This window comes from Streptomyces sp. NPDC031426, from assembly GCF_055581585.1.
On record NZ_JBVIJE010000004.1, the window covers coordinates 195,352 to 305,096 of the forward strand.

111 protein-coding genes, 1 tRNA gene, 2 pseudogenes and 1 riboswitch (2 of these 115 only partly in view) are annotated in these 109,745 nt (G+C 71.1%); of the genes and pseudogenes, 60 read left to right on the forward strand and 54 right to left on the reverse strand.

Annotated elements, in window-relative coordinates:
- The 3 genes in view from ACZ5NH_RS09095 to ACZ5NH_RS09105 are tightly spaced (at most 22 nt apart) and all read right to left on the reverse strand, a layout consistent with a single transcriptional unit that may run on beyond the window.
- Nucleotides 1-1,011 carry the 5' portion of a bifunctional RNase H/acid phosphatase gene (locus ACZ5NH_RS09095; protein WP_468773751.1) on the reverse strand. Its footprint begins 165 nt before the window's first position, so 1,011 of the gene's 1,176 nt are visible here — the first part of the coding sequence; it begins with the start codon at nt 1,009-1,011; its stop codon lies beyond the left edge, outside the window.
- Between the two features lie 22 nt (nt 1,012-1,033).
- Nucleotides 1,034-1,777 carry a zinc ribbon domain-containing protein gene (locus ACZ5NH_RS09100; RefSeq protein ID WP_450981088.1) on the reverse strand — a complete coding sequence of 248 codons (744 nt, stop codon included), beginning with the start codon at nt 1,775-1,777 and terminating at the stop codon, nt 1,034-1,036.
- 13 nt (nt 1,778-1,790) lie between these two features.
- Nucleotides 1,791-2,630: a Nif3-like dinuclear metal center hexameric protein gene (locus ACZ5NH_RS09105; protein ID WP_451553943.1), complete on the reverse strand. Its 840-nt coding sequence runs from the start codon at nt 2,628-2,630 to the stop codon at nt 1,791-1,793.
- 187 nt (nt 2,631-2,817) lie between these two features.
- Here ACZ5NH_RS09105 and ACZ5NH_RS09110 point away from each other — a divergent pair, with 187 nt between their 5' ends.
- Together ACZ5NH_RS09110 and ACZ5NH_RS09115 are read left to right on the forward strand one after the other, a co-directional pair.
- Nucleotides 2,818-4,134, forward strand: coding sequence for a hypothetical protein (locus ACZ5NH_RS09110; RefSeq protein ID WP_468773753.1), 1,317 nt, complete (start codon nt 2,818-2,820; stop codon nt 4,132-4,134).
- 96 nt (nt 4,135-4,230) lie between these two features.
- Entirely contained in the window at nt 4,231-4,389 is a 159-nt protein-coding gene (locus ACZ5NH_RS09115) for a hypothetical protein (protein ID WP_388621802.1), read from the forward strand.
- 75 nt (nt 4,390-4,464) lie between these two features.
- Here the strand turns inward: ACZ5NH_RS09115 and ACZ5NH_RS09120 are convergent, their stop codons facing one another.
- Genes ACZ5NH_RS09120 through ACZ5NH_RS09130 form a run of 3 tightly spaced genes read right to left on the reverse strand, consistent with a single transcriptional unit; the run spans nt 4,465 to nt 7,410 of the window.
- Nucleotides 4,465-5,418 carry a 3-oxoacyl-ACP reductase gene (locus ACZ5NH_RS09120; RefSeq protein ID WP_468773756.1) on the reverse strand — a complete coding sequence of 318 codons (954 nt, stop codon included), beginning with the start codon at nt 5,416-5,418 and terminating at the stop codon, nt 4,465-4,467.
- Between the two features lie 14 nt (nt 5,419-5,432).
- Complete coding sequence (locus ACZ5NH_RS09125; RefSeq protein ID WP_388621806.1) at nt 5,433-6,509, reverse strand: Zn-dependent alcohol dehydrogenase; 1,077 nt, start codon at nt 6,507-6,509, stop codon at nt 5,433-5,435.
- A 25-nt stretch (nt 6,510-6,534) separates the two neighbouring features.
- On the reverse strand, nt 6,535-7,410 hold the full coding sequence (locus ACZ5NH_RS09130; RefSeq protein WP_388621808.1) for a MaoC/PaaZ C-terminal domain-containing protein: 876 nt from the start codon (nt 7,408-7,410) through the stop codon (nt 6,535-6,537).
- Nucleotides 7,411-7,665: 255 nt separating this feature from the next.
- Here ACZ5NH_RS09130 and ACZ5NH_RS09135 point away from each other — a divergent pair, with 255 nt between their 5' ends.
- The 3 genes from ACZ5NH_RS09135 to ACZ5NH_RS09145 are packed head-to-tail and all read left to right on the forward strand — an operon-like array spanning nt 7,666 to nt 10,613.
- Nucleotides 7,666-8,604, forward strand: a complete 939-nt coding sequence (locus ACZ5NH_RS09135) for an ABC transporter ATP-binding protein (RefSeq protein WP_468773758.1) — start codon at nt 7,666-7,668, stop codon at nt 8,602-8,604.
- A complete protein-coding gene (locus ACZ5NH_RS09140) occupies nt 8,604-9,320 on the forward strand; it encodes an ABC transporter permease (RefSeq protein WP_468773760.1) in 717 nt (238 codons plus the stop codon). The genes ACZ5NH_RS09135 and ACZ5NH_RS09140 overlap by 1 nt, the downstream gene beginning before the upstream one ends.
- Before the next feature lie 18 nt (nt 9,321-9,338).
- Nucleotides 9,339-10,613, forward strand: a complete 1,275-nt coding sequence (locus ACZ5NH_RS09145) for a sensor histidine kinase (protein ID WP_388621814.1) — start codon at nt 9,339-9,341, stop codon at nt 10,611-10,613.
- Here the strand turns inward: ACZ5NH_RS09145 and ACZ5NH_RS09150 are convergent.
- Nucleotides 10,591-12,150: an alpha-L-arabinofuranosidase B gene (locus ACZ5NH_RS09150; protein ID WP_468773762.1), complete on the reverse strand. Its 1,560-nt coding sequence runs from the start codon at nt 12,148-12,150 to the stop codon at nt 10,591-10,593. The two genes, ACZ5NH_RS09145 and ACZ5NH_RS09150, sit on opposite strands and share 23 nt — an antisense overlap.
- Before the next feature lie 169 nt (nt 12,151-12,319).
- Nucleotides 12,320-13,093, reverse strand: a complete 774-nt coding sequence (locus ACZ5NH_RS09155) for a class I SAM-dependent methyltransferase (protein ID WP_468773764.1) — start codon at nt 13,091-13,093, stop codon at nt 12,320-12,322.
- Nucleotides 13,094-13,156: 63 nt separating this feature from the next.
- Here ACZ5NH_RS09155 and ACZ5NH_RS09160 point away from each other — a divergent pair, with 63 nt between their 5' ends.
- A complete protein-coding gene (locus ACZ5NH_RS09160) occupies nt 13,157-13,798 on the forward strand; it encodes a response regulator (RefSeq protein ID WP_388621820.1) in 642 nt (213 codons plus the stop codon).
- A gap of 112 nt (nt 13,799-13,910) precedes the next feature.
- Here the strand turns inward: ACZ5NH_RS09160 and ACZ5NH_RS09165 are convergent, their stop codons facing one another.
- Nucleotides 13,911-15,341 (reverse strand): MFS transporter, encoded by a 1,431-nt coding sequence (locus tag ACZ5NH_RS09165; RefSeq protein WP_468773767.1) that lies wholly within the window; start codon nt 15,339-15,341, stop codon nt 13,911-13,913.
- Nucleotides 15,342-15,550: 209 nt separating this feature from the next.
- Here ACZ5NH_RS09165 and ACZ5NH_RS09170 point away from each other — a divergent pair, with 209 nt between their 5' ends.
- The 5 genes from ACZ5NH_RS09170 to ACZ5NH_RS09190 all read left to right on the forward strand — a co-directional run bounded on the left by ACZ5NH_RS09170 (nt 15,551) and on the right by ACZ5NH_RS09190 (nt 21,019).
- Entirely contained in the window at nt 15,551-17,296 is a 1,746-nt protein-coding gene (locus ACZ5NH_RS09170; RefSeq protein ID WP_468773769.1) for an MFS transporter, read from the forward strand.
- Between the two features lie 108 nt (nt 17,297-17,404).
- Nucleotides 17,405-18,055: a class I SAM-dependent methyltransferase gene (locus tag ACZ5NH_RS09175; protein WP_388621826.1), complete on the forward strand. Its 651-nt coding sequence runs from the start codon at nt 17,405-17,407 to the stop codon at nt 18,053-18,055.
- Between the two features lie 22 nt (nt 18,056-18,077).
- On the forward strand, nt 18,078-19,028 hold the full coding sequence (locus ACZ5NH_RS09180; RefSeq protein ID WP_468773771.1) for an N-acetylmuramoyl-L-alanine amidase: 951 nt from the start codon (nt 18,078-18,080) through the stop codon (nt 19,026-19,028).
- A gap of 116 nt (nt 19,029-19,144) precedes the next feature.
- Entirely contained in the window at nt 19,145-19,903 is a 759-nt protein-coding gene (locus ACZ5NH_RS09185; protein ID WP_468773773.1) for a hypothetical protein, read from the forward strand.
- 105 nt (nt 19,904-20,008) lie between these two features.
- The gene (locus ACZ5NH_RS09190; RefSeq protein ID WP_468773775.1) at nt 20,009-21,019 is read left to right on the forward strand and encodes an LLM class F420-dependent oxidoreductase; all 1,011 of its coding nucleotides are present in this window, start codon (nt 20,009-20,011) and stop codon (nt 21,017-21,019) included.
- Here ACZ5NH_RS09190 and ACZ5NH_RS09195 read toward each other — a convergent pair.
- On the reverse strand, nt 21,016-21,594 hold the full coding sequence (locus ACZ5NH_RS09195) for a hypothetical protein (RefSeq protein WP_388621834.1): 579 nt from the start codon (nt 21,592-21,594) through the stop codon (nt 21,016-21,018). The genes ACZ5NH_RS09190 and ACZ5NH_RS09195 overlap by 4 nt on opposite strands.
- Before the next feature lie 128 nt (nt 21,595-21,722).
- Between ACZ5NH_RS09195 and ACZ5NH_RS09200 the strand changes: the two genes are divergently transcribed.
- Entirely contained in the window at nt 21,723-22,016 is a 294-nt protein-coding gene (locus ACZ5NH_RS09200) for a hypothetical protein (protein WP_468773778.1), read from the forward strand.
- 23 nt (nt 22,017-22,039) lie between these two features.
- On the opposite strand, the gene ACZ5NH_RS09205 is transcribed toward ACZ5NH_RS09200, so the two are convergent.
- The 3 genes from ACZ5NH_RS09205 to ACZ5NH_RS09215 are packed head-to-tail and all read right to left on the reverse strand — an operon-like array spanning nt 22,040 to nt 25,358.
- The gene (locus ACZ5NH_RS09205; RefSeq protein WP_451553540.1) at nt 22,040-23,110 is read right to left on the reverse strand and encodes a prenyltransferase/squalene oxidase repeat-containing protein; all 1,071 of its coding nucleotides are present in this window, start codon (nt 23,108-23,110) and stop codon (nt 22,040-22,042) included.
- Nucleotides 23,107-23,859: a class I SAM-dependent methyltransferase gene (locus ACZ5NH_RS09210; protein WP_388621839.1), complete on the reverse strand. Its 753-nt coding sequence runs from the start codon at nt 23,857-23,859 to the stop codon at nt 23,107-23,109. Before ACZ5NH_RS09210 ends, ACZ5NH_RS09205 begins: the two co-directional genes overlap by 4 nt.
- Nucleotides 23,853-25,358: a glycosyltransferase family 4 protein gene (locus ACZ5NH_RS09215; RefSeq protein ID WP_468773781.1), complete on the reverse strand. Its 1,506-nt coding sequence runs from the start codon at nt 25,356-25,358 to the stop codon at nt 23,853-23,855. Before ACZ5NH_RS09215 ends, ACZ5NH_RS09210 begins: the two co-directional genes overlap by 7 nt.
- 219 nt (nt 25,359-25,577) lie before the next feature.
- Between ACZ5NH_RS09215 and ACZ5NH_RS09220 the strand changes: the two genes are divergently transcribed.
- Entirely contained in the window at nt 25,578-26,210 is a 633-nt protein-coding gene (locus tag ACZ5NH_RS09220; RefSeq protein WP_450980908.1) for a TetR family transcriptional regulator, read from the forward strand.
- Nucleotides 26,211-26,236: 26 nt separating this feature from the next.
- On the opposite strand, the gene ACZ5NH_RS09225 is transcribed toward ACZ5NH_RS09220, so the two are convergent.
- Nucleotides 26,237-26,470, reverse strand: coding sequence for a ferredoxin (locus ACZ5NH_RS09225; RefSeq protein WP_388621845.1), 234 nt, complete (start codon nt 26,468-26,470; stop codon nt 26,237-26,239).
- 3 nt (nt 26,471-26,473) lie between these two features.
- Nucleotides 26,474-27,925 (reverse strand): aldehyde dehydrogenase, encoded by a 1,452-nt coding sequence (locus ACZ5NH_RS09230; protein WP_468773784.1) that lies wholly within the window; start codon nt 27,923-27,925, stop codon nt 26,474-26,476.
- Nucleotides 27,926-28,094: 169 nt separating this feature from the next.
- Between ACZ5NH_RS09230 and ACZ5NH_RS09235 the strand changes: the two genes are divergently transcribed.
- On the forward strand, nt 28,095-29,060 hold the full coding sequence (locus ACZ5NH_RS09235; protein WP_468773786.1) for a DUF1152 domain-containing protein: 966 nt from the start codon (nt 28,095-28,097) through the stop codon (nt 29,058-29,060).
- Nucleotides 29,061-29,154: 94 nt separating this feature from the next.
- Here ACZ5NH_RS09235 and ACZ5NH_RS09240 read toward each other — a convergent pair whose 3' ends face one another.
- Together ACZ5NH_RS09240 and ACZ5NH_RS09245 are read right to left on the reverse strand one after the other, a co-directional pair.
- Nucleotides 29,155-29,496, reverse strand: a complete 342-nt coding sequence (locus ACZ5NH_RS09240) for a hypothetical protein (protein WP_468773788.1) — start codon at nt 29,494-29,496, stop codon at nt 29,155-29,157.
- A gap of 96 nt (nt 29,497-29,592) precedes the next feature.
- Nucleotides 29,593-29,778, reverse strand: coding sequence for a hypothetical protein (locus tag ACZ5NH_RS09245; RefSeq protein ID WP_468773790.1), 186 nt, complete (start codon nt 29,776-29,778; stop codon nt 29,593-29,595).
- Nucleotides 29,779-30,051: 273 nt separating this feature from the next.
- Here ACZ5NH_RS09245 and ACZ5NH_RS09250 point away from each other — a divergent pair, with 273 nt between their 5' ends.
- The 8 genes from ACZ5NH_RS09250 to ACZ5NH_RS09285 all read left to right on the forward strand — a co-directional run bounded on the left by ACZ5NH_RS09250 (nt 30,052) and on the right by ACZ5NH_RS09285 (nt 38,598).
- Nucleotides 30,052-31,083: an MBL fold metallo-hydrolase gene (locus ACZ5NH_RS09250; protein ID WP_468773792.1), complete on the forward strand. Its 1,032-nt coding sequence runs from the start codon at nt 30,052-30,054 to the stop codon at nt 31,081-31,083.
- A 130-nt stretch (nt 31,084-31,213) separates the two neighbouring features.
- A riboswitch (cobalamin riboswitch) is annotated at nt 31,214-31,364 on the forward strand.
- Nucleotides 31,365-31,482: 118 nt separating this feature from the next.
- On the forward strand, nt 31,483-32,709 hold the full coding sequence (locus tag ACZ5NH_RS09255) for a prenyltransferase/squalene oxidase repeat-containing protein (RefSeq protein ID WP_468773794.1): 1,227 nt from the start codon (nt 31,483-31,485) through the stop codon (nt 32,707-32,709).
- Complete coding sequence (locus ACZ5NH_RS09260) at nt 32,706-33,356, forward strand: SCO2322 family protein (RefSeq protein WP_468773796.1); 651 nt, start codon at nt 32,706-32,708, stop codon at nt 33,354-33,356. Before ACZ5NH_RS09255 ends, ACZ5NH_RS09260 begins: the two co-directional genes overlap by 4 nt.
- The gene (locus ACZ5NH_RS09265; RefSeq protein WP_468773798.1) at nt 33,343-34,479 is read left to right on the forward strand and encodes an energy-coupling factor transporter transmembrane component T; all 1,137 of its coding nucleotides are present in this window, start codon (nt 33,343-33,345) and stop codon (nt 34,477-34,479) included. Before ACZ5NH_RS09260 ends, ACZ5NH_RS09265 begins: the two co-directional genes overlap by 14 nt.
- Nucleotides 34,476-36,197: an ABC transporter ATP-binding protein gene (locus ACZ5NH_RS09270; protein WP_468773800.1), complete on the forward strand. Its 1,722-nt coding sequence runs from the start codon at nt 34,476-34,478 to the stop codon at nt 36,195-36,197. Before ACZ5NH_RS09265 ends, ACZ5NH_RS09270 begins: the two co-directional genes overlap by 4 nt.
- A complete protein-coding gene (locus ACZ5NH_RS09275) occupies nt 36,194-37,099 on the forward strand; it encodes an ECF transporter S component (protein ID WP_451551920.1) in 906 nt (301 codons plus the stop codon). Before ACZ5NH_RS09270 ends, ACZ5NH_RS09275 begins: the two co-directional genes overlap by 4 nt.
- Nucleotides 37,100-37,384: 285 nt before the next feature.
- Entirely contained in the window at nt 37,385-37,798 is a 414-nt protein-coding gene (locus tag ACZ5NH_RS09280) for an aggregation-promoting factor C-terminal-like domain-containing protein (protein ID WP_451551921.1), read from the forward strand.
- Nucleotides 37,799-37,899: 101 nt separating this feature from the next.
- Nucleotides 37,900-38,598 carry a YoaK family protein gene (locus ACZ5NH_RS09285; protein WP_468773803.1) on the forward strand — a complete coding sequence of 233 codons (699 nt, stop codon included), beginning with the start codon at nt 37,900-37,902 and terminating at the stop codon, nt 38,596-38,598.
- A gap of 84 nt (nt 38,599-38,682) precedes the next feature.
- Here ACZ5NH_RS09285 and ACZ5NH_RS09290 read toward each other — a convergent pair whose 3' ends face one another.
- Nucleotides 38,683-39,918 (reverse strand): cytochrome P450, encoded by a 1,236-nt coding sequence (locus ACZ5NH_RS09290; RefSeq protein WP_468773805.1) that lies wholly within the window; start codon nt 39,916-39,918, stop codon nt 38,683-38,685.
- A gap of 279 nt (nt 39,919-40,197) precedes the next feature.
- Between ACZ5NH_RS09290 and ACZ5NH_RS09295 the strand changes: the two genes are divergently transcribed.
- Nucleotides 40,198-41,367 (forward strand): steroid 3-ketoacyl-CoA thiolase, encoded by a 1,170-nt coding sequence (locus ACZ5NH_RS09295; RefSeq protein WP_450980921.1) that lies wholly within the window; start codon nt 40,198-40,200, stop codon nt 41,365-41,367.
- Here the strand turns inward: ACZ5NH_RS09295 and ACZ5NH_RS09300 are convergent.
- Together ACZ5NH_RS09300 and ACZ5NH_RS09305 are read right to left on the reverse strand one after the other, a co-directional pair.
- Entirely contained in the window at nt 41,351-41,608 is a 258-nt protein-coding gene (locus ACZ5NH_RS09300; RefSeq protein WP_468773807.1) for a DUF397 domain-containing protein, read from the reverse strand. The genes ACZ5NH_RS09295 and ACZ5NH_RS09300 overlap by 17 nt on opposite strands.
- Nucleotides 41,589-42,416 carry a helix-turn-helix domain-containing protein gene (locus tag ACZ5NH_RS09305; protein WP_468773809.1) on the reverse strand — a complete coding sequence of 276 codons (828 nt, stop codon included), beginning with the start codon at nt 42,414-42,416 and terminating at the stop codon, nt 41,589-41,591. The genes ACZ5NH_RS09300 and ACZ5NH_RS09305 overlap by 20 nt, the downstream gene beginning before the upstream one ends.
- Before the next feature lie 108 nt (nt 42,417-42,524).
- Here ACZ5NH_RS09305 and ACZ5NH_RS09310 point away from each other — a divergent pair, with 108 nt between their 5' ends.
- A complete protein-coding gene (locus tag ACZ5NH_RS09310) occupies nt 42,525-42,917 on the forward strand; it encodes an ATP-binding protein (protein ID WP_468774229.1) in 393 nt (130 codons plus the stop codon).
- A gap of 28 nt (nt 42,918-42,945) precedes the next feature.
- Here the strand turns inward: ACZ5NH_RS09310 and ACZ5NH_RS09315 are convergent, their stop codons facing one another.
- On the reverse strand, nt 42,946-44,982 hold the full coding sequence (locus ACZ5NH_RS09315; RefSeq protein WP_468773811.1) for a bifunctional glycosyltransferase 87/phosphatase PAP2 family protein: 2,037 nt from the start codon (nt 44,980-44,982) through the stop codon (nt 42,946-42,948).
- A 389-nt stretch (nt 44,983-45,371) separates the two neighbouring features.
- On the opposite strand from ACZ5NH_RS09315, the gene proP reads away from it, so the two are divergent.
- The gene (gene proP, locus ACZ5NH_RS09320) at nt 45,372-46,748 is read left to right on the forward strand and encodes a glycine betaine/L-proline transporter ProP (RefSeq protein WP_468773813.1); all 1,377 of its coding nucleotides are present in this window, start codon (nt 45,372-45,374) and stop codon (nt 46,746-46,748) included.
- A gap of 170 nt (nt 46,749-46,918) precedes the next feature.
- Nucleotides 46,919-47,590, forward strand: coding sequence for an O-methyltransferase (locus tag ACZ5NH_RS09325; protein WP_451551929.1), 672 nt, complete (start codon nt 46,919-46,921; stop codon nt 47,588-47,590).
- A 27-nt stretch (nt 47,591-47,617) separates the two neighbouring features.
- Here ACZ5NH_RS09325 and ACZ5NH_RS09330 read toward each other — a convergent pair whose 3' ends face one another.
- Complete coding sequence (locus ACZ5NH_RS09330) at nt 47,618-48,010, reverse strand: hypothetical protein (RefSeq protein WP_451551930.1); 393 nt, start codon at nt 48,008-48,010, stop codon at nt 47,618-47,620.
- Nucleotides 48,011-48,113: 103 nt separating this feature from the next.
- Between ACZ5NH_RS09330 and ACZ5NH_RS09335 the strand changes: the two genes are divergently transcribed.
- Nucleotides 48,114-48,548 (forward strand): DnaJ family domain-containing protein, encoded by a 435-nt coding sequence (locus ACZ5NH_RS09335; protein ID WP_468773816.1) that lies wholly within the window; start codon nt 48,114-48,116, stop codon nt 48,546-48,548.
- On the opposite strand, the gene ACZ5NH_RS09340 is transcribed toward ACZ5NH_RS09335, so the two are convergent.
- Both ACZ5NH_RS09340 and ACZ5NH_RS09345 read right to left on the reverse strand, forming a co-directional pair.
- Entirely contained in the window at nt 48,537-49,538 is a 1,002-nt protein-coding gene (locus ACZ5NH_RS09340; protein ID WP_468773818.1) for a hypothetical protein, read from the reverse strand. The genes ACZ5NH_RS09335 and ACZ5NH_RS09340 overlap by 12 nt on opposite strands.
- 5 nt (nt 49,539-49,543) lie before the next feature.
- On the reverse strand, nt 49,544-50,152 hold the full coding sequence (locus ACZ5NH_RS09345) for a hypothetical protein (RefSeq protein ID WP_468773820.1): 609 nt from the start codon (nt 50,150-50,152) through the stop codon (nt 49,544-49,546).
- A 132-nt stretch (nt 50,153-50,284) separates the two neighbouring features.
- Here ACZ5NH_RS09345 and ACZ5NH_RS09350 point away from each other — a divergent pair, with 132 nt between their 5' ends.
- Nucleotides 50,285-50,791, forward strand: a complete 507-nt coding sequence (locus ACZ5NH_RS09350; RefSeq protein ID WP_451551934.1) for a GNAT family N-acetyltransferase — start codon at nt 50,285-50,287, stop codon at nt 50,789-50,791.
- Here ACZ5NH_RS09350 and ACZ5NH_RS09355 read toward each other — a convergent pair.
- The gene (locus ACZ5NH_RS09355) at nt 50,784-52,823 is read right to left on the reverse strand and encodes a DHA2 family efflux MFS transporter permease subunit (protein ID WP_468773822.1); all 2,040 of its coding nucleotides are present in this window, start codon (nt 52,821-52,823) and stop codon (nt 50,784-50,786) included. The two genes, ACZ5NH_RS09350 and ACZ5NH_RS09355, sit on opposite strands and share 8 nt — an antisense overlap.
- A gap of 147 nt (nt 52,824-52,970) precedes the next feature.
- Between ACZ5NH_RS09355 and ACZ5NH_RS09360 the strand changes: the two genes are divergently transcribed.
- On the forward strand, nt 52,971-53,891 hold the full coding sequence (locus ACZ5NH_RS09360) for a peptidoglycan-binding domain-containing protein (RefSeq protein ID WP_468773824.1): 921 nt from the start codon (nt 52,971-52,973) through the stop codon (nt 53,889-53,891).
- Between the two features lie 19 nt (nt 53,892-53,910).
- On the opposite strand, the gene ACZ5NH_RS09365 is transcribed toward ACZ5NH_RS09360, so the two are convergent.
- Nucleotides 53,911-54,579: an HAD family hydrolase gene (locus ACZ5NH_RS09365; protein ID WP_468773826.1), complete on the reverse strand. Its 669-nt coding sequence runs from the start codon at nt 54,577-54,579 to the stop codon at nt 53,911-53,913.
- A 510-nt stretch (nt 54,580-55,089) separates the two neighbouring features.
- Nucleotides 55,090-55,671, reverse strand: coding sequence for a TMEM165/GDT1 family protein (locus tag ACZ5NH_RS09370; RefSeq protein WP_468773828.1), 582 nt, complete (start codon nt 55,669-55,671; stop codon nt 55,090-55,092).
- 278 nt (nt 55,672-55,949) lie between these two features.
- Between ACZ5NH_RS09370 and ACZ5NH_RS09375 the strand changes: the two are divergent.
- Nucleotides 55,950-56,267: pseudogene (locus ACZ5NH_RS09375) on the forward strand (GmrSD restriction endonuclease domain-containing protein); the annotation flags it as partial.
- A gap of 164 nt (nt 56,268-56,431) precedes the next feature.
- Here the strand turns inward: ACZ5NH_RS09375 and ACZ5NH_RS09380 are convergent.
- On the reverse strand, nt 56,432-56,986 hold the full coding sequence (locus ACZ5NH_RS09380; RefSeq protein WP_388622336.1) for a DedA family protein: 555 nt from the start codon (nt 56,984-56,986) through the stop codon (nt 56,432-56,434).
- Between the two features lie 300 nt (nt 56,987-57,286).
- Here ACZ5NH_RS09380 and ACZ5NH_RS09385 point away from each other — a divergent pair, with 300 nt between their 5' ends.
- Complete coding sequence (locus ACZ5NH_RS09385; protein WP_468773831.1) at nt 57,287-57,823, forward strand: superoxide dismutase family protein; 537 nt, start codon at nt 57,287-57,289, stop codon at nt 57,821-57,823.
- A 58-nt stretch (nt 57,824-57,881) separates the two neighbouring features.
- Here ACZ5NH_RS09385 and ACZ5NH_RS09390 read toward each other — a convergent pair whose 3' ends face one another.
- Both ACZ5NH_RS09390 and ACZ5NH_RS09395 read right to left on the reverse strand, forming a co-directional pair.
- Complete coding sequence (locus ACZ5NH_RS09390) at nt 57,882-58,337, reverse strand: DoxX family protein (RefSeq protein WP_468773833.1); 456 nt, start codon at nt 58,335-58,337, stop codon at nt 57,882-57,884.
- Nucleotides 58,338-58,695: 358 nt separating this feature from the next.
- Nucleotides 58,696-58,926, reverse strand: coding sequence for a DUF2277 domain-containing protein (locus ACZ5NH_RS09395; protein ID WP_388621905.1), 231 nt, complete (start codon nt 58,924-58,926; stop codon nt 58,696-58,698).
- A 93-nt stretch (nt 58,927-59,019) separates the two neighbouring features.
- On the opposite strand from ACZ5NH_RS09395, the gene ACZ5NH_RS09400 reads away from it, so the two are divergent.
- Nucleotides 59,020-59,940 (forward strand): ketopantoate reductase family protein, encoded by a 921-nt coding sequence (locus ACZ5NH_RS09400; RefSeq protein WP_468773834.1) that lies wholly within the window; start codon nt 59,020-59,022, stop codon nt 59,938-59,940.
- A gap of 78 nt (nt 59,941-60,018) precedes the next feature.
- A complete protein-coding gene (locus ACZ5NH_RS09405; protein ID WP_388621909.1) occupies nt 60,019-60,363 on the forward strand; it encodes a hypothetical protein in 345 nt (114 codons plus the stop codon).
- 37 nt (nt 60,364-60,400) lie between these two features.
- Here the strand turns inward: ACZ5NH_RS09405 and ACZ5NH_RS09410 are convergent.
- Nucleotides 60,401-60,472, reverse strand: a tRNA-Val gene (locus ACZ5NH_RS09410).
- Between the two features lie 184 nt (nt 60,473-60,656).
- Here ACZ5NH_RS09410 and ACZ5NH_RS09415 point away from each other — a divergent pair.
- The 4 genes from ACZ5NH_RS09415 (at nt 60,657) to ACZ5NH_RS09430 (ending at nt 63,787) form a co-directional block, all read left to right on the forward strand.
- Nucleotides 60,657-61,427 carry a DUF4097 family beta strand repeat-containing protein gene (locus tag ACZ5NH_RS09415; RefSeq protein WP_388621911.1) on the forward strand — a complete coding sequence of 257 codons (771 nt, stop codon included), beginning with the start codon at nt 60,657-60,659 and terminating at the stop codon, nt 61,425-61,427.
- Nucleotides 61,428-61,522: 95 nt separating this feature from the next.
- Nucleotides 61,523-62,914, forward strand: coding sequence for a hypothetical protein (locus ACZ5NH_RS09420; protein WP_468773837.1), 1,392 nt, complete (start codon nt 61,523-61,525; stop codon nt 62,912-62,914).
- 108 nt (nt 62,915-63,022) lie between these two features.
- Nucleotides 63,023-63,559 (forward strand): DUF4383 domain-containing protein, encoded by a 537-nt coding sequence (locus ACZ5NH_RS09425; RefSeq protein WP_388621915.1) that lies wholly within the window; start codon nt 63,023-63,025, stop codon nt 63,557-63,559.
- A 9-nt stretch (nt 63,560-63,568) separates the two neighbouring features.
- Nucleotides 63,569-63,787, forward strand: a complete 219-nt coding sequence (locus ACZ5NH_RS09430) for an FmdB family zinc ribbon protein (RefSeq protein WP_388621916.1) — start codon at nt 63,569-63,571, stop codon at nt 63,785-63,787.
- Here the strand turns inward: ACZ5NH_RS09430 and ACZ5NH_RS09435 are convergent.
- The 3 genes from ACZ5NH_RS09435 to ACZ5NH_RS09445 are packed head-to-tail and all read right to left on the reverse strand — an operon-like array spanning nt 63,784 to nt 68,200.
- Complete coding sequence (locus tag ACZ5NH_RS09435; protein WP_468773840.1) at nt 63,784-64,596, reverse strand: HAD family hydrolase; 813 nt, start codon at nt 64,594-64,596, stop codon at nt 63,784-63,786. The two genes, ACZ5NH_RS09430 and ACZ5NH_RS09435, sit on opposite strands and share 4 nt — an antisense overlap.
- Complete coding sequence (locus ACZ5NH_RS09440) at nt 64,596-67,034, reverse strand: phosphoribosyltransferase (RefSeq protein ID WP_468773842.1); 2,439 nt, start codon at nt 67,032-67,034, stop codon at nt 64,596-64,598. Before ACZ5NH_RS09440 ends, ACZ5NH_RS09435 begins: the two co-directional genes overlap by 1 nt.
- A complete protein-coding gene (locus ACZ5NH_RS09445) occupies nt 67,031-68,200 on the reverse strand; it encodes an HpcH/HpaI aldolase/citrate lyase family protein (protein ID WP_468773844.1) in 1,170 nt (389 codons plus the stop codon). Before ACZ5NH_RS09445 ends, ACZ5NH_RS09440 begins: the two co-directional genes overlap by 4 nt.
- 188 nt (nt 68,201-68,388) lie before the next feature.
- Between ACZ5NH_RS09445 and ACZ5NH_RS09450 the strand changes: the two genes are divergently transcribed.
- Nucleotides 68,389-69,138 (forward strand): TerD family protein, encoded by a 750-nt coding sequence (locus ACZ5NH_RS09450; protein WP_468773846.1) that lies wholly within the window; start codon nt 68,389-68,391, stop codon nt 69,136-69,138.
- Between the two features lie 14 nt (nt 69,139-69,152).
- On the opposite strand, the gene ACZ5NH_RS09455 is transcribed toward ACZ5NH_RS09450, so the two are convergent.
- The 6 genes from ACZ5NH_RS09455 to ACZ5NH_RS09480 form a co-directional block, all read right to left on the reverse strand.
- Entirely contained in the window at nt 69,153-69,890 is a 738-nt protein-coding gene (locus tag ACZ5NH_RS09455) for a TerD family protein (protein ID WP_468773848.1), read from the reverse strand.
- A 142-nt stretch (nt 69,891-70,032) separates the two neighbouring features.
- Nucleotides 70,033-71,172, reverse strand: coding sequence for a DUF475 domain-containing protein (locus ACZ5NH_RS09460; RefSeq protein WP_388621926.1), 1,140 nt, complete (start codon nt 71,170-71,172; stop codon nt 70,033-70,035).
- A 154-nt stretch (nt 71,173-71,326) separates the two neighbouring features.
- On the reverse strand, nt 71,327-71,905 hold the full coding sequence (locus ACZ5NH_RS09465) for a TerD family protein (RefSeq protein WP_351798132.1): 579 nt from the start codon (nt 71,903-71,905) through the stop codon (nt 71,327-71,329).
- A 108-nt stretch (nt 71,906-72,013) separates the two neighbouring features.
- On the reverse strand, nt 72,014-72,589 hold the full coding sequence (locus ACZ5NH_RS09470) for a calcium homeostasis/redox stress adaptation protein (RefSeq protein WP_388621928.1): 576 nt from the start codon (nt 72,587-72,589) through the stop codon (nt 72,014-72,016).
- Between the two features lie 148 nt (nt 72,590-72,737).
- Complete coding sequence (locus ACZ5NH_RS09475; RefSeq protein ID WP_388621930.1) at nt 72,738-73,196, reverse strand: peroxiredoxin; 459 nt, start codon at nt 73,194-73,196, stop codon at nt 72,738-72,740.
- A 134-nt stretch (nt 73,197-73,330) separates the two neighbouring features.
- A complete protein-coding gene (locus tag ACZ5NH_RS09480; RefSeq protein ID WP_361244565.1) occupies nt 73,331-73,768 on the reverse strand; it encodes a DUF3052 domain-containing protein in 438 nt (145 codons plus the stop codon).
- 416 nt (nt 73,769-74,184) lie between these two features.
- Between ACZ5NH_RS09480 and aceE the strand changes: the two genes are divergently transcribed.
- Nucleotides 74,185-76,932 carry a pyruvate dehydrogenase (acetyl-transferring), homodimeric type gene (gene aceE / locus ACZ5NH_RS09485; RefSeq protein WP_450980948.1) on the forward strand — a complete coding sequence of 916 codons (2,748 nt, stop codon included), beginning with the start codon at nt 74,185-74,187 and terminating at the stop codon, nt 76,930-76,932.
- A 453-nt stretch (nt 76,933-77,385) separates the two neighbouring features.
- Here aceE and ACZ5NH_RS09490 read toward each other — a convergent pair whose 3' ends face one another.
- On the reverse strand, nt 77,386-79,005 hold the full coding sequence (locus ACZ5NH_RS09490) for an MFS transporter (protein WP_468773852.1): 1,620 nt from the start codon (nt 79,003-79,005) through the stop codon (nt 77,386-77,388).
- Between the two features lie 66 nt (nt 79,006-79,071).
- On the opposite strand from ACZ5NH_RS09490, the gene ACZ5NH_RS09495 reads away from it, so the two are divergent.
- The 3 genes from ACZ5NH_RS09495 (at nt 79,072) to ACZ5NH_RS09505 (ending at nt 81,923) form a co-directional block, all read left to right on the forward strand.
- The gene (locus ACZ5NH_RS09495; RefSeq protein WP_388621936.1) at nt 79,072-79,707 is read left to right on the forward strand and encodes a TetR family transcriptional regulator; all 636 of its coding nucleotides are present in this window, start codon (nt 79,072-79,074) and stop codon (nt 79,705-79,707) included.
- An 83-nt stretch (nt 79,708-79,790) separates the two neighbouring features.
- The gene (locus ACZ5NH_RS09500; protein WP_468773854.1) at nt 79,791-81,008 is read left to right on the forward strand and encodes an alpha/beta hydrolase; all 1,218 of its coding nucleotides are present in this window, start codon (nt 79,791-79,793) and stop codon (nt 81,006-81,008) included.
- A gap of 66 nt (nt 81,009-81,074) precedes the next feature.
- Nucleotides 81,075-81,923 (forward strand): DUF4429 domain-containing protein, encoded by an 849-nt coding sequence (locus ACZ5NH_RS09505; RefSeq protein WP_388621939.1) that lies wholly within the window; start codon nt 81,075-81,077, stop codon nt 81,921-81,923.
- A 1-nt stretch (nt 81,924) separates the two neighbouring features.
- Here ACZ5NH_RS09505 and ACZ5NH_RS09510 read toward each other — a convergent pair whose 3' ends face one another.
- Both ACZ5NH_RS09510 and ACZ5NH_RS09515 read right to left on the reverse strand, forming a co-directional pair.
- A complete protein-coding gene (locus tag ACZ5NH_RS09510; RefSeq protein WP_468773857.1) occupies nt 81,925-82,941 on the reverse strand; it encodes an aldo/keto reductase in 1,017 nt (338 codons plus the stop codon).
- Entirely contained in the window at nt 82,938-83,402 is a 465-nt protein-coding gene (locus tag ACZ5NH_RS09515) for a MerR family transcriptional regulator (RefSeq protein WP_451551955.1), read from the reverse strand. Before ACZ5NH_RS09515 ends, ACZ5NH_RS09510 begins: the two co-directional genes overlap by 4 nt.
- Nucleotides 83,403-83,498: 96 nt before the next feature.
- Here ACZ5NH_RS09515 and ACZ5NH_RS09520 point away from each other — a divergent pair, with 96 nt between their 5' ends.
- Entirely contained in the window at nt 83,499-83,975 is a 477-nt protein-coding gene (locus ACZ5NH_RS09520) for a GNAT family N-acetyltransferase (protein ID WP_388621944.1), read from the forward strand.
- A gap of 19 nt (nt 83,976-83,994) precedes the next feature.
- Nucleotides 83,995-84,825 (forward strand): serine hydrolase domain-containing protein, encoded by an 831-nt coding sequence (locus ACZ5NH_RS09525; RefSeq protein WP_468773859.1) that lies wholly within the window; start codon nt 83,995-83,997, stop codon nt 84,823-84,825.
- A gap of 9 nt (nt 84,826-84,834) precedes the next feature.
- On the opposite strand, the gene ACZ5NH_RS09530 is transcribed toward ACZ5NH_RS09525, so the two are convergent.
- The gene (locus ACZ5NH_RS09530) at nt 84,835-85,488 is read right to left on the reverse strand and encodes a pirin family protein (protein ID WP_468774231.1); all 654 of its coding nucleotides are present in this window, start codon (nt 85,486-85,488) and stop codon (nt 84,835-84,837) included.
- Between the two features lie 73 nt (nt 85,489-85,561).
- Between ACZ5NH_RS09530 and fasR the strand changes: the two genes are divergently transcribed.
- From fasR to fabF, 5 genes are all read left to right on the forward strand, one after another.
- Entirely contained in the window at nt 85,562-86,779 is a 1,218-nt protein-coding gene (gene fasR, locus ACZ5NH_RS09535; protein WP_468773861.1) for a fatty acid biosynthesis transcriptional regulator FasR, read from the forward strand.
- 89 nt (nt 86,780-86,868) lie between these two features.
- Nucleotides 86,869-87,786: an ACP S-malonyltransferase gene (locus tag ACZ5NH_RS09540; protein ID WP_450980957.1), complete on the forward strand. Its 918-nt coding sequence runs from the start codon at nt 86,869-86,871 to the stop codon at nt 87,784-87,786.
- 10 nt (nt 87,787-87,796) lie between these two features.
- Entirely contained in the window at nt 87,797-88,828 is a 1,032-nt protein-coding gene (locus ACZ5NH_RS09545; protein ID WP_468773864.1) for a beta-ketoacyl-ACP synthase 3, read from the forward strand.
- A gap of 82 nt (nt 88,829-88,910) precedes the next feature.
- Nucleotides 88,911-89,159, forward strand: a complete 249-nt coding sequence (locus ACZ5NH_RS09550) for an acyl carrier protein (RefSeq protein ID WP_135785772.1) — start codon at nt 88,911-88,913, stop codon at nt 89,157-89,159.
- Between the two features lie 85 nt (nt 89,160-89,244).
- On the forward strand, nt 89,245-90,507 hold the full coding sequence (gene fabF, locus ACZ5NH_RS09555; RefSeq protein ID WP_388621953.1) for a beta-ketoacyl-ACP synthase II: 1,263 nt from the start codon (nt 89,245-89,247) through the stop codon (nt 90,505-90,507).
- Nucleotides 90,508-90,585: 78 nt separating this feature from the next.
- Here fabF and ACZ5NH_RS09560 read toward each other — a convergent pair whose 3' ends face one another.
- Entirely contained in the window at nt 90,586-91,080 is a 495-nt protein-coding gene (locus ACZ5NH_RS09560) for a DUF3145 domain-containing protein (RefSeq protein WP_388621955.1), read from the reverse strand.
- Nucleotides 91,081-91,356: 276 nt separating this feature from the next.
- On the opposite strand from ACZ5NH_RS09560, the gene ACZ5NH_RS09565 reads away from it, so the two are divergent.
- Together ACZ5NH_RS09565 and ACZ5NH_RS09570 are read left to right on the forward strand one after the other, a co-directional pair.
- Nucleotides 91,357-92,250: an SGNH/GDSL hydrolase family protein gene (locus ACZ5NH_RS09565; protein ID WP_468773867.1), complete on the forward strand. Its 894-nt coding sequence runs from the start codon at nt 91,357-91,359 to the stop codon at nt 92,248-92,250.
- A 26-nt stretch (nt 92,251-92,276) separates the two neighbouring features.
- Nucleotides 92,277-93,248, forward strand: a complete 972-nt coding sequence (locus ACZ5NH_RS09570) for an aldose epimerase family protein (RefSeq protein ID WP_468773869.1) — start codon at nt 92,277-92,279, stop codon at nt 93,246-93,248.
- 505 nt (nt 93,249-93,753) lie between these two features.
- Here the strand turns inward: ACZ5NH_RS09570 and ACZ5NH_RS09575 are convergent.
- The 4 genes and pseudogenes from ACZ5NH_RS09575 to ACZ5NH_RS09590 form a co-directional block, all read right to left on the reverse strand.
- Nucleotides 93,754-94,224, reverse strand: a complete 471-nt coding sequence (locus tag ACZ5NH_RS09575; protein ID WP_468773871.1) for a fibronectin type III-like domain-contianing protein — start codon at nt 94,222-94,224, stop codon at nt 93,754-93,756.
- Nucleotides 94,115-94,487: pseudogene (locus ACZ5NH_RS09580) on the reverse strand (glycosyl hydrolase); the annotation flags it as partial. The pseudogene ACZ5NH_RS09580 and the gene ACZ5NH_RS09575, both read right to left, overlap by 110 nt.
- Before the next feature lie 88 nt (nt 94,488-94,575).
- Nucleotides 94,576-94,962, reverse strand: a complete 387-nt coding sequence (locus tag ACZ5NH_RS09585; protein ID WP_388621960.1) for a RidA family protein — start codon at nt 94,960-94,962, stop codon at nt 94,576-94,578.
- A gap of 10 nt (nt 94,963-94,972) precedes the next feature.
- Nucleotides 94,973-95,785 (reverse strand): NAD(P)-dependent oxidoreductase, encoded by an 813-nt coding sequence (locus tag ACZ5NH_RS09590; RefSeq protein WP_468773874.1) that lies wholly within the window; start codon nt 95,783-95,785, stop codon nt 94,973-94,975.
- A gap of 59 nt (nt 95,786-95,844) precedes the next feature.
- Here ACZ5NH_RS09590 and ACZ5NH_RS09595 point away from each other — a divergent pair, with 59 nt between their 5' ends.
- Nucleotides 95,845-96,792, forward strand: a complete 948-nt coding sequence (locus ACZ5NH_RS09595) for a LysR family transcriptional regulator (RefSeq protein WP_468773875.1) — start codon at nt 95,845-95,847, stop codon at nt 96,790-96,792.
- A gap of 15 nt (nt 96,793-96,807) precedes the next feature.
- Here ACZ5NH_RS09595 and ACZ5NH_RS09600 read toward each other — a convergent pair whose 3' ends face one another.
- From ACZ5NH_RS09600 to ACZ5NH_RS09610, 3 genes are read right to left on the reverse strand one after another with little or no spacing between them, the layout of a single operon-like run.
- Nucleotides 96,808-97,422, reverse strand: a complete 615-nt coding sequence (locus tag ACZ5NH_RS09600; protein WP_468773877.1) for a LysE family translocator — start codon at nt 97,420-97,422, stop codon at nt 96,808-96,810.
- Complete coding sequence (locus tag ACZ5NH_RS09605; protein WP_468773878.1) at nt 97,419-98,213, reverse strand: EI24 domain-containing protein; 795 nt, start codon at nt 98,211-98,213, stop codon at nt 97,419-97,421. The genes ACZ5NH_RS09600 and ACZ5NH_RS09605 overlap by 4 nt, the downstream gene beginning before the upstream one ends.
- A 43-nt stretch (nt 98,214-98,256) precedes the next feature.
- Entirely contained in the window at nt 98,257-98,694 is a 438-nt protein-coding gene (locus ACZ5NH_RS09610) for a MarR family winged helix-turn-helix transcriptional regulator (RefSeq protein ID WP_388621969.1), read from the reverse strand.
- Between the two features lie 91 nt (nt 98,695-98,785).
- On the opposite strand from ACZ5NH_RS09610, the gene ACZ5NH_RS09615 reads away from it, so the two are divergent.
- Together ACZ5NH_RS09615 and ACZ5NH_RS09620 are read left to right on the forward strand one after the other, a co-directional pair.
- Complete coding sequence (locus ACZ5NH_RS09615) at nt 98,786-99,784, forward strand: NADP-dependent oxidoreductase (RefSeq protein WP_388621971.1); 999 nt, start codon at nt 98,786-98,788, stop codon at nt 99,782-99,784.
- Nucleotides 99,785-99,888: 104 nt separating this feature from the next.
- Nucleotides 99,889-100,308, forward strand: coding sequence for an organic hydroperoxide resistance protein (locus ACZ5NH_RS09620; RefSeq protein WP_468773881.1), 420 nt, complete (start codon nt 99,889-99,891; stop codon nt 100,306-100,308).
- A gap of 338 nt (nt 100,309-100,646) precedes the next feature.
- Here the strand turns inward: ACZ5NH_RS09620 and ACZ5NH_RS09625 are convergent, their stop codons facing one another.
- Together ACZ5NH_RS09625 and ACZ5NH_RS09630 are read right to left on the reverse strand one after the other, a co-directional pair.
- The gene (locus tag ACZ5NH_RS09625) at nt 100,647-101,801 is read right to left on the reverse strand and encodes a serine hydrolase domain-containing protein (RefSeq protein ID WP_468773883.1); all 1,155 of its coding nucleotides are present in this window, start codon (nt 101,799-101,801) and stop codon (nt 100,647-100,649) included.
- A 230-nt stretch (nt 101,802-102,031) separates the two neighbouring features.
- Nucleotides 102,032-102,976 (reverse strand): SCO2400 family protein, encoded by a 945-nt coding sequence (locus ACZ5NH_RS09630; protein ID WP_468773885.1) that lies wholly within the window; start codon nt 102,974-102,976, stop codon nt 102,032-102,034.
- Nucleotides 102,977-103,178: 202 nt separating this feature from the next.
- On the opposite strand from ACZ5NH_RS09630, the gene ACZ5NH_RS09635 reads away from it, so the two are divergent.
- The 6 genes from ACZ5NH_RS09635 to mmsB all read left to right on the forward strand — a co-directional run.
- The gene (locus tag ACZ5NH_RS09635; RefSeq protein ID WP_388621979.1) at nt 103,179-104,336 is read left to right on the forward strand and encodes a mandelate racemase/muconate lactonizing enzyme family protein; all 1,158 of its coding nucleotides are present in this window, start codon (nt 103,179-103,181) and stop codon (nt 104,334-104,336) included.
- On the forward strand, nt 104,333-105,337 hold the full coding sequence (locus ACZ5NH_RS09640; protein ID WP_468773887.1) for a zinc-dependent alcohol dehydrogenase: 1,005 nt from the start codon (nt 104,333-104,335) through the stop codon (nt 105,335-105,337). Before ACZ5NH_RS09635 ends, ACZ5NH_RS09640 begins: the two co-directional genes overlap by 4 nt.
- A gap of 141 nt (nt 105,338-105,478) precedes the next feature.
- Nucleotides 105,479-106,459 (forward strand): hypothetical protein, encoded by a 981-nt coding sequence (locus ACZ5NH_RS09645; RefSeq protein WP_450980974.1) that lies wholly within the window; start codon nt 105,479-105,481, stop codon nt 106,457-106,459.
- 161 nt (nt 106,460-106,620) lie between these two features.
- On the forward strand, nt 106,621-107,730 hold the full coding sequence (gene chvE, locus ACZ5NH_RS09650; RefSeq protein WP_451556875.1) for a multiple monosaccharide ABC transporter substrate-binding protein: 1,110 nt from the start codon (nt 106,621-106,623) through the stop codon (nt 107,728-107,730).
- Nucleotides 107,731-107,763: 33 nt separating this feature from the next.
- On the forward strand, nt 107,764-109,314 hold the full coding sequence (gene mmsA, locus ACZ5NH_RS09655) for a multiple monosaccharide ABC transporter ATP-binding protein (protein WP_388621985.1): 1,551 nt from the start codon (nt 107,764-107,766) through the stop codon (nt 109,312-109,314).
- Nucleotides 109,311-109,745, forward strand: partial view of a multiple monosaccharide ABC transporter permease gene (mmsB, locus tag ACZ5NH_RS09660; protein WP_468773890.1) — the start only. Its footprint extends 810 nt past the window's final position; only the first 435 of its 1,245 coding nucleotides appear in the window; the start codon lies at nt 109,311-109,313; the stop codon falls past the right edge of the window. The genes mmsA and mmsB overlap by 4 nt, the downstream gene beginning before the upstream one ends.

Consider the following 109,745-nt stretch of genomic DNA (forward strand, 5'->3'; position numbering starts at 1 on the left):
GCTGACCAGCAGGACCGTGCGGCCGGCGTGGGCGGCGACCAGCTTGTCGCGGGTGGCGGCGATCCGGGTGGCCGTCTCGGCGAAGCTCTCACCGCCGCCGGTGGGGTGGGCCTCCGGGTCGGCGAGCCAGGCGTTCAGGTCGTCGGGGTAGCGGTCGCGGACCTCGCCGAAGGTGAGGCCTTCCCAGGCGCCGAAGTCCGTTTCGCGCAGGCCGTCTTCGATCGTCACCTCCAGGCCGAGGCGGGCGGCGACGACGGCCGCGGTCTCGCGGGTGCGGGTGAGGGGGGAGGCGATGACGGCCTGGATGGTGCCGCGCCGGGCGAGTGCCGCGGCCGTGCGGTGGGCCTGTTCGCGGCCGGCGGCGGAGAGGGAGGGATTGGTGCCGCCGCTGCCGGAGAAGCGCTTCTGGGGGGTGAGGGGGGTTTCGCCGTGCCGGAGCAGCACGAAAGTCGCCGGTGCGCCGAGGTCGGGGGCGCTGCCCCAACCCGGTGTCGAGACGTGCTGCTCGTCGGGGGTGGTCGGGCGCTGCTCGCTGGCAGGTGCGGCGGCGCCCGACGTGGTCTCCAGCGCTGCCGTCGACTCCGAGGGCGACCACTGTTCGCCCCTCGACCCCGCGTCCATCGCCTCGTTCGCCAAGCGGTCCGCGTGTTTGTTCTGCTCGCGGGGGATCCACTCGTACGTGACCTGCTCCGGGGGGAAGATCGACTTCGCCTCCGTCGCCAAAGGCTTCATGTCGGGGTGCTTGATCTTCCAGCGGCCCGACATCTGCTCGATGACGAGCTTGGAGTCCATGCGGACGTGCACCATCGCGGCCGGGTCGAGGGCGTGGACGGCGCGCAGACCGGCCACGAGGCCCCGGTACTCGGCGACGTTATTGGTGGCGACCCCGATGTACTCGGCCACCTCCGCCAGCGGCTCGCCCGTGGTCGCCTCACGGACCACCGTGCCGTAACCGGCGGGCCCGGGGTTGCCCCGTGACCCGCCGTCCGCCTCGACGATGAACTCCCGCACCCCTGAAGCCCCTTACCGACTCTTACAGACCCGACTCGGCCGTACGCACCAGGATGCGGCGGCAGTTCTCGCAGCGCACCACGGTGTCCGGGGCCGCCGAGCGGATCTCGTTCAGCTCGGTGATCGCCAGCTCCTGGCGGCAGCCCTGGCAGGTGCGGGCGTACAGCTTGGCGGCGCCGATGCCGCCCTGCTGCTCGCGCAGCTTGTCGTAGAGCTTGAGCAGGTCCGCGGGGATGCTGCCCGCGATGACCTCGCGCTCCTTCGTCACCGTAGCCATCTCGCCGTCGATCTCCTCGAACGCGGCGTCCCGGCGGCCGCTCGCGTCGTCGATCTTCGACTGCACCGACGCGACCCGCTCGGTCAGCTCGGTCACCCGCTCCTGCGCGGCCTCGCGGCGCTCCATGACCTCCAGGACCACGTCCTCCAGGTCGCCCTGGCGCTTGGCGAGGGAGGCGATCTCGTGCTGGAGGTTGGACAGGTCCTTGGGCGAGGTGACCGCGCCGGAGTCCAGGCGCTGCTGGTCGCGGGCGGCGCGCTGGCGCACCTGGTCCACGTCCTGCTCGGCCTTGGTCTGCTCGCGGGCGGTGTCGCTCTCCTCGGTCTGCGCGGCGACGAGCAGGTCGCGCAGCTGGATGAGGTCCTTGTTCAGCGAGTCGATCTCGGCGTGCTCGGGCAGCGACCTCCGCTTGTGCGCGAGCTGCTGCAGGCGGACGTCGAGATCCTGGACGTCGAGGAGTCGGATCTGGTCGGCGGGCGCGGCGTTCAGTTGGGGGCTCCTGTTAGTTAGACGTGGTGGTGGACGCCGCGTGGGCGGTCCAGGGGTCGGTGACCGTCTTGGAGACGTGGACGCGAAGGTCCCAGCCGTGGCGGTCGGAGATCTCGTCGAGCTGGCTCGCGGCCAGCTCGCACCAGGGCCATTCGGTGGCCCAGTGCGCCGCGTCGAGCAGCGCGAGGGGGCTGTGGGCGACGGCCTCGGAGGCCGGGTGGTGACGCAGGTCGGCGGTGAGGAAGGCGTCCACCCCGGCGGCGCGCACCTCCTCGAAGAGGCTGTCGCCGGAGCCGCCGCTGACGGCGACCGTGCGGACGACGGCCTCGGGCTCGCCGGCCACCCGGATGCCCTGGGCGGTGGCGGGCAGCCGTTCGGCGGCGCGCGCGGCCAGTTCGCGGAGGGTCAGCGGGTGGTCCAGCTCGCACACGCGGCCGAGACCGCGGCGGCCCTCGGGGTCGGTGGGGTCCGGCACCAGGGGTCGTACGACACGAAGGTCCAGCGCGCCCGCGAGGGCGTCCGAGACACCCGGATCCGCCGTGTCGGCATTGGTGTGGGCGACGTGCAGCGCGATGTCGTTCTTGATCAGTGTGTGCACGACACGGCCCTTGAAGTGGGTCGCCGCGACCGTGGTCGTCCCCCGCAGATAGAGCGGGTGGTGGGTGACCAGCAGGTCGGCGCCGAGCTTCACCGCCTCGTCGACGATCTCCTGCACGGGGTCGACGGCGAACAGGACCCGGGTGACCTCCTGGCCGGGGTCGCCCACGACCGTGCCGACCGCGTCCCAGGACTCGGCCCGCTCGGCGGGCCACAGGTTCTCCAGTGCGGCGATGACTTCAGACAGACGGGGCACGAAGGTAAGGCTACCTGGCTGGTCCGGGCGGCCGTACCGCATCCGTCCGGTCTGGCCCGGCTCAGCACAAAGGCCCCGCTTTCCTCAGGTGAATCGCTTCTGCACCACCCGTATGTGTGAAGCCGGACCTGGCCGTCCCACGTCTGTGCGGGCGAAAACTAGCTTCGTGACCGGAGGTGACCGAACGATGACGGCCTGTGCGATCGAACCCGCGGCCACGGGCGGGGCCGACGGGGTACCGGGGACGGCGTTCGCCGTGACGGCGGACGGCGCGTACGCGGCCCGGCTCGCGCCGGCCGGCGACTGCTGGTTCCCGGAGCGCTGGACGCTGGACGGCCCGGAGCCGTACGCGGTGCCGCTGCCCGGCAACCAGCCGGAGGAGCCCGGCACCGAGGTGCAGCCCCTGTCCGACGGCCGGGTGCTGATCCACCGGCTGGTCGAGCGCCGGCACGCCTTCTCGCTGCTGTACCCGACCGGCCCCGGCACCGGTGAGCTGCCGCTGGGCGCGGTGGAGTGCCCCGAGCCCGGCACCCGGCTCACGCTGCTGCCGCCCGCCCCTGGGGGCGTGCGGGCATACGCCCTCGCGGTCGGGCCGCGGTCGAGTGTGGTGTGGCTGGTGGCGGGCGGGCCGTTCGGGCCCGAGGGGGTCGCCGAGGTGCCGGGGCGCTGCTCGGGCGGGGTGTGGCTGGACCGCGCCGGGCGGATGCTGGCGCTGGACCGGGATCTCGGCGGCGGACCGGTCAAGACGGTCGTGGTGGACCTGGAGCGCGCCGAGGTCTCGCCGCTGCTGCAGATCGCGGCCGGGAGCGACGACCGGCTGCTGCTCGCCGACCCCGACAGCGGGCTGCTGCTCCTCTCCTCGGACGCGCCCTCGCCGGGGCAGGAACGATGGGGCTGGGGCGTGCTCGGCAGCACGCTGCCGGTGCGCTTCCCGGAGAGCCTCAGGGTGCCGGACTGCACGGTGACGCCGTTCGCGATCCAGCCCGGGCAGGCGCTGATGCCGGAGAACTGCGCGGTGGCGCTGCGCGTCGACGGGCCGTTCGGCAACAGCTGGGTCGGCATCTGGCAGCCGACGGGGCGGCGGCTGACCCATCTCCCGGCGCCCGAGGGGTGGCTGACCGGGGCCGGGCTCTGGACACGGGACGGGGTGCTGCGGCTGCCGTACGCCACGGAGGAGACTCCCTGCGGCGTGGCGGAGCTGACGGTGCCCAGGGGGGAGACGGCCGCGGGGAGCGGTACTGCCGCGGCGCGGGGGGAGGCGGGCCCGGAGGGTCCGGTCCGGGACGGCACGGCTGCGGGGGCGCCCTGGGCGCCGCCTCAGCCGCCGGAACCGGACCCTCCGGGACCCGCGGACCCGCAGGCTTCGGAGCCTGCGGGGCAGGGCACTTCGGAGCCTGCGGGACCGGAGATTCGGGAGGGTGTGGAACCGGGGATTCCGGAGCCCGTGGTGGCCCGTCCGGTGCCGTTGCAGGAAGCGCCTCTGGGACGTCTTGTAACGAACTAGTGCCGGTTGGCGTGTGCGCCTGGATTCGGCCCGTGGAGCGCCGGTTAGACTCGCCCGGCTGTACGAAAGATCATGTTGACGGGGTGAATACTTCCGATGAGCGACACCAGCACGACGGACCAGCTGTCTGCCGACTCTCTGGAGGCTGCCGGCCACGGCCGGCACCGGGGCCCGGTCGCGGCCCAGGAGAGCGAGTCGGCTCCGCACGGTCGGCACCGCAAGCCGTCCCAGCAGACCGCGGAGGCGGCTGCCTGACGGTGGCAACGAGAAGAGGGGGCGTCCGACGGGCGCCCCCTCTTTTCTCGTCCGGAAGTCTGCTCGGCGGCCCCCTCAGCCCCGTCCGAGTCCCAGCACCTCCGCCGCCGCGAAGGTCTCCCCCGGCGCCCGGTCCGCGTAGTGCGGGGTGAGGAGCGCGTCGAGCTCGTCGTAGCTGAACGTCTCCTGCTTGCTGTCGAACTTCGCCTGCACCCGCGGCCGTTCGACGATCGCGACCATGCCGCCGTGCACGACGAGCAGCTGGCCGTTGATCCCGGCGGCGGCCGGCGAGGCCAGGTAGCCGACGAGCGGGGCGACATGCTCGGGGGCCAGCGGGTCCAGGCCCTCGGCGGGCCGCTCGAACCCGGCGAAGACGTCCTCGGTCATGCGGGTCCGGGCGCGCGGGCAGATCGCGTTGGCCGTGACGCCGTACTTGGCGAGGGCGAGGGCGGTGGAGGTGGTCAGGCCGACGATCCCGCCTTTCGCGGCCGCGTAGTTGGGCTGCCCGGCGGAGCCGGCGAGGAACGCCTCCGAGGAGGTGTTCACGATCCGCCCGTACACGTGCTCTCCCCCGGCCGCCTTGGACCGCTCCCGCCAGTGCCGGGCGGCGAAGTGGGTGGTGTTGAAGTGCCCCTTGAGGTGGACACGGATCACCGAGTCCCACTCGTCCTCGGTCATGGAGAAGACCATGCGGTCGCGCAGGATGCCCGCGTTGTTGACGAGGATGTCCAGCTTGCCGAACTCGCCGATCGCCAACCGTACGAGTCCCTCTGCCTGTTGGAAGTCCGCGACGTCCCCGGTGTGGGCGACCGCCCGGCCGCCTTGGGCGCGTATCTCGGCGGCGACCTGTTCGGCCGGTCCCGCCGAGGCCTCCCCCGAGCCGTCCCGTCCGGGCCGCCCGTAGTCGTTCACGACGACGGCCGCGCCGAGCCGGGCGAGTTCCAGGGCCTCGGCCCGGCCGAGCCCGCGTCCGGCGCCGGTGACGACGGCGGACAGCCCCTGCAACGGCCCCTCGGATGGCAGTGCCATACCCGCCCCCGTCCTCAGATCTCGATGCAGGTACGCAGGGCCGTCCCGGTGCGCATCTGATCCAGCGCCTCGTTGATCCCGGCCAGTTGGACCCGGTGGGTGATCAGGCCCGCCAGGTCGACGCGGCCGGCCCGCCACAGGGCGATCGTGCGCTCGTAGGAGCGCAGCACGTCGCCGCCGCCGTACATGGACGGCAGGATGCGCTTCTCGTCGAAGAACAGCTCGAACATGTTGAGCCGCAGGAAGTCGTCCATGGCACCGGCGCCGACCACGACGAGGGTGCCGCCGCGCCGGGTGTTCTCGTAGGCGGTGCGGGCGGTGGCCGACCTGCCGACGACCTCGAAGACGTAGTCGAAGCCCTCACCGCCGGTGACCTGCTGTTTGGCGTCGGCCAGCTCCTCCGGCGCAACCGCCTTGGTGGCGCCGAACCTGAGCGCGGACTCGCGCCGGGAGGCGACCGGGTCCACGGCGACGATCTCGGCGGCGCCCTTCAGCCGCGCCCCCTGCACCGCGGAGATGCCGACGCCTCCGCACCCGATGACGGCGACCGACGAACCGGCCTCCACATCGGCGGTGTTGAGGGCGGCGCCGAGACCGGTGGTGACCCCGCAGCCGATCAGCGCCGCGATGTCGAAGGGCACGTCGTCCGGGATCGGCACCGCACACCCGGCGTCGACCACGACCTCCTCGGCGAAGGTGCCGGTACCGGCGAAGCCGAAGACGTCACCGCCGGAGCGCCTGAAGTTGGGGGTGCCCGCGTTCATGAACCCGGCCAGGCACAGCTCGGTCTGCCCGCGCCCGCAGGCCGGACACGCACCGCAGGCGGGCAGCCAGCAGATGACGACCCGGTCGCCTGCCTTCAAGTGCCGTACCCCGTCACCCACTTCGAGGATCTCGCCCGCGCCCTCATGCCCCGGCACGAACGGCGCGGGCTGCGGCAGCACCCCGTTCATCGCGGACAGGTCCGAGTGGCACAGCCCGGTCGCCCGCACCCGGACCCTGACCTTGCCGGGGCCGAAGCCCACCGCCTCGACGTCGTCGAGGACCTCCAGCTTTTCCTGGCCGATCTCGTGCAGTACGGCTGCGCGCATGGTGCGGCTCCCCTCGATACTGGTTTCAGGAGTGCTCTACGACGGTGTCCGCGAGGACCGGCGCGTCATCCCGCTCGACAGCGCTCACGGCCACCCGCACGCTCCCCTCCTGCCGCCACATGCGGATGCGCAGGGTCTCCCCCGGGTACACGACGCCCGCGAACCGGGTGGTGTACGACCTCACCCGGCTCACATCCCCGCCGAGCAGCGTGTCCACGACCGCCTTGAGCGTGATGCCGTAGGTGCACAGCCCGTGCAGGATCGGCTTGTCGAAGCCGGCGAGCTTGGCGAACTCGGGGTCGGCGTGCAGCGGGTTCCAGTCGCCGGACAGGCGGTAGAGGAGGGCCTGGTCCTCGCGGATCGGGCGCTCGACGGTCCGGTCCGGCTGGCCGACGGGGGGTTCGAGCCGCGTGGACGGACCCCGGTCGCCACCCCACCCGCCCTCGCCCCGTACGAAGATCTGGGCGTCATTCGTCCACAGCGGCCCGTCGGCGTCGGCGACCTCGGTGCGCAGGACCAGGACGGCGGCCTTGCCCTTGTCGTAGACGGCGGCGAGCCGGTTGGTCGCACTCGCCCTGCCCTCGGCCGGGATGGGGCGGTGGATCTCCAGCGTCTGTCCGCCGTGCAGGACCTTGGAAAGCTCGACCTCCACGCCGGGCATGGACAGCCCGCTGATCACGCCGGGTGCGCCGGAGCCAGCGACGGTGGCGAAGCTCGGCAGGACGTGCAGCCGGGACTCCAGGGTGTAGCGCAGCTCGTCGGGGTCGGTGGCGGGGGCGTTCTTGTCGGGGTCGGCTCCCGCGCCGATGCCGAGGTGGTAGAGCTGGACGTCCTTGGTGGTCCAGGAGATCTCGCCGGTCCGGGGTTCGGCCGCGAGGGCTCGGCTTGCGTCGATGGGCATACGGCTCCTGACACTGGCGGTTCAAGACCCCGGCGCGGACGTCCGCACCGTCGGCCGCACCGAGGTCGCTACGGGCCGACCTAGAACGCGTTCCAGTCCGGCGCCCTCTGTATAGCCCAGCGCTCCACAGTTGTGAAGGCTCCTGACGATGTGTCAGCTTCGGGGCTGGCTCGGTGGGACAGTGACATTTGTACTGCCCGAGTCCGTACATGCGCCTCTGCCGGGGCGGGGCCGCGATTCCCTAGCGTCGTAGGCATGACACAGACGGAGAACACCGCCGTGTCCTTCACGGGGGCGGTCAAGACGTACGGCGCGGTGCGCGCCGTGGATGAGGTGGACCTGCGGATCGGGCGCGGGGAGACCGTGGCCCTGCTGGGCCGCAACGGTGCAGGCAAGTCGACCACGATCGGACTGCTGCTCGGGCTGCACGAGCCCGACGCGGGCGCCGTGGAACTGTTCGGCGCGGCGCCCGAGCGGTCGGTGCGCGCGGGGCGGGTGGGCGCGATGCTCCAGGACGCCCGGCCGGTGCCCCGGGTCACCGTGGGCGAGCTGGTCACCTTCCTGGCCTCCTGCTATCCCGCGCCGATGCCGGTGGCGCGGGCCCTGGAGCTGGCCGGGATCGCGGACCTGGCCGGGCGCCGGGTGGACCGGCTGTCCGGCGGGCAGGTCCAGCGGGTGCGGTTCGCTCTCGCGCTGGCCGGGAACCCGGCGCTGCTGGTCCTGGACGAGCCGACGGCGGCCTTGGACGTGGAGGCCCGGCACGCGTTCTGGGAGTCGATGCGCACGTACGCCCGGCGCGGCCACACCGTGCTCTTCTCCACGCACTACCTCCAGGAGGCGGGCGCGTACGCCGACCGGATCGTGGTCATCGACCGGGGCCGGATCATCGCCGACGGCACGGGCGAGGAGCTGCGGCGCACGGCGGGCGGCAACCTGGTCCGCGTGGACCTGGCGGGGCGGGACCCGGAGCCCCTCGGCCTGCTGCCCGGGGTCCGCTCGGTGGAGGTGCACGGCGAGAGGGCACGCCTGCGCACGGACGACTCGGACGCGACGGTGATCGCGCTGGCGGAGCTGGGCGCGATCAGGAACCTGGAGGTGTCTCCGGCATCACTGGACGACGCTTTCCTGGCCATCACGGCCGGGGCAAACACCCTGGGCGGACCCCGCTCCTCTCACGCCCCGGAGACAGTCTGATGCTCGCCTACATACGACTCGAAACCCGCCGCACCCTGCGCGACACAGGCTTCGTCATCGGCGGCATCGCCATGCCCGTGATGATGTATCTCCTGTTCACCAACCTCGGTGAAAACGATGGGAGTTGGAAGACCGCAGCCATGGTCGGCATGGCCGCCTACGGCGCCGTGGGCTCCGCGCTGAACACCGGAGGTGCCGTCGCCGAGGACCGCGCGACCGGCTGGCTGCGACAGCTCCGCGTGACCCCCATGACCCCACGCGAGGTGGTGACCGGTCGGGCCCTGACCGGCGTGGTGACCGTGCTGCCCTCGATCGTCGCAGTGCTGGCGGCGGGCGGACTGTTCAACGGCGTACGGCTGGCGGCCGGCCAGTGGGTGGCGATCGCGCTGCTGCTGTGGCTCGGTTCGATCCCGTTCACCCTGCTCGGCCTCGGCAACGGCTACCGGCTGACCGGGCCGAGCACCGGGGTGGTGAACATGGTGTGCAATCTGGGGCTCGCGGTGCTCGGCGGCCTGTGGTTCCCGATCAGCCTCTTTCCCGGCTGGCTGCGGGCCGTGTCGGCGTACACCCCGACCCATCGGTTCGCTCAGCTGGGCACCGCCGTATCCGAGGGGCACGCACCGGACACCGGTGCGATCATCATGCTGACCGCTTGGCTCTTTCTGTTCGGTTCGTACGCTGTGCTGTCGTACCGCCGTCGGGCGGGGACCATTTGACCGGGGGAAACATCAGACATGACGTGGGCATGGGGAGTTCGGTGCCAGCTACAGGCCTTTCGGGCCGAGCGGCGCCAGTGGAAGGCCGAGCACGAGCGCTTCAAGGCCGCGCAACTGGCGGCCCGGCAGGCGGGCAAGGCGCCGGACGTCGACCATCCGGGCCCGCCGCCCACTGGCTTCGCCCTGCTGCCCTGGCTGCTGATGGGGATGGGGTCCTTCTCCAATCTCCTCCAGGGCAGGACCTCGAACCCGTGGATCGGCGGCCTGGGGCTGGTGACTTTCAACAGCCTCTACATCTACGTCACCTTCCGCTCCTTCGACCGCGAGAAGCGGGCCGCCGCCTCCACCCGGGTGGCGCTGCTCCTCATGGTCCTGGTGACCACGGGCCTCGCCCTCGGCTACGGCGGCAACTGGCTGATGTTCTTCCCGCTCCTCGGCCTCGCCGTGGGTGCCGCCCTGCGCGGGCCGTGGCTGGGCCGCACGGGTCTGCTGCTGACGGTGTACGCGGCCTGCGTCTCCGCCGTCCGCGGCGGCTGGGGGGACGCGACGAACATCGGCTACGCCACCTTCCTGTCCAGCATGGTGACCGCCGCCATCCTCGGCCTGTCCGAGGCGGTGCGGGAACTGCGCGCCGCCCGCGAGGAGCTGGCCCGGCGCGCGGTGGAGAAGGAGCGGCTGCGCTTCTCGCGGGATCTGCACGATCTGCTGGGGCACACGCTGTCGGTGATCGTGGTGAAGTCGGAGGCGGCCCGGCGGCTCGCCCCGCGCGACATGGACGCGGCGCTGGGCCAGATCACGGACATCGAGTCGGTGGGCCGGCAGGCGCTCACCGAGATCCGCGAGGCGGTGACCGGCTACCGGGAGGGAAGCCTCGCCACCGAGCTGACCCGGGCCCGCTCGGCACTGTCGGCGGCGAGTGTGGAGCCGGTGGTACGGCAGTCGGGGGTGCCGCTGGAACCGCAGACGGAGGCGCTGCTGAGCTGGGTGGTGCGCGAGGCGGTGACGAACGTGGTGCGGCACAGCGACGCGGGCCGCTGTGAGATCACCGTCGACAGCGGCGCCGAGCAGGTCCGGCTCACCGTCACCGACAACGGCAGCGGCAAGGCCGTCAGCCGGCCCCAGCAGGGCATCGGCGGCACCGGACTGAAGGGGCTCACCGAGCGCCTCGCGGCGGCGGGCGGCTCGCTCACGGCCGGCCCGTCGCCGCGCGGCGGTTTCACGGTGACCGCCGAACTCCCGGTGGAGTCGGCGGAGTTCGCGGAGGCGGTGGCTACGGCGCCCAGGGCGCGCTGACCGCCCAGCTGACGTCGTCGGTCCAGGACGTACTGCTGTCGAAGGCGTTGGACCCGCCGTCGCTCGCTATGTAGAGGTTGTAGTCGTAATGGCGCAGGTATCGCGTCGGGTAGTTGTACGAGGCGAACGAGGTGCCGGTGCCGCTCTTGCCGGTCTGCGGACAGAAGGTGGCGTCGGCCCGGAACTGGGCGGTGCCGTCCATGGGCTGCCGGTAGAGCTTGTAGTTGTAGTGGCGCAGGTAGTCGCCGGGGTAGTTGCGTGACTCGAAGGAGACGCAGGAGCTGCTCGCGAGTCCCTTGCGCACGATCCAGGTGGCGTCGTTCTTGTCCAGGCTGGAGCTGCTGGAGGTGATGGCGGACAGGACGCCGGCGTTGTTCTGGTGGCGGACGTAGTCGGCGGTGCAGCAGGAGGTGGTGGCGCGCAGCGAGATCTCCGAGCCGGCGCTCAGGGTGCCGGTGCTGCCGGTCGCGCCGCCGTAGCCGACGGAGACGATGTCGGCCTGGACGGCGTTGTCGGCGGCGTCGGTCGGGATGCCGGAGGTCATGACGCCCTCGAAGAACGAGCCGATGGAGCCGTTGCTGTTGTCGCCGCCGGTACCGAGGACGATCGCGCCCTCCTGGTGCATGGGTGAGTATCCGCTCCTGGTCGGCTCACCACCGGAATAGGTGGTCGTGAGCCCACCGGATTGTGCATTCCCCCATTTGAGCGCGAAATGGTTCTGGCCGTTGTTCTTGAGCAGCGCGGTCACGAACGGCAGGGGTCCGGTGCCGGTGTTGGCGGAGTTCTTGCTGTATCCGGCGTCGGACTGGAACAGCCCGTTCTCCAGGTCGGCCTGCACCCAGGGGCCCTGCCCGTAGCAGGGGGAGAACCAGCACTCGGTGCCGAAGTTGATGGCGTCCATGTGGCCGTTGCCGGTGTCCTTGTTGTTGGTCTCGGCGTTGCCGTAGTCGAAGCAGCAGGCGCCGTTGACATGGGTGCCGGAGGTCACCATGTACATCCCCTCGGCGGCGCCGTTGGTGGCGACGCCGGAGGTGGCGTCGTTCCGGTAGCCCATGCCGGCGGAGATCTCCAGGCCGTAGACCTGGTGGCCGCCGACGGTCACCGGCAGCGCGTCGGCGGGCGCCCCGACATCGGCCTTCCCGGCGCCGCCCGCACCCTCGACGGTGAGGTCGTTGTGCCGGGAGGACTGGTCGTAGATCTTGGTGATGATGCAGGTCGTGCCGGAACAGAAGGAGTCCTGGGCGGCCGCGTTCGCGTATCCGCCGGCGGCCAGCAGCCCGATGTCCTTGGTGGCGCCGTCCGAGGCCCGCTGCACCTGGTAGAGCGAGCCGTTGTACGACGAGTACAGCGCCCGGACCATGCTGTGCGCGGCGACGCAGGGGGTTCCGGCGGCGGCGTAGACGTCACAGGGCAGGGAGCTCGCGGCGGCGGCCTGGGGCGCGCCGACGCCGAGGAGCAGCGCGGCGAGGGTCGCGCAGACGGCGAGCACGGACAGGGCGGCGCTGCTCAGCCGCGGGGGGACGTGGGGGGATCTCACGGGCACGGTGCACCTCGGATTCTCTCGTTCGATATCTCGGACGCTGTTCGATCGAAATACCGAACCTATTCGACGGTGGAAATTGCGCGGATTCCTGGAAATGCAGGGGCGATTGTTTGAGTACCGCCGGAGACCGTCAACCCCCGCCGCACCGGACAATGCCAAGTCTTTAATCGAGGGCGGCTGCCCGCGCCACGAGCAACGGCTGGAAGAAACCCGTCTCTTCGGGCATCAGCCAGGCGATGTCCGTGAATCCCGAACCGGCGGCGAACCCGGCGAGCCGCGCCCGCCCGAGCGCCCAGTAGGTGGCCCGGCGCACCCGGACCCCCCACTGCCCCTCGCCCGGACGCAGCTGGAAGTGCTCCAGGTCGTAGTGCTCGCCGTCCGCGTGCCACTGCCAGAGCTGGAAGCTGACGGTCCGCTCGGTGCCGTCGGCGGACTCGTGCACCTGCGGGGGCGTCGAAACCGGCCGCTCGCGCAGCAGCTCGTCATAGGGCCGGGTACTGACGAGCAGCCGCCCGCCGGGCCGCAGCACCCGGCGCATCTCCCCCAGCGCGGCGCGCACGTCCGGTTCCGTCAGGAGATGGGGCAGCGAGTTGTCGGCACAGACCACGGCGTCGAACCGGCCTCCGCGGAAAGGCAGTTGGCGCATGTCGGCACCGGCGGTGGGCAGAGTCGCTCCGCGCCGGGCTGCCTCCCGGCGCGCACGGGCGGCGGCCCGCACGCTGAGGTCGGTCCCGACCACCCGGTGACCCTCCAGGGCCAGCCCGATGGCCTGCGTCCCGATGCCGCAGGAACAGTCCAGCACGGCCGCACCCTCCCGGCCGACCAGGGAGTCCAGCGCGGCACCCTGCCTGCGGAGGCTCGTCTCCCAGTCCGGGTAGATCAGGTGGTAGTCGTCGGCCAGCTCGTCGTAGAAGCGCGCGGTCGAGAACTCGGGCATGCGGGCGAGGTTAGCCCGCCGGGAGCTGCGCTGGGCCGGAGTTTCCGGCCGTAACCTGAGCCCATGAACGAGATGCCCCGGGAGCACCGGACCACCAAGTCCATTCGGGTGCTGCTCGCCGAGGACCAGGGCATGATGCGGGGTGCGCTCGCTCTGCTGCTCGGCATGGAGGAGGACATCGAGGTGGTGTCCCAGCTGGGCTCGGGCGACGGCATCGTGGACGCCGTGCTCACCCACCGGCCGGACGTGGCCCTGCTGGACATCGAACTGCCGGGCATCAGCGGACTGGACGCGGCGGCCGAGCTGCGGGAGCAGGCGCCCGACTGCCGGGTGCTGATCCTCACCACCTTCGGCCGGCCCGGCTATCTGCGCCGGGCCATGGAGGCCGGGGCGGCCGGGTTCCTCGTCAAGGACGGGCCCGTGGAGGAACTGGCCGCGGCGATCCGGCGCGTGCTCACCGGGGAGACCGTCGTCGATCCGGCGCTGGCCGCCGCCGCGCTCAGCGCCGGGCCCAGTCCGCTGACGGCCCGGGAGTGCGATGTGCTGAAGGCGTCGGTGGACGGGGCGACCGTCGCCGACATCGCCGGCAAGCTGCATCTGTCCGAGTCCACCGTCCGCAACTACCTGTCCTCGGCGATCGGCAAGACCGGCACCCGCAACCGGGCGGAGGCGGTACGGGAGGCCCGGCAGCAGGGCTGGCTGTGAGCAGGACCCGGCCGTCGACCGGACCGGGTCCTCGGCGGCGTGCTGCTCCCCGTGAGGAGAAATGCCGTACGCATCAGCCGCGGCCGGCGGCTGGGCGGCCCGGACCGTTGCCTCACGTCGAAGAAGTTCTCCGCGGCAGCCACAGCAGCATCAGCACCGCCCCGCCCAGCAGCACCGCCGTACTGGCCCGGAACGCCAGCGCATAGCCGGCGGTCAGCGCCTCGGGGCCGTGCCCGCTGCCCGTGCCGGCCGCGGCGACGGTCGACATCACGGCGAGCCCGAGCGAACCGCCCATCGTGCGCGAGGTGTTGACCAGCCCCGACACCACACCGGCCTCGCCCGGTGCCGCCCCGGACGTGGCCAGGGAGGCGAGCGGCGTCGCCGCGAGGCCCGCACCGAGCATCATCAGGATGCCCGGGATCATGATCGCGGTGAGGTACGCCTCGTGCGCGCTCATCGTCGACTGCCAGCCGAAGCCGGCCGCGGCCACCAGCGTGCCCAGCGCCGCCACGGTCCGCGGGCCCGCGAGCCGCATCAGGCGCGGCGCCAGCTTGGAGCCCACGACCACGGACAGCGAGCTGGGCACCAGGGCGACTCCGGCCTCCAGCGGCGTGTAGCCGAGGACGTTCTGGGCGTAGAGGGTCATGAAGTACCACATGCAGAACATGGCCGAGCCGCAGAGGAACATCGCCGCGTTCGCCGAGGCGACCGAGCGCAGCCGGAGCAGGCCGAGCGGCATCAGCGGGGCCGCCGTACGCGCCTCGACCAGCAGGAACAGGGCGATGAGCGCCAACCCGGCGAGCAGCGGCAGCAGCGTGGCGGCGGCCGTCCAGCCCTCGGCCTCCGTCTGCGAGATGCCGTAGGCGAGGGTCGCGAGGCCCGCCGTCACCAGCAGCGCGCCCGGCAGGTCCAGGCGGCGTCCGTCGCCGGCCCGGCTCTCGGTGAGCCACCGCACCGAGCCGGCCAGCACCAGCGCGCCCACCGGCACGTTGATCAGCAGCACCCAGCGCCAGGAGAGCACGTCCACGAGCACCCCGCCGACCAGTCCGCCCGCGGCGCCGCCACCGGCGCCCACCGCGGTCCAGGTGGCGATCGCGCGCGCCCGCGCCGCCCCCTCCGGCACCGCGGATGTCAGCAGGGTCAGCGTCGAGGGGGCCAGTACCGCCGCGCCCAGCCCCTGCACGGCCCGCGCCAGCAGCAGCTGCCAGCCCTCCTGGGCGAGGCCGCCGCCCAGCGAGGCCAGCGTGAACAGGCCGAGGCCGACGAGGAACATCCGCTTGCGCCCGTACAGGTCGCCGGCCCGGCCGCCGAGCAGCATGAACCCGGCGAAGGCGATGGCGTACGCGTTCACCACCCACTGCAGGCCGGACGGGGTCAGGCCGAGACCGGACCGCATGGACGGCAGGGCGACGTTCACCACCGACACGTCGAGCACGACCAGGAACTGCCCGGCGCAGGCGAGCGCCACGACCAGCCAGGTCAGCGCGGTCGTACGGCGGGATATGACAGGCGTGGTGTCGGCGGCTTCCAGCATGGGTGTCATGCTCTCAACCCGGTTACGGTCCTTGCATCAGCATTTCGGACCACGGGTGCCTAGGTCCTGGGGCCTACACCGCTCGCAGCATCGCCCTGACGCGCGATCAGAAACCCATGACCTGGTCAAGGATTCATTAGAGGCCCAAAGCAACGGAATAGTTGCCTGTGCATACGAGGTTTACCCAGCACTTATCGCTACGGGGAGGCCTCGATTCCATGACCCACACGACGACCGACCAGCCGGCCCGGAGGGCGAGCGGCGCCGTGGTCCCGGTGCTCGCCTTCGCGGGCATCGTCGTCGCGGTGATGCAGACCCTGCTGGTGCCGGTCATCAAGGACCTGCCACAGCTGCTGCACACCGCGCCCAGCAACGCCACCTGGGTCCTCACCTCGACCCTCCTGTCCGGCGCCGTGGCCACCCCGATCATGGGCCGGCTCGGCGACCTCTACGGCAAGCGGCGGATGCTGATCCTCAGCCTCGCCGTCATGGTGGTCGGCGCCCTGGTCAGCGCGCTCACCAGCCAGCTGCTCACCATGATCGTCGGCCGTACCCTCCAGGGCTTCGCCATGGGCGCGATCCCGCTCGGCATCGGCCTGATGCGGGACATGCTGCCTCGCGAGCGGCTCGGCTCGGCCATGGCCCTGATGAGCTCCTCGATCGGCGTCGGCGGCGGCCTCGCACTGCCCGCCGCGGCCCTGGTCGCCCAGCACACCGACTGGCACGTCCTGTTCTACGGCGCCGCCGGCCTCGGCGTGCTGTCCATCGTCCTGACCCTCCTGGTCGTACCCGAGTCCCCGATGCGGGCGGAGGGCTCCTTCGACCTGCTGGGCGCGCTCGGCCTGTCGACCGGCCTGGTGCTGCTCCTGCTGCCCGTCACCAAGGGCAGCGACTGGGGCTGGTCGTCGGGCACGACGCTCGGTCTGTTCGCCGCGTCGGTCGTGGTCCTCGTCCTGTGGGGCCTGTTCGAGCTGCGGATCAAGGCGCCCCTGGTCGACCTGCGCACCACCGCGCGCCCGGCCGTCCTCTTCACCAACCTCGCGTCGATCATGGTCGGTGTGGCGTTCTACGTCGTCTCCCTCGTGCTGCCCCAGCTGCTCCAGCTGCCCAGGGCCACCGGCTACGGCCTCGGCCAGTCCATGGTCGTCGCGGGCCTGTGCGTGGCCCCGCTGGGCCTGACGATGATGTTCACGGCTCCGGTGTACGCCCGGCTGTCCGCCAAGTACGGCCCGAAGACCACCCTCATCATCGGCCTGCTGATCATCGCGCTCGGCTACGGCGGCGGCCTCGGCCTGATGGACGCGGCCTGGCAGACCATCGTCACCTCCGTCGTCCTCGGCGCCGGCATCGGTCTCGCCTACTCCTCGCTGCCCGCGCTGATCGTCGGCGCGGTCCCGGCCTCGGAGACCGGCGCGGCCAACGGCCTCAACACCCTGATGCGGTCCATCGGTACGTCGGTGTCGAGTGCCGTCATCGGCATGGTCCTCGCCAACACCGCGAAGAACGTGGGCGGTATCGCGATCCCGACCATGCACGGGTTCCGGGTGTCCTTCCTGATCGCCACCGCCGCGGTCGCGGTGGGGCTGCTGATGGCGCTGTTCCTGCCGAAGGCCTCCCGGCCGGCTCAGCAGCACACTCAGCTGCGGGCCAGCAGCGAGGAGGACGCCGTGCTGGAGCGGGCCGAGGAGGTGCTGCGGGGCTTCCGTGGCCGGGTCCTTGCTGCCGACGGCGCTCCGGTCGCCCGGGCCAAGGTCACGCTGATCGACCGACGGGGACGGCAGGCCGGGGCGACCGTCTCCGACGAGGACGGCAGCTATGTGCTGGCCGTGCCGGCGCAGGGGGCGTACGTGTTGGCCGCGAAGGCCTCCGGCCATGGGCCGCTTGCCTCTGCTGCCACGCATTCCGGGGAGGAGCGGGCTGTCGATCTGGATCTTTCCTTGCCTGAGGAGATTGTGAACGCGTAGAACTCGGGGGGACTGCCGGCCGCCGGCTGCGGCTTCGTCGTGGCTGGTCGCGCAGTTCCCCGCACCCCTTTGGGGCGCTGTCACAGCCGTACGACCGAGAGGCCCGCGATGCCGACCACCCCCAAGCCCGAGATCCTGGCCGCTTTCGAGGCTGCCAAGGGGTTCATGCCCGTGGACGAGGGGCTGGCGCTGTACGGGGCTGCCGTGGAGGCGGGGCGGCTGGGGCTGCCGTTGCTGGAGGTCGGGACCTACTGCGGGCGGTCGACCGTGCTGCTCGCCGACGCGGCCCGTGCGGCCGGGGTCACGGCGTTGACCGTGGACCATCACCGGGGCAGTGAGGAGCAGCAGCCCGGGTGGGACTACCACGACCCCGAGACCGTCGACCCCGAGGTCGGGCTGATGGACACCCTGCCGGCCTTCCGGCGGACGCTGTTCAAGGCAGGCCTGGAGGAGCACGTGGTCGCCCTCGTGGGCCGCTCCCCGCAGATCGCGGCCATCTGGAACTCCCCGCTCGGCCTCGTCTTCGTCGACGGCGGCCACACCGACGAGCACGCGGGCGCCGACTACGAGGGCTGGGCCCCCCATGTGGCCGAAGGGGGACTGCTGGTCATCCACGACGTCTTCCCGGAGCCCGAGGACGAGTTCACCGGACAGGCTCCGTACCGCGTGTACCTGCGGGCACTTGAGTCCGGCGCGTTCACGGAGATCTCGGTGACCGGCTCGCTGCGTGTCCTGCGGCGAACGGGAGCGGGGATCTGAGACCCCGGTTAGAGTCGCAGACGTGTCGTACCTAGGCCCGGAGTTCGATCCCCCCCAGCCGCGCCGGCCCCGGCGGGGCCCGCTGACCGTGGCGCTCGCCGCGCTGGTGCCCGGTGCGCTGCTCGGCTGGGTGGTGTACGAGGCGGTGGGCGCCGGTGCCGGGGACGGCGGTGTGCGTACGGCCTCCGCCGCTCCGGCGTCCGGCACGTCCGCCGCGCCCTCCGCGTCCGCGCACTCCGCCTCCCCTTCCGCGACGGACGACGGCAAGCGGCCCTCGGGAGGTGCCGCGTCCGGTCCGCTCGCGGGCAAGGTCGTCGTCATCGACCCCGGGCACAACCCGGGCAACTTCCAGCACGCGGCCGAGATCAACCGCAAGGTGGACATCGGCACGAACCTCAAGGAGTGCGACACCACCGGGACGTCCACCAACGACGGTTACACCGAGGCCCGGTTCACCCTGGACGTCGCGCACCGGCTGCGCGCGCTGCTGGAGAAGCAGGGCGCCACGGTGAAGCTGACCCATGACGGTGACAGCCCGGCCTGGGGGCCGTGTGTGGACCAGCGGGCCCGGATCGGCAACGACGCGCACGCCGACGCGGCCGTCTCCATCCACGCCGACGGCTCGGCCGAGGGCAACCGCGGCTTCCATGTGATCCTGCCGGGCTCGGTGCACGCCGGTGCCGCCGACACCCGCCGCATCGTCGGACCCTCGCACGACCTCGGTACCCGCATCGCCGGAAACTTCCTGCGCGACACCGATGAGCCGCCGTCCAACTACCTCGGCAACGGCACCGGTCTCGTCACGCGCACGGACCTGGGCGGTCTCAATCTGTCAACGGTTCCGAAGGTGTTCATCGAGTGCGGCAACATGCGCGATAGCAAGGACGCGGCACTGCTGACCAGCGGCGCCTGGCGGCAGAAGGCGGCGCAAGGGATCTCTGAGGGAATCGTGAGTTTCCTGCGCGCTTCGTGACCGGCGGGCGGAACCGGCCGGACAGCCGGATCTTGCGGACGGTAGTGTCTACCGACGACGAGACGACTCACTAAGGACCTGAAGTGAACATCCGCTCCCTCACTAGAGGCGACGGCGTGGTGATCGGAGCAGCGGTGTTGCTGTTCATCGCGTCGTTCCTCAAGCTCTACTCCTACTCGGTCTCCGGCTTCACCGACAGCCAGAGCGTGTGGGACAGCCTCGGGACGGGCCTCGGCACGTACATGGGGGCCGTCATCGGTGCCGCGCTGATCGTCCTCAACCGCTGTCTGCCGCAGCAGCGCAAGGTGTTGGGCCTGGACCTCGCCATGGTGGGCACGGGTTTCACGATTCTGTCCGCGTGGACCCTCTTCTGGACGCTGGTGGACGTCCCTGACCACGTCGACGCCGGCTCCGGCCTCATCCTCGGGTTCGTCGCGGCCCTCGTTCTCGCCGCCGCCGCCGTCGCGACCCCCCTGGTCCCGGCCCTCCAGGGCGCGCTGCTCCCGCCCGCCAAGCCGGTCGCCCCGCAGCCCTACGGCGCCCAGCCGCCCGGTGGTTACGGGTACCCGGGTGCGCAGCCGCAGCCGGGCCAGCCGTACGGTGCCCAGCCGCAGCCGGGTCAGCCGTTCGGGCAGCAGCCGCAGGGCGGTCCGGCGGTCGCGCAGCCGCCCGTCGCGGACTTCTCGCCGTTCTGGTTCGCGGTGCCGGTGACCCGTCCGCTGTTCGCGGAGGACGGTTCGCCCACCCCGATCGCCGAACTGGCGCCGGGCACCTGGTATCTGGCCGTCGAGCAGCGCGGTGCCGCGCTGGTCGCGCAGACCCAGGACGGCCGCCGGGGCGTGCTGCAGGACACCTCCGGCATCCAGCGCGGCTGAGCCCCGCGCGCCCTCGCACACGGCCCCTCGCCCTTCCGGGCGGGGGGCCGTTGTCGTACAGTCGCCTCCCGGCAGTGAACTGACGGAGCGTCAGGAGGCAGGCGCATGCGGCTCGGTCTCGCACTCGGCTACTGGGGACGCGGCCCGGATGCGCGTCATGTGCCGCTCGCGAGGGAGGCGGAGCGGCTCGGGTATCACTCGGTGTGGACGGCGGAGTCCTGGGGCTCGGACGCCTTCACCCCGCTGACCTGGATCGCCGCACGGACATCAAGGATCCGGCTGGGTACGGCCGTTGCCCAGATGGCCGCCCGCTCGCCGACCACCACCGCGATGCAGGCGCTCACCCTGGACCATCTCTCGGGCGGGCGGATGATGCTGGGGCTCGGGCTGTCCGGGCCGCAGGTGGTGGAGGGCTGGTACGGCCGCCCGTTCCCGGCGTCGCCGCTGACCGCGACCCGGGAGTACGTGGACGTCGTACGGCAGGTGCTGCGGCGGGAGGCGCCGGTGGCCTCCGGCGGGCGGTTCCATCCGCTGCCGTACCGGGGGCCGGACGGCACCGGGCTCGGCAGGCCGCTGAAGTCCGTCACCCATCCGCTGCGTCCGGACCTGCCCCTGCTGCTCGGCGCCGAGGGCCCGAAGAACGTGGCCCAGACCGTCCGCATCGCCGACGGCTGGCTGCCGCTGTACTGGGCGCCGAGCCGGCCGGAGGTGTACGGGGACGTGGTGCACGAGCTGCCGGAGGGGTTCGTGGTGGCTCCGATGGCCCGGGTGAAGGTGTGCGACGACGTGGCCGAGGGGCTGCTGCCCGTGAAGGCCATGCTCGGTTTCTACATCGGCGGGATGGGCCACGCCTCCCGCAACTTCCACGCCGACCTCATGGCGCGCATGGGGTACGAGAAGGAGGCCCGGCGGATCCAGGAACTGTTCCTGGCGGGGCGGCGGGAGGAGGCCGTTCTGGCCGTGCCGGACGCCTTCGCCGACGAGATCTCGCTGGTAGGGCCGCGGGAACGCATCGCCGAGCGGCTTCAGTTGTGGCGCGCCGGCCCGGTGACGGACCTGCTGGCCCTGTCACCGGACCCGCACACCCTCAGAGTGCTGGCGGAGCTGAACTCCTAGCCGCTCTTGCTGCCCTGCGAGAGCTGGGACGCCGACGGCACCTGGTTCTTGACCGGGGCGCCGGCGCTGCTGCCCGCGTCCTTGACCTTGTCGATGACGTCGTTGAAGGAGTTGGCCGCGTTCCCGTCGCCGCTGCGGAGCTTGGCCGGCAGGTTCTTCAGGCCCTCGATGGCGGCGCCCAGCGGGGCGAGCGCCTTGGACAGCGCGGGGTCGCCCTGGGCGTTGCGGACGGCCGCCTTGAGCCGGTTGTAGGTGAACGCGCCGGCCAGACCGGCCTTCACCAGGGTCATCTTGCGGCCGTGGGCGCCCTTCTTGAACTTGCCCGCCTTCCAGGGCTTCACGATCCACTGGTAGGTGGCGCCTGCGGCGAGACCGGCGTTCGCCACGAACCGGGTCTTGGCGAACTTCTGCCGTTCGGCCGAGGTGGTCGGGCTGGGGGTGGCGGCGGGGGCGGCCTGGAGCGCCGCGGCGTCCTTCGTACTGGTCTTCTCGCCGCTGCCACAGGCGGTGGAACCGGCCAGCAGGGCACAGCACAGGGTGAGCGCCACGGCTAGGCGGCGTATGGGTACGGGCACGGGGTCCTCCCGGCGTGTCCTCCCCGAGCGGTCTGCTTCCTCCGGCAGCGTCACCCGGGACGGCCGGATACGCCACTCGGCCGCCGCCGAACGGGTTTCACCGGCCGCCGCCCGGCAATCCGGAAGGTATGTTCGCTCGATATCGCAATAGTGCGAATCAGGCCGGGACGGTCATCGCGGTCGTCGCCGACATCATGGCGCTGATCCTCGGCCTGTGGATCCTGATGTATCTGCTGGACGCCAACCGCGCCAACAGCCTGGTCCAGGTCGTCCACCAGGCCGCCGCCTGGCTGGCGGGCTGGTCCCACGACCTCTTCACCTTCAACGAGGCCTGGGCCCGCGTCGTCGCCGGCTACGGCCTGGCGGCGGTGGTGTACCTGTTCGTGGGCCACGCCATCGCCAACCGGATACACCGGCGCTGAGCCCCTCGGGCTGACGACAGGGCCTAGCCGCAGCAGTCGGGGTCCAGGCCGGTCGGCAGGTGCTCCCCGCCGAAGACCGCGCACGTCGCCTCGTGCCCGCCCAGCGCGGCTACGGCGAGGAGCAGGGAGCCTGCCGTCCACGTGGTGAGTTCGCGGGGCCAGATCGCGTCGTCCTCGAAGACATAGCCCGTCCAGTACAGGCCGCTCTCCGGGTCGCGCAGGTGCTGGATGGACTGGAGGATCTCCAGGGCGCGGTCCGACTCCCCCACCGCCCACAGGGCCAGGGCGAGTTCGCTGGACTCGCCGCCGGTGACCCAGGGGTTGGGCACGACACAGCGCACGCCGGCGCCGGGTACGACGAAACGGTCCCAGGACTCTGCAATCCGGGCCCTGGCCTCCTCGCCGGTCAGCGCGCCGCCGAGGACCGGGTAGTACCAGTCCATCGAGTAGCGGTCCTTGTCGAGGAAGCGCTCGGGGTGCCGGCGGATCGCGTGCCGCAGGCCCCCCACCGCCAACTCCCAGTCGGGCTGCGGCTCTTCGCGCTGCTCGGCGATGGCGAGCGCGCAGCGCAGCGCGTGGTGGATCGAGGAGCTGCCGGTCAGCAGGGCGTCCGCGGCGGGCGTGCCGTCGTCCTCGCGGCGCCAGCCGATCTGGCCGCCGGGCTGCTGGAGGGCGAGCACCCACTCCATGGCCGCGTACACGCGGGGCCACATGCGGTCCAGGAACGTGTCGTCGCCGGTGGAGAGATAGTGGTGCCACACGCCCACGGCTATGTAGGCGACGAAGTTGGACTCGCGGGCGCGGTCGGTGACGTCGTCGTGGGCACCGTCGGCGTAGGCGGCGTACCAGGAGCCGTCCTCGTGCTGATGCCGGGCCAGCCACTCGTACGCCCGCTCGGCGGCCTCGTGCTCGCCGGCCGCGTCCAGGGCCATCGCGGCCTCGGTGTGGTCCCAGGGGTCCAGGTGATGCCCGCGGAACCACGGGATCGCGCCGTCCTCCCGCTGTGCGGCGAGGATGCCGCGGACGGTCGCGGCGGCCTGCTCGGCGGTGAGGACCCCGGGCAGGACGAGGTGTTCTGTCCGGGGAGTGGTCACTTGGCGGCCGCCTCGGCGGTCTCGTCCAGGCGGGGCAGGTGCGGCTTGGTCGCGTAGACCACGAAGCTCTTGCCGATCAGCGGGTTCAGCGCCTGCTCGGCGACCCGGGTGGCGAGGGGCTTCTTCATGATGTCCCAGACCAGCAGCTTGTGGTACGCCCGCACCGGCAGCGCCTTGTCGTTGTCAACGCCGAACGCGCACTTCAGCCACCAGTACGGCGAGTGCAGCGCGTGCGCGTGATGGCTGCCGTACGGCTTCAGGCCCGCCTCGCGGACCTTCGCCACGAGTTCGTCGGCCTTGTAGATGCGGATGTGGCCGCCCTCGACCTCGTGATAGGCGTCGGACAGCGCCCAGCAGACCTTCTCGGGGCCGTAGCGCGGCACGGTGATGGCGATGCGGCCGCCCGGCCTGAGCACCCGGACCATCTCGGCGAGCACGCCCTTGTCGTCGGGGATGTGCTCCATCACCTCGGAGATGATGATCACGTCGAAGGACTCGTCCGGGAAGGGAAGGGCGAGCGCGTCGCCCTCCATGGCCGTGGCGGTGGCGCCCTCCGGCGCCTCCCCGGCCTCCTTCATCGCCGCGAACCACTTGGCGACCTCGCGGATCTCCTCGGCGTTCTGGTCCAGGGCCACGACCTGGGCGCCGCGCCGGTAGCACTCGAAGGCGTGCCGGCCGGCCCCGCAGCCGAGGTCCAGGACACGGTCGCCCGGGGCGAGCGGGAACCGGGAGAAGTCGACGGTCAGCACGTGGCCCTGCTTTCGGAAGAGACGCCTGCAACAGTTGCCGGGGCCGCGGAAGCAACGCTGTGCGGCGCCGCGGGAGCAACACTCGGTGAGGCCGCGGAGCGGCCGGGAGTCCGGGCCGCGGTGGGGGTCCCCCCGCGCGGGCCTGTTCCAGCGTGGGTTCGGCTGGGGTCCTCGGCACGGGCGGGACCCGCAAAGCGGGCGGCGCGGGCGATGGCCTCGCGGTAGTGGGCCACCGTGCCCTCCGCGGCCCGCGCCCAGGTGAAGTGCCGCAGCACGCGCTCGCGGCCGGCGCGGCCGAGCCGCACCCGCAGCTCACGGTCCCCGAGCAGCCGGCCGAGCCCGGCGGCCAGCGCCCCCGCGTCGCCCGGCGGTACGGCCAGGCAGGTCTCGCCGTCGCGGCCGGTGACCTCGGGGATCGCGCCGCCGGTCGTGGCGAGAAGCGGGGTGCCGGTGGCCATGGCCTCGGCGGCGGGCAGCGAGAACCCCTCGTACAGCGAGGGCACGCAGGCCACCTCGGCCGAGCGGATCAGGTCGACCAGTTCGGCGTCGGAGATGCCCTTGACGAACTCGACGGCGCCTTCGAGGCCGTACCGCTCGATCGCCGCCGCGACCGGCCCATCCTCGGGGCGCTTGCCGACGACGACGAGATGGGCGGCCGGGTGCTCGGTGCGCACCTTGGCCAGCGCCTCGACCAGGAACACCAGTCCCTTGAGCGGCACATCGGCGCTGGAGGTGGTGACGATCCGGCCCGGCACCTCGGGCACGGCCGGATTCGGCGCGAACAGATCGGTGTCGGCGCCGATGTGGACCACGTGCACGCGGTCGTCGCGGACGCCGAGGTGGTCGACGATCTCCTGCTTGGAGCTGCCGGAGACGGTGAGGACGGAGGGCAGCCGGCGCGAGACGCGCTTCTGCATCCGGGTGAAGGAGTACCAGCGGCGCACCGAGTAGCGGCGCTGCCAGCCCTCGGCCGCGTCCAGCTCCAGCTGCCGGTCGACGGTGATGGGGTGGTGGATCGTGGTGACCAGGGGCGCGCCGATGTCGCCGAGGAGCCCGTACCCGAGGGTCTGGTTGTCGTGAACGACGTCGAACTCGCCGCGCCGGGCCCGCAGATGGCGGCGGGCGCGCAGGGAGAAGGTCAGCGGTTCGGGAAAGCCGCCGGTCCACATCGTGGCGACTTCCAGGGCGTCGATCCAGTCGCGGTACTCGTCCCGTCCCGGGGTGCGGAAGGGGTCGGGCTGGCGGTAGAGGTCGAGGCTGGGCAGCTCGGTGAGCGTGAGCCGGGGGTAGCCCTCGTCGAGCACGGGGTACGGCTGCGAGCCGATGACCTCGACCCGGTGGCCGAGGCGGGCCAGCTCACGGGAGAGATGCCGTACGTAGACACCCTGGCCGCCGCAGAACGGGTTCCCTTTATAGGTGAGGAGCGCGATGTCGAGCGGTCGCTCGCCGTCGGCAGCGGGGTCCTGCTCGACGCCCGCCACACGGGCCTCAGCGGTCACTCCGTGCCCCCTTCTGCCTGCACTGTCCCGCGAGACTACGTCGGGACGCTAATCTAGAACAAGTTTCAGACTTGATCGTTCAAGAGGCTCTGAATCTACCGGCAGGTAGGGGCGCTGGGAGCAGTGGATCAGGTGATTCACGCCACGGCGGACCGGCCTACCATGCTGTCTGATCACACGCCCCAACAGACGCCTTCACCGACTGTCACGGACGGGACCATGCCTGCGGAATCCAAGGTGGAAGCCAGTACGGTCCGGCCCTCCTCGGCGCCGCTCACCGAGCGCCAGGAGGCCCGCCGCCGCCGGATCCTGCACGCGAGCGCCCAGCTGGCCAGCCGGGGCGGTTTCGACGCCGTGCAGATGCGCGAGGTCGCCGAGTCCTCCCAGGTGGCACTCGGCACCCTGTACCGCTACTTCCCCTCCAAGGTCCATCTGCTGGTGGCGACGATGCAGGACCAGTTGGAGCACATGCACGGCACCCTGCGGAAGAAGCCCCCGGCCGGCGACACGGCCGCCGAGCGGGTCGCCGAGACCCTCATGCGGGCCTTCCGTGCCCTCCAGCGCGAGCCGCACCTGGCCGACGCGATGGTCCGCGCCCTGACCTTCGCCGACCGCAGCGTCTCGCCGGAGGTCGACCAGGTCTCCCGCCAGACGACCCTGATCATCCTGGACGCGATGGGTCTGGAGAACCCGACCCCCGAGCAGCTCTCGGCGGTCCGGGTCATCGAGCACACCTGGCACTCGGCCCTGATCACCTGGCTCTCCGGCCGCGCGTCCATCGCCCAGGTGAAGATAGACATCGAGACGGTGTGCCGCCTGATCGACCTGACGGAACCGGGTGCCGGGCACTGACGTGCCGGCCTCGGGGACCGGTGCCCCTACTCCTCGGGCGGGTACACCGCCTCCCCGCTCTCGGCCAGCGTGATCACGATCGCCTCCACCGGGCAGCTCTCGGCCGCCTCCAGGACGGGTTCGCCGGCGTCGGTGTCCGCCTGCACCGGGTGGGACTGGCGGGCGGAGTCCAGGCGGAAGGCGTGCGGGGCGTGATGGAGGCACTGGGCCGAGCCGATGCACACCGACCGGTCGACCTCGACGTGCCAGCGGTCGCCCATGGCCTACGCCCCCGCCGGCAGGTGGATCATCTTGTGCTCGAGGTAGGCGCCGTAGCCCTCCGGGCCGAACTCCCGCCCGAGCCCTGAGTTCTTGTAGCCGCCGAACGGGCCCAGCATGTCCAGGCTGAAGGTGTTGACCGAGTAGGTGCCGGTGCGGACCTGCCGCGCCACGTCGATGCCGTGCTCGACGTCGGCCGTCCACACGCTGCCGGACAGACCGTAGTCCGAGTCGTTGGCGATCTTCACCGCATCCTGCTCGTCGCCGTACGGCAGCAGGCAGATGACCGGTCCGAAGATCTCCTCGCGGGCGATCCGCATCGAGTTGTCCACGTCTCCGAAGAGGGTCGGTTCGACGTACCAGCCGCGGTCGAGTCCCGCCGGCCGGCCGCCGCCGGTGAGGATCTTGGCGCCCTCCTCCTGACCGATCCGGATGTAGTCGAGGTTGCGTTGCTGCTGGCGGCGGGCGACGAGCGGGCCGACCTGGGTCGCCGGGTCCAGCGGGTCGCCCACCTTCAGCGCGCCGGCCGCAGCCGCGAAGGCGTCGGCGAACTCGTCGTAGCGGGCGCGCGGGACGAGGATGCGGGTCTGGGCCACGCACGCCTGCCCGTTGTTCATCCAGGCCGCCGGGACGATCCCGGTCACCGCGGTCTGCACGTCCGCGTCCGGCAGGACGACCGCCGCCGACTTTCCGCCCAACTCCAGGGTCACGCGGGTGAGATGGCGGGCCGCGACCTCCATCACCCGCTTGCCCGCCGCGACCGAGCCGGTGAAGGAGATCTTGTCGATGCCGGGGTGCCCGACCAGGTACTCGCTGACCTCGCGGTCGGCGGGCAGGATGGAGAGGACACCCTCGGGGAGTCCGGCCTCCTGTGCGATCTCCCCCAGGAGATAGGCATCGAGCGGGGACTCCGGGGACGGCTTCAGTACGACCGTGCAGCCGGCCAGCAGCGCGGGCGCGAGCTTGGCGGCGGCGACGAACTGCGGGACGTTCCACGGGACCACGGCCGCGACCACGCCGACCGGCTCGCGGCGGACGAGGATCGGACCGAGGACACCCTCCCTGCGCTCCTCGTACGTGTAGTCCCGCGCGACCCTGATCGCGGCGTCCCACACCATCATCGCGCCGAGCGCCTGGGCGAGGACGCTCCAGGAGTACGGGGAGCCGTTCTGGGCGGAGATCACCCGGGCGATCTCCTCGTGCCGGGCCGCGATGCCGTCCTTGATGCGGGTGACGACCTCGATCCGCTCCTCCAAGGTCGCCCGCGGCCACGGCCCCTCGTCGAAGGCGCGGCGCGCGACGGCCACGGCCCGGTCCGCGTCCTGCCGGGAGGCGTGCGGCACCCGGCCGATGACCTGCTCGGTGTGCGGGGAGATCACCTCGATGACGTCCTTGCCCAGGGGCTCGGTCAACTCCCCGCCGATGAACAGCTGTCCGTGTTCCACGAGCTCGGTCATGGCCGACTGCCTCCCACCGCACCGCATGTTTCTGACGCTGTTTCAGAAACTGATATCAGGTCTGGTCGAACTAGGCCAGACCTAGCGCCGGATAGGCCCTCACCAGCGGATTTGCGGTCCTCTGCGCAGCATTCCGGGGTTCCCGTGCGGGCGTTGTTAGGGTCGGGTGGTGTTCTCCCTCCGTGAGCCCGTCTTCTTCAGCCGCCTGCGCGAGGCGCGCCGGATCCTCGTCGCCGGTGCGGGCGGGGGTTTCGACGTCTACGCCGGCTTGCCCCTGGCTCTCGCGCTGCGGTCGGCCGGTGCCGAGGTTCACCTGGCCAGCCTGTCCTTCTCCGACCTGTACGGCCTGGACCTGGACTCCTGGGTCGCGGAAGACGTCGCCGCCGTCCGCCCGGACACCCCACTGCGTGGCGACTACTTCCCCGAACGCTCCCTCGCCCGCTGGCTCCACTCGCGGGAACTGCCCGACACCGTCTACGCCTTCCCCCGCACGGGTGTCCAGCCGTTGCGCGCCGCCTACCGGGCACTGCTGGAGCATGTGGGCGGGGTGGATGCGATCGTGCTGGTGGACGGCGGGACCGACATCCTGATGCGCGGGGACGAGCACGGGCTCGGCACTCCGGAGGAGGACATGGCCAGCCTCGCGGCCGTCGCCGGGCTGGACGAGGTCCCGCAGCGACTGGTGACCTGCGTGGGCTTCGGTGTGGACGCCTATCACGGTGTCAACCACTCTCTGGTGCTGGAGAACCTGGCTCGCCTGGACCGCGCCGGAGGCTATCTGGGTGCGTTTTCGCTGCCCCGCGAAAGCCCTGAGGGGGCCGCCTACCTCGACGCGGTGGCCGATGCCCAGCGCTGTCACGCGAGTCATCCGAGCATCGTGCACGGGTCCGTCGCCGCCGCGGTGCGGGGGGAGTTCGGTGACGTGAGGTTCACCGAGCGCACCCGCGGCAGCGAACTGTTCGTCAACCCGCTGATGGCTCTGTACTTCTGTGTCGACCTGCCGGTCCTGGCGCGCGCGAACCTCTACCTCGGCCGGCTGGAGGACACGGTTCTGATGCGCCAGATCAGCTCCGCCATCGCCGCCTTCCGCGAGGAACTGCCCAGGCAGCGGCCACCGCGGGCATTCCCGCACTGAGCCCGGCGGCAGCACGAAGGCTCCTTGTACCGATGAGCGAGGTTCCGATCCTTTCGCACAGCGGCACAGGAGCCCTACATGTCCTTCATGGAGTTCAGTCCGTCGGCCCGAACGGTCCAAAGCGGGAGGGCGTCATGGAGTTCCCCTCATCTTCGTGCCATTGACAGTGGGTCGCATGGACATGGCCAACCCCGCCGTTGACGATGAACCATTTTCCTCGCGGGCTCTCGATCTCCACCCCCGGCATGGCGAACTGATCGTCCTCGTGCACCTCGAACCGGTCGAAATCCGTAGGAACGTGCATGAAGTTGACGTTCGAGAAGAGCACATCCACTCGAGTCGGGGAGTACTCGGTGAGGCTGCGCAGGAGCAGCCGCTGATAGCTTACCGAGTAGTGCCATACCCGAAACCTGCGTTCCCATCGGGCAGAAGGCATTTCAAGAACCCCCTAGGTATTTGGATCCCGAAAAGACTTCGTCGGTGACATCTTTTCCTCCGAGGTAGAAGGTGAGCCTGTTCCGGGGCAGCTCACCTACAGGTCCCGCTGGATCTGATCCGCGTTCGGATAGGCGTAGCCCTCCACCGCGGACGGCGGTGTGGCCCCGGCAGTTCCCCCTGTCGGCTGCGGGTCGGCGGACGCGAGCATCGGCGTGCCCGCCAGCGCCAGAACGGCAGCAACCCCCGCGACGGGGAGCATCCTGCGCATACGAGGAGTCACCCGAATTCCTTTCCAGGCCCGGGTGACGGCATGACGAAATAACATCTGCAGCCCCCCGTGCACACAGACGTAAAGCAAAAATAAGTGGTCGAGTGCGACGCTAATGCGGTGCGAGAAACGAAGGCAACGTGACTATGTTCACGAGCTGTTCACGGAACCTCGGCAGATGAATCACAGTTACGCGATCATGTGAACCGCGGGCCACTCGGGGGCACTTGGAGCTACCTGACGTACCATCAGTTGCCGTTGGCAGTTGTGAGGGGCGGAGGGCCGATGGTGACGACGTTCGAGCACGGCGGGGGCGTACGGTCCGTGGCGGTGCCCATCCCGGACAACCCCCTCGGTCACACGCTGGTCTACGTCGTGGCCACCGACCGCGGCCCGGTGCTGGTCGACACCGGGTGGGACGATCCGGCGTCCTGGGACACGCTCGTGGCGGGACTGGCCGCGTGCGGTACGGCGGTGGCGGAGGTGTACGGCGTCGTCATCACGCACCACCACCCGGACCACCACGGCCTGTCGGCCAGGGTGCGCGAGGCCTCCGGTGCCTGGGTGGCGATGCACGCCGCCGACGCCGCGGTCGTACGGCGCACCCGGGAGGCCCGGCCCGAGCACTGGTTCAGCTACATGAATGCCAAGCTCGCGGCGGCCGGCGCGCCCGAGGAACACCTGGCGCCGCTGCGAGCTCCGCGCAGCCCCCGCACCCTGCCCGGCCTCTCCCCCGCCCTCCCGGACCGGGAGATCGTCCCCGGCGAACTCCTCGACCTGCCCGGCCGCAGACTGCGCGCGATCTGGACCCCCGGCCACACACCGGGCCACGTCTGCCTGCACTTGGAGGAGCAGCATCCCGACCACCGACTTCCGGGTCATGGGCGACTGTTCAGCGGTGACCACCTCCTCCCCCGGATCACCCCGCACATCGGCCTGTACGAGGATCCCGACGACGCGACCGTCACCGACCCCCTCGGCGACTACCTCGACTCCCTGGAGCGGGTCGGCCGCCTCGCACCCGCCGAGGTCCTCCCCGCACACCAGCACGCCTTCACCGACGCACCAGGCCGGGTAAGGGAGTTGCTCGCGCACCACGAGGAGCGGCTGGCCGGCCTGCTCGCCCTGCTCGCCGAGCCGCTCACGCCCTGGCAGCTGGCCGAGCGCATGGAGTGGAACCGCCCCTGGGCGGAGATCGGTTACGGCTCCCGGAACATCGCCGTCTCGGAGGCCGAGTCCCATCTGCGCCGCCTGGTGAAACAGGGCCGGGCGGAGCCGGTGGCGGGGAGCGAGCCGGTGGCCTACGTGGCGGTGTGACCGGTGGCTCACGTTGGTCCCGCCGGGAGACGGGCGCCGGGTCCAGGGCCGACGGGCCCTGCGCGCCCACTTCGGCTCCCGCCCCAGTCACGGTCGTGACCCTGGTCACCGCATCCCCGTGTGCACAGCCACTCCTCAGCCCGCCCGGGGCGGCCGGTAAAGTGGCGGGGTCGTCATCACACCCGTTCGGGGGGAAGCCGGTGCAATTCCGGCGCTGACCCGCAACCGTGAATCGTTCGTCATCGAACGGTGAGCCGGAACGCCCCGGGCGGGACGTTGACCGGCTCGCGTGCGTCGGTGGTCCGCCGCGCACGGCACCGTCGAGGTTTACGGAGCCGAGCCGCCCGGGGTGTCTCCCGTGCGCTGCCCGGCTCCCCGCAGGAGAGGCAGTCGCCGACCATGAACGTCCGCCGCAGTGCCGCGGCTCTCGCCGCCATAGGCGTGCTGGCCGCCGCCGCGCCCGCCACGGCCGCCGGCCAGTCCCCGTCCCCCTCTCCGAAGGTCGCGATCCCGTCCGGGCTGTACGGAAAGTCCGACCCGACCTACGACGGCGTGTGGCGCCAGTCGCTGACGCTCATCGCCCAGCGGACCCTCGGCTACCGGCCGGCGGCGAAGGCCGTGGACTGGCTCACCGGCCAGCAGTGCGCGAACGGCGCCTTCCCGGCGTTCCGCGGCGCCCCCGCCAAGGCCTGCGACGCCAAGGTCATGGTGGACACCAACAACACGGCCGCCGCCGTCCAGGCCCTGAAGGCGGTCGGCGGGCACGACGATGCCGTCGCCAAGGCGGTGGCCTGGCTGAAGTCCGTACAGAACAAGGACGGCGGCTGGGGCTACTCGCCGGGCGGGGAGAGTGACACCAACTCCACCTCCGTCGTCATCGGCGCGCTCGCGGCGGTGGGTACGGATCCGGCGAGCGTCGGCAAGGCGGGCAAGTCCCCCTACGACCTCCTCGCCGCCATGTCCCTCCCCTGCGACCAGGACGGCGGCGGCGCCCTCGCCTTCCAGCCGGACAAGAAGGGCAAGCTGGCCGCCAACGCGGACGCCACGGCGGCCGGGGTGCTCGGCGCCCTCGGCAAGGGGTTCGTGGCGACGGCCGCCAAGGCGCCCGCGCAGGACGCGTGCGCCAAGGCCGCCCGTCCGGCGCAGGTCGCCGACAACGCCGGTGCCTATCTGGCCGCGGCCGTCGGCAAGACCGGGCACCTGCAGTCCGCCCTCCCCGGCGCCAAGGACCAGCCGGACTTCGGCAACACGGTGGACACGGTCGTCGCCCTCGCCGCGGACGGCCGGACCGAGCAGGCCAAGAAGGCGTACGGCTGGCTGGAGAAGAACGCCGGGCAGTGGGCGGTGCAGAGCGGTCCGGCGGCGTACGCCCAGCTGATCCTCGCCGCGCACGCGGTCGGCGCGCAGCCCGGTGACTTCGGCGGCACCAGCCTCGTCCGGTCCCTCAACGAGCTGGGCCCGGCCCCGGCCATGGACTCCGCCGCGCACGAGACCAAGAAGGCCGAGAAGTCGGAGAAGTCCGACAGCGGCTCGGGCTTCGGTGTCTGGTGGTTCGTCGGCGTCTGCCTCGTCGCGGGCATCGGCATCGGCTTCCTGCTCAGCGGCCGGAAGAAGCGGCAGCCGTGAGGGCCGTCCGCCGCGCCGCGAGCCTGCTGTGCGCCGCGCTGGTCCTGCTGGCCGGGGCGGGTCAGGCGCACGCCACCGGATACCGCTACTGGTCCTTCTGGGAGCGGTCCGGCGGGCGCTGGACGTATGCCACGCAGGGCCCCTCGACCGCCCGTCCCGACGACGGTGCCGTGGAGGGCTTCCGGTTCGCGGTGAGCGCGGACTCGGCGGACGCGAGCCGACCGCGCGGGGCGGCGGACTTCGGCACGATCTGTTCGGGCACACCCGCAAAGTCCGGTACGAAGCGGGTGGCTCTCGTTCTCGACTTCGGCACCCCCGCCGACGCGTCGTCCGGCGAGCTGCCGCCTGCCCGCCGCACGGCGTGCGCGCGGGTCCCGGCCGACGCGACGACCGCGGACGCCCTGGCGGCCGTCGCCCCGCCCCTGCGCTACGACACCAACGCCCTGCTGTGCGCGATCGCGGGGTACCCGAAGAAGGGGTGCGGGGAGCAGGTTTCGGCGGCGGCCACGGGCAAGAGGGCCCCGGCGACGACCGGCAGTTCGGACAGCGGGCCGTCCCTGGGGTTGCCGATCGGCGTGGGGGCGGTCGTCCTCCTGGGAGGCGCGGCGATGTGGCGGTTCCGACGGCGACGCGATGACTCCGTCTGACTGCGGCCCGGTGGGGGCCGGTCGTACCCACGCGGCAGAGCCGCATATCGACACGGCCCGCGCCGCTGTCCACCCCGGTGCCTGGTGGCTCTGGGCGCTGAGTCTCGGTACCGCCGCCACCCGCACCACCAACCCCCTCCTGCTCGCCCTCCTCGTATCCGCCTCCGCCTACGTCGTGGCGACGCACCGCGGCAACACCGGCACCCCCACCGCCCACGCCTACACCGCCTTCGCCAAGCTCGCACTCGCCGTCCTCCTCATCCGCCTCCTCTTCGCGGTGGCCCTGGGCTCTCCCATCCCGGGCACCCACACCCTCCTCACGCTCCCCGAAGTCCCCCTCCCGCACTGGGCACAGGGCATCCGCCTGGGCGGCAGGGTCACGGCGGAGGCGCTCGTCTTCGCCGCCTACGACGGGCTCAAGCTCGCCACCCTCCTGATCTGCGTCGGCGCGGCGAACGCCCTAGCGAGCCCCGCCCGCCTCCTCAAGTCCCTCCCCGGCGCCCTGTACGAGACCGGCGTCGCCGTGGTCGTCGCGCTCACCTTCGCCCCGCATCTCATCGCCGACGTCCAGCGCCTGCGTGCCGCCCGCCGGCTGCGCGGCCGCCCGGACCGGGGTCTGCGGGGCCTGCTCCAGGTCGGACTGCCGGTGCTGGAGGGCGCGTTGGAGCGCTCGGTCGCACTCGCCGCCGCGATGGAGGCCCGCGGCTACGGCCGTACCGTCGAGGTCCCCGCCCGCGTCCGCCGTACGACGGCCGCGCTCACCCTCGGCGGCCTGCTCGGCGTGTGCGCGGGGACGTACGGGCTGCTCACCGCGGAGGGCGGCACCTACGGCGTCCCCCTGCTCCTCACCGGTGTCGTCGCCGCCCTCGCGGGGCTGCGCCTCGGCGGCCGGCGTTCACCGCGCACCCGGTACCGCCCGGACCCGTGGGACGTACGCGCCTGGCTGGTGACCGGCTCCGGCGCCACGGTCGCCGCGCTGCTCGGCGTGGCCGCCGCCCGCGACCCGGAGGCGCTGCACCCGGGCGTCGTCCCCCTGGTCGCCCCCGGCCTCCCCCTGTGGCCCGCCGCGGCGGTCCTCCTCGCCCTCCTGCCCGCCTTCGTCGTCCCCAAGGAACCGTCGTGATCCGCTTCGAGGATGTCAGCGTGACGTACGACGGTGCGGCCGGACCCTCCGTCCAGGGCGTCGACTTCGAGGTGCCGGAGGGCGAACTGGTGCTGCTCGTGGGCCCGTCCGGGGTCGGCAAGTCGACCGTGCTCGGCGCGGTGAGCGGTCTCGTGCCGCACTTCACCGGCGGCACCCTGCGCGGCCGCGTCACGGTGGCGGGCCGGGACACCCGTACCCACAAGCCGCGTGAACTCGCCGACGTGGTCGGCACGGTGGGCCAGGACCCGCTCGCCCACTTCGTGACCGACACCGTGGAGGACGAACTCGCCTACGGAATGGAGTCGTTGGGTCTCGCCCCGGAGGTCATGCGGCGCCGGGTCGAGGAGACCCTGGACCTGCTGGGCCTGGCCGGACTGCGCGACCGCCCGATCGCCACCCTCTCCGGTGGTCAGCGGCAGCGGGTCGCGATCGGCTCGGTCCTCACCCCGCACCCGCGGGTACTGGTCCTGGACGAGCCGACCTCGGCCCTGGACCCGGCCGCGGCGGAGGAGGTCCTCGCGGTGCTCCAGCGCCTGGTGCACGACCTCGGTACGACGATCCTGATGGCCGAACACCGCCTGGAACGCGTGATCCACTACGCCGACCGCATGGTCCTGCTGCCCGCCCCCGGCGAACCCCCGCTCACCGGCACGCCGGCCGAGGTGATGGCGGTGTCCCCGGTCCGCCCCCCGGTCGTGGCCCTGGGCCACCTGGCGGGCTGGTCTCCCCTGCCCTTGACCGTCCGAGACGCCCGCCGCCAAGCCGGTCCCCTGCGAGAACGCCTGGCCGCAGCCGCCGCCGCGGGTACTCGTGGGACCGCGGCCGCGGGTGCGTCTGGGCTGGTCGCGCAGTTCCCCGCGCAGTTCCCACCTCCGGCCGGCACCAGCGCAGGGCGCCGTTCCTGGTTCCGTCGCCGCCCGACCCCCGCCCCAGGGCCCCGGCAACCGCACATCGCCGAGGTCCGCTCCCTCTCCGTCCGCCGCGCCCGCGTCGACGCCCTCCGGCACATCGACCTCACCGTCACCACCGGCGAAACCATCGCCCTCATGGGCCGCAACGGCGCCGGAAAGTCCACCCTGCTCGGCTCCCTCGTCGGCCTGGTGGCGCCCAGCGCCGGAAGCATCCGGGTCGGCGGAGCCGAACCCCACCGCACCGCACCCCCCGACCTCGTACGCCGCGTCGGCCTGGTCCCCCAGGATCCGCGGGACCTGCTCTACGCCGACACGGTCGCCGACGAGTGCGCCGCGGCCGACCGGGACGCCGCCGCCCGGCCCGGGACCTGCCGGGCCCTCGTGGCCGAGCTGTTGCCGGGGATCACGGACGACACCCACCCCCGCGACCTGTCCGAGGGGCAGTGCCTGGCGCTCGCCCTGGCCGTCGTGCTGACCGCCCGGCCGCCACTCCTCCTGCTGGACGAGCCGACCCGCGGCCTGGACTACGCGGCCAAGGCCCGCCTGGTGACCGTACTGCGCGGCCTCGCCGCCGAGGGGCACGCGATCGTGCTGGCCACGCATGACGTGGAGCTGGCGGCCGAGATCGCGCACCGGGTGGTGCTGCTCGCGGAGGGCGAGGTCATTGCCGACGGGCCGACCGCGCACATCGTCGTCTCCTCGCCGTCCTTCGCCCCGCAGGTGACGAAGATCCTCGCCCCGCAGCAGTGGCTCACCGTGGCCGAAGTCCGCGAGGCCCTCGCATGAGCGCAACGAGCCCGATGAGCCCGCTGCGCCCCGCGCGCCTCCACGCCATCCGTCTCGGGCCCCGCTCGCTCGCCGCACTAGCCCTCGTCAGCGCGGTCGGTGTGGTCGCCTTCGGCTGGCCCTTCCTCGCTCCGCCCACCTCGCAGCTGAGCGCCCACGCCCAGGACGCGCCCTGGCTCTTCGCGGGACTGCTCATCCTCCTGGTCGCGGTCGTGGCAGCGACGATCTCGGAGTCGGATCTCGGACCCAAGGCCGTGGCCATGCTGGGCGTGCTGGCCGCGACGGGGGCCGCGCTGCGGCCGATCGGCGCGGGTACGGCGGGGATCGAGCCGATGTTCTTCCTGATGGTGCTCAGCGGCCGGGTACTGGGCCCCGGCTTCGGCTTCACGCTGGGCTCGGTGACGATGTTCGCGTCCGCCCTGCTCACGGGCGGGGTCGGACCCTGGCTGCCGTTCCAGATGCTGTCGATGGGGTGGTTCACGATGGGCGCGGGACTGCTCCCGGGCCCGGTCCGGCTGCGCGGCCGGACCGAGCTGCTGCTCCTCGCGGTCTACGGCTTTCTCGCCGCCTTCGCCTACGGCACGGTCATGAACCTGGCCGGCTGGCCGTTCATGGGAGCCGCCGCCTCGGACATCTCCTTCGACGCCCGTGCCTCCGTCCCCGCCAACCTGGCCCGTTTCGTGGCCTACTGCCTGGCCACCTCGCTCGGCTGGGACCTGGGCCGGGCCCTGTGCACGGTGGCGCTGACCCTCGTCCTCGGCCCGGCCGTGCTGCGCGCGCTGCGCCGGGCCACTCGGCGGGCCGCCTTCGAGACCGCGGTCACATTCGACGGCCCGGAACGCTCACCTGACGGATCCGGCGCTTCACCCAGCGCGAGCGAGACCGTGAAGCACCCCACATGACGCAGGTCACCTACGATTCGGGGCCGTAGTACCAGATGTCCGATACGCCCCTTCGGGCACCCTCGCTGACCTGCACTTTGCGACCCACGTCACAGAGTCGACCTTTACCGCCCATCCGGTCACAACTAGTAAAAGGGGTCATTGCGGACGGCTTTTCGGGCTGCTTCTCTGGACGACGTCGCCAGGCGCCACAAGCCCACCGGGCCGAGGCGCCGACGCATGCGGCCACATCGCGTGGCCCGTCCCATGCGGGCGATCCCCTGTCCCCGACGCAAGAGGTACTCCGTGACCGTCTCCTTCATCCGCCGCATCGCTTCCCCGAAGAAGGCCCTCACCGTTGCCGCCGTGGCCACCGCCACCGCCGGCATGGCACTGTCCGCGGCGCCCGCCCAGGCCGCCTCGCACTCGGCCTCCTCCGCTCAGGCGATCGCGCACAAGATGATCCCGGACGCCGCGCAGTTCAACGCGTTCAGCAAGATCGTCTCGCATGAGAGCGGTTGGAACCCGTCGGCCACCAACAGCTCCTCCGGCGCCTACGGCCTGGTCCAGGCCCTGCCCGGGTCCAAGATGGCCTCCGCCGGTTCCGACTGGAAGACCAACCCGGCCACCCAGATCAAGTGGGGCCTGGACTACATGAAGTCCCGCTACGGCAGCCCCGTGAACGCCTGGAAGTTCTGGCAGGCCAACGGCTGGTACTGAGCCACCCGCAACGCGGCAAAGAGCCGCTGAAGGCGGCGGCCCCCGATCCCCGGGCCGTCGCCTTCGGCGTTTCCGCAGTCCCCACGTGGTCAACTGGGGCGGTGAGCGCAGCGGAAGAAGCATCGGCGCACGACACGTACGACCCGGAGGCGCACGGGATCCGGCTGGTGATCGTGCTGCTGATCCTGACCGTGGTGAGCGGTCTGATCGACGCCGTCAGCTATCTGGGGCTGGGCCGGGTCTTCACCGCCAACATGACCGGCAACGTGGTCGTCCTCGGCTTCGCGGCGGCCGGCGCGCCCGGCTTCTCCGTCCCGCACACGGCGACCTCGCTGGGGTGTTTCCTGCTGGGCGCGGTGACCGGCGGCCGGCTGGCGGCCCGCGTCGGCAAGGGGCCACGCCGTACCTGGACCCGCCTCACCCTGGCGGCCGAAGCGGTCCTGGTGGCCCTGTCGGCGGCGGTCGCCTTCGCCTGGCCGCACGCCACCGGCACGGTCTACGCCCTGATCGCCCTCACCGGGTACGCAATGGGCCTGCGCAACGCGACCGTCCGCAAACTGGGCATCGCCGATCTCACCACCACCGTGCTGACCATGACCCTGACCGGCCTGGCCTCCGAGTCCCGCCTCGGCGACGCCACCGGCCACCGCTCACCACGCCGTACGGCATCGGTGATCGCCATGCTCGTCGGCGCCTGCCTCGGGGCGTGGCTGGTGCTGCATCACGGCCTGGGCATCCCGCTGCTGATCGCGGCGGTGGCGTCGGGCGTGCTGGCGGTGGTGGCGTCCGGCCGGGAGTGACTCCGCCGACCTCGGGGGAGGCAGGAACGGGGCGTTGGGGTAGGGGTGCTCCTGCCTCCCTCGGGGTGGGCCGACCCGCACGGGTCAGCCGGTCGTGACCTGGAGTTCCTTGACCCCGTTGATCCAGGCCGAGCGCAGCCGCCGGGGCGCCTCGGCCGACCGCAGGCCGGGCATCGCGTCGGCGATCGCGTTGAAGATCAGGTCGATCTCCAGGATCGCCAGGGACTTGCCCAGGCAGTAGTGGGGTCCGCCACCGCCGAAGCCGAGGTGCGGGTTGGGGTCGCGGGTGATGTCGAAGGCGTCGGGGTCGGTGAAGACCTCGGGGTCGTGGTTGGCGGAGGCGTAGAACAGCCCGACCCGGTCCCCCTTCCTGATCCGCACCCCGCCCAGTTCCGTGTCCTGCGTGGCCGTCCGCTGGAAGGCGTTGACGGGCGTCGCCCAGCGCACGATCTCCTCGGCCGTCGTCCCGGGCCGCTCCCGCTTGAACAGCTCCCACTGCTCGGGATGGGTGAGGAAGGCGTGCATGCCGTGGGTGATGGCGTTCCGGGTGGTCTCGTTCCCGGCCACCGCCAGCATCAGCACGAAGAAGCCGAACTCGTCGGAGTTCAGGTTGCCCTCGTCCTCCGCCGCGACGAGGGTCGTGACGATGTCCCGGGCGGGACACTCCTTCCGCTCGGCGGCCATGTTCATGGCGTAGGCGATGATCTCGGCGGCCGACTCCGCGCCGACCTCCTCGGTGATGGCGTACTCGGGATCGTCGTAGGCGATCATCTTGTTGGACCAGTCGAAGATCTTGGACCGGTCCTCCTGGGGCACGCCGATCAGCTCCGCGATGGCCTGCAGGGGCAGTTCGCACGCGACCTCGGTGACGAAGTCGAAGGGCCCGGAGCGGGCGCGGGCACTCGCGACGATCGCCTCGGCACGCGCCCGGAGCCGGTCCTCCAGGGCGCGGATGGAACGTGGCGTGAAGCCGCGCTGCACGATCTGCCGCACCCGCGTATGTTCCGGAGGATCCATGTTGAGCAGGATCAGCCGCTGCGCGTCGATCGCGTCGCGCTCGATGTGCTCGTTGAAGCGGATGATCGCGGTGTTGACGGTGGAGGAGAAGAGCTCCGGGTGCGTGGAGACGTACTTGACGTCCGCGTGCCGGGTCACGGCCCAGTAGCCGTCGTCGGCGAAGCCCGCGAGGCCGTGCGGCTGCGGGATCCAGCGGACCGGCTCGGTGCGGCGCAGCTCGGCGAACTCCGGGAGGGGCACACGGTGGTGGAGCAGGTCGGGGTCGGTGAAGTCGAACCCGTCGGGCAGCGCGGGGCAGTGCATCGGCGACTCCCGTCGTCCGGTCTGAGTCCGTTCTGAGTTCGTTCCGAGTCGGTCCCGAGTCAGTTCTGACGGCCCATCAGCGGTGCGGTGAAGGTAGTAACAGGTTCTACAAGTCGCAAGAGGTACGGCAGCCCCAATCCGTGCGGAATTCGTGCAGATCGCGACTTCGGCACCTGCAAGACTCTTGCGGTGATGGACATCACGTCAGCAGACTGCTGGGCGGAACTAGAACGCGTACTAGTTCTGGTAGGAGAGCCCTCTCGGAGAGGACCCGCACCCATGGCCGCCGAACCCGTGATCGTCGAAGCCGTCCGCACCCCGATCGGCAAGCGCGGCGGCGCGCTCGCCAATCTGCACCCCGCCTATCTCCTGGGCGAGACCTACCGTGAACTCCTCGGCCGCACCGGCATCCCCGCCGACGCGGTCGAGCAGATCGTCGGCGGCACCGTCACCCACGCCGGCGAACAGTCCATGAACCCCGCGCGCACGGCATGGCTGACCATGGGGCTGCCCTACGAGACGGCCGCCACGACCGTCGACTGCCAGTGCGGCTCCTCCCAGCAGGCGTCGCACATGGTGGCCAACATGGTCGCCGGAGGCGTCATCGACGTCGGGATCAGCTGCGGCGTCGAGGCGATGAGCCGGGTCCCGCTGGGGTCGGGTTCGAAGCACGGTCCCGGCAAGCCGTTCCCGGACGAGTGGAACGTGGACCTGCCGAACCAGTTCGAGGCGGCCGAGCGCATCGCCCGTCACCGGGGGCTGACGAGGGAGAACGTCGACGCGCTGGGACTTCGCTCCCAGGAGCGGGCGGCGCTGGCCTGGGCGGAGGAACGCTTCAAGCGCGAGACGTTCGCGGTCCAGGTCCCGACCACCGAGGAGGAGCAGCACGCCGGTCAGGGCATGTGGCGCCTGGTCGACAAGGACGAGGGACTGCGCGACACGTCCATGGAGGCGCTGGCGAGGTTGAAGCCGGTGATGCCGACGGCCGTCCATACGGCGGGCAACTCGTCGCAGATCTCGGACGGTGCGGCGGCCATCATGTGGGCGTCGAAGCGGATGGCTCGGGCGCTGAAGCTGAAGCCCCGGGCGCGGATCGTCGCCCAGGCGCTGGTCGGCGCCAACCCGCACTTCCACCTGGACGGCCCGATCGACGCGACGCGCGCGGTGCTGGGCAAGGCGGGGATGTCCCTGAAGGACATCGACCTCGTGGAGATCAACGAGGCCTTCGCGTCCGTGGTGTTGAGCTGGGCCCAGGTCTTCGAACAGGACCTGGACAAGGTCAACGTGAATGGCGGTGCGATTGCTCTGGGTCACCCGGTGGGGGCGACAGGCGCCCGCCTGATCACCACCGCCCTGCACGAACTGGAGCGCGCGGACAAGGAGTTCGCGCTGGTGACCATGTGCGCGGGCGGTGGGCTGGCTACCGGGACGATCATTCAGCGGTTGTAGCGGCCCAGTTCACGAAGGTGGTGAAGGCGGCGGGGTCGAGGGAGAGGATCGGGCCCGCCGGGGTTTTGGAGTCGCGGATGGAGATGGTGGCGCAAGGGGTGTCGGCGATCTCTACACATTCGCCGCCCTGGTCGCTGCTGTACGACGACTTACGCCATGCGAGCGGGCCGAGCGGCGCGCATTCGACGCAATCGCCGCCCTGGTCGCTGCTGTAGCTGGACTTACGCCACTTGCTCCCCATAGCGGTCCTCCATCACCTGTCGGATCAGCCCCGCCGAGTCCTTGATCGAGAGTGCGGCGGCTCGTAGATGATCGTAACGGAGCGAGCAGTCCTTGACGGTGTCCGGGTTGGCGGTCGTGTGCCCACTGCCGTACCCCTCGGTGTAGACGATGGTCGGATCGCCGGCAAAGCGGAAGGCTGTGAACGAGCCTGTCAGTCCCGCGTGCGCCCCGGCCGAAAACGGCAGCACCTGGATGTTGATCAGCGGGTTGTTCTCGAAGGTCAACAGGTGGGCCAGTTGCCCGCGCATGATCTGCGGCCCGCCGATCTCCTGCTTCAGCGCGGCCTCACTGAGGACCACCCAGAAGACCGGCGGTTCCTCCTTGTCGAAGATGCGCTGGCGAGCGAGCCGTACAGCGCAGCGGTCGTCGAGGTCGGTGTCATCCAGCGCGCCGAGCACCGCACGCACGTACTCCGGAGTCTGCAACAGCCCGTGGATCATGCCCATTTGGAACGTACAGATCTCCGCCGCCCGCACCTCCAACTCCGCCACCTGCTGAAACCAAGCCGGAAGTTGGCTCCGCATCACCAGCGGGTGGAGCCGCGTCAATAACCCGCCCGTACACAGCGCCGCGTCCGCCCGCTGGCTGAAGTCGAGCGTCGGCAGCTTCCGGGCCGTCTCCACCTGGCCGACCATCGACCCCGTGTAGTTGATGATGTCCCCGAGCTGCTTCTGCGTGAGCCCCGCCGCCTCTCGGAAGCGACGCAACTCGAAGCCATAGTAGTCGAGCGGTGAGGCGCTCGGGTCGAGGGTGTTGATGTTCACCATGCCAAGTCCCCTCTCGGACCCGTTGTGTTCAAGCTGTAGCCGAGCGTAGTGATCCGAGGTCAGCCTCGTCCTGTGAACCTCAACATTCCCCGCACGCCCCAGTACCGCATGCAGCTCACCGCCGGCGAGCACTCGGTGCGCCACATCCGCCGTATCGTCCGCTCGCTGCTGCACGAATGGGAGCTGACGGAGCTGGTCTTCGCGGTGGAGCTGGGCGTGAGCGAGCTGGTCACCAACGTCGTACGGCACGTACCGGACCGCCGCTGCACGGTACGGCTCGCGCGGCTGACGGCGGGCGTACGGGCCGAGGTGACCGACGGTTGCGCCCAACTCCCGTGTCAGGCAAGCGAAGTCGACCAGGACTCGGAGAGCGGCCGGGGTCTTGCTCTGCTCGATGCCGTGGTCGACAAGTGGGGCGTGTCAGCGGCCGGCGGCGACGGGAAGACGGTCTGGTTCGAGTGCGGGACCGAGGGTGTTTCCCCGCCGCTGACTCAGACGTGACCGTGCCGAGAAGCGAGCGGCCGAACGGTCACATGCTGCCGACGCTCACCTTCTGTGCCTCCTGGGCGGCGCCCGCAACCGCCGTCACCGTCTTCGCCCGCGGGCCCTGGAAGACGTACGACAGCCCGAAGCCGGCGCTCACCACCACCGCGCCGCCCACCGCGTCGAGCACCCAGTGGTTGCCGGTGGCGACGATGGCCGAGACGGTGAGGAGGGGGTGCAGGAGGCCCAGCGCCTTCATCCACCACCTCGGGGCGATGACCGCGATCACGACACCACACCACAGGGCCCAGCCGAAGTGCAGCGACGGCATCGCCGCGTACTGGTTGGTGAGCGCGGTCAGGGTGCCGTAGTCCGGCTTGGAGAAGTCCTGGACGCCGTGGACGGTGTCGATCACGCCGAGCCCGGGCATCAGGCGCGGCGGGGCCAGCGGGAAGAGCCAGAAGCCGATCAGGGCGAGGAAGGTGGCGAAGCCGAGGGAGGCCCGGGCCCAGCGGTAGTCGACGGGGCGGCGCCAGTAGAGGACGGCCAGGACCGTCAGCGGGGCCACGAAGTGGAATGACTCGTAGTAGAAGTCGAAGAAGCTCCGCAGCCAGCCGATCTTCACGACGGCGTGGTTGGCCCAGTGCTCGATGTCGATGTGCAGGAAGCGCTCGATGTCGAGCACGATGTGGCCGTGGTGCTCGGCCCTGGCCCGGCCCCCGGACACGGTGCCGCCGGTCGCTGCCAGGCGTACCTGCTGGTAGGCGGCGTACACGACCCGGATCAGCAGCAGTTCCAGCAGCAGGTTGGGGCGGGTGAGGACGCGGCGCAGGAAGGGCGCCAGGGAGACGTGGCGGAAGCGGGGCGCCACCGGTGGCGCGTACTCCGCGGGAATCGGTCGCTGGTAGTGGGGGGACGTCCGGGACACGAACGGTACGGCCGTGGCGGCGGCCAATGCCGCGAGCAGGACGAGGTTGTCGCGCAGCGGGTGCATCACCGTCATGTTCGGCAGCAGCATCTTCGCCGGCAGTGTGGTCACCAGGACCATCGCGACCGGCCAGACGTACCGGTCGGAGGCCCGTCTGCCGACCCGGCCGACCATCGCGAGCAGCACCCACAGCAACTGGTGCTGCCAGGCGGTGGGAGAGACGGCGACGACCGCGCAGCCGGTGACGGCCACCGCGAGCAGCAGCTGGCCGTCGTGCGCGTAGTGGACGGCGCGGCGCAGGGCGAGGGCGGTGACGGCGGCGCTCAGCGCCAGGAAGAGGGTGATCTCCAGCGGGCCGGTCAGGCCCAGGCGGAGCAGGGCGCCGTGCAGGGACTGGTTGCCGAGGGCGTCGGCCTTGCCGCCGAGGCCCGTCCCGGCCATGTGGTGCACCCAGTACGTGTACGAGTCGTGCGGCAGCGCCGCCCAGGCGAGCGCGGTGCAGGCGGCGAAGGTGCCGGCCGTGGCTGCGGTGGCCCGGCGACGGCCGGTGAACCACAGCAGCGGGGCGAACAGCAGCATGGTCGGCTGCAGGGCGGCGGCCAGGCCTATGCACACGCCGCTCTCGCGTTCGCTGCGTACGGTGAAGCAGCCGAGCAGGACGAGCAGCACCGGGATGATGCTGGTCTGGCCGAGCCACAGGGCGTTGCGGACCGGCAGCGACAGCATGAGCAGGCTGATCGCGACCGGCGCGGCCAGCAGGGAGGTGCGGCGGCCGACCGGCTGGGGCAGCGCACGGGCGGCCACCAGGCCGAGGGCGACGACCAGCAGCAGGGTGCCGAAGGTCCAGCTCCAGCCGAGGGCGGCCTGCGCGGAGCGCGTGAGGGGTTTGAGGACCAGGCCGCCGAAGGGGGTGCCGGTGAACCGGGTCGAGTCGTAGATCGAGCCCTTCACATGCAGCACGCCGTGCGGGCCGACCCAGGTCTCCAGGTCCGTCAGCCGCTCGCCGCTCGGCGTGGTGGCGACGACGGCCAGCTGCCGTACCGCGAGGGTCGCGGCCACCGCCCACAGGGCGAGCCGGGCCGCGAGCAACCGGGCTTCCGCCGGTGCCCTGCCGAAGGTGTCCGCCGGTCGCCCGCTGTGCTCCACGTTCGCCACGCCTCGTCGGCCTCCCGCCCCGTACGGTCCCGGCGCCGGTCACGCCGGGTTGCTCTGAGAACCCTATGAGGGTCCCAGCCCCCCGGAGAAGGACGCCGGAAACCCGGGCTTCACCTGACGTCCGTTCTCCTTTTGTCCGGAAGACGATAGTCGGCGGCACGGCCGGTTCCCCGGCCGGAGCGCGAGAAGGATCACAGCGCGGGACCGGAATGCCTGATCGTGGGCGGGCAGGCGTGCCTGCATACGCGCCATTTAGCTGCACACTGCAGCTAAATGCGTACAGCACGTAAGGGGCGCAGGCCCTCCTATGGTCGGTTTCCGGCCCGTTCCCGGCAGCGCCGCCGTACGGACCGCGCCCTGTCCCCGTCGAAAGGTAGGCGAGCCCCGTTTTGGCGACCGCCACAGCAGTCTCCCCGTCCCTCCCCAAGACCCGGCGGGCCGGCACGGCCCGTGACATCACCGTCACCGACCCCGCGCTCGTCAGGCGCGCCGTGAAGGCGGCCGCGCTCGGCAACGCGATGGAGTGGTTCGACTTCGGTGTCTACAGCTACATCGCGGTCACCCTGGGCAAGGTCTTCTTCCCGTCCGGCAACCCGACCGCGCAGTTGCTGTCGACCTTCGGCGCCTTCGCGGCGGCCTTTCTGGTCCGGCCGCTCGGTGGCATGGTCTTCGGTCCGCTGGGCGACCGCGTGGGCCGCCAGAAGGTCCTCGCCATCACGATGATCATGATGGCGGCGGGCACGTTCGCGATCGGTCTGATCCCGTCGTACGCCTCGATCGGCGTGGGCGCGCCGCTGCTTCTGCTGGCCGCCCGGCTGGTGCAGGGCTTCTCCACCGGTGGTGAGTACGCCGGCGCGTCGACCTTCATCGCCGAGTACGCCCCCGACAAGAAGCGCGGCTTCTTCGGCAGCTGGCTGGAGTTCGGCACGCTGGCGGGCTACATCGGCGGCGCGGGTCTGGTGACGCTGATGACCGCGCTGCTGTCCTCGCACGACCTGGTGTCGTGGGGCTGGCGGATCCCGTTCCTGATCGCGGGCCCGATGGGCATCATCGGCCTGTATCTGCGGATGCGTCTTGAGGAGACCCCGGCGTTCGCGGCCGAGGTGGCGAAGGCGGAGGCCGCCCGACCGAAGGTGCCACTGCGCGAGATGGTCGCGGGCCAGTGGAAGGCGCTGCTGCTGTGCATGGGTCTGGTGCTGGTCTTCAACGTCACCGACTACATGCTGCTGTCGTACATGCCGAGCTACCTCACTAGCGAGCTGAAGTACGACGAGACACACGGGCTGCTGGTCGTGCTGGGCGTGATGGCGCTGATGATGATCGTGCAGCCGTTCGCGGGCGCGCTGACCGACCGGGTCGGCCGGCGTCCGGTGATCGCGGCGGGCTGCGCGGGCTTCCTGTTCCTGTCGATCCCGGCGCTGCTGCTGATCCGCGAGGGCAGTCTGGTGGCGGTGGGGCTGGGCATGGGTGCGCTGGGTCTGCTGCTGGTGTGCTTCACGGCGGCCATGCCGGCCGCGCTGCCCGCTCTCTTCCCGACGCGGGTGCGGTACGGGTCGCTGTCCATCGGGTTCAACGTGTCCGTGTCCCTGTTCGGCGGGACGACTCCGCTGGTCGTGACCGCGCTGATCGGGGCGACCGGGAACATGATGATGCCCGCGTACTACATGATGGCCGCGGCTGTGGTGGGCGGATTCGCGGTGTGGCGGATGTCGGAGTCCGCGGGGCGGCCGCTGCCGGGTTCCGCCCCGGCGGTGGAAAGTCGCTGAGCGCCGTAGGGGTGCGGTTCAAGTGCTCCTGTCGGCCGCGGCCGCCGGCGCCCTGATCGTCGTACGGCGCTCCCGGTGGCCGGGAATCCGTCGGTGATCACGCCGTCGGCGCCCCTCGGCTGAGACGATGTCGGTGGGAAGGGCAGGCACTCGGGAAAGGCAGCAGGAGCATGAGCGACTCCCAGCTCTGGGACGACGTCGACGACTACTTCACCAGCCGGCTCGCCCCCGATGACGAGGCGCTGCGGGCGGCCCTGCGGGAGAACGACGCAGCCGGTCTGCCGCAGATCGCCGTCACGGCGGCGCAGGGCAAGTTCCTCCAGCTGCTCGCCCAGCTGCAGGGCGCGCGGCACATCCTGGAGATCGGCACACTGGGCGGTTACAGCACGATCTGGCTGGCCCGGGCCCTGCCCGAGGACGGCAGGCTCGTGTCGCTGGAGTACAGCGCCAAGCACGCCGAGGTGGCCAGCCGGAACCTCGCCCGGGCCGGCCTGGACCGGATCGCGGAGGTGCGGGTGGGCCCGGCCCTGGAGTCGCTGCCCAAGCTCGCCGACGAGAACCCGGCCCCGTTCGACCTGGTGTTCATCGACGCCGACAAGGCCAACAACGCGCACTACGTGGAGTGGGCGCTGCGGCTCACCCGTACCGGCAGCCTGATCGTCGTGGACAACGTGGTGCGCGGCGGCCGGGTCGTCGACGAGCGCACCACCGAGCCCGACGTCGTGGGCACACGCGCCGCGATCGAGCTGATCGCCACGCATCCGAGGCTGAGCGGCACGGCGATCCAGACGGTCGGCAGCAAGGGGTACGACGGCTTCGCGCTGGCCCGGGTACTGGACTGAGTCGCTCCGGCGCCGCCCGGCCCGGGCTCAGACCTCGTGATAGAAGCCGACGTTGACGCTGCGCGGCGCGGTGCGGTCCTGGACGACGATCTCGCCGGACCCGCCGCGCGGCAGCGCTACGGTCGCGCCGTAGCCGAGGGGCTGCGCGTACTCCCCGACCACCAACCGCACTTCGGACGACGGCTCGGCCTGCGAACCGCGCAGCCAGGTGAGTTGCCAGCCGCCGTCGGGGCCGCACTGGAACTCCAGGTGCACCCGGGAGACGAACAGCCAGTCCTCCGGGGTGACCAGCCGGCACATCGACGCGTCCCGGCCGACCCGGAGCACGGCGCCCGGCTCGCTCGGCGCGTCGGCCATCGTCATGCCGGCCGTGGCGCCCGCCTCGGCGCCGGAGACGGTGGCCATGGTGAGTTCGAGCACGCGCGTTTCCCCCTGTACGACCATCGGCGTACGGCGGCCGGATCGCCGTATCCCCGCCGCATGATAAAACGCCCGGCGAGGCGGCGTCCGGCACAATGAGCTCATGACCGAGCGAAAGCCACCCGGGGTGCCGTTCGAGTCCTGGGTCGACAAGCAGATCCGCGACGCGCAGGGGCGCGGTGAGTTCGAGCGGCTGCCGGGGACGGGGGAGCCGCTGCCGAGCGAACTCGACTCCACCTATGACGAACTGTGGTGGATCAAGCGGAAGATGGCGCGCGAGGGCCTGTCCGTGCTGCCGCCCGCCCTCGCCCTGCGCAAGGAGGCCGAGGACGCGCTCGCGGCGGCCTACGCGGCGCCGTCCGAGCGGATCGCGCGGAAGATCATCGAGGACGTCAACGTCAAGATCAAGGACATGATGTTCAAGCCGCCGCCCGGTCCCCCGCTGGGGAAGAAGCCGTACGACGTCGAGGAGGTCGTACGCGAGTGGCGGCAGCGCAGGGCTGCCGCCGCACGCGGGCGGGGTCCGTCAGAGGTGTAGCAGGCGCCCGGCCAGTTCCTGGTAGTCGCGCAGCGCCAGCCTGAGCTGCTCGGTGTCGGTGTCCGAGCCCGGTCCGCGGTCCTCGGAGGCCTCCCAGGACCGCCGCAGCGTACGCCGCCGCCGCTCCACGGCCTCTTCGAACCGCCCCGCGATCTCCTCGAGCACGTGATCGGCCTGCTCGACCGCGCCCCGGGGCTCGTCCACGAACCCCGCGGCCAGCCGCCGCATCCGCTGCTCCCAGCGGTCCGTCTCGTCGTGGGACAGCAGCGGTGCGCCGGTACCGGAGGGAGCGGGTGCCGTCTCACCGACGGAGGAGGCCCCGGTCGCCGGCGCGGACCCGCGTGCGCGGGCATCGGCCGGTGCCGTCGGCCATGCATCCGGTTCGGTCGACTCGGTGGTATGCGCATCCCGCCCGCTCACATCCCCGGGCGACGGAACCCCCAGCCCGTCGTCCGGCATGGGGCTCTCGTAGGACATACCAGCCTCGCCGGGCACACGGCTCTCGCCCGGCATCCGGTCCTCGCGCGGCATGTTGCCCTCGCGTGGCATACGGCTCTCGCGTGGCATTCCGGGCTCGATCGACGTGCCACCCTCGCCAGGCATCGCCCTCTCGCCCGGCATGCTGCCCTCGCTCGGCATTCCGCTCTCGCCCGACATTCGTCCCTCGCCCGGCAGCCAGCCCTCGGCCGGGCGCCGGCCCTCGGCGGCGATGCCGGCTACGCCTGGCATTCGGCCTTCGGCCGGGGTGCCGGTTTCGGTTGGGTGGACTGGTGTGTCCTCCGGGGTGAGGTCGTCGGCTGTCAGGCCGTTCCTGCCGGGGCCGATCGAGCCGGGGAGGCGGGAAGGGGGCGCCGGCGGTGGTTCGCCGGGGAGCCGTTCCTCTGGCAGGGGGTCTCTCGGCGTGCGTTGGCCCAGAGGCATGTCCTCCGGGGTCCAGTCCTCGTCCGGCGGTCGGCGGAAGCGGCCGGTGGGGCGCTCGTCGTCCGACATGATGCTCAGCCCTTCTTCGCGTGGCTGGTCGCACGGTGGCGGCCGGTTTCCCGGGAGGGGTGGGTCAGGTCGTCGAAGAGGGCGCGGGCGCCGACCAGCGCCGTACGCATCTCCTCCGTCCCGGAGCCGGCCTCGGTCAGCCCGTGGCGCGCCCCGGCACGGGCCACCCGGTGCACCTGCCGATAGCCGTCGACGTGGTCGGCGTGGTGGACGGAGAGCGCGGCGAGCTGCTCCTCGTAACGCCCGCCGTTCGGGTAGCCGCGCGCGGCCGCGAGGTCCGCGAGCAGCTGGTCGGCCTCGGCCACCGCCTGCCGCGGCGAGGCGACGAAGTGTTCCTGTACGGCCGTCCAGCGGGCCACGTAGTGCTCACGCCCGGCCGGGTCCAGCGGCCGTTCCCGCAGGTCGCCGTGGCGTTCGACGCGCTCGGCCAGCTCCTGTTCGGCGGCCTTGGCGTCCCCGCCGTGCAGGGCGACGGTCCGCTCGTACTCGGGCCCGAAGCGCCGCTTCAGACCGGGCCCGCCGGATCGCACCCGGCCGCGCAGAACCAGGGAGGTGACCGCGGCGATGACCACGGCCGCCACGATCACGATCACCACGATCATGCCTGTGGACATGGTTGCCTTCCGATCGGCCGGCCCCGCTGACCGGCTCCCCTTCCGGGTGACCCGGAAGGGGAGCCACAAACGGTGCTCACTCCGCGAAGCGGCGCGGAAAACCGGTGGGCGGCGCGGTGACGGCCGCCGACAATGGCCGCCATGACGTGGTCGATCACTCCGGAACCGTACGACTCCCCGGTCGCCGCCGCGCTGTGGCGGGCCTACTACACGGAGGTCAGCGACCGCTGGTATCTGCTGCACGAGGGCCGCCGGACCGACCCCGACGAGCTGGAGCGGGGGATCGCGGCCGCGACCGGTGCCGAACTCACGCCTCCTACCGGGCAGTTGCTCGTCGGGCGGTACGACGGTGAGCCGGCCGGCTGCGCGGGCGTACGGCTGCTGGAGCCGGACACGGCGGAACTGACCCGCGTGTTCGTGTACGAGCGGGCGCGCGGCAGGGGCGGTGCCCCGTTGCTGGTGGCCGCCGCCGAGGAGGCCGCCCGCGCCCTCGGCGCCCGGCGGCTGATCCTCGACACCCGCAGCGACCTGGTCGAGGCCCGCGCCCTGTACGCCCGCCTCGGCTACACGGAGACCGGCCCGCACAACGACGACCTCTACGCCGAGCACTGGTTCCGCAAGGAGCTGGCGCTCAACTGACCTTGGCGCCGGTGGCGTCGTGCGGTCGCTCGCGCTCGGTGCCGCACATCTCCCCGCTGAGTTCCCTGACGAGCTTGGTCAGGTCGGTGGACCGGCCCGGTTTCCACCAGTCGCCGAGGAGTTCCGCGAGGGACTCCTCGCGGGCCTTGGCAAGCCGTTCGGCGACCTCGCGGCCGGTATTCGTCAGGTACAGGTCGAGGCCACGGCGTTCGCCCAGGTGCCGTTCCTCGACCTGGCGGGCGGCAGCGAGGACGGCCTCCAGCGGGACGGGGCTGCGCTCGGCGAGGACGCCCGGCTCGATCGAGCCGTACTTGCGGATGCGCAGCAGCATCCAGCTGGCGGCGGGCAGCAGGTCGTACCCGGCCCGTTCGGTGATCGTCCGGTAGACCTCGTAGCGGCCCTCGCGGGTGCCGAGCAGGGACAGGGCGCGGCAGCACTCGTCGTAGGAGGACCGCTCGACCGGGTTGGGCGGAATGGTCTCGGAGGCGTCCGGCGCGGTGACCGAGCCGCGCAGCCGGTCCTCCTTCAGGAACCAGGCCAGCAGGAAGCCGAGGAGGGCGACGGGGGCGGCGTAGAGGAAGACGTCGGTGATGGCGGACGCGTACGCGTGCAGGGCCGCCGGGCGCAGGGTGGGCGGCAGGGCGGCGATGCCGCGCGGGTCGGACTTGAGGGCGTTCGCGGACACGCCCGGGGGCAGGCTCACGCCCCGGAAGGCGGCGGCGAGTTTGTCGCCGAGGCGGCCGGCGAACACCGTGCCGAAGATCGCCACGCCGAAGGAGGCGCCGATGGAGCGGAAGAAGGTCGCGCCGGAGGTGGCGACGCCCAGGTCCTCGTACGACACCGCGTTCTGCACGATGAGCACCAGGACCTGCATGACCAGGCCGAGTCCGAGGCCGAACACGAAGAAGCAGGCGCTCATCTCGGCGGTCGGGCTGTGCTCGTCGAGCCGGTGCAGCAGGAGCAGGCCGATGGCCGTGACGGCGGTGCCGGTGATGGGGAACACCTTCCAGCGGCCGGTGCGGCTGACGATCTGCCCGGAGATCGTGGACGACAGCAGCAGGCCGACGACCATGGGCAGCATGTGCACGCCGGACAGGGTCGGCGAGATGCCGTGCACGACCTGCAGGAAGGTCGGCAGATAGGTCATCGCGCCGAACATGGCGAAACCGACGATGAAGCTGATGACGGCGGCGAGACTGAAGGTGCGGATGCCGAACAGCTCGAGCGGCAGGACGGGTTCGGCGGCCCGCCGCTCGGCGGCGACGAAGGCCACGGCGAGGAGGACGCCCAGCACGGCGAGCCCGATGATCTGTGCCGAGGCCCAGGGCCAGGTCGTGCCGCCGAGGGAGGCGACCAGGACCAGGCAGGTGGCGACGGAGGCGATCAGGAACGTGCCGAGGTAGTCGATGACATGGCGCTCGGTACGGCGCGGGATGTGCAGGGCGGTGGCGATCACGGCGAGCGCGACCACGCCGACGGGCAGGTTGACGTAGAACACCCAGCGCCAGCTCAGATGCTGGGTCAACAGCCCGCCGAGCAGCGGTCCGAGCACACTGGTCGCGCCGAACACGGCCCCGAACAGCCCCTGGTAGCGGCCGCGTTCCCGGGGCGGCACGAGGTCGCCGACGATCGCCATCGACAGCACCATCAGCCCGCCGCCGCCCAGGCCCTGCAGCGCCCGGAACCCGATCAGCTCGCCCATGTTCTGCGCCATGCCGCACAAGGCCGAGCCGATGAGGAAGATCACGATGGCCGTCTGGAACAGCCGTTTCCGGCCGTACTGGTCGCCGAGCTTGCCCCACAACGGGGTCGCGGCGGTCGAGGCCAGCAGATAGGCGGTGACCACCCAGGACAGGTGCTCCAGGCCGCCGAGGTCGCTGACGATGGTGGGCAGCGCGGTCGACACGATCGTCTGGTCGAGCGCGGCGAGCAGCAGCCCGAGGAGCAAGGCGCCGATCGAGACGAACACGTTGCCGGAGACGTGCTCGGCGGCCTTGATCTCCTGCTGCGTGGCGTGCGCGTCCAGGGCCATGGAGACCTCCTGGGACTCAGGGGCCGAGTGCACCTTCCATCGTGGTCGGAGTCACCCTTTATGGCCTGTTGAGTCCCGCGTTTCCGGCGGCGGATGCGAAGAAGTTGCGCATAGGGTCTGTAGTTCGTGAGGGGAGGGGGCGAACGCATGAGTGAATCCGAGGGTCACAGCTGTCCGGAGTGCGGAGCGCCGAGGGGCCCGGACCTGAGCCCGTCCTGCGACTGCACCGAGCGCGCGGCCGAGGCCCTGCGCGAGACGCGGACGGCCGAGGCGGCAGCGGCGGAGGACTTCGATCCGCTGCGGATACGGCCGTATGTGCAGGTCGAGGCCGTCGAGACGACGCTGCCCCTGCGGCCGTCGGCGGAGCCGCCGCCGAGCACGACCGACCTGCGGATACAGCACCCCGAAGAGGCGCGGGACCGTGCCTCGACCCGCGACTCCGCCGCGATCGATTCCGCGACGGCGCGGCAGCCGGACGACGGCCCGGCGCGGCCGAGCCGGCGCAGTGCTCGCCGTACCGTCCTGCTGTCCGTCGCGGGGGCGGTCACGGCGGCCGGGTTCGCGGGCGGGCTGCTCTCGTATCACACGCCGTCCCGGGACCGGGCGGCCCAGGAGGTCAGGGCGAGCGTCCCGGAGGTGAGCACACCGGGTCCGGCGTCACCGACGGCACGATCCGCCTCCCCCGCCGCACCCCGCTCGCCGGTGCCGCCGCCCGCCCCTTCGGCGAGGTTTCCGAGCCCGCCGGCGACACGGACCACGTCACCGACGCCGGCCCCCTCCACCGCCACGACCCGCCCGGCCGCCCCCACCTCCTCCGCCACCGCTCGGGCCACCCCGGCCCTCGCTCCGGTGCTGCAACGCGGTGACCATGGGCCCGAGGTGACCGAACTCCAGTACCGGCTAAGGCAGTTGAACCTCTACGGTGACGAGATCAACGGCGTCTTCACCCGGCCCGTGGAGGACGCCGTACGCACCTACCAGCTGGCTCGCGGTATCCGGGACGACACCCTGGGGGTGTACGGGCCGGCGACCAGGAAGAGCCTGGAGGCGGAGACGTCCGAGCCCTGAGAGCGGGCGGCGCGAGGCGTCAGCCGATGTGCAGCCGGATCGTGCCGTCGCCCGTCACCTCGACCCGCACCCGCGTCAGATCCGGGACGACCACATCAGGTCCGTGCAGACCGGCGCGGGGCCCGACCCCCACCACCGTCATCCCCGCGGAGCGCCCGGCCGTGATCCCCGCGCCGGAGTCCTCGAAGACCACACAGTCCGCCGGATCCACGCCCAGCTCGGCGGCGCCCTTGAGAAACCCCTCGGGGTCGGGCTTGCTCGCGCCCACCGACTCGGCGGTGACGCGGACCTCCGGCAGCGGCAGCCCGGCGGCGTTCATGCGGGCGGTGGACAGGGGGACGTCGGCGGAGGTCACGAGGGCGTGCGGAAGGCCGCGCAGGGAGGCGAGGAAGGCGCTCGCGCCGGGGATCTCGACGACGCCATCGGTGTCGGCGGTCTCCTCGGCGAGCATGCGGGCGTTGTCGGCGAGGTTCTGCTCCATGGGCCGGTCGGGCAGCAGTACGGCCATGGAGGCGTGCCCCTGCCGGCCGTGGACGACCTTCATCACCTCGTCGCCGTCCAGCCCGTGCCGCTCGGCCCAGCGGCGCCAGACGCGCTCGACGACGGCGTCCGAGTTGACGAGGGTGCCGTCCATGTCGAGCAGGAGGGCGCGGGCGGTGAGGACGGTGGGCGTGGCGGTGGCCGTCATCGGCAGCTCCAGGAACGAAAAAGACCCCGAGGGGAGGGACAAGGCGGCCCCGCCCGCCGGTCAGGGAAAACGGGCGGGAGCCACTTTGTTCCTCCACGGTACAAAATCACGGGCGGTCCCGCCACCACGTCCGGAAAGGGTTCACCGACCGTTCAGCTCGACCGGGGGCCACGACCGGCGGTTCATGGCCGGCGGTTCATGGCCTGAGGGCGCGACTGGCGGTCACGGCCAGGGGGCACGACCGGTGATCACTACCAGGGGGCACGGCCGGCGATTCATGGCCTGAGGGCGCGACTGGCGATTCATGGCCAGGGGTCACGACCGGCGGTCACGACCAGGGATCACGACGCGGCGGCCACGACCAGGGTTACGACCTGGGGTCACAGCCGGGAGTCACAGCCGGTCACAGCCAGGGGTCACGACCGGCGGTCACGACCGGCGGTTCACGGCCGGGGGTTACGACCGGCGGTCACGACCAGGGGGCACGGCCGGCGATTCATGGCCGGAGGTTCAGGCCGCCACCGCCTCGTACAGGCTCCACACGCCGAGGGCTAGCATCAGCAGTGCCGCGATCTGTGTGATCAGCCGCAGCGGAACCTTCTTCATCAGGGCCTTTCCGCCGACGATGCCGAGTCCGGCGACGGCCCACAGGCCCAGCACGGCGCCGAGGCCGACGGAGAGCGGATCGTTGTAGCGGGCGGCCAGGTTGGCGGTCATGATCTGGGTGAGATCGCCGAACTCGGCGACGAAAATCAGCATGAAGCCCGTGCCCGCGACCCTCCAGAAGGACTGGTCGGCGGGCTTCTTGATCTCCTCCTCGCCCTCGTCCTTCTTCAGCAGCAGCACCGCGGCACCGGCGAGGAAGAGGACGCCGGTGAGGGCGTGCACGATCCGCTGGGGCAGCAGGGTCAGCACGCTGCCGGCCGCGACGGCCAGCACGACGTGCAGCAGGAAGGCGGCGGCGACACCGGCGAAGACGTAGCTCGCGCGGTAGCGGGTGCCGAGGACGAGACCGGCGAGCGCGGTCTTGTCGGGCAGTTCGGCGAGGAAGATGACGCCGAAGACGAGCGCCGTCACGGTGATGCTGATCAAGGTTCCTCAATCGGTCGGGGCTGCCCCACCGAGAGTGTGGTACGTCACGCGATGACACCTCGGCAGGGCAGCACACTCGGCGTCCGTGTCGCGAGGACACGGACGTGCACTGCTTGCCGAAGGTCTCGCTGGCGGTCCTCGAAAGATTCGAAAGATCCGCCTCCGGGCGCCGGCTCAGGCTGACTGAGCAGTATGTCGACGGTCCGGCGAAGAGCTACTCCCCTTCTGCGCTCCCCATCGTAAGGGATGCGAAGGTTGAGCGGTAAATCTTGCTGCACGGGGCCACCTGGACCTCCGCCTCCGACGTAGACATCGACCACCTCCCGCTGGCCGAGGTCTGGGACTCGGGCGCGAGCAAGTGGACCACCGCGCAGCGGCAGGCCTTCGCCAACGACGTCACCCGTCCCCAACTCCTCGCCGTCACCGACAACGTCAACCAGGCCAAGGGCGACCAGGACCCGGCGACCTGGGTCCCGTCCCGGTCCGCCTACGTGTGCACCTACGTCCGCGCCTGGGTGCAGGTGAAGTACTACTACGCCCTCTCGGTCGACTCCGTGGAGAAGTCGGCGCTGACGAACCATCTGGCGAGCTGCTGAGTTTCGCATCACGCCGTGCGACTGGAGACCGTACGGCGACCGCGGCTCCGTCGCGACCGGTCGCGCCCACGCGACGGAGTCGCACATCAGGTGCAGCCCCGCGCCCCTGGGAAACTGCGGCGACCGGCACCCGCAGTGCGCCCGTGGGCCGAACAGCCGGTGGTCTACGCGGTGCGGCGGCGCATGAGGTAGCCCGCCGCCGCGCCCGCGGCGAAGAGGGCCGCGAAGGAGACGGCCGTGGCCAGCCAGGTCGCGCCGAGCCACTGAGCGCCGTAGTAGCCGAGGGCCACGCTGTAGGCGGCCCAGGAGAGGCCGGCCAGGGCGGACCAGGGGACGAAGTCGCGGGCTCGGCGGTGGGCGGCGCCGGCGCAGAAGGACACCACCGAGCGGCCCGCCGGGGCGAAGCGGGCGAGCACGACCAGCGCGCCGCCGCCCCGGGCCAGGGCGTCGCCGAGACGTTCCTGCGCGGTGGTCAGCCGCCGGGAGCGGGCTATCGCGCGGTCCAGCCGCGCACCGCCCCGCCAGGCCAGCCGGTACGCCACCAGATCGCCGAGGACCGAGGCGGTCGCCGCGGAGAGGATCAGGACCAGGAGGTCCGGCACGTCGCGCGGGACCCGGCCGGCCGCCGCGCCCGAGCCCGCCGCCGCTGCCGTACCCGCCGTGATGACGAGCACGCCGCTCGGCAGCACCGGCACGAACACGTCGAGCAGCACGGACATGACAACCGCGGCATAGATCCACGGTCCGGCGGCCAACGCCCCCACATTCTCGAACACCACGACTCCCGTTGCTCCCCCGTTGACAGCCAGACAGCGTACGCCGGGGGTGTGACAGAAGGGGCTAGGGGGGCGAACAAGGACTCAGGCGGGTCCGGGGCCTCCGCCACACTCTGTCACCCGAACAGCGCACGCTGTGCGGCAAGGGCCCTCCGCGTCCGTCGCAATGGATAGAGGCTTGTCCGAAATATCAGGCTCACATCCGAACGAAACGGCGCATGAGCGCAGAAGAAGGTGCACATCATGGTGGCAGCAGCCGTATACGCGGGCACCCTCGCCGCAGCCCTGTTCGCGTCCGGGACCGCGAGCTCCGCCCACACCTCCTCGCTGGAGACCTACGGCGTGTTCTCCGCTCCGGCCGCGAGCAGCAAGTCGAACGCGGTGGCGTACGACCAGAACCTCGTCCCGGCGGGCGCCCTGATCCAGGTCCGCCAGACCACCCAGCCGAGCGGTGCCACGACCGTCGAGCTGCGGGTGGCCGGCGTCAAGCCCAACCACCTCTTCGGGGTCCACATCCACCAGAAGGCCTGCGGCGCCGACCCCGCCGCCGCCGGCAAGCACTACCAGAACCACACCGGCACGGACGCCGCCCACGTCAACAAGGACAACGAGGTCTGGCTGGACTTCAAGTCCAGCGCGAACGGGATCGGCAACGCCACCGCCAAGCACACCTGGGCCTTCCGGAAGGGCCAGGCGGGTTCGGTGGTGATCCACAACGAGCCGGGCACCAAGGGCAGGCGGGTGGCCTGCGTCACCGTGCCGTTCGGCGGGACGTCGTAGCCGGCCGGAGGCCGGACGGCGCCCTCCCCCCTGCGAGAGGGAAGGACGCCGTCCCGGGTCAGGCGGCCATCGGGGTGTGCTCGGTGGCGGCCCGGCCGTCCGCGGCGGGGCGGCGGGCGACGAGCCGGTCGAGCCCGAAGGCGCCGGACCCGGTGAAGACCAGCAGGAAGAAGGCCCAGCAGAACATGACCGACGGCTCGCCGCCGTTCTGGATGGGCCACAGCGCGGCCTGCTGGTGCACGTCGAAATAGGCGTACGCCATCGAGCCCGAGGCGATCAGCGCCGCCCCGCGGGTGCCGAGGCCGAGGAGCACCAGGCCGCCGGCGACGAGCTGGATCACGGCCGCGTACCAGCCGGGCCAGGTGCCGGTCGGGATCGTGCCGCCCTGGGTCCCGGCGGCACCGCCGAGGACGCCGAAGAGGGACGCGGCGCCGTGCACGGCGAACAACAGGCCCACGACGATGCGGAAGAGCCCGAGGACATAGGGCTGAGCGGAGTTGAGGCGTGCGGACATGAGGGGGGTTCTCCTCTTCGGTGGCGGTCGGACCGGCCAGGGACGTCCAAGTGGCCGGTCGTGGGGGGAATGCGGCGGTACCGAACGAGGGACTCAGGTTAGGGCTACCTAATCAATGCTTGCAAGTTCAACATTTGGGTCATCGCCTTCCATGGGCACCCCAAAGGCGAACCTCCTTGCGTGGACGGTGCCTTGAGGGTTCATCAGGGGGTATGGCCGCTGGGCGACGGGGGCGGGGATATCCAACCGCCACCGGTTGGCGGACGAAGCGGACGGCGCGGTTCATCATGACCTGCTGACCCCAACCGCCCTCCTACCGGCCCGCGTTGACCGTCATGCCGGATTGCGGGAGGTGCCCCTACGGGGCGCTTCGCGCCGCCTGCCCCCGCACCTCCAGCCCCCCGAGCAGCTCCGCCGTGGCCTCGGCCACCGCGGCCACCGCGCGGTCGAAGACCTCGCGGTTGTGCGCGGCGGGGGCCCGGAATCCCGAAATCTTCCGCACGTACTGCAGCGCGGCGGCGTGGATGTCCTCCTCCGTGGCCTCCTCGGGCAGCACGGGCGGACGCAGCGTCTTGATACTCCGGCACATGCCCCCAGTCTCACGCACCCCGCGCCGAGGTGCGAGGATCACGCCGAAGGCGGCCACCGACTCCCGGGGCCGACCGACGAGAGGAACCTCCTCATGACCAACGAGCACACCGTGGCCGTCCTCGGCCCCGGCGGCACCGGCGGACTCCTCGCCGCCCTGCTCTCCCGCTCCGGCCACCGCGTCGTCTGCCTGGCCCAGGACCGTACGGCCGACACCCTGCGCCGTACCGGACTCACGGTCCGCAGCGCACAGTTCGGCGAGTTCACCGCCCCGGTCGAGGCGGACACCGAACTGCGCGAGCCGGTGGCCGCCTGCCTGATCGCCGTCAAGCACACCGCGCTGGACGCCGCCCTCACCCGGGTGCCGCCACAGGCTCTGGGCGACGCCCTCGTCGTACCGCTCCTGAACGGCGTCGAACACCCCAGCCTGCTCCGCGCCCGCTACGGCCCCGAGCGGGTCGCCCCGGCGGTGATCCGCGTGGAGTCCACCCGGGTCGCCCCGGGGGTGATCGAACACGGCAGCCCGTTCACGGAGATCGACCTGGCCGGGGACGCCGTACCCCGCCCCCGCCTCGACGACCTCGCGGCCACCCTCGGCTCCGCCGGCGTGACGGCCCGCGTGGTCGAGGACGAGACGGCGGCCCTGTGGGCCAAGATGGCGTTCCTCGCCCCCTTCGCCCTGCTCACCACGCGGTACGCCCTCCCCCTCGGCGAGGCCCGCACCCGGCACCGCGAGGAGCTGGAGTCCCTGGTCGCCGAGACCGCCGCGGTCAGCCGTGCCTGCGGGGCCCCCGCCGACCCGGCCCAGGCGCTGGCCCGGTACGACGCCTTCCCGCCCGGCGCCAAGTCGTCCATGCAACGCGACGCCGAGGCGGGCCGCCCGCTCGAACTCGACGCCATCGGCGGGGCACTGCTGCGCGCCGCGGACCGGCACGGTGTGCCGGTGCCGGTGACGGCCCGCCTGGTGGACGAACTGCGGGCCGCCGGCCACCCAACGGCGCCAGGCCCGCGATGATCAGCACGGGCCCACCCGTTCGCGTGAACCTCACAACCGAACTCGCCCCCCAAAATCGAACAGGCGTAGCATTGGGGTGTGGCTACGACCTATGAATTCCCCAGTGACCTCCTCGCCGGTCAGGAGGAGCTGCATCAGGTCCGGGCCGAGCTGTCGGCCCTGCTCAAGCGCCTGCCGTGGTCGGTCGAACCGATGGACGGCTTCAGCGACGACACCGGCTGGCGGAAGGTGGAGCGGCCCGCGTCCCCGGGCTGGACGGCGGACGAGCAGGCCGAGGTGGAGAAGCTGCGCCGCCGCGAGCACGAACTCGCGGTTTTCGTCACCACGCACCGCTTCTGGGCCGAGGTCGCGGCAGCGGACCGCATGGACGCCCGCACCCGACTGAAGCACGCACACAGGCGGCAGCCGTCAGGAGAGGAATGAGAAGAGCCCCCAGCCGTATGGCTGGGGGCTCCGTCTGTGGGCGCGGACGGTTTCGAACCGCCGACATCCTGCTTGTAAGGCAGGCGCTCTACCCCTGAGCTACGCACCCGGACACCTGGGCTGCGCGCCCAGGACGAGTCGACAGCCTACCTTGCCGCAACCAGTGCACGGCAAACCCGTAACGGCCGTATGCGGGGGTTATCCCCACCCGCGGTCCGGGAGCCGTCCTCATCGTCCCGCCCGCCCCGGCTCCCTTACGGTCCTCGCAGACCGAATCCCAGGGGGAGTTCCGCATGACCCGTTCCGTTCCTGTCCGCGCCGCCGCCCTGGCCGTCGTCACCGGTGTGCTGGTGGCGACGGTCAGTGCCTGCGGTGCCTCCGCAGACGACGACACACACCCGGACCACCGGTCCTTCGCACTGCACGGCCGCACCCTCACGATCGACTCCGACAACTCCGCGCTGGAGGTCGTCGCCACCGACTCGGCCAAGGCCGGCACGGTCGAGGTGACCCGGTGGTTCCAGGGATCCGTCGTCGTCGGCCACAGTCCGACGCTGCGCTGGTCCTTCCAGGACGACCGGCTGGTGCTGCGGGTGCACTGCTCGGGCCTCATCGCCGACTGCTCGGCCCGGCACCGGATCGAGGTGCCGCGCGGGATCAGCGTGAAGGTCGACAACGGGGACGGCGGCGTGCGGGCGCACGGGTTCCGGGATCCGCTCAGTGTCGACACCGCCGACGGCTCCGTACACGTCACCGACTCCAGCGGGCCGCTCGACCTGAAGTCGACCGACGGTGCGGTCCGCGCGGACGTCTCCTCGCGCCGGGTGAAGGCCGGCTCCACCGACGGCTCGGTGCAGGTCCTGCTGTCCGGTGTGCCCGACCTGGTGGACGCCTCCAGCACCGACGGCTCGGTGACGGTCGCCGTGCCGAGGGGCGCCTACCGGGTTTCGGCCGGTTCCGACGACGGCGCGGTGTCGGTGTCCGTGCCCCGCGACGACCGCAGCCCGCACCGGGTGTCGGCCCACGCCACGGACGGAAAGGTCACGGTCCGCACGGGAAAGTGAGGACGCCGGACGCGAACTGACCGGCCCATGTGTTTCGTCTACTACGGGTGGGAGAATGACACCACCCACGGCGGACCACAGCACGGGAGAGGGATGTGACGGCGACACCGGGCACGCCAGCGACGCGGTCGTACCCGCCGTCGACCGTACGGGCCCGGTCCGGGTCCACGGCCCTGCGCGACACCCTCACCCTGCTGAGCCTGCCGGTCCTGGCCGTGCTCGCGCTGCCCGCCGCGTTCGCCGGCGGCGGCACCCGGCGCTGGTTCGGCGGCCGGGCGGAGAGCCAGCGGGCGGAGGCGCAGGCCGCGAAGGACGCCGCGGCGGCCGCGTTCTACGAACTCGACACCGCCCAGCGCGACCTGCGGATCTCCATCGAGACCATCACGGCCGTGGACGACTCGCCCGCCGCCCGCCGTGCCGTCACCGACTTCGCGGCGCTCGGGCAGCGGATCGACGAGGCCAGCCAGCGCTATATCCAGGCCGTCGACGCGCATGACCTGGACCGGGACGATCTGGAGGCCGCCGCGGCCTCGCGGGCGCGCGCGGACCTGACGTCCGCCAAGGACGAGCTGCTCCGGGTCCGGCAGGAGCTGGACCGTTTCGGCAGCTCGCTCGGGCCGCTGCTCGGCAAGGCCGAGACCCAGCTGGCCCGGGTGGCGCCCGGCGTGGAGCGGGCCCGGCAGGCGCTGCTCGGCGCGAGCAACGCCCTGGACGCCGTACGGGAGCGGGGGCTGCGGGCCGATGACCTGGCCGGCCGGCTCGCGGCCCTCTCCCCCGAGCTGACCAAGCTGAACCAGGGCGCCGGTCAGCACGGCGTGGCACAGACGCTGGAGCGGGCCGAGCGGGTGCAGCGGGAGGCCGGGGCGATCCGGGCCGAGGCCGAGCGGCTGCCGGAGAAGGCCGCCGAGATCGACCACCGGCTGGTCAGCCTGCGCACCCGGGCCCAGGCGCTCACCACCAGGGCCGGACAGGTGGACCCGGTGCTGAGCGAGCTGCGGCGCCGGTTCGCGGCCGCGTGCTGGCAGGACCTGCAGCACGTGCCCGAGCAGGCCGCGGAGAACGTACGGCAGGCCGAGCTCAAGCTCCGCGAGGCCCAGGCGGCGCGGGACGCCCAGCGCTGGCCGGACGCCACATCGCTGTTGTCGACGGTACGGGCCCTGCTGAACGGCACCGACGAGGCCGTGTCGGCAGCGGGTGACCGGCTGCGGCGGCTGAACGAGGTGCAGAAGGATCCGCAGGCGGAGATCGAGCGGACCCGCTTCGCGATCCGGGACGCCCAGCGGCTGGCCATGACCGGCCGTACGACCCCCGATCCCCGGCATGCCCGGCCGCTGGACGACGCGGTGGGGCGGCTGGAGCGGGCGATCGGTTCGCTGGAGACCGGCCGGCACCCCGACTACTGGCACTTCCTGACCGAGACGGATGCGGTGCGACAGACGGTGACCCGAGTGGTGGCGCAGATCCGCGAGGAACGCGGAGGGCACTGAGCGGGGGCCCGCCGTGGGTGCGCTGTGCCGCCGTCGGTTGCAGGGCGCTGTGTGGCGGGCGGATATTGGATGCACGCATGGCCTCCGCTAGCGCCCGAGGAGGCGGATATGGCCACACACGCAGCGCACACGCGGGACACGGGGCCGCGACGGCGGATCGAGTTCGACAAGCACCTGCCCGTCGACCACCGGCTGAACACGGTCTACCGGATCGGCGCGGGCCTGATCGGCGCGTTCCTCGTCGCCTTCGGCATCCTGGGTCTGATCAACCACATCGGCTTCTTCGACACCGGCGGTGCCACGGTCGCCGAGCTGAACACCAACGGAACGCTGAGCGTGCTGTCGATCGTCGTCGGCGCGATCCTGCTCGCCGGCATGGTGATCGGCGGAAACGTGGCGTCCACGCTGAACCTGGTGTTCGGGGTGCTGTTCCTGCTGAGCGGCTTCCTGAGCCTCGGCCTGCTGGACACCACGCACAATTTCCTGGCGTTCAAGATCCAGAACGTGTTCTTCAGCTTCATCGTGGGCCTGCTGCTGATGACCTTCGGCATGTACGGCCGGGTCGGCTCGACCCTGCCGCACGACAACCCCTACTGGCGGGCCCGGCACCCGGATGCCGTCGAGCGTGAGCAGGCCGGGCAGTAATCTGTGGCCATGCCTCGCTATGAGTACCGCTGCCGTACCTGCGGCGACACGTTCGAACTGAGCCGCCCCATGGCCGAGTCCGCCGCCCCCGCGACGTGCCCTGCGGGGCATGACGACACCGTCAAGTTGCTGTCGACGGTGGCGGTGGGCGGCACGGCCACCGCCGCCCCCGCCCCCGCGTCCGGTGGGGGCGGCGGGGGCTGTTGTGGCGGAGGGTGCTGCGGCTAGTCCTGTTGTCGAGCAGCCCGTAGGAACTCCCGTACGATCCGCTCCCCCGCCAGCACCCCCCGCTCGGGCAGCGCGCTGATCTCCGGAGCGGTCCAACCGGTGTCGGCCAGCTCGCCATGGCCCGGGCGCCAGCCGCGGTCGGCGGCGAGGAGGAGGTCGGCGTCCAGGAGGGAGTCCCCGGCGGCCAGCGTGCGCTCGGCACCGGTGCGGCGGGCGATCTCGCGGACGGCCGCGCTCTTGGTGAGCGGCTTCGGTACGGCGTAGATCTTGCGGCCCTGGAGCGAGACGGTCCAGCCGCGGTTCTCCGCCCACACGGCCAGTTCCTTCACCCAGTCCTCGGGCAGCAGCTCGCGCTCGACGACGAGGTAGGTGAACAGGTCCTCGGCGATGCGGTGCTTGCGCACCCAGGCCGGGTCCGCCGAGCGCAGCAGATGGTCGTGGACCTCGGCCAGCGGCGCGCACTCGTCGGCGAGGCGGGCGAGCACACCGGCGTGCCAGTCGGCGTCCGTCACACCGTCGACCAGCAGATGGCCGCCATTGGCACAGATCGCGTACGTCGGGGGCGGCCCGGGCAGGTTGATCCGCTGGTACTGCTTGCGGGTGCGCGTCGTCGTCGGCACGAAGACGGCCGTGTCGCCGAGGTCGGTGAGCAGCTGGGCCGCCGTCTCCGTCATGTAGGAGAGCGGCTTGGCCTCGTGCACCTCCACGCACAGCAGCCGGGGCGCCCGCGCGTCCGGCATGGTCAGCGCGAGGGCCGCCGAGGAGTAGATCAGCGTACGGTCGAGGTCGCTCGCCACCAGCACCGGCATCAGACGTTCACCGCCTTGCCGTCGGCGCCCGTGGCACCGCGCGTGTACTTGGGGTGGATCAGCCCGACGCAGGTGTACGGCAGCTCACCGACCTCCTCGACGGGGACTCCCCGCTGCTCGGCGAGCATGCGCACGTGGTCGAGGTCGGCGCCGGCCCCTGCGCGCGCCAGGATCTTCCACGGCACCCGGCGCAGCAGCACCCGGGTGGTCTCGCCGACGCCGGGCTTGACGAGGTTCACGTCGTGGATGCCGTACTCCTCGCTGATCCGCTCCACCGCCCGCCAGCCGGCCCAGGTCGGGTCGCGGTCCTCGGCCATCAGCTCCTTGACCGCGGTGTCGACGGTGTCGGCGACCTCCGGGAAGCGGGCCGAGACGGCGTCGAGGAAGGCCACGGAGACGTCGGCGCCGGCGAGTTCGCGGTAGAACTTCGCGCCGTGGAAGTCGCTCGGGCCGACCAGGTCCGCGCGCAGGACGGTCCGCGATATCAGCCCCGAGACGGTCGAGTTGAGGCAGGCGGAGGGTATGAGGAAGTCCTCGCGGGTGCCGTAGGTGCGCACGCAGGAGCCCGGGTCGGCGAGTACGGCGATCTCCGGGTCGAAGCCGGTGACACCCTCCTGCGCCTCGAACTCCTCGACGGCCTGGGCGAGTTCGCGGGTGATGGCGCCCTTGCCGGTCCAGCCGTCGACGAACACGACGTCGCGCGGGTCGTGGTGGGCGGCGAGCCAGCGCAGCGCGTTGGCGTCGATGCCGCGGCCGCGCACGATCGACACCGCGTAGTGCGGGAGGTCGAGGCCGTGCCGGAACTGCGCCCAGCGGCGCATGAGGATGCCGACCGGGGTGCCCGCGCGGGCGAGCGAGACCAGTACCGGGCGCGGCGACCGCTCGGCGATGACGGCCTCGGTGACCACGCCGACGGCCTGCGCGATCCGGGTGGCGGAGGTGTCGAGGGCCGCGTGGAACAGCTCCTGGTACTGCTCGCTGGGCTGGTACTCCACCGGCAGCGACTCGGCGTAGTGCGCGCCACCGCTCTGGATGGCCTCCTCCCGCTCCTCGGTCGGCGCCTCCAGTGTGACGTCGGAGAGGTCCTGGAGCAGCCAGCCGACCTCCTCGGGCGCGTAGCTGGAGAATGCGGGGCCACGGAGGGGCTCGGGCAGCATGGCCGGCCTTTCGGAAGCGTGCGGTACGTACGACGGGACGACCGCGAGCAGGACGTGCGGGGTGTGTGCGGCGAGCCGGGTCAGCAGGCCGTCGGGCGCGTGCAGGGCGGGGGTGTCGGCGACGGAGTCGACCACGGCGACCACGGAGTCGAAGTCACCGCCCGCCACGTTGTAGGCGTACCGCTCGCCGGGGCCGTCGGCCGGGTCGTCGTGCGCGGGGAAGACCAGCCGGGTACGGATCGCATACCCGGGGTCGTCCAGCGCCAGGACGGGCGAGCGGGTGGTGGTGGAGAACCGCACCTCGGCCGGTACGACCTGCTCCAGCTCACGGGCCAGGCGCAGGGGGGCGTACATCAGCTCCTCGAAGCCGAGCACGAGGACACGCCGGGCGGAGGCGGGCAGGGCGTCGGCCACTCGGGCGGCCATGGCGGGCAGCGCGGACTCCAGGCGGGCCCGGTGGGCGGGCGTGAAGCCGTGCCGGCCACCGTCGGGGAGGCGGTGGGGCCAGTGGAGCTCCACCCGGGTGACACGGCCGTACGACGGCTCGGGCGAGCCGTGCCGCTGATCATGCTCGGCGACCAGCCGCTGCCCCCTGTCCAGCACACCCTTCGGCAGCCGTACGCTCCCGGTGGCGGCGGCGATCAGGTCCACCCGGGCGCCGATCCCGGTGGCGAACCGAGCCATCCGGTCGGCGTCCTCGGGCGAGCGCATGTCGACCAGGGCGACCACGACGTAACGCTTGCGTGGATAGCGTTCGTGCAGCTCACGGATGGTGTTCAGGACCGTGTTCCCGGTGGAGAACTCGTCGTCGACCAGGACCAGCGGACCATCTCCGGTCAGCAGGCCGGGATCCTCGGGGAGCAGTAGATGGGAGGTGGCGTGCGAGTGGCTCTCCTCGAAGCCGCCCGCACGGGCGACCCCGGCCACCGGCCGACGCGTGGAGTGCAGGTACGGCGCCGCACCCAGGCCGTCGGCCACGGCGTGGCCCAGCCCGGTCGCGGTCTCCGCGTAACCCAGGACCACCGCACTCCGCGCCTCCCCCTCGGAGAGCATCGCGGCGACCTGTCGGCCGAGCCGGAACCCATGCCCGTACACCACCGCCGGCGACTGCGGAACGTGCTTGCCGAGCACGTTCGACACCAGCAGATGGGCCCGCTTGGGATTGCGCCGCAGGGCGAGCCCGAGCAGGGCCCGCAGGCCGTCGTCCCCCACGAGTTCGACGCCGAGCCGCTCGGCGACCCAGCTGCCGGACCAGACCCCGTGCTTCACTGCGTTCCTCATGCGTTCCTTATTCCGGCGGCGAGCAGCTCGACGAAGCCGACGTCCTCGTGGGCCACGCCGAAGGCCTCGGCGCGCAGCAGGGTCCGCTCGGCCCAGGCGCGGTGCGGCTTCACCTCGTTCATCTTGTTCGTGTAGGCCGACCGGAGTACACCCCCGCCGCCGCGTTCCGGCCGCAGGATGTCCTGGGCGTCGCTGTATTCCTCGTGGCTGACCACGGACAGCGCGTGGACGGGCAGCACGTGGGAGGGGTGGATGCAGGTCTTGCCGAGCAGGCCGTTGGCCTGGTCGAGGGAGATCTCCCGCAGCAGTCCGTCCATGGCGTGCTCGATCAGCCTCTCGCGCAGCTCGACGGCCTGCACCTCCAGGAAGGGGCTCTGCCTCAGCTGGGGCTTGAACATGCGCTCCGAGACCCGGAAGTACTCCCACACGGGTCCGGTCACGGTGAATCCGGTGCCGTCGGCCCGGCCCAGCATGTTCACGACGTCGGCGATCACCGAGGCGACGATCTGCACGTCGTAGGCGGTCATGTCGGGGGCGCGGCGCAGGCCGTAGGAGGAGCAGAAGTCGGTCACGCCGAGGCGCAGGGCGAGCACCCGGTCGCGGTACTTGTCGACCGCGCGGGCGATGCCCTCCAGGGTGTCCACGCGGGACTCGCGGTAGAGCAGCTCCGGGGACTCCAGGACGGGCATGGCGAACAGCCGGCGCCCGCTGAGCGCCTCGGCGGCCGTCAGGGCCTCCAGGAAGGGGATGCCGCGCTCCTCGGTGAACTTGGGCAGCACGAACCCCGACAGCAGCCGCACGGACGCGCCGAGGCGCCGTACGAGGTCGGGAATCTGCTCGGGGGCGCGCACCCGTATGAAGAGCAGCGGGGGCTCTGCGCCGGGCCGGGCGGCCAGGTCGGCGAACTGCCGGACGAGGTTCTCCTCGCCGGCCACCACGTCCGCGTCGTCGATCGAGTCCTCCAGGCACAGCACCATCGAGACCACGCCGTTCCCGGCCTGCTTGACGATGTCGTCGGCGAGCCGCGGCCTGGTGGCCGGGCTGTACAGGGTGGCGCCGAGGGCGGCGGCGAGCAGCCGGGCCGGAGAGTCGGCGGTGAACGCGCGCGGCTCCCGGTGAAAGAGGCGCTGCCGCACCTCGGGGGCGATGTGCCCGAAATGACGCATAGAACTCCCCCAGGGCGATGAGCCCGAGTCTCAGGGTTCGGTAAAGGGTGGCCGGTAATAGTACGTAGGGATCTGTGTCAGAGGTTCCCGGCGGGCATGAATTTCCGGTAACTCGCCCGTGTCGGCAACGCGCTGGGTCACACCACCCCGCATTGTCGTGGCCAGGACCGAGAAGGCAGGATGACCGCATGACGCACGCGATGCTGAAGGGGTCGAACGTCCCGCTGGAAGCCACCACGGTCCGCGCCGTGCTGCGCTGGGCGCCCGGACAGGAGGTCCCCGACGTGGACGCCTCGGCGCTGCTGCTGGGCCCCGACGGCCGTGTGCGCACCGACGAGGACTTCGTCTTCTACAACCAGCCCCGGCACCCCTCCGGAAAGGTGTGGCGGCTGGGCAAGAAGCGTGTCGCCGAGGGGCTGACCGACACGATCCAGGCGGACCTGCCCGGCGTCGAGCCCGATGTCGGCCGGATCCTGCTGGTCGCGTCCGCGGACGGGGTCACCTTCGACCGGGTGCCGGCGCTGTGCATCCTGCTGTACGACGCCGCGGTCGCCGACGCCGAGCCGCTGGCCCGGTTCGAGATCAAGCCGGAGACCGGTGCGGAGACGGCGCTGATCTGCGGTGAGCTGTACCGGCGCGGGGAGGGCTGGAAGTTCCGCGCGCTGGGCGAGGGGTACTCGAACGGGCTGAAGGGGCTCGCGACGGACTTCGGTATATCGGTGGACGAGTCGGAGGCGGAGGAACCGAGCTCTTCGCAGCCGTTGCCTCCGGAGCAGCCGACCTCCGCCGTGCCGCAGCAGCCGCCCGCGTACGGCTATCCGCAGCCGACGTCGGCTCCGCCGGCGTACGGGTACCCCCAGCCGGTGCCGGTGGCTGTCGGGCCGGTGGATCCGAACTTCCGGCTGCCCCCGCAGGGGCCGCAGTTCATCGGGCGGTGAGCCGGCCTACCGGCTCACCGATCCACCTTCGTCTTGTAACCCCTGCCCCACTGCAGCCCCCACCCGTACAACCGGTCCAGCTCGCCCTGGAAGCCGTACACGAACTTCACCTCTCGGCGTACGACCAGCTCGCCCTTGACGTTCTCGATCATGACCACCGCGCACGAGCGGGCCTGCGGATGCCGCTCGTCCAGGCCTATCTCGATCCGAGGACCGTTGCTGGGGTAGAGAGTCACGATGGCATGCGTCCGGTCGAAGGCCGGGGTCTGGTCGTAGATGTAGACGAAGACCAGCAGGCGCTTGATGGCGTCGCGGTGGTCGAGGTTGACGTACATCGTCTCGCCGGACGCCGAGCCGAACCGGTCGTCGCCGCTGAGCTTTATGTACGGCGGTGCGTTGACGTCGCCGAGGTAGTTGCCGAGCGGCTGGACGACGCCCTTGGTGCCGTCGGTCAGTTCGTACAGGCAGCCCAGGTCGAGGTCGACGTTGACCATGCTCTGGCCGTGGCCGAGGACCTCCGGTGGCCTGAGGGCCCTGAAGGGGTGCCGGAAGAGGCTGGTGCGCTGGTTGCTGTCGAAGTCGGAGGTGCGCATCCGCCAGGTGAGGTTGATGCGCAGATGGCCGGTGGCCGCGTCCTGCTTGGTGAGGGACACCGTCTGGTGCCGCCTGGTCAGTTCGATGGAGTTCGTCGAGGCGTTGCCCGCGTCGAATTCGGCGGCGCTGGCGCCCCGCAGCCCGTCGAAGAAACCCATTCCCGCCCCCAGGTGCTCATGTACTGGTTCACCACGCCGTCGGGGCGGCCGACCGCGTCGGCCGCCCCGATTCAGAGCGTTCCTCGCCCGGCGGGGTGTCACACCCCGTCACGGCCCGGATCTGTCCCGTAGGGGACCCGGCTCACACCCCTGAGGAGACCTCGGCCCTCTCGTCGGTGCCCTCGCCCTCGGCCGCCAGCGCGCGGTTGCGGCGGACGGAGGACCAGAAGGACAGGGCGATCAGGACGACACCGACGAGACCGGTGATGACCTCGTTGATCTCGTACTGGATGGTGACCATGAGGATCACGGCCAGGGCGCCGATCGCATAGTGGGCGCCGTGCTCCAGGAAGACGTAGTCGTCGAGGGTGCCCTGGCGGACCAGGTAGACCGTGAGCGAGCGGACGTACATCGCGCCGATGCCGAGGCCGAGGGCCATCATCACGATGTCGTTGGTGATGGCGAAGGCGCCGATCACGCCGTCGAAGGAGAAGGACGCGTCCAGGACCTCCAGGTAGAGGAACATGAAGAACGCGGCCTGGCCGGCCAGCAGCACCGCGGACTTCTTCTTGCCGGTGCGGGCGGCCTCTTCCTCCTCCTCGTGCTCGCGCTCCTCCTCTTCCTCCAGCCGGTCCTCGAAGTAGCCGGACAGACCGCCGACGATCATGTACGTGATCAGGCCGGCGATACCGGCGATCAGGACCGTCTGCGCCTTGTCGACATGGGCGCCGCCGTGCTGGTGGGCCTGGGTGGCGAAGGTGAAGGAGGTGATCAGCAGGACGATCAGGGCGATGCAGACCGCCAGCATGTCGACCTTGCCGAGCTTGGCGAGCGGGCGCTCGATCCAGCGCAGCCACTGGATGTCCCGGTCCTCGAAGATGAAGTCCAGGAAGATCATCAGCAGGAACATTCCGCCGAACGCGGCGATCGCCGGGTGGGCGTCGGTGACCAGCTGCTGGTAACGGTCCTTGTCGGTGAAGGCCAGATGGACCGCGTCGATGGGGTTGAGCTTGGCGGTGAGGGCGACGATGACGACGGGGAAGACCAGCCGCATGCCGAACACCGCGATGAGAACGCCGACCGTGAGGAAGATCTTCTGCCAGAAGGCGTTCATCTTCTTCAGGATGCCGGCGTTGACCACCGCGTTGTCGAACGACAGCGAGATCTCGAGGATGGCCAGGATCGCGACGACACCGAAGGCCTCCCACCCCCCGTAGAAGACCGCGGCGACCAGGCCGAGCGCGGTGACCGCGAACGACCAGCCGAAGGTTTTCAGAAGCACTGGCTACCCAATCGTGTCAGTACGGGGCTCCCCCGCGCCGTACTCGGCTTTGCGAAACGTTGACCCCGAGTCTAGAGGTGCATCCGGCCGGCGGTACCGGCCAGGGCAGCCCTCACCGAAAAGCCACAGCGCAGGCCCCTGGGAGAGGGCTCGGCTACGAGACGTTCACCCCGAAGTCGAGGGCGATGCCGCGCAGGCCCGACGCATACCCCTGGCCGACGGCGCGGAACTTCCATTCTCCCTGGTAGCGGTACAGCTCGCCGAAGATCATGGCGGTCTCGGTGGAGGCGTCCTCGCTGAGGTCGTAGCGGGCCAGTTCCTGGCCGTCGGCCTGGTTCACGACCCGGATGAAGGCGTTGGAGACCTGGCCGAAGGTCTGGCCGCGCTCGTCCGCCATGTGGATGGAGACCGGGAAGACGATCTTCTCGCAGTGTGCCGGCACCTTGGCGAGGTCCACCAGGATCGACTCGTCGTCGCCCTCGCCCTCACCGGTGAGGTTGTCACCGGTGTGCTCGACCGAGCCGTCGGGGCTCTTGAGCTGGTTGTAGAAGACGAACCACTCGTCGCCGAGGACGCGATTGCCGGCCCCGCACAGCAGCGCGCTGGCGTCCAGGTCGAAGGGGGCGCCCGTGGTGGAACGCGCGTCCCAGCCGAGGCCGATCATGACGTTGGTGAGATTCGGTGCGGCTTTGGAGAGGGAGACATTGCCTCCCTTGGCGAGCGTGACGCCCATGACTGCTGGTCCTCCCCTAGTGGTGCTTCCCTGGTTGTCCTGCGCGTCCGGCGCCGCCCGTAAACGGTGCGGCGCCGGAACGGTGCAGGGGTCGTGACCCTGCCGGGATCAGACGTTGACGCCGAAGTCCTGCGCGATGCCGCGCAGGCCCGAGGCGTAGCCCTGGCCGATGGCGCGGAACTTCCACTCCGCCCCGTGCCGGTAGAGCTCGCCGAAGACCATGGCGGTCTCGGTGGAGGCGTCCTCGCTCAGGTCGTAGCGGGCGATCTCCTGCTCGCCCGCCTGGTTCACGACGCGGATGAAGGCGTTGCGGACCTGGCCGAAGGACTGCTGGCGGTTCTCGGCGTCGTAGATCGACACCGGGAAGACGATCTTCTCGATGTCGGCCGGGACGTTGGCCAGGTTGATCTTGATCTGTTCGTCGTCGCCCTCGCCCTCACCGGTGATGTTGTCACCGGTGTGCTCGACCGAGCCGTCGGGGCTCTTGAGGTTGTTGAAGAAGACGAAGTGCTGGTCGCTGGCGACCTTGCCGGTGTTGTTCAGCAGCAGCGCGCTGGCGTCGAGGTCGAAGTCGGAGCCGGTCGTGGTGCGCACGTCCCACCCCAGACCGACGATGACGGCGGTCAGGCCCGGGGCCTCCTTCGTCAGCGATACGTTGCCGCCCTTGCTGAGGCTGACTCCCACGGGTCCTCCATGTGGTGTCCAGGGGCGGGGAGCCCCGTCGTGCTTCGGATATGGGATCAACGAGCCGATCCTAGTGACGGGTTCCCGCCCCCCGCAGACCCTGGACCCGGAGCAGCACAGGTGTCGGCCACGGTCGGCCTACAACGGCCTACAGGGTGTCGAGCGCCTTCACGTAGTCGTTCAGGTCGCGTGCGTCCGGCAGGCCGTTGACCACGGTCCACCGCACGACGCCTTCCCTGTCGATGATGAAGGTGCCCCGGACGGCGCATCCCTTGTCCTCGTCGAAGACGCCGTACGCGCGCGAGACGTTGCCGTGCGGCCAGAAGTCGCTGAGCAGCGGGTACTCCAGGCCCTCCTGCTCGGCGAAGACGCGCAGGGTGTGGATGGAGTCGTTGGAGACGGCGAGCAGCTGGGTGTCGCGGCCTTCGAACTTCGGCAGGTTGTCGCGCAGCTCGCACAGTTCGCCGGTGCACACGCCGGTGAAGGCGAAGGGGTAGAAGAGCAGGACCACGTTCTTCTCGCCGCGGAAGTCCGAGAGCTTCACGCTCCGGCCGTGGTTGTCCTTGAGCTCGAAGTCGGGCGCCTTGTCGCCGACCTGGATCGCCATCGTCGTGCATCCCTTCGGTGGGCCGTTCGGGTGAGCGCACAGCACACGCTCGGGTCCACCCTACGCAGCGATCACCGGGGCCTTCCGGACGGGCCGGGGCGAAATCCAGCCCGTCCGGTTGTGGGAAGAGGAGATCACCTCTTGGACTTGGCCGCCTTCGGCGTGGCAAGCCGGCTTCCGCTCCAGTCCTTGCCCACGCTGACGCTCTTCGACGCCGTCAGGCCGGCCGTCGTGGCGGCGTCCTGGATGTCGCTCGGCTCCACGTACCCCGTACGGCCGGTCTTCGGCGTCAGGAGCAGGATCGCGCCACCCTCTTCGATGTACGTGGTGGCATCCACCAGCGCATCCGTCAGGTCGCCGTCGTCATCACGGAACCACAGCACAACGGCGTCGGCCACATCGTCGTACTCCTCGTCCATCAGGTCGCCCTCGATGGTTTCCTCGATGGCCTCGCGGAGCTCCTGATCGACGTCGTCGTCGTAGCCGATCTCCTGGACCACCTGCCCGGGCTGGAACCCCAGCCTGGCGGCAGGGTTCGTCCGCTCCTCCGCGTGGTCCGCGGTCGCGCTCACGGGTTGCCTCCTGATCATGTCTTGGTGAGTATCTCAGCCACGCGCGTGCGCGAAGCATTGGCCGTAGTCCACACGGGCGGGACGGATCGCGCAAGTACCCGGCCGTTTGGACCGCCGAAACGGTGACGATCCGGGCCGTGTCGCCGCAACTCCTGGCACCGTACCCCGATTCCGCGTGACCCACATCACACCGATGTGCCCGGTTTGCGCCGTTCGGAATCATCTCAGAATCATCCGGTGATACGCCCCTCGAACACCTTTGCCAAGCGCGTCACACCCCGGGCGTATCGTTGCGTTTTGACCGGTGCGGACACGATGCACACACCGAGGAGATGACGTACGCCCTCCCGAGGTACACGATGGGGAGCGGTGTAGGCAGGTGCGGACAACTGGCCCTCTGACAGGTAAGGAACAGCGTGGCTTCCGGATCCGATCGCAATCCGATCATCATTGGCGGCCTTCCGAGTCAGGTTCCTGACTTCGATCCCGAAGAGACGCAGGAGTGGCTCGATTCCCTCGACGCCGCCGTGGACGAGCGCGGCCGGGAACGGGCCCGCTACCTCATGCTCCGGCTGATCGAGCGGGCCCGCGAGCGGCGCGTGGCCGTGCCCGAGATGCGCAGCACGGACTACGTGAACACGATCCCGACCAAGAGCGAGCCGTTCTTCCCGGGCAACGAGGAGATCGAGCGCAAGATCCTCAACGCGACCCGCTGGAACGCCGCGGTGATGGTTTCCCGCGCCCAGCGCCCCGGCATCGGCGTCGGCGGCCACATCGCCACCTTCGCCTCCTCCGCCTCGCTCTACGACGTCGGCTTCAACCACTTCTTCCGCGGCAAGGACCAGGGCGACGGCGGCGACCAGGTCTTCTTCCAGGGCCACGCCTCCCCTGGCATCTACGCGCGCGCGTACCTGCTCGACCGGCTCACCGCGGACCAGCTCGACGGCTTCCGCCAGGAGAAGTCGCGGTACCCGAACGGCCTGTCCAGCTACCCGCACCCGCGTTCCATGCCGGACTTCTGGGAGTTCCCGACGGTCTCCATGGGCCTCGGCCCGCTCGGCGCGATCTACCAGGCGCGGATGAACCGCTACATGGAGGCGCGCGGCATCGCCGACACGTCCAGGTCGCACGTGTGGGCGTTCCTCGGCGACGGCGAGATGGACGAACCGGAGTCGCTCGGCCAGCTGTCCATCGCGGCCCGGGAGGGCCTGGACAACCTGACCTTCGTCGTCAACTGCAACCTGCAGCGGCTCGACGGCCCGGTGCGCGGCAACGGCAAGATCATCCAGGAGCTGGAGTCGATCTTCCGGGGCGCCGGCTGGAACGTGATCAAGCTGATCTGGGACCGCACCTGGGATCCGCTGCTCGCGCAGGACCGGGACGGCATCCTCGTCAACAAGATGAACACGACCCCGGACGGGCAGTTCCAGACGTACGCCACGGAGTCCGGCGCGTACATCCGCGAGCACTTCTTCGGCGACGACCACCGGCTGCGGGCGATGGTCGAGAACATGACCGACGACCAGATCCTGCACCTGGGCCGCGGCGGTCACGACCACCGCAAGATCTACGCGGCGTTCAAGGCGGCCAAGGAGCACAAGGGCCAGCCGACGGTCATCCTGGCCAAGACGATCAAGGGCTGGACGCTGGGCCCCAACTTCGAGGGCCGCAACGCCACGCACCAGATGAAGAAGCTGACGGTCGACGACCTCAAGCGCTTCCGGGACCGGCTGCACCTGCCGATCTCCGACAAGGAGCTGGAGTCCGGCCTGCCGCCGTACTACCACCCGGGCCGGGACACGGACGAGATCCAGTACATGCACGACATGCGCCACCAGTGCGGCGGGTACGTCCCGACGCGCGTCGTGCGCTCCAAGCCGCTCGCGCTGCCGGACGACAAGGCGTACGCGACGGTGAAGAAGGGCACGGGCCAGCAGTCCATCGCCACGACGATGGCCTTCGTCCGGCTCCTCAAGGACCTCATGCGGGACAAGGAGATCGGCCGGCGGTTCGTGCTCATCGCGCCGGACGAGTACCGCACGTTCGGCATGGACTCCTTCTTCCCGAGCGCGAAGATCTACAACCCGCTCGGCCAGCAGTACGAGTCGGTGGACCGGGAGCTGCTGCTCGCCTACAAGGAGTCGCCGACCGGCCAGATGCTGCACGACGGCATCTCCGAGGCCGGCTGCACGGCCTCCCTGATCGCGGCGGGCTCGGCCTACGCCACCCACGGTGAGCCGCTGATCCCGGTCTACGTCTTCTACTCGATGTTCGGTTTCCAGCGCACCGGCGATCAGTTCTGGCAGATGGCCGACCAGCTGGCGCGCGGGTTCGTGCTGGGTGCGACCGCCGGCCGTACGACCCTGACCGGTGAGGGCCTGCAGCACGCGGACGGCCACTCGCAGCTGCTCGCCTCGACCAACCCGGCGTGCGTGGCCTACGACCCGGCGTACGCCTACGAGATCGCGCACATCGTCCAGGACGGGCTGCGGCGGATGTACGGCGGCGACGCCGAGCACCCGCACGGCGAGGACGTCTTCTACTACCTGACCGTCTACAACGAGCCGATCCAGCACCCGGCCGAGCCGGCGAACGTGGACGTCGAGGGCATCCTCAAGGGCGTCCACAAGCTCAGTGAGGGCACGAGCGGCTCGGTCCCGGCGCAGATCATGGCGTCCGGCGTGGCGGTCCCCTGGGCGCTGGAGGCACAGCGGATCCTCGCCGCGGACTGGAACGTGCGCGCGGACGTCTGGTCGGCCACCTCCTGGAACGAGCTGCGCCGCGAGGCCGTGGCGTGCGAGGAGCACAATCTGCTGCACCCGGAGGAGGAGCAGCGGGTGCCGTATGTGACACGGAAGCTCAGCGGCGCCGAGGGTCCGTTCGTGGCCGTGTCCGACTGGATGCGATCGGTTCCGGACCAGATCGCGCGGTGGGTGCCGGGCACGTACCAGTCGCTGGGCGCGGACGGCTTCGGCTTCGCCGACACCCGGGGTGCGGCGCGGCGCTTCTTCCACATCGACGCCCAGTCGATCGTCGTCGCGGTGCTGACCGAGCTGGCCCGGGAGGGCAAGGTGGACCGCTCGGTGCTGAAGCAGGCCATCGACCGATACCAGCTGCTGGACGTGTCGGCGGCGCATCCGGGGACGGCGGGCGGCGACGCGTAGCGGCTGCGCTCGGCTTTGGCGGGGCGGCAACCGGGGAGGGTCTGCTGGTTCGTCGCCGGGTGCGGGGACTGCGTGGCTGGTCGCGCAGTTCCCCGCGCCCCTTTGGGGCGCCCGGACGCTGGGTGACGCAGTGTGGGGTATGAGGCTACGACGGCGGGGAGCGCCCCGTAAGGGGCGCGGGGAACTGCGCGATCAGCCCCCACTCACCCGCACCCGGCAACGCCCCGCAGCCCCACCCCAGTTGCCGCCCCGGCCAAAGCGCCGCAGGCAAACGCGCCGCAGGCATTGGCGCGCGCAGCCCCCTCCGCAGCGCGCGCCACAGCCCTGCCGTCCTCCCATGCCCTGCGGAGGACTTGACCCACTGTGACCTGCGGCGCGCGCCCGGTGCGAGCGATCTTTAGCGGAGTCACCCTGATAGGGGAACTCCGCCCGGAAGACACCCGGGCGGGAGCCTCAGATGTGGCCCACGCCCGCGCCCCCCTCCGCGTTCGCGCCCCGCTTGGTGAGCAGCGCGACGAGCACGGCGACCGCCGCCACACCCGCGGCGACCAGGGAGGCGAGACTCATCCCGGAGATGAACGTGTGATGGGCGACCTCAGCGATCTTCGCGGCGATCTGGTCCGGCACCCCCTTCGGCACCGGGGCGACGCCGACCTGAACCGCCTCGGAGGCCTTGCCGAGCTGACCGGGAGTCAGCTGCGGCAGCCCGGCGCCGGTCCAGTTGCCCGGCAGGTCGCTGTCGACCTTGGAGGCCATCACGGCGCCCAGCACGGCCGTACCGAGGCTGCCGCCGATCTGCATGGCCGCCTGCTGGAGGCCGCCCGCCACTCCGGAGAGCTCCATCGGGGCGTTGCCGACGATGACCTCGGTGGCGCCGACCATGACCGGCGCGAGGCCCAGGCCGAGCAGCGCGAACCAGATCGACATCACACCGCTGCCGGTGTCGGCCTTGAGCGTCGACATGCCGTACATGGCGATCGTGGTCGCGGCCATGCCGCCGGCCAGCGGGATGCGCGGGCCGAGCTTGGTGATCGCGGCACCGGCGAGCGGCGAGCCGACGATCATCATGCCGGTGAGCGGCAGCAGGTGCAGACCGGCGTCGATGGGGCTCATGCCGTGCACGTTCTGGAGGTAGAACGTCACGAAGAACAGGCCGCCCATGAACGCGATGGCCATCAGGACCATGAGGACCACGCCCGCCGAGAGCGGTACGGAGCGGAAGAGGCCCAGCGGGATCAGCGGCTCTGCGACCCTCGTCTCCCAGAACGAGAACGCGGCGAAGAGCACCACGGACGCGCCGATGAACAGCCACGTCCTACCGTCGCCCCAGCCCCAGGTCGGTGCCTTGATCAGGGCCCAGACCAGGCAGAACATCGCGCCGGAGAGCAGCGCGATGCCGAGGAGGTCGAAGGAGCGCGGGGCGTTCTCGGCACGGTGGTCGCGCAGGATCAGCACGCCCAGGATCAGGGCGAGCGCGCCGACCGGCACGTTGATGAAGAAGACCGACTGCCAGTTGACGTGCTCGACGAGGACACCGCCGAGGATCGGACCGCCCGCAGTGGACGCGCCGATCACCATGCCCCAGATGCCGATGGCCATGTTGAGCTTCTCGGCCGGGAAGGTGGCCCGCAGCAGACCGAGCGCGGCCGGCATCAGCAGCGCGCCGAACAGGCCCTGGAAGACGCGGAAGCTGACGACCGCGGCGATGCTGTGGGACAGGCCGATGGCGCCGGAGGCGGCGGCGAAGCCGGTCACGCCGATCAGGAAGGTCTGCCGGTGGCCGAAGCGGTCACCGAGCTTGCCCGCGGTGATCAGGGAGACCGCGAGGGCGAGGAAGTAGCCGTTGGTGATCCACTGCACCTGGGCGAAGGTGGCCCCCAGGTCCTTCTGGATCGCCGGGTTGGCGATCGCCACGATCGTGCCGTCGAGGGCCACCATCATGACGCCCACGGCGACGGTGATCAGGGTGAGCCAGGGATGGCCGCGCAGCCCCGCGGCCGGAGGTGACTCGAGCGGGGCTTCCGGTGCCGTGTCCCCCGGCCCCGTCGCGTCGAGGGTGGTCTGACTAGTCATGCGTTCGAGGCTAGTGACAGTCTCTGACAATTGACAAATGATTTCATCCGTCAGTAACTGACACGTATGGAAACACTGCGCGAACGCAAGAAGCAGCGCACCCGGGAAGCGCTGCTGCGGGCCGCTCTGGAGCTGTTCACGACCCAGGGGTACGAGCACACGACCGTCGACGAGATCACCGAGGCCGTCGACGTCTCGCAGCGCACCTTCTTCCGTTACTTCGCCGGCAAGGAGGACGTGGCGTTCGCGGTCCAGGAGATGACGGAGGCGCGCTTCGTCGAGGCCGTACGCGCGCGTCCGCCGCACGAGGCGCCGCTGGAGGCCCTGCGGCAGGCGGTCCTGGAGGGCTGGGACGGGATCCGGGAGACCGTCGAGTCGGCCGTACCCGTCGAGCTGTATCTGCGCATGTACCGGACGATCGAGACGACGCCCGCGCTGCTCGCCGCCCATCTGCGTCGCTCGGCGGCCACGGAGGAGACCATCGCGCGCCTGCTGGCCGAGCGCGAGGGCGTGGACGTCGACGCCGACCCTCGACCGCGGCTGGCCGTGGCCGTGTTCGGCGCAGTGATAAGGGTCACCGAACGGCAGTGGTGCACGGGCGAGGACTTCAGTCTGGTGGCGATCCGTCAACTCACCGCGTCCTACCTCGATCAGGTGGGTTCGGCACTTATCGGGAACTGGCGCTCAAACCGAGATCGTTGACAACGCGTTCGATGCCTCGCGAAACGTGATACCTGTCACTCGGTTACCCCGAGACCCTCCCGTTCTCCTAGTGTGTCCTCCCAGTGACTTCCTTCGACACCTCCCCGCAACTGAACGTCTGGCGCGCACTGCTGGCACTGGCCGTGGTGTTCGTGATGCTCGCGACCACCGGCTGGACCGCCCTGCACAGCCACAGGGAGTCGACCGCACTGCAGGCCTCGCTCACCAAGTGGGAGCACGGCAGCATCCACGGCCTCCGGCTGCCGGATCCCAAGGCCGCACCGTCCGTGCTCAGCCGTTTCTTCGCGTCCCTCTCCCCCGAGGAGCAGGGCCGTCTCGCCCGCCGCTACCCGCTCGCGGTCGGCAACATGAACGGCGCCCCCGTGACCTTGCGCTACCGCGCCAACCACATCGCGCTGGAGCAGCAGCGCAAGGTCGAGAAGAAACGCATGCACGACAGCCGGCTCAGCGCGGCCGGACAGCAGGACGCGGGCCGCCGAATGCACCGCTACGAGGCCCTGACGAGCCCCGGCAGGCAGATCCTGGCCTTCGACCCCGAGGGCTCGGGCCGTATCGCGGAGGTGTTCGGGAACCTGGACCGGGCACAGCGGATCTCGGTCGTCGTCCCCGGTGTCGACACGGATCTGCTCACCTTCCAGAAGACCAACCGCCAGTACACCGCCCCGGTCGGCATGGCCAAGGCGCTGTACGCGGCGGAGCGCGCGCAGAGCCCCACGACCCGTACGGCCGTGATCGCCTGGGCCGACTACACCGCCCCCGACGGCCTCGGCGTGGACGCGGCCACCGGGCTGCGCGCCGCGGAGGGCGCCGTCCGGCTGAACGCGCTGCTCGGCGGCCTGCCCGGCCGCGCCCCGGTGACGACGGTCTGCCACAGCTACGGCTCCGTGGTCTGCGGGGTGGCCGCGCACGGCATGCCGCGCCGGGTGACCGACATAGCCGTGGCCGCGAGCCCCGGCATGCGGGTCTCCCGCGCCTCCCACCTGGACACCACGGCCCGGGTGTGGGCCATGCGGGACGCCAGCGACTGGATCCAGGACGTGCCGTACCTGGAGCTCGGCGGGCTCGGGCACGGCGCCGATCCGGTGTCCTCGGCGTTCGGTGCGCGCGTGCTGTCCGCCCGGGACGCACAGGGCCACGCCGGCTATTTCCAGCCCGGCACGGACAGCCTGCGCAACCTCGCCGACGTGGCCGTCGGGGCATACGACGCGGTGACGTGCGCACGCGAGAACGACCTGTGCCGGGCCGGTGTGTCCGGCAGCACCACGGCAGGACGCGCGTAGAAACAGCAGGAAGTGCGGTCTGCGCGGGTGGCGACGGAGGAGCACGTGCCGCATACGATGAGCCGCATGGGTGACGTACTGGCGGGTTTTCATGCCGTCTGGGAGTTCGAGTCCGACTCCGTGCTCATCCGTTACGAACGGGGGATTCGGACACCGAAGCTGTTCCAGGCACTCGGGGAGCGGCGGGTCCCGCTGTCCGCGGTCGAGGGCGTGACGCTCTCCCCGGGCAGGCGCGGCACCGTCGTGCTGCGGCTGCTGCCGCGCGTCGGCGCGGATCCGCTGATCGAGGCGGCGGACGGGCAGTTGAAGGAGGGCTCGGATCCGTACCGGCTGGTGCTGCCGGCCGAGCGTGAGACCCTCGCCGAGTACTACGCCGACGAACTGAAGGGGCTGTTGACCGAGTCCGGGGCCACCGAGCGGCATCTGGTGGCGGCGCCCGAGGCGCCGCTGTCGTTCAAGGCGTACGACGGCAAGGCGAGCTTCGACGGTACGGCCGTGCAGTTCCGCTGGTCGTGGACGGGGGCGTCGTCGGCGAAGTGGAAGGCCGGCGACCAGAGTTTTCCGGTCACGCAGCTGAGCGGGGTGGAGTGGCGGTCGCCGGAGGTGTTCGAGGGGCATCTGCGGCTGGTTCGCCGTGCCCCCGGCTCGGACGCGTCCCCGCAGCCCGACCAGGATCCGGCGGCCGTGGTCTTCGGGCTGGGGTACGGGCCGGTGCACGAGTCGCTGCCGTTCGCCGCGGCGGTCCTGGCGGCCGTACGCACGCGGGGGCCGGTACCCGCGGTACCGGCCCCGTCACGGCGCGACCCGGCGGACATCGCCGAACGGATCCGACATCTCGGGGAGTTGCACCAGGCCGGGTTGGTCACCGACGAGGAGTTCTCCTCGAAGAAGGCCGAACTCCTGGCGGAACTCTGAGCTACTCCCGGCCCGCGGAGGTGAACGCCATGTCCGCGTAGCGCTCGCCGGCCACCTTGGCCGCGATGTGTTCCAGTCGGGACAGTTCCTCGTCCGTCAGGACGACGGCCGTCGCGGCCACGTTCTCCGCCACCCGGCCCGGCTTGCGGGTGCCCGGGATGGGAACCACCGGGAGGGCGTCGATCGTCGCCCGCTGCTGTACCCAGGCCAGGGCGATCTGGCCGAGGGTGGCGTCGTGGGCCTCGGCGATCGCGCGGATCGGCTCCAGGAGAGCCGCGTTGGCGGTCGCGTTGGCGCCGGTGAAGCGGGGCTGGTGACGGCGGAAGTCGTCGGCCGTGAGCTCCTGTTCGGCGTGAGTGAAGGAGCCGGTGAGGAAGCCGCGGCCGAGCGGCGAGTACGGCACCAGGGCCACGCCCAGGTCCCGCGCGGCCGGTACGACCTTCGCCTCGATGTCCCGGCTGAACAGGGACCACTCCGACTGCACGGCCGCGATCGGGTGCACGGCGTGCGCGGCGCGCAGCTCGTCGGCGGTGACCTCGCTCAGCCCGAGGTGCTTGACCTTGCCCTCGCGGACCAGCTCCGCCATCGTGCCGACGGTCTCCTCGATGGGGACGTTCACATCGCGGCGGTGCATGTAGTACAGGTCGATCACATCGACGTCGAGCCGCTTCAGGCTGGCCTCGACGGCCTCGCGGATGTACGGCGCGTCATTGCGGATGATCCGCTTGGTCGGGTCGTCCTGCGGGATCGACAGGGCGAACTTGGTGGCGATGACCACCTCCTCCCGGTGCGCCGTGAAGAAGGGGGAGAGGAAGCGCTCGTTCTCCCCCGCGCCGTAGGCGTCCGCCGTGTCGTACAGCGTCACGCCCAGCTCCAGCGCCCGCTCCAGCGCGGCACGCGCCTGGCCGGCGTCCGTGGGGCCGTACGCGAAGCTCATGCCCATGCAGCCGAGGCCCTGGATGCCCACCTCCGGTCCGTTCTCGCCGAGCCGTACCGTCGGAATCCTGGCGTCGGTCATCGCGTTGTCCCCTCCATCGCGTAGAAGCTGATCTTGCGGTCGAGCACGGCGAGCGTGTCCCGCAGTTCGGCGATCCTGTTCAGCACGTCCTGGCGGGTCGACTCCAGCAGGTCCCGCCGTTCGCCGTAGGTGCTCTCGCCCTCCCGGACCAGTTCCGCGTACCGGACCATGTCCGCCACCGGCATGCCGGTCAGCCGCAGCTTGGTCACGAAGTCCAGCCAGTCCAGGTCGCGGTTGCTGTAGCGCCGCTGACCGGTGTGCGAGCGGTCGACGTGCGGCATCAGGCCGATCCGCTCGTACCAGCGCAGGGTGTGCGCGGTCAGGCCGGTGATCGCGACGACCTCGCTGATCGTGTAGTGGTCCTGGCCGTCGGGGCGTGGATGGCGTCTGGGCGGGGCGGAGCAGATGTCGGCGGGGGTCGTTCGCGCGGTGTCCGCGGGCGTCGTCTGCATCACCGTCATGGCCCCCACGCTATGGGGTTGGAGTGCACTCCAAGCAAGCGGATTCGGTAAGAAACCCGGGGACGCGGGCCGGGGCTTCTGGCTAGCGTGCGATACATGAGTCTCGTACGCCGGGCCCTGCCCGAGGATGCCATGGAAGTGCTGCGTCTGCGCCAGGTGATGATCGACTCCCTGTGGAGCGGGGGAGGCGGCGCACCGACGGACTGGCATGCCGAGTCGCTGCCGACGCTGCAGAAGCGGCTGGCCGAGCCGGACGGTGACTTCGCCGCCTTCGTCGTGGACCATCCGGACCGGCCGGGGGCGCTGGCCGCGCTGGTGGTGGGAACGCTGGAGTACCGCATCGGGAAGGCCGGGAATCCGCACGGGCGGGTCGGACACGTCTTCAGCGTCGCGACCGACCCGGACGCCCGGCGGCGGGGGTACGCGCGCGCGGCCATGGAGGAACTGCTGGCCTGGTTCCGGGAGCGTGGTGCGGGTCATGTGCTGCTGAACGCCTCCTCGGAGGCCGAGCCGCTGTACGCCTCGCTCGGCTTCAAGCGGGACCCCGACCCGTCGATGCGGCTGCTGCTGTGAGCCGCATAGGCTCGGGAGCATGTCGTTGAACAGCCTGACCAGCCCCGCGTCGATCGAGAAGTGGCCCGTCCCCACCGCGGCGGCGGGTGTCGTACGAGCCGACGGGACCGTCCTCGGGACGCACGGTCCCGTCGGGCACCGCTTTCCGCTCGCCTCGGTCACCAAGCCGCTGGCCGCGTACGCGGCGCTGGTCGCCTATGAGGAGGGCGCGATCGAGCTGGACGAGCCGGCCGGGCCGCCCGGCTCGACCGTCCGCCACCTCCTCGCGCACACCTCCGGGCTGGCCTTCGACGAGCACAGGGCGATGGCGCCGCCCGGTGAGCGCCGCCTCTACTCCAACGCCGGCTTCGAACAACTCGGGGACCACATCGCCAAGGCGACGGACATTCCGTTCGCCGAGTATCTGCGGCAGGCCGTGCTGGAGCCGCTGGGCATGACGTCCACCACACTGGAGGGCTCCCCCGCGAAGGACGGGGTGTCCACGGTGGCCGACCTGCTGCGGTTCGCGGCGGAGGTGCAGGCGCCGCGGCTGCTGGATCCGCGGACGGTCGCGGAGGCGATGAGCGTGCAGTACCCGGGGACGAAGGGCGTGCTGCCCGGGTACGGCCTCCAGAACCCGAACGACTGGGGGCTCGGCTTCGAGATCCGCGACTCCAAGTCGCCCCACTGGACGGGGAGTTCGTCCTCTCCGCGCACCTTCGGGCACTTCGGGCAGTCGGGTACGTTCCTGTGGATCGACCCCGATGCGGGAGTTGCGGGGGTCGCCCTGACGGACAGGGCGTTCGGGCCCTGGGCGATCCAGGCGTGGCCGGTGTTCACGGACGCGGTGCTGGCGGAGCTGCGAGGCTGAGGTCGCCCCCTACCCGCCCATCTCCCACATCAGCAGCTCGGTCGCCGTCACCCCCACCGCCTCCAGGCCCTCCGCCCCCGCGATCCGGGCGGAGTCCCCCGCGCCCAGTTGTTCCGTCCCCAGCCGGACCCCACCGCGCACCACATGCACGTACACGAACGCGGCGTCCGGCACCGCGGTCCGCTCCCCCGCCGCCAGGCGCCGTATGTGCAGCATCGCCCCCGCCTCCGGCACCGCGTACGGCGTGGAGTCGGCTATCCCCGGGATGATCTCGTACGACGGCTCCCCGCCGGGGTCCCGCGGCGCCAGCCACATCTGGACGAAGGTGAGCGGCGACGACCCGTCGTTGCGCTCCACGTGGCGGACGCCCGCCGCGGCGCTGAGGTGCTGGACGTCACCGGCGCGGACCTTCGTCTCCTGGCCGGTGGAGTCACGGTGGGTCAGCTCGCCCTCGACGACCCAGGTGACGATCTCGGTGTGGCTGTGCGGGTGTTCGTCGAAGCCGGCACCGGGTGCCAGCCGCTCCTCGTTGCAGGCGATGACCGCACCGAAGCGGAGGTTGCCGGGGTCGTAGTGCGGCCCGAAGGAGAAGGCGTGCCACGACTCGATCCCGGCCTCGGGCTCGCCCCCGGGGTAGCGCTCACCGGCGCGCCGTACGTCCATCACGGGCACCACCGTAGACCTCACCTGCGACCCAGCGGCACACGGTCCCGTCCCGATAAGGCAGTCTTGTCCCGTGCCCGAACCCGAATCCCACAGCAGCGAGCCCCACGCCGAACACCACGCACGCGACGTCCACCCGCACTCCGCGACCCTCAGGCGGCTGGAGAAGTCGTCCGGGTCCCTCGCCGCGCAGGCCATCGCGCGGATGGACGAGACCCTGCCGTGGTACCGGGCCATGCCCCCGGAGAACCGTTCCTGGATCGGGCTCGTGGCCCAGGCGGGCATCGCGGCCTTCACCGAGTGGTTCCGGCACCCGGACGCCCCGCAGGCGATCTCGACCGATGTCTTCGGCACCGCGCCGCGCGAGCTGACCCGGGCCATCACGCTGCGGCAGACCGTGGAGATGGTGCGGACCACCATCGAGGTCATGGAGTCGGCGATCGACGAGGTGGCCGCGCCCGGTGACGAGAGCGTGCTGCGGGAGGCGCTCCTCGTGTACGCCCGGGAGATCGCCTTCGCCACCGCGCAGGTGTACGCGCAGGCCGCCGAGGCACGCGGTGCCTGGGACGCGCGGCTGGAGTCGCTGGTCGTGAACGCCGTGCTCAGCGGGGAGGCGGACGAAGGGGCCGTCAGCCGGGCCGCCGCGCTCGGCTGGAACTCGCCGGAGCATGTGTGCGTCGTGCTCGGGACCGCGCCCGACGGGGACAGCGAACTGACCGTCGAGGCGATCCGGCGGGCCGCTCGGCACGCCAAGCTGCAGGTGCTCACCGGGGTGCTCGGGGACCGGCTCGTCGTCATCGCGGGCGGCAGCGCCAATCCGCTCGCCGTCGCCAAGTCGCTGATCGGGCCCTATGCCGCCGGGCCGGTCGTCGCGGGGCCCGTCGTGCCCGATCTGCTGGCCGCCACCCGGTCCGCGCAGGCCGCCGCCGCGGGCCTGAAGGCGTGTTCGGCCTGGCAGGACGCGCCGCGGCCGGTGCTGGCGGACGATCTCCTGCCGGAGCGCGCGATCGCGGGCGATCCGAGCGCCCGCGAGCAGTTGGTGGAGGAGATCTACAGACCTCTCGAAGAAGCCGGTTCGGCGCTGCTGGAAACCCTGAGTGTCTATCTGGAGCAGGCGAGCAGTCTGGAAGGCGCGGCCCGGATGCTCTTCGTTCACCCGAATACCGTGCGCTACCGGCTCCGACGTGTGACAGACGTCACCGGTTGGTCGCCTTCGGATGTAAGATCCGCGTTCACGCTGCGGATCGCGCTCATCCTGGGGCGTCTGGCCGACGGCGACACCCCCGCATAGCGTTTTGTCGGGGGCCCACAAAAGCCCTTCGTGTTCTTCGTCCCTGTCCCCACGGGCGGCCGTGACCGTCCCCAAGAGAGAGTGTGAGAGTGCTCGTACTCGTCGCTCCCGGCCAAGGCGCCCAGACGCCCGGCTTCCTGACTCCCTGGCTCGAACTGCCCGGCGCCGCCGACCGTGTCGCCGGCTGGTCGGACGCCATCGGACTGGACCTGGTCCACTACGGCACCCAGGCCGACGCCGACGCCATCCGTGACACCGCGGTGGCCCAGCCGCTGCTGGTCGCCGCCGGGATCCTGTCCGCCGCGGCACTGGGTGACACTGCCCCGGACGCGGTGGCCGGTCACAGCGTGGGCGAGATCACCGCCGCCGCCTTCGCGGGCGTCCTGGACGACACCGCCGCGCTGGGCCTGGTCCGCAAGCGGGGTCTGGCGATGGCCGACGCCGCCGCGGTCACCGAGACCGGCATGTCGGCGCTGCTCGGCGGCGACCCCGAGACCTCCGTCGCGCACCTGGAGAAGCTGGGCCTGACCCCGGCGAACATCAACGGCGCGGGCCAGATCGTCGCCGCGGGCACGCTGGAGCAGCTGGCCGCGCTGAACGACGACAAGCCCGAGGGCGTCCGCAAGGTCGTCCCGTTGAAGGTCGCCGGCGCCTTCCACACCCACCACATGGCTCCCGCCGTCGAGACGCTGGCCAAGGCCGCCGCGGAGCTGAACCCGGGCGACCCGAGGGTCCGTTACGTCTCCAACAAGGACGGCCGTGCCGTCGCGACCGGTGCCGAGGTGCTGGAGCGGCTGGTCGGCCAGGTCGCCAACCCCGTGCGCTGGGACCTGTGCATGGAGACCTTCAAGGAGCTGGGCGTCACCGCGCTCATCGAGGTGTGCCCGGGCGGCACCCTGACCGGCCTGGCCAAGCGGGCGCTGCCCGGCGTCACGACGCTGGCCCTGAAGACCCCCGACGATCTCGACGCGGCCCGCGCGCTCATCTCCGAGCACGCCGGCGCCTAAGGAGCCGTACATGGCGAAGATCAAGCCCAGCAAGGGCGCCCCGTATGCGCGCATCCTCGGTGTCGGCGGCTACCGGCCGACCCGGGTGGTGCCCAACGAGGTGATCCTGGAGAAGATCGACTCGTCCGACGAGTGGATCCGCTCGCGCTCCGGCATCGAGACCCGGCACTGGGCCGGTCCCGAGGAGACCGTGGCCGCGATGTCGATCGAGGCGGCCGGCAAGGCCATCGCGGACGCCGGCATCGGCGCCGAGCGGATCGGTGCCGTGGTCGTCTCGACGGTCTCGCACTTCAGCCAGACCCCGGCCGTGGCCACCGAGATCGCCGACAAGCTGGGCACTGACAAGGCCGCCGCCTTCGACATCTCGGCCGGCTGCGCGGGCTTCGGCTACGGCCTGACCCTCGCCAAGGGCATGGTGGTGGAAGGTTCCGCCGAGTACGTGCTCGTCATCGGCGTGGAGCGGCTCAGCGACCTGACCGACCTGGAGGACCGGGCCACGGCCTTCCTGTTCGGCGACGGCGCCGGGGCGGTCGTCGTCGGTCCCTCGCAGGAACCGGCCATCGGCCCGACCGTGTGGGGCTCCGAGGGCGACAAGGCCGAGACGATCAAGCAGACCGTCTCCTGGGACCGCTACCGGCTCGGCGACGTCTCCGCGCTGCCGCTCGACAGCGAGGGCAACATCAAGTTCCCCGCCATCACGCAGGAGGGCCAGGCGGTGTTCCGCTGGGCCGTGTACGAGATGGCGAAGGTCGCCCAGCAGGCGCTGGACGCGGCCGGGATCAGCCCGGAGGAGCTGGACGTCTTCATCCCGCACCAGGCCAACGTGCGGATCATCGACTCGATGGTGAAGACCCTCAAACTGCCGGAGCACGTCACGGTCGCCCGTGACATCCGCACCACCGGCAACACCTCGGCCGCCTCGATTCCGCTCGCGATGGAGCGGCTCCTGGCGACCGGGGAGGCGAAGAGCGGCGACACCGCGCTCGTCATCGGATTCGGGGCGGGTCTCGTCTACGCCGCAACGGTCGTTACCCTCCCCTAGGCACTCCGTGCCGGATCTTGGGATCGGGCACGGCAGGAATTTGCCACAAACCGTCTGGAACATCGAAGAAGGAGCGCCTGACATGGCCGCCACTCAGGAAGAGATCGTCGCCGGTCTCGCCGAGATCGTGAACGAGATCGCCGGGATCCCCACCGAGGACGTCCAGCTGGACAAGTCCTTCACCGACGACCTGGACGTCGACTCGCTGTCCATGGTCGAGGTCGTCGTCGCCGCCGAGGAGCGGTTCGACGTGAAGATCCCGGACGAGGACGTCAAGAACCTCAAGACCGTCGGTGACGCGACCGACTACATCCTCAAGCACCAGGGCTGAGTCACCTCTTAGGCCCCAGGCTGCAAGGCCCCGCCACCCGGCGGTGGCGCCGTAGAATCCCGCATCCGTTGGAGAAAGAATTCCCGTGAGCCCGACCAATCGCACCGTGGTCGTCACCGGTATCGGCGCAACCACACCGCTGGGTGGCGACGCAGCTTCGTTCTGGGAGGCCCTGCTCGCCGGCAAGTCCGGTGTCAGCCTCCTGGAGCAGGAGTGGGCGGCCGACCTGCCGGTCCGCATCGCCGCGCAGATCGCCGTCGAGCCCGGCGAGATCATCCCCCGGCCGCAGGCCCGCAAGCTGGACCGCTCGGCGCAGTTCGCGCTGATCGCCGCTCAGGAGGCCTGGAAGGACGCCGGTTTCACCGCCAGGGCCGGTGAGGACGCGTCCGTGAACCCCGACCGTCTCGGTGCGGTCATCGCCTCCGGCATCGGCGGCGTGACGACGCTTCTGGACCAGTACGACATCCTCAAGGACAAGGGCGTACGCCGCGTCTCCCCGCACACCGTGCCGATGCTGATGCCCAACTCCCCGGCGGCCAACGTCGGCATCGAGCTGGGTGCCCGCGCCGGTGTGCACACCCCCGTCTCGGCCTGCGCCTCGGGCGCGGAGGCCATCGGGTACGCGATCGAGATGATCCGCACCGGGCGTGCGGACGTGGTCGTGGCCGGTGGTACCGAGGCCGCCATCCACCCGCTGCCGATCGCCGCGTTCGGCAACATGATGGCGATGTCCAAGAACAACGACGACCCGCAGGGCGCCTCCCGTCCCTACGACGCCGGCCGTGACGGCTTCGTGCTCGGTGAGGGCGCCGGCGTGATCGTTCTGGAGTCCGAGGAGCACGCCAAGGCCCGCGGCGCCCGGATCTACGTCGAGGCGGTCGGCCAGGGCATCTCCGCCGACAGCCACCACATCACCCAGCCGGAGCCGTCGGGCAACGGCATCGCGCACGCGCTGCAGAACCTGCTCGACACCACGGATCTGAAGCCGGCCGAGGTCGTGCACGTGAACGCGCACGCCACGTCGACGCCGCAGGGTGACGTGGCCGAGATCAAGGCGCTGCGCAAGGTGTTCGGCGACGACGTCGACCACATGGCGATCTCCGCCACGAAGTCGATGACCGGTCACCTGCTGGGCGGCGCCGGTGGCATCGAGACCGTGGCGTCGATCCTGGCGCTGGTCAACCGCACGGCTCCGCCGACCATCAACATCGGCGAGCTCGACCCCGAGGTGAACGCGGACGTCGTGCGCGACGAGGTGCGTGCGCTGCCCGAGGGCCGTATCGCCGTGCTGAACGACTCGTTCGGGTTCGGTGGGCACAACGTGGTCCTGGCGTTCCGGACGATCTGAGTACGCGAGAGGGGGCCCCTGCCGATCGGCAGGGGCCCCCTCTCATGCCCGGATACTTGAAGATCCAGGTAGGAAGACTCACACCACCTGGTGCAGCCAGCGGACCGGGGCGCCCTCGCCGGCGTATCTGAACGGTTCCAGCTCGTCGTCCCACGGCTTGCCCAGGAGCTTGGCGATCTCTGCTTCCAGGTCGGTCTCGTCGCGCTGGGAGCGGGTCAGGGCGGCGCGCAGGCGGTCCTCGGGAATGAGGATGTCGCCGTGGAGGCCGGTGACGGCGTGGAAGATGCCGAGGTCGGGGGTGCAGCTGTAACGCTCGCCCTCGGCGGTCGGGCAGGGCTCGGCGGTGACCTCGAAGCGGAGCAGGTGCCAGCCACGCAGCGCGGAGGCCAGCTTGGAGGCCGTACCGGCCTCGCCCTGCCAGGAGAACTCCGAGCGCCAGGTGCCGGGGGCCGCGGGCTGCCGGATCCAGTCGAGGTTGACGCGCGTGCCGAGCACCCCGGCGACGGCCCACTCGACGTGCGGGCACAGCGCGCGCGGCGCGGAGTGCACGTACAGAACTCCACGTGTCGTCACCGGAACCTCCGGGCAGAGCGGGACATCTTGCGGACTGGCTGGCGGCAGCGGCCCGACGGCCGCGTTGATGGCGAGGCTACCCTGCGGCGGTGCAAGGAGTGTGACGTACCGTCGGTCCCGGTGTCAGGAAACCCCCGCCATTCACCCAGGGGGACGCTTGTACGGGGGTGCTCCGTTCCAGGACGCCCGGTCGGGAACCCTCGCGCGTTGTTATGAGAGGGAGCACATACGAACACCCGGGGGCACCGGGTTCGACGACGAGGGGATCAGCAGGGGATGCGGAAGCCGAGCAGCCGTGGGCACGCCGCTCTCGCGGTCGTGGCGGCCGCCGTGCTGGGCGTCGCCGGGTGCGACGCCGGGGGCGGGAGCGCGCCCGCGTCGGAGGGCACCAAGGCGCGCGCGGCCAGACCCGCGCCGGTGTGGAACCGCAGCCCCGGCTCGATCGCCGCGGTCGGCGACTCCATCACCCGCGGCTTCGACGCGTGCACGGTGCTGTCGGACTGCCCCGAGGTGTCCTGGGCGACCGGCAGCGACGCGCAGGTGGACAGCCTGGCGGTGCGGCTGCTCGGGGTCACCGGCGCGGCGGAGCGCAGCTGGAACTACGCGGTGACCGGCGCCCGGATGGCGGACCTGCCCGAGCAGATGGCACAGGCGGCGGCGCGCGGCCCGGAGCTGGTGACGGTGATGGTGGGCGCGAACGACGCCTGCCGGTCCTCGGCGCGGGCGATGACCTCGGTGGCCGACTTCCGCGCGGACTTCGAGGAGGCGCTGCACACCCTGCGCGCGGCATCGCCGAAGACCCAGGTGTACGTCGCGAGCGTGCCGAACCTGAAGCGGCTGTGGTCGCAGGGGCGGACCAATCCGCTGGGCAAGGAGGTGTGGAAGCTCGGCATCTGCCCGTCGATGCTGTCCGACGCGGACGATCTGACCAACGCGGCCGTGCTCCGCCGGGACCGGGTGCAGCAGCGGGTGGTGCAGTACAACAAGGTGCTGAAGGACGTCTGCGCCAAGGACAGCCGCTGCCGCTTCGACAACAACGCGGTCTACGACTACAGCTTCGGCACCGACCAGCTCAGCCACTGGGACTGGTTCCACCCCAGCAGGGACGGTCAGGCACGGCTCGCGTCGATCGCGTACCGGACGATCACCGCCGCCAATCCGGTTGCCTAGAACACTCCTCGCCTACTGTTTTCCACATGAGCGAACTTTTCGGCACACTGTCCGACGGCACGGAGGTCCACCGCTGGACGCTGGAGCGTGGCGGGACACGCGTGGAGGTCCTGACGTACGGCGGGATCGTGCGGTCGCTCCAGGTGCCGGACCGGGAGGGCCGGACGGCGGACGTGGTGCTCGGCTTCCCGGACCTGGACGGCTATCTCACCCACCCGGAGCCGTACCTCGGCGCCCTGATCGGCCGGTACGCCAACCGGATCGCGCACGCCCGCTTCCCGCTGGACGGCTCGGTCTACGCCCTGGAGCCGAACGACGGCCCGAACTGCCTGCACGGTGGCGTGCTCGGCTTCGACAAGCGGGTGTGGGGTGCGGAGCCCGTCGAGCACGGGGTACGGCTGAGCCGGACGAGCCCGCACGGCGAGGAGGGCTTCCCGGGCCGCCTGGACCTGTCGGCGACCTACACCCTGGACGCGTCCGGTGCGCTGCGGATCGCCTACGAGGCGTTCACGGACGCGCCGACCATGATCAACATCACCAACCACAGCTACTTCAACCTGGCCGGAGCGGGTCATGCGGGCGGGCACGAACTGCGGCTCGCCGCCTCCCGTTTCACCCCGGTCGACGCCGGCCTGATCCCGACGGGCACCCTGGAGGGCGTCACCGGATCCCGGTTCGACTTCCGCACCTCCCGCAAGGTCGGCTCGGGTTACGACCACAACTTCGTCCTGGACAAGGGCGTGACCTCCGCCCCGGAAGAGGTCGCCGAACTCCACGACCCGGCGTCCGGCCGCACCCTGACCGTGGCGACGACCGAGCCGGGCCTCCAGCTCTACACCGCCGACCACCTGAGCGAACCCTTCGCCCCGGGCGACGGCATCGCCCTGGAGACCCAGCACTTCCCGGACTCCCCGAACCGCCCGGAGTTCCCGAGCACGGTGCTCAGGCCGGGCGAGGTGTTCCGCTCGGAGACGGTGTACGGGTTCGGGGTCCGCTAGCGCGTCTCGCCCCTCATCCGCCTGGCCGCCCTGCCCAGCAGGGACATCGCGGCTCCGCAGATCAACAGCGTGCAGCCACCGGCCACCACCGGCCCGACGGCGCCGCCCTTGATGCCCTCACCGGTGAGGTCGTGGCCGGCATCAGCGCACCGAAGCCCAGCAGGGCCGGCCCGGCGAGCGCCGCGACGAATTCGAGGGGCTTTTCGGTGAGGCCAGATCACGCTGGGCGGGGGTGGGGTTCGGATCCAGCCGCATCCGGCCCTCCCCGACGTGCTGGGCGGGGAGCTGGGGGGACTGCTGGGGCGGATACGGCTGCTGGTACTGCGGCGGCTGCCCGTACGGCCCCGGCTGCCGGCCTGGATATACGATGTCTCTCCCCGTGCCGTGTCCGGTGTCTTCCGGTGTTCGCGGGCCGGGAGTCTGCTACTACGGGCCCGGAGGCGACGAGCCCCGGCCCAGGGGTCAGGTCCCGGGCCGGGGCTGCTCATGGGGGACTTGTCCCGGATCAGACGTTAATCGGCGCGGTGCGCCTGCGGTCCGGGATCGAGCGTCCGGCGCTGATCTCGTACGAACCCTTCACAAACGCCCACGCGTTCGCCGTCTCGTCCCAGGTCCCGAAGGCGCGGCGCGGCAGGGCGACGGTCACCTCGACGCTCTCGCCGGGCCGGGCGCCCGGGGTCGGGCTCGGCCGGGAGAGGTAGACCTGGACGACCTCGCGGCCGGGCCGCTCACCGGTGTTGCGGAGGCGGATGCGCGCGGTGGTGCCGTCGAGGTCCAGGGAGTCGTAGGTCCAGTCGGTGTAGCCGAGGCCGTGGCCGAAGGGGTAGGCGGGGGTGCGGCCGGCCTGCTCCCAGGCGCGGTAGCCCGGCCACGGTGCCGTTCGGCTGCAGGGGCAGGGCCGCGTTCTCGTTGCGGACCAGGACGAAGGAGCGGCGGGCGATCTCGCGGGCCAGTTCGGTGACGACGGGCTCGACACCGGACAGGATCCCGACGCGGGCGGCGAGGCGCAGCACGCGCCGTACGGCCGCGTCGACGGTGGTCTCGGCGACCTTGCCGTCCCGGAGTGCCTGCGCGAGGGCCTCGCCGTGGACGGTCCGCGGCCCGGGCATGGCCACGTCGAGGCCGCCTTCAATGGCGCCGACGGTGTCCCGGGCGGCCATCCAGTCCAAGACGTTGCAGCCTGCCGTTGATCGTGTTGTTGGTGGTCATGACGCCCCAGGGGCGGGCGCCCGCGACGATGGCCACGGCGGCGGTGCTGCGCACCGAGTACGGCGACCGCCTGCCGAACGGCCTCACCCCCGAACGCACCCCCTCCCTGCGGTTCTTCTCAGGAGGGTTGTACGGCCGCCACGACCTCCACCTCCACCTGCGCCTCCGGGCGGAACAGTCGTGGCACTTCGAAGGTCATGCTCGTCGGCGGGGTCCCCGTGAGGAACTTCCGCCGTACGGTGCCGTATTCGTCGAGCTTGCTGATGTCGGTCAGATAGGTGCGGATGTTGATGACGTCCGCGAGGCTCGCGCCGTGCGCCTTGAGCAGGGCGTCGATCGTCTCGAAGACGCCCCGGGTCTGCTCGGCCAGGGTGGCGCCCTCGGCGATCTGGCCCGAGAGGAACAACAGGGCGCTGCCGTCGGCGTGTTCGACGCGGGCCACCTGGGAGTAGTAGGGGCTCAGGGGCTGCGGTGCGGAGGCGGGGCTGTTCAGGGTGATCTGCACGGGGAGTCCTTCAGACGGTACGGATGACGTGGGCGGCGGCTCGGGCGATGTCGGCGCGGGCCAGCGCGGGGTCCGCCGCGGCCCGCTGGAACTGCTCCGACACCGCTGCGGCCACCGGCAGTTCTGCGGCACCCGTGGCGATCCGCAGGTCCTTCACGGCGAGGTCGGTCGCGAAGAGCGCCCCGTCGGCGAAGGCACGGTCGACCGCGCCGCCGAGCGGGCCCGCCTTCAGCGCCGCACGGGCCGTGTCGCCGTCCAGGCCCAGCTCGGCGGCGAGCCGCAGCGCCTCGGCGACCAGGGCGACGCCGCCGATCACCGCCGTGTTGACGACGAGTTTGAGGGACGCTCCGGAGCCGAGCGGGCCGGTGCGGGTGACCGTGCCCAAGAGAGACAGGACCTGCTCCACCGCGCCCGTGTCCCCGCCCGCGAGGATGCCGAGCGTGCCCTCGGCGGCCCGGTCCGTGCTGCCCATGACCGGCGCGTCGACGAGGGTGACCCCGTCCCCCAGCCGGCCGGCCAGTTCCCGTACGGCGTCCGGCCCGACGGTGGACATCTCGACCCACGTCGTTCCGGGCCGCAGCTGCGGCGCGACGGCGTCGGCCACGGCGGTGAGCGCGTCCGGCCCGGCGAGCATGGTGATCACGACGTCGGCGTCCCGCACCGCCTCCGCCGGTGACCCGGCGCGCCCGGCCCCCTCGGCGACGAGCGGCTCGGCGCGGGCCGGGGTGCGGTTCCAGACGGTGAGCGGATGACCGGCAGTGAGCAGCCGACGGGCCATCGGGGCGCCCATGTGCCCCAGCCCCAGAAAAGCGATCTTCTCCATGCCGTCGACGCTAGGACCGGGCCGTGCGATGCGACAAGCGAATGTCTAGCATCGCTGCCATGTCCACTTCGCATGACAGACGCCGCGAGCACCCCGAGCCGCCCGACCTTTCCACCGTCTGGTTGCGGGTGTTCCTGGAGGTGGCCCGGCACGGCTCCTTCACGGTGGCCGCGCGAACGCTGGGCTGGACCCAGTCCGCCGTGTCCCGGCAGATCTCCGCACTGGAGTCGGCCCTCGGCGGCGGTCCGCTCTTCGACCGGCTGCCGCGGGGCGTTCGGCTCACCGAGGCCGGCCGGACGCTGGTGCCGTACGCCGAGGCCGTGTCCGAGTCACTGCGCGGCGCGGCCCGCGACCTGGCCGAGCTGCGGGCGGCGGCGGGCGGGCGGCTGCGGTTCGGCGCGTTCGCCACCGCCGACGCGGCGCTCGTCCCGCACGCGCTGGCCGCCTTCCGCGCCTGTCACCCTCGGGTCCGCGTCTCGCGCGAGGAGGGCCTCTCCCCCGGCCTGCTGGACCGGCTGACGGCGGGCCGTCTCGACCTCGCCGTGGTCTCGACGACGGGCCGCGCCCCGCTGGAGGCGTACGAGCTGCACCATCTCCTCGACGAGACCCTGTATGTCGCTGTGCCCGCCGGCCATCCGCTCACCCGGGCCGACGGGCCGGTGCGGCTGGCCCGGCTCGCCGACGCCGACTGGATCGCCGGCAGTTCCCGGCCCGAGGGCACCCTCCTCGACGCGGCCGTGCGGCTGGGCTTCCGGCCGCGGGTCGCGCACGTCGTCGGCGAGTGGACCGCCAAGCAGGGGTACGTGGCCGCCGGCCTCGGGGTGACCCTGGTCCCGGCGCTGGCCGCCGCGTCCGTACGGCCGGATGTCGCCCTGCTGCCGGTGCACGCCGAGGACGCCCCGCCGCGCGCGGTGTACGCGGCGACGGTCCGCGGACGCACGCTGACGACGGCGGCGCGGGCCTTCGTCACGGCACTGCGGGAGGCGGCGGAGCGGATCCCCGGCTGAGCCGGAGGGGCGGGTTCAGTGCGACGGCGCGAGTGCGAGGCTGACGCCGAGGCCGGCCAGGACCGAGCCGATGACCTTGTTGAGGATCTTCTGGCCGCGCAGCATCAGGGCCCGCATCCTGGCCTGCGAGAAGAACGTGGCGACCACGCCGAACCACAGCAGGTGGGCGAGCGACATGAACAGGCCGCAGCCGACCTGCTGGTACAGCGGGGTGTCGGGGCTGACGACCTGGGCGAAGGTGGAGACGACGAAGAGGGTCGTCTTCGGGTTGAGGACGTTGGTGAGGAAGCCGGTGCGCAGCGCGGCGAACGGGGTCAGCGCACGGCGGTCCGCCAGGTCGATCTTCAGCTCGCCACGGGTGCGGTAGGTGCGGACGCCGACGTACACAAGGTAGGCCGCGCCGATCAGCTTGATCACCGTGAACAGAGCGGTGGAGGAGGCGATCAGCAGGCCGACGCCGAGCAGGGTGTAGGTGACGTGGACCAGGACACCCGCGGCGACGCCGGCGGCGGCGAGCAGACCGGTACGGCGGCCGTACAGATAGCTGTTGCGGACGATCATGGCGAAGTCGGCGCCGGGGGCGATCACGGCGAGAACCGTGATGACGGCGACGGCGAGTATCTGGGTCACGGGGTGGCGTTCTCCTCTTCGGGCTCGTCGGCAAGGCCGTCGGCGTTCTCCTCGCCCAGCAGCTCGCGGGCGAGGAGCGTGGCGCCCGCGACCGCGCCCGGCATCAGGAACACCACGACGAACGGAATCAGGAAGGCCAGGCCGAGGGGCGTGCCGAAGCCCCAGACCAGGGTCTTGCGGGAGCGGAGCAGGGCGAGCCGGGCGCGCAGTTCGACGCCCCGGCGCTGGAGGGCTACGGCGGTGAGTTCCTCGGTGAGGAAGAAGCCGGTGACGAAGAAGCCGAGCACGGGGACGGCGGTCTGCCCGACGACCGGCAGGAAGCCGAGGGCGAAGAGCAGTACGCCCCACAGCGCGGCCCGCACCAGGATGCGCAGGCTGTCCCGGGCCGAGATCCACAGCTCGCGCCACAGCGGCAGGCCCGACCGCGGGGCGGTGCCGTCGGGCGAGGCTTCGGCGTCGACCTGCTCCGACAGGTTCTCGTAGAAGGGCTGGCCGATCAGCAGGGTGACGGCCGTGAACGTCAGCACGGCGAGCAGCAGCCCGAGGGCGAAGAGGACGGCCGTGAGGAAGCCGCGGAACAGGCTCTGCCAGGGGCTGGACCAGTGGTCCGCGAACGGCGTCGCCCAGGTGACCGCGTCCTCGCCCCACACCGCGAGCGCGACCAGCGCCCCGGCGTAGAGCACCAGGGCGATCAGCCCGGGCAGCAGTCCGAAGCCGTAACTCCGGCCGTGCCGGCTCATCCAGCGCTGGCCCTTCAGCAGATGACCGAACCCCACCCCAAGATCGCGCATGGCGGAGACTCTACCGATTCCCCGCCGGCCGGCACGGGGCTTCTCAGGCGTCCAGCATCCGGCGCAGCAGGTCGCGCAGGGAGCGGCGCTCCTCCTCCGACAGGCCGGCCAGGGGCTCACGGGCGAAGCGGAGGCCTTCGCGCAGATCCTGGGCCATGCGCATGCCCTCGTCCGTGGCGGCGGCCAGCTTCACGCGGCGGTCGGCCGGGTCCGGGCGGCGCTCGACCAGTCCCCGGGACTCCAGGCGGTCCACTATCCCGGTCACGTTGGACGGCTCGCACTTGAGCTTCTGCGCCAGCTTGCGCATGGGCAGCGGCTCCAGCGAGAGCAGGCTGAGCAGCCGGGCCTGCGGTCCGGTCAGGGTGTGCTCGCCCGCCGCCTTCTCGTAGTCCGCGTAGAAGCGGGCGACGACGTCACCGATCAGTTCGACGACCTCCATGGTCAGGGCGTCGGGGCGGCGGGTCTTCGATGGGGTGGACATGCTCTCCAGGATACCGCGTTACTTGACATCCTGAAATATTCAGGAGCATGGTTGTTTCAGGTTCTGAAGTATTTGAGAAAGGCCCTCTGTCATGACCAACCGTGAGTGGCACCTGCTCAGCCGTCCCGTCGGCTGGCCGAAGCCCGAGGACTTCGCCCTCGTCGAGACCCCCGTCCCGACCCCCGGCGAGGGCCAGGTGCTGGTGCGGAACAAGTACCTCTCCGTGGACCCGTACATGCGCGGCCGGATGAGTGCCGCGAAGTCGTACGCCGCCCCCTACGAGCTGGGCAAGGTCATGCAGGGCGGCGCGGTCGGCGAGGTGATCGCCTCCAACGCCGAGGGCATCGGGACCGGCGACCACGTCCTGCACTTCTTCGGCTGGCGCGAGTACGCCGTCGTGGACGCGAAGAACGCCGTCAAGGTCGACCCCGCGGCCGCGCCCCTCTCGACGTACCTCGGCGTCCTCGGCATGACCGGCCTCACCGCCTACGCCGGACTGCTGCGCACCGCCTCCTTCAAGGAGGGCGACATCGTCTTCGTGTCCGGCGCGGCGGGCGCCGTCGGCAGCCAGGTCGGCCAGCTCGCCAAGCTGCTCGGCGCCTCGCGGGTCATCGGCTCGGCCGGCTCCGACGAAAAGGTCAAGCTGCTGGTCGAGGAGTACGGCTTCGACGCGGCGTTCAACTACAAGAACGGCTCCGTGAGCGAGCAGCTGCGCGCGGCGGCGCCGGACGGCATCGACGTCTACTTCGACAACGTCGGCGGGGACCACCTGGAGGCGGCCATCGACTCGCTCCGCCAGGGTGGCCGGATCGCCATCTGCGGCATGATCTCCGTCTACAACAACACCGAGCCCGCGCCCGGCCCGCGCAACCTCGCCCGGCTGATCCAGACCCGGGGCCGCATGGCGGGCTTCCTGGTCGGCGACCACTACGACCTGCAGCCGGAGTTCGTCCAGAAGGTCGGGCCGTGGGTCGCCTCGGGCGAACTGAAGTACCGCGAGACGGTCGTCGAGGGCATCGAGAACACCCTGGAGGCGTTCCTCGGGGTGCTGCGTGGCGACAACATCGGCAAGATGATCGTCAAGCTCTGACGGGCCAGGGCTTCTGCTGCGTTTTCGGCATGCGGTAACTTCTTTCCGAAATCCGCCGTCGATCGTGGGCGCGAGTCGTGGCGGACCGAGGAGGAGACAACCGCATGCCCATCACGCAGTCCGACGTCCTGTACACCGCCGTCGCCACCGCCGAGAACGGACGGGACGGCCGGGTCGCCACGGATGACGGCCGACTCGACGTCGTCGTCAACCCGCCCAAGGAGATGGGCGGCAACGGCGCCGGCACGAACCCGGAGCAGCTGTTCGCCGCGGGATACTCCGCCTGCTTCCAGGGCGCGCTGGGGGTCGTCGCCCGGCAGGAGGGGGCCGACGTCTCCGGGTCGACCGTCACCGCGAAGGTCGGGATCGGCAAGAACGACGACGGGTTCGGGATCATCGTGGAGATCTCGGCGAACATTCCCAACGTGTCCGCCGAGGTGGCCCGGGAGCTGGTGGAGAAGGCTCACCAGGTGTGCCCGTACTCGAAGGCCACGCGGGGGAACATCAGCGTGACGCTGGCCTGAGCGGCGTCGTTGCTCACAGCGGCAGCCGCACCCTTGGACGTGGGGTGCGGCTGCCGCGTTCGTCATTTACATGACCTCGAACGATGCGCTGGCGATCGCCGCAAGCACACTGACTTGAACCGGCCCCTCCGCCCGGAACCAGATCAATGCCGGCAACGACGACGAACGGGTCAGTTCAAGGGGCAGTCCCTCAGGCCAAGGCGAATCACTCGGCTCCACCGATCTGCGCGGTGTGGGTGGCGCCGAGGAAGTCCTGCCTCTGAGTGACGCGGGGCGGCCTTGTCCTGGCCTGCCCCTGCCCTGCGTCCGCCTCTGCGACTGCGCCCCGGAAGCGGCCGTCAGTCGCGCGCCAGCGCCGCCCGGTGTACCGCTGCCACCAACCTGTCGTTCTCCGGTGCCGCCCCTCCCGGGAACGCCATCCGGCGGCGTGTGTAGCCGTACGCCAGGCCGCTGCGCGGGTCGGCGAAGGCCTGGCTGCCGCCTGCGCCGCTGTGCCCGAAGGCGCCGGCGCCCAGGACCGGGTGCCACATGTCGGCGGTGGCCTGGAAGCCGAGGCCGTACGACTTGTGGGCGCGGGCCACCAGGTCGTAGCCCACGGAGTGGATCTGGCCCACCTCGGCGACCGTGTCGGGTTTGAGCAGCGGCGGACGGTCGTCCAGCTCGCTGATCGCCGCCGCGTACATGGTGGCGAGCCCGCGCGCGGAGGCGACGCCGCCCGCCGACGCCGGTCCCTTGGCCCGTACGAGACGGGAGTTGGCGTAGTCGGCCAGGGTGCCCGGCTCCGGGACGTGGGCGTTGAAGGCGATCGAGGCCAGCGTGTGCGGGCCGGTCGGCCGGGCGTCCAGCAGGGCCTGCTGCTCGGGCGTCGGGAGCATCGGCCGCACCGAGCGGAACCGGGGCTCCTCGGACTCGGGCAGGCCCAGGAAGAAGTCCGTGCCGTACGGCGCGCGGACCCGCTCCTCGTAGACCTCCTGGAGCGTGTGGCCCGTGGCCCGGCGGACCACCTCTCCGGTGAGCGCGCCGATCACCAGCGCGTGGTAGCCGAAGGCCGTCCCGGGGCGCCAGAACGGCTTCTGGTCGGCGAGCCGTTCGGCCATCGCGCGGTCGTCGGCCAGCTCCTCGGCGGAGAACCCGGCGTCGATCCCGACCAGACCCGCCCGGTGCGCGAGCAGGTCCCTGAGGGTCACCGCGCCCTTGCCCTCGGCGGCGAACTCGGGCCAGTAGTAGGTCACTTTGCGGTCCAGCTCCAGCGTGCCGTCCTGCACCAGGAGGGCGACCACCAGATGGGCGGCACCCTTGGTGGACGAGAACACGCCGTACAGCGAGTCCGCCTCCGCGCCCGCCCACAGGTCGACGACCCGCCGACCCCGCACATACGCGCACAACTGGCCCTCGTAGTCCGCGCATTCCCCGGCGACGAACGCGGCGAACTCCTCGCGCACCGCCTCGAAACCCTCGGCGACTGTGCCCTGGACGGTGATCTGCTGCGTCATCCGCTCTCCTCAACCTGAGCCGCTGCTCGCTGCTCCCTCTCGGCAACAACGCCCGTTCCCGTTCGGGGCGTTCCCGAGACCGGTACGGCGGGATGTACCTGTTCGACTCAACCGCCGCGGACGCCCATGGGTGTCACCGCTGCCCCGGATGGCGGATGGCGTGGGGTGGCGCGCAGCGCACGGCAGGGCTCAGGTGATGGCGCGGGGGGCGCGCGGGTACACGGGCGGGGTCAGGTGCACCACCACAGGAAGCGGTTGCAGGTCTTGGTGGGCGAGGGCGCCGGGGACGGAGCCGAGGTCGTCGGGGCGCTGGAGGGGGTGGGGGCAGGCCGGGAGGTGGCGGTGGGCGCCGGGGCCTTGGGGGTGGTGCCGGAGCCCGCCGTGGGGGTCTGCGACGCCTTGCCGGTGTCCTTGGCGTCGGGCGACTTGGAGTTCTTGTCCTTCGGGGACTTGGAGGTGGATGCGGAGGTGTCCGGGGAGGCGGAGCCGGCCGCGCCCGGGGTCGTACCGGAGGTGCCGGAGGCCGGGTCGGCCGTGGCGCCAGGGGACGCGGAGGACGCGCCGCCGTCGGCCGCGGTGCCCCCGGCGGTGTCCGGCTGCCCGCTGGAGAACGGCGAGAAGGGCGCGTCCTTGCCGAGTTCGGCCAGGCCCAGGCTGCCCGCGGCCAGCACGAAACCCGCGGTGATCAGCACCGTACGGCGGCGCCGGCGCCGGTGCGCGGCGGCCTTGCGGTCGCGGCGGCTGGCGTCGGCGTCGGCGGGGCTCACGGTGGTGCTGCCGCGCGCCCGGCGCCGGGCGGCCCGGCCACCGGGCTCCTGGTCGGTGTCGGGGCCGGGAGCGGGATCGCTGGGGGAATCGGGCTCGGGATCGTCGTCTGCCGCGGCCTCGGTGCCGGACCCGGGGTCCCAGTCCTCGCGCGGCTCCGGTTGCTCCGTCCACGCCACCTGCTCCGGACCGGCCGGCTCGTACTGCTGGGGGATGCGGTACTGCTGGGACTCGTACTGCTGGGCGTACTGCTCCGCGTACTGCGGGGGGACGCCGTACCCCGGTGTCCCACCCGTGCCCGCGCGCGCGTACGCGGCCGGTGCTTCCGCGGCGGCGGGCACCGGAGTTCCGCACCCGGGGCAGGCCAGGGCGCCGTTGAGGTGCCGTTGGCACGGGTGGCAGTAGTCCATGACGCCGGAAGACTAGATTCCCCATCGGTCACGTTCCTAGGCACCACTGTGAAGGTTTCGTGGAAAGCGAAAGAATTCTCGAAAGGCTTGTCGAAACCGTTACCTGTTCGACCCATTGACACCCCTACCGCCCCGTCCTTACTGTCACGCCAGCATTTCGAACGTGTGACGAAATCTCGAACAGAGCTGAGGGGCAACTGCCGTGCGCATCACCGGAATCAGCACACACGTGGTCGGCACGCCGTGGCGCAACCTGACCTACGTCCAGGTGCACACCGACGAGGGGATCACGGGAGTCGGCGAGACCCGGATGCTCGGTCACACCGACGCGCTGATCGGCTATTTGCGCGAGGCCGAGGCCAACCACATTCTCGGCTCGGATCCGTTCGCGGTCGAGGACCTCGTCCGCCGGATGAAGTACGGCGACTACGGCCGTGCGGGTGAGATCGTCATGTCCGGCATCGCGGTCGTCGAGATGGCCTGCTGGGACATCAAGGGCAAGGCGCTGGGCGTGCCGGTGTGGCAGCTGCTCGGCGGCAAGGTCACCGACAAGGTGAAGGCCTACGCCAACGGGTGGTACACGACCGAGCGGACGCCCGAGGCGTACCACAAGGCCGCCCAGCAGGTCATGGAGCGCGGTTACCGGGCGCTGAAGATCGACCCGTTCGGCACCGGGCACTTCGAGCTGGACCACCAGCAGACGCTGTACGCCGTCTCCCTCATCGAGGCCGTGCGCGACGCCATCGGGCCGGACGCCGAGCTGATGCTGGAGATGCACGGCCGCTTCTCCCCCGCCACCGCCGTCCGGCTGGCGAAGGAGCTGGCGCCCTTCAAGCCGGCCTGGCTGGAGGAGCCGGTGCCGCCGGAGAACCTGAAGGCGCTGGAGAAGGTCGCGGCCAAGGTGGACATCCCGGTCGCCACCGGTGAGCGGATCCACGACCGGATCGAGTTCCGCGAGCTGTTCGACAGCCAGGCCGTGGACATCATCCAGCCCGATGTCGGCCACATCGGCGGCATCTGGGAGACCCGCAAGCTCGCCGCCACCGCCGAGACGCACTACATGCTGGTCGCGCCGCACAACGTCGGCGGCTCGGTGCTCACCGCCGCCTCCCTCCAGGTCGGCTTCACCTCCCCGAACTTCAAGATCCTCGAACACTTCAACGACTTCGCGGACGCGGAGATCAAGAAGGTGGTCAAGGGGGCCCCGCAGGTCGTGGACGGGTACTTCCACCTCTCCGACGCGCCCGGTCTGGGCGTGGAGCTGGACGTGGACGCCGCCGCCGAGTTCCCGCAGCAGCAGGCCCGGTTCGACCTGTGGGCCGAGGGCTGGGAGCAGCGCAAGCCGAAGGGGACCAAGTGAGCACCGCTGTCGTCGTCGAGGCCCCGGGCCGGCACCGGCTCGTGCCGCACACGCCGCGCGAGCCCGGTCCCGGCGAGGCGCTGGTGGCCGTGCACGCGGTCGGCATCTGCGGCAGCGACCGCGAGGTGTACCAGGGCAACCGGCCCGAGGGGTACGTCCGTTACCCGCTCGTCCCCGGGCACGAGTGGTCGGGCACGGTCTCCGCGGTGGGCGCCGGGGTGCCGGCGGGACTCGTCGGGCGCAAGGTCGTCGGTGAGGGCTTCCGCAACTGCCAGGTCTGCGACCGCTGCCACGCCGGTGAGACCACGCTGTGCACAGACGGCTACGAGGAGACCGGGTTCACCCAGCCCGGCGCCATGGCCGGCACGCTCACCCTGCCGGCCCGGCTGCTGCACCTCCTGCCGGACGACGCCGACCTCACCGCCGCCGCCCTGCTGGAGCCGGCCGCCTGCATCGCGGCCGCCGCGCTGAAGGCCCGCGCCCTGCCGGGTGAGCGGGTCGCGGTGGTCGGCACGGGGACGCTCGGGATGTTCGCCGTGCAGTTCCTGAAGGCCGTCTCGCCGGCGGAGCTGCTCGTCGTCGGCACCAGGAACGACCGGGAGGCGCTGTCGCGGCAGTTCGGCGCGACCGGCTTCCGGCTGAAGGACCAGGAGCTCCCGGCCGACTTCGACGTCGTGATCGAGACGGCCGGCTCGGCCTCCGCCGCGCGCACCGCCGCCGCACTGCTCCGGCGCGGCGGACGGCTGGTGCTGACCGGGATCCCGGCGCCGGGCGCGGACGGGCTCGACCCGACCGATCTCGTCGTACGGCAGCTGGAGGTGCACACCGTCTTCGGGGCGCCGCCGGACGCCTGGGCGCACACCGTGCGGGTCTTCGGCGCCGGGCTGCTGGACCCGCTGCCGCTGGTCACGCACGAGCTGCCGCTGACCGAGTTCCCGCAGGCCATCGAGCTGGTGGGGGCGGGTGATCCAAAGGTGGGCAAGGTGCTGCTTCACCCCTGATGACGTACGCCGGTCAGGGCGTGACCTGACGGCGCCCTGACCGGCGTACCACCACGGCCGCCTTTTTCGCAGCACCACCCGGGCCGCTCTCCGCCCCGAGCCGCGAACCTCGTCCGAAATACCGAACACGAAGGACAGCTTGTGACGACCGACGCTTCCGCCACGGCGGCCCGCCGACCCGGTGAGCAGGCGCTCACCACCCTCGGCCTGGGCGCGCCCGCCCTCGACCCCGCCGACGCCTCCGCGCACAGCTTTCCGGGCGGTGGCCGCTGGCGCACCGAGATCCCCTCGTGCGAGGGTCCCGAAGCGCTGGCGGTCGTGCTGAAGGAGGCCTCGCGCCTCGACGTCCCGATCCACCGGATCAGCCAGGGCAGCGGCGTGTGGATGCTCACCGACGCCGAGATCACCGAGATGGTCGAGGCCACCGCCGCACGCGACATCGAACTCTGCCTGTTCACCGGCCCGCGCGGCACCTGGGACATCGGTGGCTCGGTGCGCTCCGACTCGCGGGGGGCCGGACTGCGCGCACGGGGCCACGACGCCGTCGCCGGCTGCGTCGAGGACGCCGTACGAGCCACCGAACTGGGCGTCAAGTGCCTGCTGGTCGCCGACGAGGGCGTGCTGTGGACCCTGCACCGGGCCCGTGCGGCCGGGATCATCCCGGCCGACACCACGCTGAAGGTCTCGGCGCTCATCGGCCCCGTCAACCCGGCCTCGTACGCCGTCTTCGAGCGGCTCGGCGCCGACTCCGTCAACGTGCCCAGCGATCTGACGCTGGATCACCTCACCGAGATCCGCCGGGTATCGGCGGCGCCCATGGACATGTACATCGAGGCCCCCGACGACCTCGGCGGCTATGTGCGGATGTACGAGGTCGCCGAGCTGATCCGGCGCGGCGCCCCGCTCTATCTGAAGTTCGGTCTGTCCAAGGCACCCGGCATCTACCCGTGGGGCACCCACCTCAGGGACGTGACCCTGGACACCGCCCGGGAGCGGGTGCGGCGCGGCCGCCTCGCCCTGGACCTGCTCGCCCGGCACGGCGCGGACGGCGACATGGCGCCGCTCGGCTCGCGGCTGCCGGGGTCTTTGAACCGGTTCCCCGCCGAGCGCTCCGCGGGATGAGCGAGGGGAACTGCGGGCCGTCTGCAACCGCAGGCCGCACGTGGCTGGGCGTGCCCACGCGGCGGTAGCCGCACATCGATACAGCCCCCGCGCCCCTTACGGGGCGCTTCACCGACCCCGCAAGAACATCTCAACGCCGAGAAGAACAAGGACGGATCACCATGCGCAACCGCAGAGCCGCACTCGCTGCGATATCCGCGACCGCCTCGCTCGCCCTCACCCTGACCGCGTGCGGTCAGAGCAGCTCGGGCGGCAGCAAGGAGAAGACCGGTGACGTCAAGGGCGCCACCATCGGCATCGCCATGCCGACGAAGTCCTCCGAACGCTGGATCAACGACGGCAACAACGTCGTGAAGAACCTGCAGTCCATGGGCTACAAGACCAAGCTGGTCTACGGCGAGGACGACCCGAGCACCCAGGTCTCGCAGATCGAGAACATGATCACACAGGGCGTCAAGGGACTGATCGTCGCGGCGATCGACAACAAGTCGCTGAACAACGTGCTCCAGGAGGCGCACCAGGCGAACATCCCGGTGATCGCCTACGACCGGTTGATCCTCGGCACCCCGAACGTCGACTACTACGCCTCCTTCGACAACGAGAAGGTCGGCGTCCTCCAGGCCACCTACATCGCGCACAAGCTCGGCCTGGACGCCGGCAAGAAGGGCCCGTTCAACATCGAGCTGTTCGCGGGCTCGAACGACGACAACAACACCAAGTACTTCTTCAACGGCGCGATGAGCGTGCTCAAGCCGTACATGGACAAGAAGCAGCTGGTGGTCAAGTCCGGGCAGACCCAGCTCAACCAGGTCACGACGCTGCGCTGGGACGGCACCACCGCACAGAAGCGCATGGAGGACATCCTCACCTCGTCCTACAAGAGCGGCCGGGTCGACGCGGTGCTCTCGCCGTACGACGGCATCTCCATCGGCATCCTGTCCGCGCTCAAGTCGGACGGCTACGGCTCCGGCAGCAACCCGCTGCCGGTCATCACCGGCCAGGACGCGGAGCTCGCCTCGGTCAAGTCGATCATCGCCGGGCAGCAGACACAGACCGTCTACAAGGACACCCGGCAGCTCGCCAAGGTCGCCTCGACCATGGTGGACGACGCCCTGAAGGGCAAGAAGCCGCAGGTCAACGACACCAAGACCTACGACAACGGCAGCAAGGTCGTGCCCGCCTACCTGCTCCAGCCGGTCAGCGTCGACAAGACCAACTACAAGCAGGTGCTGGTGGACGGCGGCTACTACACCGAGTCCGAGCTCAAGTAAGCGCCCGCCCCCTACGGATTGGAAGGCACGACCATGGCGGGACCCGTCCTGGAAATGCGCTCGATCGTCAAGACCTTTCCCGGTGTCAAAGCGCTGTCGGACGTCACCCTGACGGTCCGTCAGGGCGAGGTCCACGCCATCTGCGGGGAGAACGGCGCCGGCAAGTCGACCCTGATGAAGGTGCTCTCCGGCGTCCATCCGCACGGCACCTACGAGGGCGAGATCCTCTTCGAGGGAGAGGTCTGCCGGTTCAAGGACATCCGGGCGAGCGAGCAGCACGGCATCGTCATCATCCACCAGGAGCTGGCGCTGGTGCCGTACCTCTCCATCGCGGAGAACATCTTCCTCGGCAACGAGCACGCCACGCGTGGACTCATCAACTGGCGCGAGACCCTGCGCCACGCCACCGAACTGCTGCGCCGGGTCGGCCTCGACGAGCACCCGGAGACCCGCGTCGCCGACATCGGCGTGGGCAAGCAGCAGCTCGTGGAGATCGCCAAGGCCCTGTCGAAGGAGGTGAAGCTGCTCATCCTCGACGAGCCGACGGCGGCGCTGAACGACGAGGACAGCGGCAAACTCCTCGACCTGATCCTGGAGCTGAAGGACCAGGGCATCACCTCGATCATCATCTCCCACAAGCTCAACGAGATCCGCCGGGTGGCCGACTCGGTGACGATCATCCGCGACGGGCGGTCCATCGAGACGCTCGACGTGAAGGCGCCGGAGACCACCGAGGACCGGATCATCAGCGGCATGGTGGGCCGCGACCTCGACCACCGCTTCCCGGAGCGCACCCCGCACGAGCCGGAGGAGGGCGCGGCCCCCGCGCTGGAGATCCGCAACTGGACCGTGCTGCACCCGATCGACCAGCAGCGCAGGGTCGTGGACGACGTGTCGATCAACGTCCGCCGGGGCGAGATCGTCGGCATCGCGGGTCTGATGGGCGCCGGCCGCACCGAACTCGCGATGAGCGTCTTCGGCCGCACCTACGGCCGGTACGCGGGCGGCACGGTCCTCAAGGACGGCACGGAGATCCGTACGAAGACCGTCGCGGAGGCGGTGGAGCACGGCATCGCGTACGTCACCGAGGACCGCAAGCACTACGGCCTCAACCTGATCGACACCATCAACCGGAACATCTCGCTGACCGCGCTGAAGAAGGTCGCGAGGCGGGGCGTGGTGGACGAGCAGGCGGAGCGGCAGGTCTCCGAGGGGTTCCGCACGTCCATGAACATCAAGGCGCCCACGGTGTTCGAGCCGGTGGGCAAGCTGTCCGGCGGCAACCAGCAGAAGGTCGTCCTCAGCAAGTGGATCTTCGCGGGTCCGGACGTGCTGATCCTGGACGAGCCCACGCGCGGCATCGACGTGGGCGCCAAGTACGAGATCTACACGGTCATCGACCAACTGGCCGCCCAGGGCAAGGCGGTCGTCTTCATCTCCTCCGAGCTGCCGGAGCTGCTCGGCATGTGCGACCGCATCTACACGATGGCCGCGGGACGGCTGACCGGTGAGGTGCCGCGGGCCGAGGCCACGCAGGAAGTGCTGATGCGCCAGATGACGAAGGACAAAGAGGTAACCCGATGAGCACGGACGTCACCGACAAGACCCCGGCGGCCGCGCCGCCGGGCAAGGGCGGACCGACCGCCGGCGAGAGCCTGTTGCAGCTGGTGCTCGGCGGCCTGCGCCGCAACATGCGCCAGTACGGCATGCTGATCGCGCTCGGCCTGATCGTCGTCCTCTTCCAGTTCTGGACCGGCGGCGACCTGCTGCTGCCGCGCAACGTCTCCAACCTGGTGCTGCAGAACAGCTACATCCTGATCCTCGCGATCGGCATGATGCTGGTGATCATCGCCGGGCACATCGACCTGTCGGTCGGCTCGATCACGGCGTTCGTGGGCGCCTTCGCCGCCGTACTGACGGTGCAGCACCATGTGGCGTGGCCCGTCGCCCTGGTGCTGTGCCTGCTGGTGGGCGCGGTGGCGGGCTCCGTACAGGGCTTTTTGATCGCGTATTTC

What these genes read in the sequence shown, in the direction of transcription:
- ACZ5NH_RS09110 (WP_468773753.1), top strand. Translation starts at nt 2,818, where the DNA reads ATGACGGCCTGTGCGATCGAACCCGCGGCCACGGGCGGGGCCGACGGG.
- ACZ5NH_RS09115 (WP_388621802.1), top strand. Translation starts at nt 4,231, where the DNA reads ATGAGCGACACCAGCACGACGGACCAGCTGTCTGCCGACTCTCTGGAG.
- ACZ5NH_RS09120 (WP_468773756.1), bottom strand. Translation starts at nt 5,418, where the DNA reads ATGGCACTGCCATCCGAGGGGCCGTTGCAGGGGCTGTCCGCCGTCGTC.
- ACZ5NH_RS09125 (WP_388621806.1), bottom strand. Translation starts at nt 6,509, where the DNA reads ATGCGCGCAGCCGTACTGCACGAGATCGGCCAGGAAAAGCTGGAGGTC.
- ACZ5NH_RS09130 (WP_388621808.1), bottom strand. Translation starts at nt 7,410, where the DNA reads ATGCCCATCGACGCAAGCCGAGCCCTCGCGGCCGAACCCCGGACCGGC.
- ACZ5NH_RS09135 (WP_468773758.1), top strand. Translation starts at nt 7,666, where the DNA reads ATGACACAGACGGAGAACACCGCCGTGTCCTTCACGGGGGCGGTCAAG.
- ACZ5NH_RS09140 (WP_468773760.1), top strand. Translation starts at nt 8,604, where the DNA reads ATGCTCGCCTACATACGACTCGAAACCCGCCGCACCCTGCGCGACACA.
- ACZ5NH_RS09145 (WP_388621814.1), top strand. Translation starts at nt 9,339, where the DNA reads ATGACGTGGGCATGGGGAGTTCGGTGCCAGCTACAGGCCTTTCGGGCC.
- ACZ5NH_RS09155 (WP_468773764.1), bottom strand. Translation starts at nt 13,093, where the DNA reads ATGCCCGAGTTCTCGACCGCGCGCTTCTACGACGAGCTGGCCGACGAC.
- ACZ5NH_RS09160 (WP_388621820.1), top strand. Translation starts at nt 13,157, where the DNA reads ATGAACGAGATGCCCCGGGAGCACCGGACCACCAAGTCCATTCGGGTG.
- ACZ5NH_RS09165 (WP_468773767.1), bottom strand. Translation starts at nt 15,341, where the DNA reads ATGACACCCATGCTGGAAGCCGCCGACACCACGCCTGTCATATCCCGC.
- ACZ5NH_RS09170 (WP_468773769.1), top strand. Translation starts at nt 15,551, where the DNA reads ATGACCCACACGACGACCGACCAGCCGGCCCGGAGGGCGAGCGGCGCC.
- ACZ5NH_RS09175 (WP_388621826.1), top strand. Translation starts at nt 17,405, where the DNA reads ATGCCGACCACCCCCAAGCCCGAGATCCTGGCCGCTTTCGAGGCTGCC.
- ACZ5NH_RS09190 (WP_468773775.1), top strand. Translation starts at nt 20,009, where the DNA reads ATGCGGCTCGGTCTCGCACTCGGCTACTGGGGACGCGGCCCGGATGCG.
- ACZ5NH_RS09200 (WP_468773778.1), top strand. Translation starts at nt 21,723, where the DNA reads ATGTTCGCTCGATATCGCAATAGTGCGAATCAGGCCGGGACGGTCATC.
- ACZ5NH_RS09220 (WP_450980908.1), top strand. Translation starts at nt 25,578, where the DNA reads ATGCCTGCGGAATCCAAGGTGGAAGCCAGTACGGTCCGGCCCTCCTCG.
- ACZ5NH_RS09225 (WP_388621845.1), bottom strand. Translation starts at nt 26,470, where the DNA reads ATGGGCGACCGCTGGCACGTCGAGGTCGACCGGTCGGTGTGCATCGGC.
- ACZ5NH_RS09230 (WP_468773784.1), bottom strand. Translation starts at nt 27,925, where the DNA reads ATGACCGAGCTCGTGGAACACGGACAGCTGTTCATCGGCGGGGAGTTG.
- ACZ5NH_RS09240 (WP_468773788.1), bottom strand. Translation starts at nt 29,496, where the DNA reads ATGCCTTCTGCCCGATGGGAACGCAGGTTTCGGGTATGGCACTACTCG.
- ACZ5NH_RS09250 (WP_468773792.1), top strand. Translation starts at nt 30,052, where the DNA reads ATGGTGACGACGTTCGAGCACGGCGGGGGCGTACGGTCCGTGGCGGTG.
- ACZ5NH_RS09255 (WP_468773794.1), top strand. Translation starts at nt 31,483, where the DNA reads ATGAACGTCCGCCGCAGTGCCGCGGCTCTCGCCGCCATAGGCGTGCTG.
- ACZ5NH_RS09265 (WP_468773798.1), top strand. Translation starts at nt 33,343, where the DNA reads ATGACTCCGTCTGACTGCGGCCCGGTGGGGGCCGGTCGTACCCACGCG.
- ACZ5NH_RS09275 (WP_451551920.1), top strand. Translation starts at nt 36,194, where the DNA reads ATGAGCGCAACGAGCCCGATGAGCCCGCTGCGCCCCGCGCGCCTCCAC.
- ACZ5NH_RS09290 (WP_468773805.1), bottom strand. Translation starts at nt 39,918, where the DNA reads ATGCACTGCCCCGCGCTGCCCGACGGGTTCGACTTCACCGACCCCGAC.
- ACZ5NH_RS09295 (WP_450980921.1), top strand. Translation starts at nt 40,198, where the DNA reads ATGGCCGCCGAACCCGTGATCGTCGAAGCCGTCCGCACCCCGATCGGC.
- ACZ5NH_RS09300 (WP_468773807.1), bottom strand. Translation starts at nt 41,608, where the DNA reads ATGGGGAGCAAGTGGCGTAAGTCCAGCTACAGCAGCGACCAGGGCGGC.
- ACZ5NH_RS09305 (WP_468773809.1), bottom strand. Translation starts at nt 42,416, where the DNA reads ATGGTGAACATCAACACCCTCGACCCGAGCGCCTCACCGCTCGACTAC.
- ACZ5NH_RS09310 (WP_468774229.1), top strand. Translation starts at nt 42,525, where the DNA reads ATGCAGCTCACCGCCGGCGAGCACTCGGTGCGCCACATCCGCCGTATC.
- ACZ5NH_RS09325 (WP_451551929.1), top strand. Translation starts at nt 46,919, where the DNA reads ATGAGCGACTCCCAGCTCTGGGACGACGTCGACGACTACTTCACCAGC.
- ACZ5NH_RS09335 (WP_468773816.1), top strand. Translation starts at nt 48,114, where the DNA reads ATGACCGAGCGAAAGCCACCCGGGGTGCCGTTCGAGTCCTGGGTCGAC.
- ACZ5NH_RS09340 (WP_468773818.1), bottom strand. Translation starts at nt 49,538, where the DNA reads ATGTCGGACGACGAGCGCCCCACCGGCCGCTTCCGCCGACCGCCGGAC.
- ACZ5NH_RS09345 (WP_468773820.1), bottom strand. Translation starts at nt 50,152, where the DNA reads ATGTCCACAGGCATGATCGTGGTGATCGTGATCGTGGCGGCCGTGGTC.
- ACZ5NH_RS09350 (WP_451551934.1), top strand. Translation starts at nt 50,285, where the DNA reads ATGGCCGCCATGACGTGGTCGATCACTCCGGAACCGTACGACTCCCCG.
- ACZ5NH_RS09355 (WP_468773822.1), bottom strand. Translation starts at nt 52,823, where the DNA reads ATGGCCCTGGACGCGCACGCCACGCAGCAGGAGATCAAGGCCGCCGAG.
- ACZ5NH_RS09360 (WP_468773824.1), top strand. Translation starts at nt 52,971, where the DNA reads ATGAGTGAATCCGAGGGTCACAGCTGTCCGGAGTGCGGAGCGCCGAGG.
- ACZ5NH_RS09365 (WP_468773826.1), bottom strand. Translation starts at nt 54,579, where the DNA reads ATGACGGCCACCGCCACGCCCACCGTCCTCACCGCCCGCGCCCTCCTG.
- ACZ5NH_RS09380 (WP_388622336.1), bottom strand. Translation starts at nt 56,986, where the DNA reads ATGTCCGTGCTGCTCGACGTGTTCGTGCCGGTGCTGCCGAGCGGCGTG.
- ACZ5NH_RS09385 (WP_468773831.1), top strand. Translation starts at nt 57,287, where the DNA reads ATGGTGGCAGCAGCCGTATACGCGGGCACCCTCGCCGCAGCCCTGTTC.
- ACZ5NH_RS09390 (WP_468773833.1), bottom strand. Translation starts at nt 58,337, where the DNA reads ATGTCCGCACGCCTCAACTCCGCTCAGCCCTATGTCCTCGGGCTCTTC.
- ACZ5NH_RS09395 (WP_388621905.1), bottom strand. Translation starts at nt 58,926, where the DNA reads ATGTGCCGGAGTATCAAGACGCTGCGTCCGCCCGTGCTGCCCGAGGAG.
- ACZ5NH_RS09400 (WP_468773834.1), top strand. Translation starts at nt 59,020, where the DNA reads ATGACCAACGAGCACACCGTGGCCGTCCTCGGCCCCGGCGGCACCGGC.
- ACZ5NH_RS09415 (WP_388621911.1), top strand. Translation starts at nt 60,657, where the DNA reads ATGACCCGTTCCGTTCCTGTCCGCGCCGCCGCCCTGGCCGTCGTCACC.
- ACZ5NH_RS09425 (WP_388621915.1), top strand. Translation starts at nt 63,023, where the DNA reads ATGGCCACACACGCAGCGCACACGCGGGACACGGGGCCGCGACGGCGG.
- ACZ5NH_RS09430 (WP_388621916.1), top strand. Translation starts at nt 63,569, where the DNA reads ATGCCTCGCTATGAGTACCGCTGCCGTACCTGCGGCGACACGTTCGAA.
- ACZ5NH_RS09435 (WP_468773840.1), bottom strand. Translation starts at nt 64,596, where the DNA reads ATGCCGGTGCTGGTGGCGAGCGACCTCGACCGTACGCTGATCTACTCC.
- ACZ5NH_RS09440 (WP_468773842.1), bottom strand. Translation starts at nt 67,034, where the DNA reads ATGAGGAACGCAGTGAAGCACGGGGTCTGGTCCGGCAGCTGGGTCGCC.
- ACZ5NH_RS09445 (WP_468773844.1), bottom strand. Translation starts at nt 68,200, where the DNA reads ATGCGTCATTTCGGGCACATCGCCCCCGAGGTGCGGCAGCGCCTCTTT.
- ACZ5NH_RS09450 (WP_468773846.1), top strand. Translation starts at nt 68,389, where the DNA reads ATGACGCACGCGATGCTGAAGGGGTCGAACGTCCCGCTGGAAGCCACC.
- ACZ5NH_RS09455 (WP_468773848.1), bottom strand. Translation starts at nt 69,890, where the DNA reads ATGGGTTTCTTCGACGGGCTGCGGGGCGCCAGCGCCGCCGAATTCGAC.
- ACZ5NH_RS09465 (WP_351798132.1), bottom strand. Translation starts at nt 71,905, where the DNA reads ATGGGCGTCACGCTCGCCAAGGGAGGCAATGTCTCCCTCTCCAAAGCC.
- ACZ5NH_RS09475 (WP_388621930.1), bottom strand. Translation starts at nt 73,196, where the DNA reads ATGGCGATCCAGGTCGGCGACAAGGCGCCCGACTTCGAGCTCAAGGAC.
- ACZ5NH_RS09490 (WP_468773852.1), bottom strand. Translation starts at nt 79,005, where the DNA reads ATGACTAGTCAGACCACCCTCGACGCGACGGGGCCGGGGGACACGGCA.
- ACZ5NH_RS09495 (WP_388621936.1), top strand. Translation starts at nt 79,072, where the DNA reads ATGGAAACACTGCGCGAACGCAAGAAGCAGCGCACCCGGGAAGCGCTG.
- ACZ5NH_RS09505 (WP_388621939.1), top strand. Translation starts at nt 81,075, where the DNA reads ATGGGTGACGTACTGGCGGGTTTTCATGCCGTCTGGGAGTTCGAGTCC.
- ACZ5NH_RS09510 (WP_468773857.1), bottom strand. Translation starts at nt 82,941, where the DNA reads ATGACCGACGCCAGGATTCCGACGGTACGGCTCGGCGAGAACGGACCG.
- ACZ5NH_RS09515 (WP_451551955.1), bottom strand. Translation starts at nt 83,402, where the DNA reads ATGACGGTGATGCAGACGACGCCCGCGGACACCGCGCGAACGACCCCC.
- ACZ5NH_RS09520 (WP_388621944.1), top strand. Translation starts at nt 83,499, where the DNA reads ATGAGTCTCGTACGCCGGGCCCTGCCCGAGGATGCCATGGAAGTGCTG.
- ACZ5NH_RS09525 (WP_468773859.1), top strand. Translation starts at nt 83,995, where the DNA reads ATGTCGTTGAACAGCCTGACCAGCCCCGCGTCGATCGAGAAGTGGCCC.
- ACZ5NH_RS09530 (WP_468774231.1), bottom strand. Translation starts at nt 85,488, where the DNA reads ATGGACGTACGGCGCGCCGGTGAGCGCTACCCCGGGGGCGAGCCCGAG.
- ACZ5NH_RS09545 (WP_468773864.1), top strand. Translation starts at nt 87,797, where the DNA reads ATGGCGAAGATCAAGCCCAGCAAGGGCGCCCCGTATGCGCGCATCCTC.
- ACZ5NH_RS09550 (WP_135785772.1), top strand. Translation starts at nt 88,911, where the DNA reads ATGGCCGCCACTCAGGAAGAGATCGTCGCCGGTCTCGCCGAGATCGTG.
- ACZ5NH_RS09565 (WP_468773867.1), top strand. Translation starts at nt 91,357, where the DNA reads ATGCGGAAGCCGAGCAGCCGTGGGCACGCCGCTCTCGCGGTCGTGGCG.
- ACZ5NH_RS09570 (WP_468773869.1), top strand. Translation starts at nt 92,277, where the DNA reads ATGAGCGAACTTTTCGGCACACTGTCCGACGGCACGGAGGTCCACCGC.
- ACZ5NH_RS09590 (WP_468773874.1), bottom strand. Translation starts at nt 95,785, where the DNA reads ATGGAGAAGATCGCTTTTCTGGGGCTGGGGCACATGGGCGCCCCGATG.
- ACZ5NH_RS09595 (WP_468773875.1), top strand. Translation starts at nt 95,845, where the DNA reads ATGTCCACTTCGCATGACAGACGCCGCGAGCACCCCGAGCCGCCCGAC.
- ACZ5NH_RS09605 (WP_468773878.1), bottom strand. Translation starts at nt 98,213, where the DNA reads ATGCGCGATCTTGGGGTGGGGTTCGGTCATCTGCTGAAGGGCCAGCGC.
- ACZ5NH_RS09610 (WP_388621969.1), bottom strand. Translation starts at nt 98,694, where the DNA reads ATGTCCACCCCATCGAAGACCCGCCGCCCCGACGCCCTGACCATGGAG.
- ACZ5NH_RS09615 (WP_388621971.1), top strand. Translation starts at nt 98,786, where the DNA reads ATGACCAACCGTGAGTGGCACCTGCTCAGCCGTCCCGTCGGCTGGCCG.
- ACZ5NH_RS09620 (WP_468773881.1), top strand. Translation starts at nt 99,889, where the DNA reads ATGCCCATCACGCAGTCCGACGTCCTGTACACCGCCGTCGCCACCGCC.
- ACZ5NH_RS09625 (WP_468773883.1), bottom strand. Translation starts at nt 101,801, where the DNA reads ATGACGCAGCAGATCACCGTCCAGGGCACAGTCGCCGAGGGTTTCGAG.
- ACZ5NH_RS09630 (WP_468773885.1), bottom strand. Translation starts at nt 102,976, where the DNA reads ATGGACTACTGCCACCCGTGCCAACGGCACCTCAACGGCGCCCTGGCC.
- chvE (WP_451556875.1), top strand. Translation starts at nt 106,621, where the DNA reads ATGCGCAACCGCAGAGCCGCACTCGCTGCGATATCCGCGACCGCCTCG.
- mmsA (WP_388621985.1), top strand. Translation starts at nt 107,764, where the DNA reads ATGGCGGGACCCGTCCTGGAAATGCGCTCGATCGTCAAGACCTTTCCC.